This window comes from Arthrobacter sp. FW306-1B-G06A, from assembly GCF_058781765.1.
The window spans coordinates 11,498-124,064 of the sequence record NZ_JBYSXB010000001.1 but is presented as its reverse complement, the minus strand read 5'-3'; the positions used below and the strand labels follow the sequence as shown (position 1 = coordinate 124,064).

Below are 112,567 nucleotides of genomic sequence, written 5' to 3'. Positions count from 1 at the left end.
CCGGTCCTTGGGCAGGACACTCAAGTCGCCGCGGCACCCGCGCTTCCCTCCGGGATTCAGGCGGGAGCTCCGTTGGTGGGGCAGCCGGCGCCGCCACTTCAGGAGGCTCCTACGACAGCCGCTCCCGGCATGGCAACGCCCACTCTCCAGGCAGACCCGGCGAAGCTGCTGTCCCAAGTGTCCGCACCGCTGTTCTCGCTTGCATCGGCGGCGCCCGGCTCCCACGTGATGACCTTGAAGCTCTCCCCGGAAGACCTCGGTCCGTTGACTGTCCGGGCGCATATCGAAGGCGCAGGGGTCCGGATCGAATTGTTCGCCCCCGGAGAAGCCGGCCGTGAGGCCATACGCAGCATCCTGCCGGAACTGCGGCGTGGACTTGGCGAATCGGGCTTCGGCGCGAGCCTCGACCTGTCCGAACACAACGCTCCGGCCGATGCCGGGGCGGGCGGCTCGGACCCCCGTGACCGGCGCCCGGCCGAAAGTCCCGCCTTCCCACGGGGCAGCGACGGCGAGTCGCTCCGCCAGGCGCGGACCGCCGTCGTACTTCCCCGAAGCATTACCAGCAGCCTGGACATTCTCGTCTGATGAAGGAGAGCCAATAGTGACCATCCAAGCCATCGCGGCAAGCAGCGGAGTCCAGCCCGGAACCACCGCAGCCAAACCCGCGCAGACCATGGACTCGAGCATGTTCATGTCCCTCCTGGTGACTCAGCTGAAGAACCAGGACCCGAGCGCTCCCATGGACACCAACCAGATGATGAACCAGACCGTCCAGCTGTCCATGATGGAGAAAATGACGGAACTCACGGCGGACGCCAAAGAGAGTTTTTCGCTCCAGATGCGCAGTGCCGCGGCACAGATCATCGGGCACAACGTCAGCTATGCGCTCGCCGACGGGACAAAGGGCTCGGGCGTCGCGAGTTCGGTTTCCTTCGCGGCCGGAACCCCCACGGTAGCGGTCGGGGGAGTGAACGTTCCGCTCGATTCCATCAGCGGCATGACCGCCGCTGCCACGCCAACCGCCTGACGCTCCACACCCCTCGAACCACCCGAAGAAAGGCAACACCATGCTTCGTTCGCTGTACTCCGGAATCTCCGGCCTCCGTGCCCATCAGGCCATGCTGGACGTCACGGGAAACAACATCGCCAACGTGAACACGGCCGGCTTCAAGGCCTCCTCCACGCAGTTCCAGGACACGCTCTCCCAGATGACCCAGGGCGCCGGCGCCCCGCAAGCCGAGACCGGTGGCACCAACCCCGCCCAGATCGGCCTCGGGGTACGCGTGGCGGGAGTCAGCACCAACTTCAGCCAGGGTTCGTCGCAGAACACCGGGCGGGCCACTGACATGATGATCTCCGGCGACGGGTTCTTCATCACCAGCAAGGCCGGACAGCAGCTCTACACCCGCGCGGGCGCCTTCGACATGGACGCGGCCGGCCGCCTCGTGAGCCCCGACGGCGGGATCCTGCAGGGCTGGTCTGCCGCCAACGGCGCCGTGAACTTGGGAGGTCCCGTTGGCCCGATCGCCCTCTCGCCCAATACGACGTCGGCCGCCGTCGCCACCACCAAGGCCTCGCTGGACGGCAACCTGCCGTCCGATGCGGCCGTGGGGACCAGCGTGGAGCGCCAGGTCAAGGTGTACGACGCCGACGGCGCCTCCCGCAGCCTGACTCTGACGTTCAGCCGCTCTGCGGGAGGCTGGGATGTGGCCGGGGCCGACGCCAACGGCGCCACGGGGAACTCGACGCTCACGTTCGCGAACGGTGCGCTGACTTCGGGCGGTGCCATGACCGTCGGCGGCATCTCGGTGGACATGTCCACTGTTACCGGATTCGCCGCCATGAGCACACTCACGGTCGGCAGCCAGAACGGATCCGAGGCAGGCAAGCTGGAGTCATTCACCCTCGGCGGCGACGGCTCACTCATCGGCTCGTTCAGCAATGGCAGCAAGCAGGTTCTGGCCCGCGTGGCCCTTGCCCGTTTCACCAACCCCGGCGGCCTCGAGAAATCCGGTAGCTCCACGTATGTGGCTACCGCCAACTCCGGCGCGGCCCAGTTGGGCGCCCCGGGCGACGCCGGACTCGGCACCCTGACTGCCGGGGCCCTTGAGATGTCCAACGTTGACCTCTCCCAGGAATTCACCAACCTGATCGTTGCCCAGCGCGGCTTCCAGGCGAACGCCCGCATCATCACGACGTCGGACGAGGTCCTGCAGGAGCTGACGAACCTGAAGCATTAGTGAGACTGCCCGTTCACAGACAGAAGGATGGCCGGCATCCTTGGACGCCGGCCACCCTTCAGGCAGTTACTGCTTTTTAGAGTCCGGCGACCCCGTTCGGAGTGCCGACGCCCGTGGGTCCGTCCCATCCGGTGCCGGAGAGGCACCATTGGCTCGTGGAGCACGTGCCCGTTGAACCCGAGGCGACGTCATTGAATTTCCCGGAGTTCGTGTACGGAAGAGAGTTGGCCAGTGCCGAGGAGCTGCCTGTGTTCCCGGAAAGCGCGTACATGGCCGCGATCAGGGGCGAGGAGAGGCTGGTCCCTCCATACTGGGCCCATGACGAGGTGGTGCTGCTGCTCGGCGCGTACACTGCCAGGCCGGTCTGCGGATCTGCGACGGCGGAGACGTCCGCCGAGGCGCGCTTGCTACAGCCCGTGCCGAACGTGGCAGCCGCTGGCAACGCGGCATTGACACTTGAGCATCCGGATCCCGAGCCGGACCAGGCAGATTCGCCCCACCCGCGTGCACTGGAGTTCTTGACCAACGATGTGCCTCCCACGGCGGTGACGTAACTCGAGGAAGCGGGGTAGGACGAGCCGGTGTACCCGTTGTCGCCGGTTGACGCTGTCACCGCGATGCCCGGGTGGTTGTAGTACGTGCCGTAGCTGGAGTCTGCTGAATCCCCGCCGCCGTAGCTGTTGGAGATCGCCGCGACGCCGGGCTGTTTTGCGGCCGTTGCCACGGCTGTCCCAAGGTCGCTGAGGCTCGCTGTTGTCGCCTGCACTACCAGGATCTTGCAGTCCGGACACGCTGCAGAGACGGCGTCGACGTCGAGGGCCGTTTCGTCGGCCCATCCGGAATTGAACCTGGGAAGCTTGTTGCCGCCGTTTTGGTCCTTGATGGTGAGGCAGCCGTTGCTGACCGTGCATGCCGGGAGGCCGAACTGTGAGCGGTAAACGCCGAGATCGCGTTCCAGGTTCGGATAGCCGTAGGCATCCACGATTGCGACGGTTCTGCCGCCGGACGCGAGGCCTGTGATGTTGTAGGCGCTCTGGATGTTCGCGGGGGTCTTGCCGGTGGCGGGCGGCGTGCTCGAAGCGGGTTTGGTTTGTCCTCCCGGCGACGCCTTGCCCGGAGTCGTCGAATCATCGACGTACTTGAGCGCAAAACACGACGCATTGCCGGCTGGGACATCGGCGCAGACCTTCTCCGCATGCCAGTTGGCGGACGGAGATGGTTGGGCAACTGCGGCCGGTGCTGTGGCTGAGAACGCGCTCAGCAACAGCAACATCGCCCCGGAAACGCTAAGGATCTTCTTCACGAAACCTCCCTGAGGAACAATAAGATCCGACTTGACAGGATAGTCAACTCGGCGTGACAAGCTTCGCACCAAACGCCACTATTGTCACCCATGTCACATCCACCCCTGCGGTCTCATGAGCCACCGGGGAGATTTGCGGTTCGATTGCTAGTGGTTGGTGAGGTGGGGGCTGTGGATGTGTTCGCGACGGAAACCGAGGCCCACAATGCGGCCCAAGAGGCGTTTGACCAGTGGCGTGTGGCTGATGAGCCGTATGAGTTGGACGGGTGGGTTGTTTTGGGCAAGGCGAGCGAGTTGGCGTGTCTGCTGTCGCTGCAATGCCTGTGCGATCCTTACCGCTGGTTCGCGTCGTCGTTGCACGCGCTGGAGGTCGGCGACGGCGATGGTGCCCGTGCGCAGTGGTACTGCGAGGTGATTGGCCGTGGCGACGGCGTCGGCGATGGCGTAGTTCACCCCGGCGGCTCCGGCCGGCGACATAGCGTGGGCGGCGTCGCCGATGCACAACAGGCCTGGCTCGCACCAGCGTCTCAACCGATTGGAGCGCACGGACAGCAGCTTGATCTGGTCCCAGTCGGTCAGCGCGGCCAGGCCGGCGGCCAAGAACGGTGCGGCACGTGCCACCCGGTCGCGGAAGGCGGCCAGCCCCGCGGCCTGAACCTGCGGGAGTGTTCCTTTCCCGATGATCGTGCCGCACTGCCAATAGTCGCCGCGGTCGATTGCGAGCACGATCTGCCCGCCGCCGACATAGCCCAGGGTCGGCGGCGCATCCTCGCTGCGCGGCACGCGGAACCACAGCACGTCGATCGGCATTGCGAACTCCCTTAGCGGCAAGTCCGCGTGTTCCCGGATAAGGGAGAACCGCCCGTCGCACGCCACCGTGAGATCCGCCCTGATCTCTACTTCGCCCTGGGGAGTGCGTGCCCGTACGCCGATCACTTGCTCACCGTGGCGGAGCAGGCCGGTGGCCTCGGTACTCATTTCCAGTCGGAAGGTGGGGTATTGCATGGCCTGGGTGGCCAAGAAGGTCAGGAAGTCCCACTGCGGCATGAACGCCATGAACTTGCATCGGGAGGGCAGGTGCCGGAAGTCCACCAGCCCGAAGGTCTGTCCGTCGATGCCGAGACGCAGTTCCGGTATCTCCGTGTGCGGCAGGCTCAGAAACTCTTCCAGCAATCCCAGTTCGGCGAGCACATCGGTGGTCGCAGGATGGATGGTGTCGCCCCGGAAGTCACGGAAGAAATCGGCGTGCTTCTCCAGCACTGTCACTTCGACTCCGGCGCGGGCCAGCAGGTAGCCCAGCATCATTCCGGCAGGTCCACCGCCGACCACGCAACACTGCGTGTCCCAAGAACGTGGGCCGGGGCCGGGGCCGGGGCCCGGGCCGGGTGTGGTTTCGGATTCGCTGGACATCCCTGGCTCACCCCATCGACCGGCTGAGGCCGTCAAGGATGAGGTTCAGCCCGAAGTCGAACTCATCCCCGAAGTCGTAGCCGGGTTTGAGGACGTGTTCGGTGGCGATCTCCATCATGTGGGGGTATTGCCCGGTCGAAAAGCGTTCAACGATCGGCGCTGTGATCTCGGCGGCGGTGTCCCGGCCGTCAAAAGGAAGGGCGGCTTCCTGGAGTGCGAATCCGTAGATGTAACTATCGAGCAAGGCATAGGCATGGGCCGTCATCTGGACGGAAAAGCCTGCTGCCCTCAAGGTCGCCAAGGTCGCTTCGTGGTGACGCAGGTTCGCTTCGCCCGGGGCGGAGCGGCTTTCCAGCAGCCCGACCGCCCAAGGATGGCGCTTGAGCGCGCTGCGCACTTCGTGTGCCCGCCGGTGCATTTCCTCCCGCCAGTCGCCCGCGGGGGAGGGTAATGCGATTTCGTGGAAGACCATGTCCACGATGCCATCCAAAATTTCATCCTTGTTGGCCACGTAGTAGTAGAGCGACATGGGCTTGGTTCCCATGCTCTGGGCGAGCGAGCGGATGGTCAGCGCGGCGATTCCTGACTCGTCAGCGAGATCCACAGCGCAACCGAGCACCCTTTCGCGGCTCAACGGAGGGCGTCGCTGGGGGAGGGGCTGTGCAGTGTCCGGCATCGGGACTCCTTGGACTCTAGTTGGTGCAGCACTCCAGCGATTTAGTGCAGGGGGTCTAGCGGTTTAGTACATTGTACGATAATCTTTTTGGTACAGCGTACGAAAAAGTAGCTGAACACCCCAAATGACTGGAAAGGAACGGCCATGACCGCTGGTCAGCATGCTGCGGAGACTCCGATTTCAGGCGGCTCGCAAAAGCCGGAGGTTACGATGCGGGCCATCGTGCAGGAGGCTTATGGCTCCGCCGACGTCCTGCACCTGGCGCAGATCCCCACACCGACGATTGCGGAGAACGAGGTGCTGGTCCGGGTCCACGCTGCAGGACTGGACCGGGGGACCTGGCATGTAACCCGGGGCCTGCCTTACGCGCTGCGCCTGGCGTTCGGCGTCCGCGCCCCCAAAAATCCTGTGCCCGGGATGGACTTGGCCGGCACGGTCACGGCGGTCGGAGCAGCAGTGACCCGATTCGCCGTCGGGGACGAGGTCTTCGGGGTCGGGAAGGGTTCCTTCGCTGAATATGCGACGGCCCGCGAAAGCCAACTGGCGCTCAAACCGGCGAACATCAGTTTCAAACAAGCCTCGGTGGTCCCGGTTTCCGCCTGCACTGCGCTGCAGGCCCTTCGCGCCGCGGGCCGGATAGCGCCGGGACAGAAGGTTCTGATCCTTGGTGCCTCGGGAGGAGTGGGCAGCTACGCTGTTCAGCTCGCAAAAGCTGCCGGGGCTGAGGTCACGGGCGTGTGCAGTGCCGCCAAAATGGACCTGGTGCGCTCGCTCGGTGCCGATCACGTCCTCGACTACACCACGCAGGACTTCGCCGACGGCACCAAACACTACGATCTGATCCTGGATATTGCCGGGAACCCCACCCTGGCACGCCTCCGGAAGGCGCTCACGCCTACCGGCACGGCCGTTATCACCGGCGGCGAAGAAGGCGGCTCCTGGACGGGCAGTATCGACAGGCAATTCAGGGCCCTCGCGCTGTCCCCGTTCATCGGTCAGCGGCTCACCATGGTCATGGGGACGCAGGACGTTGCTGACCTCGAATACCTTGCCGGGCTCATCGACGCCGGAACCCTCACCCCGACCGTCGACCGCAGCTATCCGCTGGAGCAGGTTCCGGACGCCATGCGCTATTTCGACGCCGGCAAAGTGCGGGGGAAAATCGCGATCACCATCCGAGAAGCTCAAGGCAACTGAAACAGGCACTGGCAGTACACGTTATAGCAGGCACTCCCACGCGGACCCGGGGACTGGTTTTCTTGAATCAGTCCCCGTTTCCCTGCTTGGAAGGCCACCATGTCCGTGACTACCGTCAAATCCTTTCCGGAAGCCGTGGCGCGTCCGCGCGCATCTCTCGCGGTTGCCATGCTCGGATTTTTCGTGGTCGCCTTGGACGCCCAGATTGTCGTCGCGCCTACGGCATCGGCATGATTCTCTTCACCGTTGCCTCGATGGCATGCGGGTTCAGCCCGAGCCTTCCTGCACTCATCGCCGGACGGGTCCTGCAGGGCATCGGTGCGGCAATGATTACCCCTACGTCCCTCGCCCTCTTCCGGGAGGCGTTCCACGATCCTGCGCGTCGCGGAAGGGCAATCGTGTACTGGGACTGGAGACTGATCTTCTTCGTCAACCTTCCGGTGGGAGTGGCAGCCCTGCTGGTCCTCTCCCGAGTGGCTCCTAGCCCCCACATCCTGTTGACGTTCGCCATATGTGTCGCATCCGCAGCCGTATTCGTGGCAGCACAAGCACGGGGAAGCCACCCAATGATCCCGCTCGACTTGTTCCGTTCACGCGCAGTCTCCACGGCCCTGATTGTCGCCGGGGTCACCATGGCGGCGTTCTACGGCGTCGTCTTCCTCCAGAGCCTCTACTTCCAACAGGAACGCGGAGCCAGCGCCCTGGAGACCGGGCTTCTGTTCCTGCCCATGACCGGGCTTGTTGCCCTCCTGAATCCCCTCGTGGCCAGGTTCGCGGAGCGATTCGGGCGCATAGTCGCGATCGTCTCTGGCCAATTGCTGATGGCCGCGGGGCTGGCAAGCCTCTGCCTCCTGCCAGGCAATGCGCCGACCCTGCTCGTCGCGTTCCTGATGGTGCCCGTCGGCGTCGGAGGTTCCTTCACGGTTCCGCCGATCATTGCCCTCATCCTGGACCACGTGCCGGCCGAGTTGGCGGGGACCGCCAGCGGCGCGGTCAATACCGCCCGGCAGCTCGGAGGCTCCCTCGGCGTCGCGATCTTCGGTGCCGCACTCGCCGGTCAGAACTTCATGGCAGGATTGCGCATCAACCTGAGTATCACGGCCCTTCTCCTTCTGGTCCTCGTAGCGGTGTCCCTGCCGCTTCGGCACGCACAACAATCACGGCACTAGCGAAAGGCAGAAGCCATGAAACTCGTTCCCCCCACCCCGACCGTCAAAGCCCCTACGGAGAGATTCACGGGAGACGTCTACCTCAATCCGCTCCACAACGGCGAGGCGCCCTCACGTCTCGTGGCGGCGATGGTCCGCTTCACCCCCGGTGCCCGTACGAACTGGCATTCCCACCCTCTTGGCCAGACCCTGCACTGCACCGATGGCACCGGGTTCGTTGCCACCCGGGACGGCAGTGTGATCCTCATGCGCGCAGGGGACACGGTCCACACGCCCCCCGGCGAGGAACACTGGCACGGCGCCACCCAGGACAACATGATGTGCCACCTGGCCCTGGTGGAGCACGACAACGGGGAGAGCGCCACCTGGCTTGAGCCCGTCAGTGAACAGGACTACCAAGCCGCCCACGCCCAAATCAGCCGATAACCCCCATCCAAGCGAAGGAAACCCATGAATACCGTCACCCTTAACAACGGCGTCGAAATGCCGATCCTCGGCTTCGGCGTCTTCCAGATCCCGGACGAGGAAACCCAGGCCGCGGTGGAAGCCGCCCTCGACGCCGGTTACCGCCACCTGGACACCGCCGCTTCCTACCTGAACGAAGAGGCCGTTGGCCTGGCCATCAAGAACAGCGGCCTCGCCCGCGACGAACTCTTCATCACCACGAAGCTCTGGATCCAGCACGCCCCGGCAGGCAGCGTCCAGGACGACACCAAGCGCGCCTTCGACAACTCACTCCGCCGCCTCGGACTCGACTACGTCGACCTGTACCTGATCCACCAGCCGTTGGGCGACTACTACAGCGAGTGGCGCGCCATGCAGGAACTCCACCAGGACGGCCTTGCCCGCGCGATCGGGGTCTCGAATTTCCACCTCGACCGGCTGGTAGATCTCATCGACCACAACGAGATCGTCCCGGCAGTCAACCAGATCGAAACCCACCCCTTCCACCAGCGCGCGGCCGACCAGGCAATGATGCGCGAACGCAGTGTCCAGGTCGAGTCCTGGGGACCCTTCGCCGAAGGCAAGAACAACCTGTTCACCAACCCGCTTCTCAGCACCATCGCCGATGCGCACGGCAAGTCCGTCGCACAGGTGGTTCTCCGTTGGCTCATCCAGCGCGACGTCGTCGTCATCCCCAAGTCCGTCCGGCCCGAACGCATGGCCCAGAACCTCGACGTCTTCGATTTCACCCTTACCGACGAGCAGATGAGCCGGATCGCCGCCTTGGACACCGGGGCCAGCCTCTTCTTCGACCACCGCGACCCCGCCATGGTCAGCTGGCTCGGCAATCGCAGGATCAACTGAGGCGCCGGGGTTGGACCACTGCCTGACTCCTACCCCATTAGTCCGGCGGAGTTACGGAAGCAGGTGTTCGTGCGCAGCCGCCTCCAGGGCGTCGGCCTCTTCCTTGGCCATGCGGGTCTCTGCCTCGACGTCGATGCGTCGGGTCATTAGCCAATACAGCCCTGCGGAGACCGGGAGCCCGATAAACAGCGAGATGTCGGCGCCGTCCAGGGCGTGGGCGATGAACCCGACGAAGAGCTTGCCGGCCGAGAAGAAGGGAATCATCACCACAAAGCCGACAAGGTAGGAGATGATGCCGGGCCAGCCCCATCGTCCGTAGATCCCATCGGGCTTGAAGATCTCCGCGATGGCGTAGTGGCCTTTGCGGACGATGAAGTAGTCGGTGAGGTTGACAGCCGTCCACGGAATGAAGAAGTACAGGACCAATAGCAGGAAGTCGTTGAAGTTGGCGAGGAAGTCGGCCGAGGCCAGGTTAGCCAGGACCACGGAAATGAGGGCGGTGATGGAAATCGTGATGATCCGGAGCCTTAGCGTTGGCCGGATCTGCCGCACGCTGTCGATGGACGATATCAAGGTCAGCGAACCGCCGTACATGTTCAGGGCCGTCACGGACAGCAAGCCCAGGGCGGCGACGAACAGGGCGATGCCACCGAATCCGCCGAAGAGCTGGTCGGCCGTGGATTTGATCGAGCCGATGGTTTCGAAGTTCTCCCCGGCGGCCGCACCGATGTACGCGCCCAGGAACATCACCCAAATACCGCCGAGCGCGCTGCCCCAGAACGTCCATCTGAAAGTGCCCCGCCCGCTGGCCGGCGGAAGGTAGCGGGAGTAGTCAGAGACGTAGATGGCCCAGGAAATCTGGTAGCCGGCCGCGACCCCCAGCTGGCCCAGGAACGGCACCATGTGGAAGTCAGCCAGGTTGTATGCGCCAGCCGGAATGGCCAGCTTCACGGCTGCAATGGTGAGCAACGCCAGCATGATGATGGTCAGGTACGTCAGGTAGCGCTCAAAGGCGTGGATAAGGTCGTAGCCGAACAGGGCAATGACGACGGCGACAATGGTGACCACCCAGAACCACAAGTTTTGCGACCCGAAGTTGACTGACTCCGAGATCGCTTGGCCGGCCAGGATGGTGTTGAAGATGTTGAAGCCGGCGTACTGGAGGTAGGCGAAGAGCCAAACCAGAAGGGCGCCGATGTAGCCGAACTGCGGCCGGGACTGGATCATCTGTGGCAGGCCGAGCTGGGGGCCCTGCGAGGAGTGCGCGGCCATGAACAGCGTGCCGACGAGTACCCCGATGGCGATCGCGAGCAGCGACCAGATCAAGTTGCCGCCGGTGGTGATGCTGATCAACCCCACTGCCAGGGTGGCGATCTGGGCATTGCTGACGAACCACAGCGGTCCGATGTGCGAGACCTTGCCGTGGCGCTCGTTCAGTGGAACATAGTCGATCGATCGGATCTCCAGCCCTCGGCCCGATCCTTTGTCCGTCGTTGCGCTCATGGTGCATCTCCTTCGGAGCATCGGTGCATCTTGACTTTGGTTTAGCACAGAGTGGGGCGGCCTAGAAGAGGCCGCGAGATTCCTAGGGGAGCCGGTGGTGCCGCCATGTGGGGAACTGGTCCCTGGCTGCCAAAACGGCATCCGGGGAGAGGTCCAGCGTGGCGGTGGCCGGCTCCGTGTCGAGGCTGTGCAGGACAGTCCCGAGGGGATCCACGAGCATGCTGTAGCCGATGGATACCGGTGGAGTCTGGGAGACCGCCGCCACGTACACGCCGTTCTCTATTGCCCGGGCCTTGGCCAATGTGGCCCATTGCTCGGTCTTTGCGGTACCGGGAACCCACGAAGAACAGACGAGGAGCGCCTCGGCCCCGGCGTCGGCCAGAATGCGCGCCAACTCGGGGAAGCGCAGGTCGTAGCAGGTCATCAACCCGAACGTCATGCCGCCGCAGGAAAAGGTGACGGGCAATGGTTCCGGCGCCGGTCTGATGTATTCCGATTCGCGGAATCCTTGGCAGTCGAACAGATGGATCTTCCTGTAGCTGGCGAGGAGGGAACCGTCCGGACCGATCGCCACCAAGGTGTTGAATGCCCGGTCCGGTTCTTTGGTTCCGTCTCCGTCACCAGGCGCTTCCAGGAGACCCGCGACGACGGCGATCCCGTAGCGTGCGGCCGTCGCGCAGAGGGTGGAAGCCACAGGGCCGTCAAGGGGTTCGGCCATGTCCACGAAGCTCCGGTCCACCCGGCTTTTCTCGTACGTCGAGTACTCCGGGAACACGATGAGCTCAGAGCCCTCGTAGGCGGCCCGGGCACAGTAATCCGCGATGAGGTCGAGATTGCGGCCGACGTCCGTGCCGGAATCCAGCTGGGCTAGGGTGATGCGCACGCAGTCCTCGTTTCTCCCCGTTTACTGTGTTCCGTCGTCATACCAGCGCGGCTTCTTTTTCCTCCATCACCATTTCCGGCGGCGCCTTCCGGAACCCCTTGGTGATGATGCCGAGTACCACGACGCCGACGCAGAGCCAGATCAGTCCGAGCGTGATGGCATTCGAATCGAGCTGGGAGAGCAGGAAACCGTCGATGATGGCACCCACAGCCGGCATGACCACGTAGAACATTACGCTGAGCCGGTTCCCCGAGCGTCGTTGGCGCAGGTAGTAGGCAATGACCGAGACATTGACGAGGGTGAAGGCGGTGAAGGCACCGAAGTTGATGAACGACGTCGAGGTGGCGACATCCAGGAACATGGCGATGAGTCCCACCGCGCCGGTGATGACCAGGTTCAATACCGGCGTGTGGAAGGATTTGTTCAATGCCCCGAAGACTTTCTTCGGCAGGACGGAATCCCGGCCCATGGCGTAGAGCAATCGTGAGGCGCTGGCTTGCGCCGCGAGTCCGGAGGCAAACTGGGACACCACGAGTCCGGCCAGGAAGACTGCGCCGAAGAACTGTCCGCCGATCTTCAGGGCAATGTCCGACGCCGCCGACGCCGAATCGTCGAACACCCCGCCGGGGTGGATCAACTGTGTGGTGTAGGAGACGACGACGAAGATCGCGCCGCCGATGAGTGCCACAAGCATGATCGCCTTCGGTACGGTCCTTTTCGGCTCGATGGTCTCCTCGGTGAGGGTGGACACGGCGTCGAAACCCAGGAACGAGTACGCCGCGATGGCAGCGCCAGCGGTGATCTTGTCGAAGCTCGACGTGTCGTTGAAGAATGGAGCGGTGCTGACCAGGGCACTCGCGCCGGAGGTCGAGACCAAGGTTCCAACGGACAAGGCCACGAAAAGGACTATCACCAGAAGCTGGAATGCCATCAGCAGGTAGTTGGCCTTGTCAGCCACCTTGACGCCAACCACGTTGAGCAGCGTTGTGATCGCGATGAACGCGACAATCCAGACCCCGATGGGAATGTCCGGGAACTGCGCGGTGAGGTACGAGCCGCCGATGAGCCAGATGACCATCGGCAGGAACAGGTAGTCCAGCAGGACAGCCCAACCGGCCAGGAAGCCGATCCGGGAATCGATGGAGCGCCGGATATAGGTGTACGCGGAGCCGGCCACCGGATAGGCAACGGCCATGCGTCCGTAGCTCTGCGCGGTGAAGAGCATGGCGACCATGGCCACCAGATAGGCCGACGGGGATGCTCCGCCGGTGGTTTCGGCGATCACGCCGAAAATCGCCAGCACGATGAGCGGGGTCAGGTAGGCCAGCCCGAACAGGACCAGCGAGGGCAGTTTCAGGGCGCGCGTGAGGCTCGGTTGCGTTGTCACCGGTGGTTCCTTAGGAGTTGGAGGACCGTGGGGTCCAGGTGGTCGGGTCGATGCGGCCTTGGTAGACAGGCAGCTCGATGGGCGGCTCGCCGGGGCGGAATTGGGACCAGGGACGGTTGAGGTTTTCGGTCCCGTGTTCGCGGACATGCTCGACGGCGGAGAGGTCCAGTTCCACGGCGAGAAGGGTGGGCGCGTCGTCGTCGGCCTCGGCTATGGTGTTCCCCTCGGGGTCGACGATCAGGCTGAGGCCTTTGCCGGTGGGTCCCGCGCAGTTGACGCTGACCATGAAGACCTGGTTCACGATCGCGTTTGCCTTGGCGAGGACGAGTTCTTGCTTGCGGTCCGGCGTCGTGGTCTTAACGACGTTGAGGATCACTTCGGCGCCCATCCACGCCAACTGGCGGGTCACCTCGGGGAACCAAGCGTCGTAGCAAATGTTTAGCCCCACCCTGCCGATCCCTTCCAGGTCGACGGTGGTGAACCGGTCGCCGGGGTCGTAGGGCTCAAAGGGGCGCCAAGGGAAGACCTTGCGGTAGTAGCCGGCGAGCTCGCCTTCGGGGGAAAGGACCAGCTGGGTATTGAACAATTGCCCCTCGGGGCCGCGCTCGCAGACGCTGCCCGGAACCAACCAGATGCCCAAGTCCGCGGCTAGCTGCCGCAGTTCGTTGACGCGCGGACCGTCCAGCGGCTCGGCCGAGTCCTGCAGCACTTCCGTACGCTGCAGGTCCGGGTTGGAGTCCCCGAAAAGGTGCAGCTCCGGGAAGACCACGAGCTTGCTGTGCGGTTGGACCGCGACGGCGGCGGCGACTTCGGCAGCGAAGGCCTCGATCGGTTCGCCGATCAGTCGGGGTGCCGCCTGGGCGGCGATGAGGGGAAGGATGCGTTGCACTGGTTTCTCCACGTTGTCGTTGTGACTCGCCTCATATTAGATCATAATGATCAAATAAAAGGAAGGTGGATTTTGCCCCGTAAAGTAGCGGATATGACCCGTCAGCTCGAGGACACCACCGGCCACTCACCCATCGATGCTGCCCCTTTGCTCGGAATCGACCGCCGGAGCGCAATCGACGCCGTGCGGTTGCGGATCGGCATGGCCATATCCTTGGGACTGCTTCAGCCGGGGGAGAGGCTGCCCGACCAGCAAGACGTCGCGCTGGGCCTTTCGGTCAGCCCGATCACCGCCCGCAGGGCCCTAGCGAGCCTGGCCGACCAGGGGGTCGTTGTCCGCCGTCGGGGGCGCGGCGGCGGAACCTTCGTCGCCGACGAGCCGCCGCAAAACGTCCTTGAAGAGCTCGCTGCGTCGCCAGCCGAATCCCATGCAGTGAACCGGCTGGTGGACCGTCGGTTGCTCTTCGAATGCGCGGTTACCCACTTCGCCGCCGTCAACGCCACGGCAGCGCAGCTGGATGAGCTGGAGCGGCTGACTCATGAGATGGCCGGATCAAGCAATTGGTCCGAGTATCACCAGGCCGACGAGAGGTTTCACAGGCTGGTCGCGGCGTGCTCGGGCCTGGGAGCTGCGGTCGACGTCTACAACGAAGCGCTGGCGGAGCTCTACGCATACTTCATCCCGTACCCGATCGAGTTTCTCCATGAGTCCAATCGGGACCACATTGCGCTCGTCAACGCCTTGCGCGCCGGCGACGACCGCGGCGCGGTGGAGGTATCGCGGCGGCACGTGGACGTGTTGCACAAGACGATGTTCATGGGCCTCGCCGGCGGCGACGGCCATCAATCCGGGTGAACAACAGCTCGTGGCTTATCGTCCGGGATATCGGACTAAACATCGCCCCCTTTCCGTGATCACTGTCACTTTGCATGCTCTGATTGATTCTCAGTTGGGGACATCGGACTTCGGTTGTCAAAGTGAGGATTAGGCATGCAGGCCACAGGAAAAGCGGGAACGGGTGGGCCGCGCGTTGAGCGTCGTTCCATCGACTTTGTCCCGGAAAATGAACGCCATGGTTCGCCTGGCCAGCAGTTCACGCTCTGGTTCGGGGCGAACATGCAGATCACGGCTATTGTCGACGGCGCCTTGGCAGTCCTGTTCGGCGCGGATGCGCTGTGGGCGATCATCGGCCTCCTGATCGGAAACCTCTTGGGCGGTGCTGTGATGGCGCTCCACGCGGCGCAGGGGCCGAAGCTCGGCCTGCCGCAGATGATTTCCAGCAGGGCACAGTTCGGGATCTTCGGGGCAGTGATTCCCTTGGTCCTGGTGGTCGTGATGTACCTCGGCTTCGCCGCCACCGGTACGGTCCTCTCCGGACAGGCAGTCAGCCTCATCCTCCACACGGGCACCCCGGCCGTGGGCATGATCGTCTTCGGGGTGCTGACCATCGTTGTGGCGACCCTGGGCTACAAGTACATCCACATGTTGGGCCGCATTGCCACCGTCGTCGGTATCCTCGGCTTCACCTACCTGGGCATCAGGTTGTTGGCCAGCCAGGACGTCGGCGCACTCTTGGGAGCCGGCAGTTTCGAGTTCCCCACCTTCCTGCTCGCCATTTCGCTGGGCGCCGGATGGCAGCTGACCTACGGCCCGTACGTCGCCGACTACTCCCGGTACCTGCCTTCCAAAACCCCAGCACGCAAGACCTTCATGTCGGCCTATTTCGGCACGGTGATTGGTTCCCAGTGGTCCATGACCCTGGGCGCTCTCTTCGCCGCCCTCGCATTGCCCAAGGGTGCACGGTTCCTGGACGGCCAAGTCGCTTTCCTCGGGAACCTGAGTGGAGGCGGACTGATCGCGGTAGTCATCTACCTGGTCATCGTGACCGGAAAACTGACCGTCAACACGCTGAACGCGTATGGCGGCTACATGACCATGCTTACCTCGGTCACGGCGTTCACCCGCAAGTCCGCGGTGGCGTCATGGACCCGGTTCGCCTACGTGATCGGCTTTATCGGACTCTCGGTGCTCATCGCAGTGCTTGCTTCCCCCGATTTCATCGCCAACTTCAAGAACTTCGTCCTTCTCCTGCTGATGGTGTTCATCCCCTGGAGCTCCATAAACCTGGTGGATTACTACCTGGTTTCCAAGGAGAAGGTGGACATTCCGGCCCTCTACGACCTGAACGGTCGCTACGGCCGTTGGAACAAGACCGCGCTGCTCAGCTACGCGATCGGCATCGTCGTCCAGATCCCGTTCTTGGCGCAGACCCTCTACACCGGCCCGATGACCGAGCTTCTCGGCGGGGCGGACATCTCCTGGCTTGTAGGCCTCGTGGTCACGGCAATCGTGTTCTACCCGCTGGCGAAGAGGAACTCCAACGCACCGGCCGAGATGGTCTACCCGACGGAACCCGACCCCGCGGAATCGGACTCGGGGGCAATAGCGCCGCTAGCCGGCTCAGCGTCGAACACCGCGGCAGTCTAGCCTTTGGGTTGTGCCCCCTCCGACGCTCGCTCACTTTTGGGGTGTTTTCGGCGGACGCTCGCTCACTTTTGGTGAGCGAGCGTCCCTGCATTTGGCCCTATATGTGAGCGAGCGTCCCAGTCGACCAGAGGGAACGACGTCGGGGTCAGGCTTGGGTGCCCAGCCTGCGGGAAATTTCGCGCGCGCACCTGGTCACTTCCGGAATCCACTCGCGGGCGACGTCCTCGATGCGGACCGCCCTTTCCTCCGGGGTCTCGGCGTCCTTGGCCCGGTGACGGGTGCCTCCGCCGGGAAACGCCCGGTTCGACACCGTTAACGTCACGCTGGCCACGGGATAGCGCTGCCGGTCGAGGACGGCGACCGCCACAGAAGAAAACCCCTCCGTGACCTCGTCCTGCTCCCACGCATATCCGAGCGACCGTGCCCGCGCCAAGAGATCCTGCAGCGCGGGCAAGGATTGCGGGCCTTTGCTGTGGCGCTCCGCGAAAGCCTCTGGCCCAGGGAAAAGCGCAGCCACCTGGGCGGGGTCCATCTGGGCCATCATCGCCCTGCCGCTGGCCGTCAGGTGGGCAGGAAGCCGGACTCCGGTGTCGGTGACAAGGGGGCTTTGCCGCGGCGCCCGCTCCTCGATCACGTAAACGACGTCGCGCCCGTGCATCACGGCAAGATGGGCAGTCCGGCGGGTCCGGGCGACGAGCCGGGACAGGGGGAACCGGGCGATCCGCTGGATCGGAGCTTGCCGCGAATACCCGGTCCCCAACTCATGGGCGGTCACTCCCAAGGCATACTTGCGCTCCTCGGGAAGATGGACCAGGAAGCCGTCATCGATCAGGGAGGCAATGAGCTGATACGTGGTGGACCGAGGCAGTCCAACATCGCGCGCAATGATGGACGCGCTGACCGGGCCGGCCTGTCCGGCAACGTATCTGAGAACCGCCAGCACCTGAGCCGCGGCCGGCGCCTTGGGCCGCACCGATTGACTGTACATTGTCCTAGAATACGCCTCGGAATGTCCGGTATACCGGACGTTGCGCCCGCTAAGAAAGTCCCTCCAACCGGGCCCGTGCCGTTTCCGCGGCCCGGCGCTCCCGCTCGGCTAGCCGGGCTGCCAGCTTGCGGTCCCGCTCAGCCAGGGTGATCGCCCACTCCGTCGCGGCAAGCTCCCGTTGCAATGCAGCCAGCTTGTCCTTGGCGGCTTTGACGTCGACGGCGAGTTGTTCGCTTCGGCGCACGGCCTCCAACTTATTGCGCTCGGCCTGCGCGAGTTCCAGGTCGGCCCTGTCGGCACTGCGCTCTGCTTCCGCGAGTACGGTTTGTGCCTTCTCGCGTTCGCGCTCCGAGTCGGCGCGAGCCCGCTGTGAGTCTGCCCGCCCCCGTTGCCGCCCGCCGTCGTCGGGCTCTTCCTGGGTGGCGTCCACCGCGGGAAGCGCGCCCGCAATCGCCACCGCGCCCGAGAGATCCACGGGTTCCAATCCGTTCGTGGCGAGCGAACGCACAAGCTGCCCGCTGCGGAGCGCCGCGGCGGCGCCGGGATCCGTCATGGCCGCCCTCAGCGTGGCCTCGATCTCCATCGCGGCGGCGCCGCTGACCTTGACACCGAGGCCTTCCGCCACTGCCCGGGCCTGCTCGACGGCGGCGCCCAGGACGCGCGGGCGCTGTTGGCCGAGCGTGCGGAGACGGTCGTGATCCTGCTGCTCCTGGGCTCGCCCGAGCGAGGCCCCAAGCTCCAGGACGCCGGCGAATTCCTTGGTGCCGTGCCGGACAAGCATGTTGACGGCCCACGCCGCCGTCGAAGGCTTGGGCAACTGGGCGATTTGTTTCGCCAGTTCGGCATCCCCATCCGACTTGGCTTCCTTGGCCCGCGCAGTGCGGGCCGCCGTGAAGGCCGAGGGAACCAGTGTGTAGAGCTCGACGGCGATCCCGGCCAGGTTCATGGTGAAAGCGAGTGCCGTATTACTCGGCGAGGAACTCGGCCAAGGCGTCGGCCATGACGCTAGGTTCCCAGCCGTGGTTGGCGCCTGGAATGGTAGCTTTGCGGGCGCTCGGGATGTTGGCCACGATGGAGTCGGCCGCTTTCGGCATGATCGGGACGGTCTGCTCGCCGACTATCGCGAGGGTGGGCTGGGTGATGCCGGACCAGAGCTCTGCCCGAGGCGCGGACTGGGACCACGCGAGGGATTCGGCGTCGGCCAAAAGGCTGGGGCCCAATTCGATCATGACGGGCCATCCTGGACTGTTCTTGGCTCCGGCCAGCCACTCCGGCGGCATATCCTTCATGTAGTACTCGATGGTGCCAGCCTTGTCGCCGGAGGCGACCCGTTCCTGGAGCCCGGCGAAGAATTCAGCCCCGCCGGCGCCGAGTTCTTCGCTCAGCGGAGTCTCCCAGAGCGCGAGCTTCGTGACGGGCAAGCCTGCTGCCGCCGCTGCCAGGGAAATCGAGCCACCGGACGAGCTCCCGAAGAGCGCGGCCTGGCCGCCCACGATGTCGATGAGCGTGGCGAGATCGTCGATGTTGTCCTTCAGGCTGAATGACGGAGCCTCAGCGCTTTCCCCTCGGCCGCGCCGGTCGTAATTCAGCACCGTGAACCCCTTGGCGGCCAGGAGCTTGGCCATTTCCATGGTGTTGGAGTCGAAGCCCCTGAATTGCATCGCGCCGCCAACCAGGATGACGGCAGGTCCTTCGCCGTATTGGTCATACCCGATGCGGGTACCGTCTTTCGAGATCGCAAATTCGGACATCCCAGACCCTTCTATGTGGCGGACAGTAGGTTCCTAAACTCTGGGGCCCATCCACGTGCGGGTCAAGGGGAAAGGGCCGTGTCCAGGAGTTCTTAAGAGCTTCTTAAGTGCCCCACGGGAGAGTGGAAACAGGCCGCACAACGGCCGTCACCCCGAACCGGAGACACCATGCGATCACACCCCAAGCAGAACACTTCCACGGAAGGCCGCGCTTCCGCCGTCGTCCGTCACAGTGTGCCGTTGCTTCCCCAGACGAGGTTCTGGCTCCTGTGGGGCATTGTCCTCGCGGCGGCCGTCCTTGCCATTGGCTTCAGCGTGCAGGCGGTAGCAGGCCTGACCACTGGGGAATTCGGTATTGACCAGGAACTCAGCCGCCATCACGTGGGCGCACTGACCACCGCGGCCATGGCTTTGAACGTCCTCTTCGCCCCCGTAGCGGGAGTCTGCATTGTCCTCGTGATCGGCTTGTACCTTTGCCTGGTCCGCAAGTCCTTCGTGCGGGCTGTCATGTTTGTGCTCTTCGCATGTTCGGGCTGGGTTGCCAGCGAGGTATTCAAACTTATCGTTGCCCGCCACCGGCCCAACCCCGCGCTTCTTTTCGACCCCCTGGCTCCGGAAACGGGTTCCAACAGTTTTCCCAGCGGCCACACCGCCTTCGCCGTAGCGCTCGCCTTCGCTCTGTACTTCCTGGTCCGGGGAAGCCGGTGGGGCGTCATCACTGCGTGGGCCGGTGCTGTCATGGCCGTGGTGGTGGCGTGGTCGCGTATCTACATCGGAGTCCATTACCCCAGCGACGTTGTGGCGTCATTCCTGGCCACCAGCGCCGCAGTGATCGTCTTGGCCGGGCTCTGGAACCGGTACGCCCCTCGGGTTTTCGCGCGGCTACCGTTTGGCGTTGCATCAGAAGCAGGCGCCTCGGAAGCAGCCGCCTCGGAAGCAGCCCCAACCCAAGCACACGGATCCTGAGGAGGACCCCATGCACGTACTTTCCGCCATGCCCGCATTCCTTGATCCCACCACCCTCCTCCAGGGCTTGGGCCCTGCGGCGCTGGGAGTAGTGGCGCTGATCGTCTTCATCGAATCCGGTCTCCTTTTCCCTTTCCTGCCCGGTGACTCCTTGCTGTTCACCACGGGCCTGCTTCACCAGCAACTGCAGCTTGAACTGCCTGTGTTGATCGCCGTCGTATCAGCCGCCGCCATCGCAGGAGACCAGATCGGCTACATGCTTGGGCGCAAGTTCGGACGGCGATGGTTCAAGGACGACGCCCGGGTCTTGAAAACCGCCCACTTGGACGCGGCCGAAGAATTCTTCAAGCGCCGCGGCGGCCCCGCAATCGTCTTGGCCCGCTTTGTCCCCATTGTGCGGACGTTTGCGCCGCTCAGCGCAGGCATCGCGCGCTACAACTACAAATCCTTTACCCTGTGGAACATCGCCGGGGCCGTCATTTGGGCGACCTCCGTGACACTCCTGGGCTCGTGGCTGGGACACTACGAGTTCATCGCAAACAACATTGACGCCATTGCCGTAATCATGGTTTTGGTCTCCGTCCTGCCGTGGGGAGTCGAGTTGCTCAAAAAGCGGCGCAACGTCAAGGTAGGCGCCGCGAACGGGCACGCCGGGGAAGAATAGGCAGCATGACAACAGCTGAGCGGCCGGCCCTCCTCTTGGTCGAAGACGACTCCGCCCTGGGGCCGCTCATCAGCGAACTCCTGGAGCCGGACTTCTCTGTCCGCTTGGCCGTCAATGGGCGCGACGGGCTCCACCTCGCCTTGACCCAGAGTTGGGATGCGATGGTCATTGACCGGGGGCTGCCGGTCATGGACGGCATCGCACTCATCAAGGCCCTTCGTGCCAAGGGGATTGCCACCCCGATCCTCATCCTGACGGCGCTCGGTGCCACCGACGAGAAGATCCGGGGCCTCGACGCCGGGGCGAACGATTACATGAGCAAGCCGTTCGACGCCAGGGAATTGGCCGCCCGCTTGCGAGCCCTCACCCGAAGGTACGCGCTGCCGCCGCAGACCCTGGGAATCGGGGATTGGGAGTTCGACGCCGGTGCCCGCTCCGTGCGCTCCGTGTACGGTTCCGTCGTCACCCTGACGGCGAAGGAGGCCGGGCTCCTCGAAATCCTGGCCGGCGAACCCGAGCGTGTGTTTACCCGTGAAGACCTCATCAACGCCTTATTCCACCCCACGGACCAGCCGGGCGTGATTGACACCTACGTCCACCATTTGCGCCGCAAGATTTCCAAAACGGTGATCCGGACAGTCCACGGCCTCGGATACCAGATCGGCGACCCCCATGACTGAGAACGACACCCATGACTGAGAACCCGGACCAGGAGACGCTCCGCAAAGCCTCCCTGAAGATCGCAGTGCGGATCAGCGCGGCATGCGCGGTTTTGGTTCTTTGCCTGCTTGCGTCCGCCGCGATCTACCTCTTCAACCAGGCGCAGCATCCAACGCTGCCGGGACCAGGCGAAACCGACTCCGTCTACGCATATCTGGACACAAAGGACCTCCTGAAGGCCATGATCGTTGCCGGCATTGCGGGGATCCTCCTCGCCGGTGCCATCGGCTGGCTCAGCGCGCGGAGCGCCATCAGGCCTCTTGGCGAAGCGCTTGCCCTGCAGCGACGTTTCGTTCAGGACGCCAGCCACGAATTGCGCACGCCCCTCGCCATCCTCGATGCACGGGTCCAGCTCGCCCAGCGCGATGCCGCCGCGGACTCAAAAACGGGGGAAGCGCTCGCCCGCATCCGAAATGACACAGCTACCCTCACCGGCATCGTCAACGAATTGCTTGTCGCAGCCACCGGCTCGCCTCCGGACGCAGCCGCAGAGCCGAGCGATCTCGCCAAGGTGGCGGGCGCCGTCGTCGAGAGCTTGCAACAGCTCGCGGGGGAGAAGAACGTCCGCGTCACCCTGACGGAAAAGGACCGGCCCTTCGCGCTCATTGACGGCAGTGGCTTCCGTCGCGCCCTCCTTGCGCTGGCCGACAACGCGCTGGCACACACCCCCGCTGGCGGCCAGGTGGGGATCACGACGGCGGTGCTCGGCAACCGCGCAGTGGTCACGGTTTCGGATTCCGGGGCTGGGATCAAAGGCGTGGACCAGACCCGGATCTTTGACCGCTTCGTGAGGACACACAGTCCGGAGGGCGCACCAGGCCAGCGCAGCTTCGGAATCGGCTTGGCGCTGGTCCGTGAAATCATCACCGGGGCCCGCGGCACTGTGGAGGTTGAGCGAAGCGGGCCGCGGGGAACGGTCATGAGGATCACCCTGCCGCTCGCTGCGAAAGATGCGGGCCCCAAAGATGCGGCGCCGAAAGACGCGGTTCCGAAAGACACCGGCCCGAAAGACACCGGCCCGAAAGACACCGGCCCGAAAGACACGTCGTCCGGCTCGGCATAGCTTACTTAGGCGGCCCGCAGTTTGGCGGGTTGGGCGTATTTAAGCGCCTTTGCATGGTGTCGGAGCTTGCGTCGGTGGCTTCTGGAATCTGGCGCCGCCGTGGTCATGGATAGCCCGGTTCCTGGTGGGGGTGGGGCTGTTGATTGGTAGTGGTGTCCGGTGGGGGTGCGGATGTCCAGGACATGCCGTGTCCCGTGCTGGGTTGTTGCTGCTCCGGTTTGTGCTGTCCAGCCGGGGAGTTCTTTGGCGAAATTGCATGCTTCGCACAGGCCCGCGCCGTTGGCCAGGCTGGTGGGTCCGCCGTCGTGCCAGGGGATGATGTGGTCGAAGTGCCTGATGGGCGCGTCGCAGTAGGGGGTCCGGCAGGTCTCGTCGCGGGCTTGGATGAAGCGCCGCATGCCTGGCGGGAAGAGCCGGGCTCTCGAATCGGCGGCGACGAGGTCCCCGGTTCCGGGGGCTGTGTAGAGGCGCCGGAGCCAGACCTTGAAGGCCCGGTCCGCGGACTGGCCGCCGGGACCGGCCTGGCCGGGTTCCGCCTGGCCCTCGTTCCCAGCCAGCATTGCCCGTGCCCACGCAGCGGGGACAATCCCGTAGCCGGTCAGCCGGGCCGGTTCGGCATCGCTCTGGAAGAGGGTGCGGTCGGTCATGACGAGCTGGACCTCAACCCCACTGATCCCTCCTGGGGTGCCGTGGTGCGTTCGACCAGGGCGTCGGCCATGATCTGCCCGCGGGACCGCGCGTCCCCGCCGGAGCGCAGCGAGTCTGCATGACGGGTCAAGGCCGCGTGCACGGCCACGCCCTGCGCCACCGGGAGCAGGGCGGTCAGGTAGGTCATGGTGTCCGGTGCCGGGCGAAGGCTCACGCGCCGCTCCTCCGCGGCACGGCTGGCGCGTTGGGTGACGGAGCGGGGGTCGCCCCGGTAGGCTGCGGCCCGGGCGGCGGAGATGATGGCCTTGTCTCCGGCGCCGTCGAAGGCTCCCGTGTCGGCGGCGAGCTCCTCGTCCACCGCGCAGCGGTCTTCGGCGGACAGGCAGGCTGTTTCCTTCACGAGCAGGGTGGCCCGCCATTCGTTCAGCTGTCCCGAATCCAGCGCGGCCAGGGTATGCGGCATCTCGGTCACGAGGGCCTTCGCCAAACCCAGCAATCGGGGTCCTTTGGCGGGGGACTCCCGCCGGGCCAAGGCAATCTGGGCTGCGACGCCGCGGCCGCGCTCGTCGGCGGGGACGCCCAGGTTCGTCTCGGCGCTGCGCTGGGCCGCATCGAACGCCACGGCAATCCGGGCCTGCGCAGCCGCGGCCGCGGACTTGAAATCCTCCAGTGCCCGCAGCTGGTCAATCAGTTCAGCGCCGTCGGCGCCTGGCCGGAGCGAGGCCACCGCACCGAGCAGGTCTCTTATTTCGGCCCACGAGACAGCAGCATCCGGACCTGCGCCGCCGACTGGCGCGCCCGTCCCCATCAGCTGGGTTTCCCGAATTCCGGCCATAACCAAAGCATCCCAGGGACCACTGACATTCTTAGGTCGAAGAACACCTGCCCACCGAAAAATCCCGGAAATCAGCAGAAATTTTCCATATTTGCTCGGGAAGGATTCCGGTTCCCGGGTCTCCTTCCGCCGCCACCGGCTCAACCTCGCAGCCGTCGATAATCACCCGATGGGCGACGTTGTGATCGGCTTCGCCGGCGTGAGGTGTGCTTTGCGGTGGGCTCCCCTCAAGCCCGTCCCGTCCGCCTCTGGCGTGCGCATCCGAAGCGGACGAGAATGGCCTCGTGGTTCCCCCTCGCCAAGGCGGGGCCGTCGTTCCAATGAACCCCGCCGCCCGAAAGATCCAAAGTGTCTATCTCACCTTGACCCTCGGCAATACCCTTGCGGCCTCGTTCATTTGGGGGATCAATACCCTCTTCCTACTGGATGCCGGACTCAGCAATCTTGAGGCCTTTGCGGCAAACGCCTTCTTCACTGCCGGGATGGTCGTCTTCGAAGTGCCCACTGGAGTGGTGGCCGATGGTTGGGGACGCCGCGTTTCGTTCCTTCTTGGCACGGTGACACTGGCCGGATCCACCTACCTTTACTTTCTGCTCTGGCAGCTTTCGGCCCCGTTCTTGTGGTGGGCCGTGGTGTCGGTGTTGCTCGGCTTGGGCTTCACCTTCTTCTCGGGTGCAGTGGAGGCCTGGCTCGTCGACGCGTTGCGCTTCACTGGATATGAGGGTGGCTTGGAGACGGTGCTCGGGCGGGGACAGATGGTGTCGGGTGCCGCCATGCTTGCGGGCTCAGTGGCTGGCGGGGTGATCGCGCAGGCCACCAACCTGGGAGTCCCGTTCCTGATTCGCGTGGGCGTGCTCCTCGCCATGTTCGTGGTGGCCTTCTTGCTGATGCACGACGTCGGCTTCACCCCCGAGCGCTCTGCCCATCCACTCAAGGCGACCCGTGCTGTCCTCGACGCCTCGATCGAGAACGGTTTGAAAAATCCACCCGTGCGGTACGTGATGTTGGCAGCGCCGTTCAGTGCCGGCGTCGGGATCTATGTGTTCTATGCCCTGCAGCCGTACCTGCTTCAGCTCTTCGGTGACCCGCGCGCGTACTCGGTGGCCGGGCTGGCAGCGGCAATCGTGGCGGGGGCGCAGGTGGTGGGCGGATGGCTTGCACCGCGTATCCGGCGCCTCGTTCGCAAACGCACTACGGTGTTGATTCTGAGTGGAGTGGTGAGCGCATCGATTCTGGTGGTGCTCGGGTTCACGAATGTCTTCTGGGTGGCCTTGGCGCTGTTGACGTTCTGGGCCATGGTCGACTCGGCGGCCACACCGGTACGGCAGGCCTACGTGAACGACATGATCCCGTCGAAGCAGCGGGCAACAGTGCTGAGCTTCGACTCGCTGATGGGATCAAGCGGTGGAGTGGTGGTGCAGCCGCTGCTCGGCCGGGCCGCCGATGTTTACGGCTACTCCGCCTCACTCGCGATCAGCGGCGTTATAGAGCTGATCGCGGTGCCGTTCCTCCTGGCGAGTCGTCGGCAGGGCTCTTTGGCTGATCAAGCCAACGCCTCGATCGCTACATCGGACGCGGAACCCCGGCAGTCATAGGAACTGGCCTACGGAAGCCGTGAAGCCCGGAGGAGCGTGGCCTCGCCGGCCTTGTCAGGATCAAGCGGTACAGGGCTAATTAGCACAGCTGTGCCACGATGCAGGAGGCCATCCGAAAGCGGTTGGCAGCGCACGCCACCGCGGCCGCGCATGGCGGCATGTGCGCCCGGAGCGAGGACCTGGTCCATCCACGCACAGGGGTGCGCCGGCCGGCCGCCCCGGAACCGCACAAGGCCGCCACGGGATTCCAACGCGAACTCTTCGCCCAGCAGGGGAGCCAGGTGGGCTCCCCTGAGGACCACATTGCGGCGCGTGAGGAGCGGGTCAAAAGGCGCGACCCCCAGCTCGGTGGCCATCGCCTCGAGCGACTCGATGGCTATCAGCGTCACTGCGGCATCCATGTGCGCGGCCTTGCCGAAGAACCGGTCACCGACGATGCCTTTGCCGCTTACGACGTCGACCTGCTCGGCGTCCCTTGTGGGCACCTCGGCGGCACCATCACGTGCGCGGCCGAAATAGGCGTGGCCGGATGACACGAGGAGATGCAGGATCTCCACGTCGTATCTGTAGCTTGCGGTCATGCCATAAGGCTATGCCTGTCCCGGGTGAGCAACCCCGGGCACTCTACCCCAACCTTGAAAAGCTAGTTCTTGCGACGCTGGAAATCAGCGAAAGCTCCGATGCCGGTTCCAACAAGCGCGATACCAGCAAGTATTGACCACCAGAGCTGCATATATCCGGCGGCCGTTATGAATAGCAGAACCGCTACCAATGCAAATAGAAGCAGGGAAATAGGAATGTCGCGAGCACCTTTAGGAGTCAAAACACGCTTCCTTGATCGAGGCGATGCCTAGAACCTCTCCAGAAAGACCACCGCCGGCGGCAACGACAGCTTGCCACTTCTTCTCCAACCCGGATGCCGCGTTCCAGGCGCGGAAGAGAATTTCGAAGGTCCTCTGAATACTTCCAAACCTTGCAACTAGTTTAGCGACTTTACCGGCGACCAGAGCGTTAGCAGCAACCTCTGCCGTAACGGTCGCTATACACTTGGCCCAGCCCCAAAAGTCGCTCGGATCAGCGGTTACCGGAAAGGCTGTGTTCTGATCAAAATCGATCGACTGCACGAGAGCCTCTCCGTCGAGGGAGAACCGCGTCGGAACAGCCCTGCCGAGCGCATCGTAAGCCCATGGAGCCCTGTAACCCCCAGCAATCGCACCCTCAGCGGTGCGAACAACAACGGAACCATCAGTGTCTATGGCTGCTTTTGATCCTGCGGGGAGCGACAAGGGAAACCGATATTCTCGATCCGCAGTGTTTGAAGCAATGTTGATCAGTGTCTGAGTTCCCTTGCCTGTGGCATAACTACTAATCACGGCACTGTTGAGTTTGGTGCTCAGAACCGGCTCACCTTGCCCGGCGAAAAGGCCGTCCGGGATCTTGCCCGGTTTTGCGAGAGCTTCGGATGAAGCCGTGCCCGGAAGAGTGATGCTTGCGGACCAAGCGCCGGCGCCAGAAACAACGATGTTCGTTCCGGGGACCGCAACAGTACTGACTTTGCTTGGCGAATGAACCCCTTCACCTAAAGAAACTGGCGATGCCTGTGCAACCCCCGCGCTCGACACCACGACCCCACTGGCGACAAGCGCGACAAGTAGAAGACTTCCGATTGAACCTAGCTTAGATCTGTTTGACATGGATCACCTTTCAGAGAGAGACAGGCGCTTCACGATCAAATTATGCATATGAGGCAAATGAGGGCAAGAGTTTTATGAAACAGGTCGAGGGAATTATTTTCAAATTCCAAAATGGGAATCACGGATTGCATTCCTCTCGCATGTCTCAATACTCAATCCACCGTCCGTCGCTACTCAATTTATGACTTTCGACCACTCAATTTCAGGTATACGTCACTCAATAGGAGCAAAAACTCTTGACATTAATGCGACTCTTATGATCGATGAGGTAGCCGGGGCTGAGCCGCGAAGATGACCGAGGCGGCGGTTGACCGCCTCGGTCGGCCTCCTAGGCATGGACCGTTGTGGTCACGCCGCCCGGGTCAGCAACTCCCGGGCGGCTCAGCTCCAGAACTCGGAGAGCTGCCCGGCAAGGGCTCTGCCTTGCTCGTAACCCGCCTGGGCCGCGGGCGGACGCAGCGACAGATCCATGGCATTGGCGCCGAACATGTGCTCGGAGTTGCTGTCCGGGAAGATCGTCTCAACTCTGCTGCCGCGTGCGCGAAGTTCGTCGACCTGCGTCGCGAGATGCGTGCCCCACTCCAGCGGTTGCAATGATCTGCCACCGAAGGGTGAGAGCACCAGGACCCGTCCGTATCCGGCTGCCAGATCGGCATTCTCGGCGTTCGATCGATAGCCGCCGTCAAGGTACCGCTTGTCTCCGATCCTGTAAGGCAAGCCGCTGGAACAGCTGGCGGCGATTGCATCCACCAAGTCGACGCCGCTATGGCGGTCGAACGCGACCGGTTCACCGTTACGGGCATCGACCGCCGTGATGAGCACTGTCCGTTCAGGCCAGTGCTGGCTGGGTAGCCGGGTGGCGACAGTGGTGCGCCATTGCGTTGACCAGGCGCCATCCGACGCCGCATCCATGTCGAGCGCCGCCGCGCCCAGTCGCCGGCGCATGTCAGCCACATCCTGGGCATCGGCGATGATCTTGTTGATCCGCTCGAGGTGGTTCACCACTGGCCTGGCCGATGCGCGTCCCGGCCCGGACCCGACCGGAGCGGGCCGTTGCGGGGGGACGGCGTCAAGGATGTTGACGAACAGTTGAGTTGGTGTCGCGCCGGCAATCTGGGCCGCGGCCGTTGATCCGGCCGAGGTGCCGATGGTCAGATCGGCGTCGGTCACATCCAGCCCGGCATCGAAGAGGCCGGCGATGACGCCGATCAGCCAGGCATTGCCTGTCGATCCGCCGCCACCGAGGACCAGCGCCCGATCGCGGGAGTGCAAAGGAAAAGAAGGTGTTGTGTTCATGGGAGTCGCCTTTCGCGAATTGCCTGTTTGGCGCTCCCGGTGGCGACTAGTTCAGTCGCGCGATCGTGGACTGCAGGGGAGCACCCATTGCGGATACTGCGTTCATGGGACTCACCTCCTGCTGCTGATAGATCACGATCGCCGCAACGCTAGCACGCCCGCAATGCGGAGCGCAACGGTCCGGCACTGCGCCGGCCGTCGCCCCTAATCCTCCACAGGGAACGCCACGCCTTCGCCCACCACGCGGAGGCACAGTTCCGTGCCGGGCTTGGTGATGGAAGCGTTCCAGTGCCGGATGGTGATGATTTCGCCACCTCCCGGGTAGGCCAAGGATGCGCCGGCGGCGGCAACGCGAGGCGCGAGCTTGATTCGCACGGTGGTCTCGGGTCCGAAATAGTCAGTGTCGACCACGACTCCGCGGATGGGACCGTCGGGAGCAATCCGGATCTGTTCGGGGCGGAGCATCAACTGCACGAGGCCCTGTGCCGGCGGACGGCGTACGGGTATGCCGCCCAGCGAACACGTGGCCAGGGAGCCTTCCATCCACGCGTCCAGGATGACTGCGTCGCCGAGGAATTCGGCCGTTGCCCGGTCCGCGGGACGGGTGTACACAACGAACGGGTTGCCGATCTGCGCCAGTTTCCCGCCGCGCATGATCGCCACCTGATCCGCGAAGGACAGGGCCTCGGCTTGATCGTGCGTCACCAGGATGGTGGTGACTCCGGCTTCGTTCAGCACCTTCGCCACGGCGCGCCGCGTGGCCACGCGGAGGCCGGCGTCGAGCGCTGAGAACGGCTCGTCGAGCAGCATGAGCTGCGGTTCGCGGGCCAGTGCGCGGGCAAGCGCCACCCGTTGCTGCTGGCCTCCCGAAAGCTGGTGGGGGCGCCTCTTTGCCATGTCCGCATCGAGGGAAACCATGTCGAGCAGTTCCTGGACACGGGCCTTCACGGCGCGGCGGCCGCCGTCGAGCGCTGATTTGTCCAGTCCGAACGCGATGTTCTGCCCCACCGTAAGGTGCGGGAAGAGCGCGCCGTCCTGGGCCACATAGCCAACATGCCGCTTGTGGGCCGGTACCCAGATCCCGTCCCCGGCCACCTTGTTTCCGTTGAGGCTGATGGAGCCGGTGTCCGGGTGTTCAAAGCCGGCGATCAAGCGCAGCAGGGTGGTCTTGCCGGATCCGGATGGACCGACGATAGCGGTGGTCCCACCCTTGGCCACGGAGAGGTTCACGCCCTTCAGCACAGCCTGGGAGCCGAAGTTCTTGGTGACCTCGGCGATGTCCAGATGCGTGTTGGTGGTGGGGGCCACCGAAGCCGCCACGCGGGGTGACGGAAGCCTTGAGGGGGATTGTTCGGTCACTGTCCGGCTACTTTCTTGGACTGTTGGAAAAGCAAGTACGTCATGGGGGCAGACAACAGGATCATGAGCAGGGCATACGGCGCCGCGCCTGAATAGTCGATCTCGCTGCTCTTGCTCCAAAACTCGGTGGCCAGGGTGTGCGTGCCATTGGGGGACAGCAGCAGCGTGGCGGTCAGCTCGTTGACGATGGCGAGGAACACCAGCGCGGCCCCGCCGGCGGCGGCCGGAGCTGTGAGGCGCAGCGTCACTTTCAGGAAGGACACCAGAGGGGCCTTGCCGAGCGATTGTGCGGCTTCGTCGAGCTCCTTGGGAGCCTGGGACAGCCCGGAGCGGATGTTGACCAGGGCCCGCGGCAGGAACAGCAGCACATAGGCTGCAATCAGGACCCCGGAGGTCTGGTACACGCCCGGGACCAGTCGGATGCTCACGGTGACGAAGGCAAGGCCCACGACGATGCCGGGCAGGGAACTGGTGACGTAATTCGAGAGCTCAAGCATCTTGCTGAACCAGCTGGGGTGCCGCACGGCCAGATAGGCCATGGGGAAGCCGACGACGATTGTCGCCGCTGCGCCTACCGTGCCATAAGCGAGGGTCTGGAGGAGAGCCGGAAGGAATTCGTCGGCCGACCAGACGCGGGCGCCACCGGCCACCACCCAGCGCAGGACAAAAAAGATCGGCAATCCGAAGGCCAAAACGGTGAGCGCAAGCAGGGCGAGCTGGGAGGGAAGCTGGTAGTGGTGCAAGGGAAGCCTGGTCGGCTTGGCCTGCGCGCCGGAACCGATACGGGCATAGCGTGCGTTACCGCGGCTCCTGACTTCGGCCAGGAGCAGGATGAGGCAGAAGAACACCAGGACGCTTGCCAACATGTTCCCGGCAGTGCCGTTGAACGTGGATTGGAACTGGGTCATGATCGCGGTGGTGAACGTGTCGAAGCGGATCATCGCGAACGCGCCGTATTCGGCCAGCAGGTGCAGCGACACCAGGAGTGCGCCACCGGTCATCGCGATCCGGAGTTGAGGCAGGACAACCCGGAAGAAGATGGCCCACGGTCCCAAGCCAAGGGAGGCCGCGGACTGCTCAATCGCGGGGTCGAGACGCCCCAGGGTCGCAGCCGCGGGAATGTAGACAAGCGGGAAATACGACAGTGTGGCGATGAGTACGCCGGACCAGATGCCCTCCAGCGAGGGCACGGCGGTCACCCACGCATAGCTGTTGACGAACGCCGGGATGGCCAGCGGGGCCGCCAGGGCCACGGCCCACCAGCGGTGCCCTCGCAGCCTGGTCCGCTCCACGAGCCACGCGCCACCGACTCCCAATACCAGGCAGATCGGCACCGTGAAGACCACCAGCATGACGGTGTTCAGGAGCAGCTCGCCAACGCGCGGCCGGAAGATGAGTGCGACGGCGGTGTCCCACCCGGTCGCGGCCGTCATGTAAGCGACGTACCCCAGCGGGATGAGCGAAAACAGTGCGATCAGCACGGCCAGGAGGGATATTGCAGAAACGCCGAAAGGCGGGCGGGGGCGCTTGCCCCTGCCCGCCGTCGTCGCGCTCGCCGAAGCCTCGGGAACTTCCGGGGAGATGCGAGCCGATAGATCAGTGGTCACAGAATTACAGCAGTCCTGCCTTGGTCATCAGGTCGGTGACCTTTGCGGAGTTCAATTTGGCCGGATCCACCGTGGGAGCTTGCAGATCCTTGATGGGAACGAGTTTAGCGTTCGAGTCGACGTTGGAAGCGATCGCGTATTCGTAGGAGGTCCCGTTCTTGAGGACTTCCTGGCCCTGCTTGCCGGTGACGAACTTGATGAAGGCCTGGGCAGCTGCGGAGTTCTTGGAGGATTTCAGCACGCCGCCGCCGGAGACGGACAGGAAGGCGCCGGGGTCCTGGTTCTTGAAGAAGTACGGGGTGACGTTCTTGGAGTTCTCGCCGGTCTTCGCCTGGTCGCCATAGTAGTAGTAGTGGTAGATCAAGGCGGCGTCGATTTCGCCGGCGTTGACGGCTTTCATGGCGGTGCTGTTGCCCTTGTATGCCTTGAAGTTGTCCTTCATGCCCTTGAGCCACTCGGAGGTGGCTGCTTCGCCCTTTTGTTCGAGCAGGGCGGCAACGATTGCCTGGAAGTCAGCGCCGGACGGCGAAGCAGCCCACTTGCCCTTCCACTCCGGCTTGGCCAGGTCCAGCATGGACTTGGGCAGCTTGTCGTCGCTGATCTTGGTCTTGTCGTACACCAGGACAGTGGAGCGGGCGGCGATGCCGGTCCATTTGTTGGTGGACGGACGGTACGCGGCCGGGACCTGGTCCACAGTGGCCTTGTCGATGTCCGCGAAGAGGCCGGCGTTCTCAACCTGGGCCATCGCTGGGGAGTTCTCCGTGAGGAAGACGTCGGCCGGGGATGCCGCGCCTTCCTGGATGATCTGGTTGGAGAGCTCGGTGTCGGAACCCTGGCGGATGGTGACCTTGACGCCGGTCTGCTTGGTGAACGCGTCCACCCATTCCTTGGTCAGGGTGTCGTGCTGGGCGTTGTAGACGGTGATTTCGCCACCCACTTTAGTGGAAGTAGCAGCGGACTCGGGGGCTGCGGAGGAGGCGGTGCCGTTGCCGCAAGCGGCCAGGCTCAGGGCTGCAGTGGCGGCGAGTGCGATGCCGGCCAGCGCATGTGCGCGGATCTTCATGAGGGCTTCTTTCTGCGAGCAAATCCAAGGGAGCCCGGGGGAAGTGGGTGCGGGCTCACAGCTTGAAACTTTAGGTTAGCCATACCTAAACTTCCATCCAGAATGCCCTATTGTGACGGGAATCACATGTATTACGCAAGATTTACATGACCTAATGCATGGAGGTGGTGTGTCGTCGGTTGAGCGAGTGCCTTGCGGCAGTCGATAAGCTGGCTCCATGCCCGGTCTCGCCGAATTCCTGCCGACCTTCCTCGGCGTCGGCGTCCTGATGGCGGCCACGTTGGCACTGCTCTTGGCGTTCCGCACCCCTCACCCTTTCGCTCCCGCACTGGCCATCCTTCGCGGAGCCGTGCAACTGGCCGCGATCAGTTTTGTTCTGGGCGGTGTGATCACCAGCCCGCTATGGGTGGCAGTAGCCCTGCTGGTGATGTTTGCCGTGGCCGCGATGAGTGCCACGCGACGCATTGGCTGGAGCCTTCATCATTTGGGCTTGGTCAGCGGCTCCATGGCCGCTGGCATCGGAATGACGCTCGCCGTCATTTTCGCGACGGGAGCCATCGCGTTCACTCCCCGCTATGCGCTCGCCATCGGCGGCATCGTCATTGGCAACGGCATGACCATCGCAGTCCTGGCCGGCCGGCGCTTCAAGGAATCCGTTTACGAGCACTGGGAGGAAGTCGAGGGTTGGCTCGCGCTCGGTGCCACCCCGAGGCAGGCAACCCTTGATCTTGCCCGGCGGAGCGTCTATTCGGCCCTGATCCCGTCAACCGATCAAACCAAGACGACGGGACTTGTCACCCTGCCCGGCGCGTTCGTCGGGGCGATTTTTGGCGGGGTTTCTCCCTTTGAGGCAGGGCGCTTCCAGATCGTGGTGCTCGCGGCGATCATGGCGGCAGGTTCCATCACCGCCGTCATGATCATCGGAATCCTCGCACCGGTCCGCGTGCGCCCAGCGACGCTGCGCTGACACTGCCTAACGGGAGCGAGCCTCCGGCCGACAGTAGGAACTGAACCGCACTCCTACAAGCGCCTCCCTACCTAAAGCAGAAACGGCCCATGATCGTTGTCACCCGCCTGAACGGCACCAGCTTTGCCGTGAATCCGGACATCATTGAACGGATCCACGAAAGCCCGGACACCCATCTGGTGACCCTCGACGGCGCTACCTATGTTGTGCGCGAAAGCCTTGCGGAGGTCGTGGAACTAATTGCGAACTACCGCGCCTATATTCTTCGGCGGGCGCAGGACCTCCCCACCGTCACGGGCTATCCCTTGAGCCTCGTGCGCACACCGGACTCGGACGGAAGGTAAGCCATGGATCCCTCAACAATAATCGGCCTGTTCCTGGCCTTCGGCTCGGTGGTCGCCATGGTGACCCTCGAAGACGCCAATCTCATGGCCCTCCTGCTTCCCGCGCCCATGGTCCTGGTTTTCGGTGCCACCCTGGCCGTAGGTCTTGCCGGGAACACGTTCCGCGATACCGTGCGGGCGTTCAAGGACCTCCCCAAAGCGTTCAAAGGAAAGACCGACAAGCCGCAGGACAGTATCGACCAGCTGATCAGCCTTGCCGAGAAGGCGCGGAGCGAGGGGCTTCTCTCCCTCGAAGAGGCGGCCGCGGACGAGAAGGATCCGTTCGTGGCCCGGGCCCTCCAGAACATCGCCGACGGCACCGATGCCGAAGAATTGCGCATCCTCATGGAGGACGAGATCGATTCCAAGATGCGCAGCGACCACGTCTCCGCCAAGTTCTTCGCGAGCCTGGGCGGCTACGCGCCGACCATCGGCATTATCGGCACCGTGGTATCGCTGACCCACGTCCTTGAAAACCTCTCCTCACCCGATCATCTGGGACCAATGATCGCCTCCGCTTTCGTGGCCACGCTCTGGGGTTTGTTGTCCGCGAACTTCATTTGGCTGCCGTTCAGTTCGCGGCTCAAGCGACTGTCCGAGCTCGAAATCGAACGCATGACCCTCCTGATGGAGGGCATGCTGGCGGTACAGAACGGGACCCAGCCCCTCCTGCTCGCCGAACGGCTCCGCGCCATGGTTCCCCCGGACCGCCTCGGCAAGGCGAAATCCGGAAAGAAGGGCGACGACGACGAAGCCCGCCCCGGCAAATTCGCTTCGTCCAAGGCCGCATGAGGTCCCGGCGCCGCCGCGGTTCACCTCCGGCGGAAGAACACGTCGACGAACGCTGGATGGCTTCCTATATGGACATGGTCACGGTGCTCATGTGCATGTTCATCGTGCTCTTCGCAATGTCCACCGTGGACCAGGCCAAATTCGACAAACTCCGCAATTCTCTCGCCACCGGGTTCGGCGCGGTGGCCAGCCAGAAGGTCGACACCGCCAGCGGGACGGTCGTTCCGCCGGAATACACCAGCGCCGACGCCCAGGGATTCTCCAACTTGGACCTCGCACTCAAGGAAGCGGCCCGGCTCACCGCTTTGCGCGACGACATGAAGTCCAAGCTCGACGCCGCGGGGCTGGGAGCCAATGTGCAGTTCCAGATCAACGAACGCGGACTCACCGTGAAACTCGTAGGATCGCAGACCTTCTTCGAACCCGACCGGCCGGAACTGACGCCCCGCGCGAGCCAGGTCCTTGGAATGATCGCCCCGACCATGGCGAAGGCGGCCCTTGAAATCATGGTGGAAGGCCACGCGGCCAACGGAGTCACCTCATACCCCTCTACGTGGGAGCTTTCTTCCGCCCGCTCCGTCAACGTCCTCAGGTACCTCGTCGACCATGGAGGAATTTCTCCAGGGCACATCGGCGCCGTTGCCTTCGGATCCGCCAGGCAGGTCAACGATGATTCCACCGAGGCGCTGATGGAACTCAACCGCAGGGTCGACGTCGTCGTCCTCTCGGACCGGCCCGAAGTGGTCCGCGCCCTGATCCCCGAGGCGCTCAAGGCGAGGGCCGGCGGCGAATAGCGGCCGGTGCGCTTGTCGCGGCGGTGACGGGACGGCGTCGGGCACCATGGAAGTGACGGGCGTGCCGAGGTACGCTCGTGGCATGACCCCGGAAGACATCGCCCGGCTCACGTACTTGCGCAAGGCCCGTGACCTGATCGACCGCGAGTACGCCAAGCCTCTCGACGTACCCACCATGGCCAGCCATGCGTTCATGTCACCGGCGCACTTTTCGCGGCAGTTCCGCGCCGCCTATGGCGAGACCCCTTACAACTACCTCATGACCCGCCGGATCGAGCGCGCGATGGCGCTCCTGCGCGGCGGAATGAGCGTCACCGACGCGTGCATGGAGGTCGGTTGTACGTCACTTGGCTCCTTCAGCTCGCGGTTCACTGAACTCGTCGGCGTGCCGCCGAGCACATACCGCGCCCGCGAGCACCTGGCCGTGGCTGCCATGCCCGCGTGCGTCGCGAAGATACGTACGCGGCCCAGCCGAAACGAAGCCAGCAAGCGTCTGGAAGCGCTGGCGGTCGGCGCAGACTGACTCAGGCCGTAGCCGGCCACGACTTCAACTGAGGTTCCGCCCCGATGGGGCGGGACCTCTGCTGCGTCCGGGACGTCCACTAACCCGGGCAGAGCGCCGCCGGAAATACGGGTCACATTTGATTTGCGGAAGTTTCATAGCGTCACCACCGCATTTGAGGATTATTCTGAAGCCATGCCAAATATTCGAGTATCTGAAGCGGCCCGGTTCCTCGGCGTCAGCGACGACACCGTCCGGCGTTGGACCGAGAACGGCATCCTGACTCCGGTCAAGGATGATTCAGGCCGGCTGGCCGTGGATGGGCTGGAACTTGCCCACGTCGCGCGGGACCAGGCCCAGCTGCCCGAGGATCCCACCCGGGTGGGCCGCTCGGCGCGCAACCGTTTCGTCGGCCTGGTCACCGGCATCACGGCCGACAAGGTCATGGCACAAGTGGAACTGCAGTGCGGTCCCTTCCGGGTCGTCTCCCTCATGAGCAGCGAAGCGGTCCGCGAGCTCGGGCTCGAACTCGGCTCGGTCGCCACAGCCGTGGTCAAGGCCACCACGGTCATCATCGAAACTCCCCAAGGAAAGAGCACCATATGAGGATCATCCCCAAACCTTTCGCCGCGGTGCTCGTCGCCGGCGCCCTCGCGGCCGGCATGACAGGCTGCGGTTCAAGCACTCCCGCAGGCACCGCAAACGGCGGATCCGCCAGCGCAAGCGAAACACCAAAGCTCTCCGGCACGGTGACGGTTTACGCGGCTGCCTCGCTGAAGGCAACGTTCACCAAGCTGGCCAGCGAATTCGAAGCTGCGAACCCGGGTACAAAAGTGGCCCTGAGCTTCGCCGGGTCTTCTGACCTCGTCACCCAGATCACCCAAGGCGCTCCGGCGGACGTCTTTGCCTCGGCTGACACGAAGAACATGGGCAAGCTTTCCGACGCCAAGCTGCTCGACGGAACGGCCAAGAACTTCGCCACCAACGTCCTGACCATTGCCGTCCCGCCGTCCAACCCGGCGTCGATCAGTTCCTTCGAGGACCTCGCCAAGCCGGGCGTCAAGGTGGTGCTCTGCGCCAGCCAGGTACCCTGCGGCTCCGCGGCCCAAACCATCGAAAAGGCCACCGGCACAACCCTGAAGCCCGTCAGTGAAGAGTCTTCCGTGACTGACGTCCTGGGCAAGGTCGCCTCAGGGGAGGCCGACGCCGGACTCGTCTACGTCACCGACGTCAAGGGCGCAGGGGACAAGGTCAAGGGCATCACTTTCCCGGAGTCGGACAAGGCCGTCAACACCTACCCGATCGGCACCGTTGGCACCAGCAAGAACAAGGACCTGGCTGCCGCGTTCATCGCCTTGGTGACGGGAAGCGAAGGCAAGAAGGTGCTCGGCGACGCCGGCTTCGGAACGCCGTGACCCTCCGGAAAGAAGCGAGCAGGATTCAAGAAGCGCTCGTCAACGCCCCGGACTAACGTCGTTGCCATGACTATTTCATTGCAGTACTCACATATCACTGTCAACGATCCCGACGAAGCGCTCACCTTCTACCGGGACGCCCTCGGCCTTGAGGTGCTCAACGACGTCGCGCAAGGCGGATTCCGGTGGGTGACTCTCGGCAGCAAGGACCAGCCGGGTGTTGAAATCGTGCTATCCGAACCGCATGCGGGCCGGTCCAAGGCCGACGGCGACTCCCTCCAGGAGCTGCTCACCAAGGGTGTCCTGGGGCCGATCGTCTTCCGCTCCGACGACGTCGACACGCTCTTCGAGAAGGTCAGGGCGTCCGGCGCGGAGGTCATGCAGGAGCCGATCGACCAGCCGTGGGGTCCCCGTGACTGCGCCTTCCGCGATCCTTCGGGCAACATGGTGAGGATTTCGCAGGCTCCGGCCGCGTAGCTTGGTCTATTCTTAGCGGTGAAGAGCAGCTGTTCCGGTTCCGCGTTCAACCGGGTTCTGCCGCAAAGGAAGATTCGGGGATCTGAGGCTCACCATGGATGCTGGCGCTGAGCTCTGTACGCCGTTTCTGACCCAGCTACCAGTAAGCGGTGCAGCCGTGTCCATGTTCGGCGGGGCCGCGTCGGAGACCCTCGTGTGCGCTAGCGACAAACTGGCGGCCAAGCTTGATGAGCTGCAGTTTGATTTGGGGGAAGGTCCAAGGTGGGAAGCCTTGCGCACCAAGCTCCCGGTTCTTGTCCCCGATGTGCGAAATTCGCATCCGTACTCGTGGCCGGTTTTCAGCAAAGCAGTCCTGGAGACCGAAGCTGCGGCGCTGTTTGTGTTCCCGGTGACCCTGGGCGCTTTGGAGCTCGGGGTTGTGGAGCTCCACAATACGAAACCGGGGAGCCTGAGTTACGCCGATTATGCGACAGCATCGGTCCTTGCCGGCCAAACGGCATGGCATTTGTTGCGAGGGGTTCTGTCGGTGAACTCGCCCGACACAAACCCCGCCGTGGAAGCGGCGTTGATGTCCCGGCGGGAGATCCACCAGGCCACGGGAATGGTCCTGGCACAATCAGGGAGTTCCGCTGCCGATGCACTTTTGTTGATGCGTGCACACGCGTTCGCGCATGCGCTGACATTGCGCGAAACAGCCGAGGCAGTGCTGCAGGGACGCCTGAGTTTTGCCCCGGGGAATGACGCGCACGGCAGCGGCGGTCTGCAGTAATATGGCGACATGGTGACGACAAGCCGCGCCGAGCGCGTCAGCGCGGCCTTCGTAAAGATCACGAACACGTTGGTCGCTGACTACGACGTGCTGGACTTGCTCCATGCGCTCGTCGAGGCATCCGTGGATCTGCTCGATGCCGCCGCCGCCGGGTTGCTGCTTGCAGATCCTCACGGCGAGCTGCAAGTCCTGGCCTCCACCAGCGAGCGAAGCCAGCTGGTTGAAATACTCCAGCTGCAGGCGGGCTCCGGTCCTTGTGTTGAGTGCTACCGGACAGGAACGCCGGTGGTCGTGGAGGACATAGCGTCCTTGACCGGCCAATGGGACGAATTCCGGGCGGCCGCCCTTTCGCAGGGATTCCGTTCCGTCCACGCGGTACCGATGCGCGTTCAAGGAAGAACCATCGGAGCCATGGGTCTATTCGGCGAACGGTCCGGCGCCCTGACGCCCGAGGACGTTGCCATCGGCCAAGCGCTGGCGGACGTTGCGACGATCGGCATCCTGCAGGAACGCACCATCCGCGAATCGGCGGTTGTCAACGAACAGCTTCAGCGCGCCCTGAACAGCCGGGTCCTCATCGAACAGGCCAAGGGGGTCATTGCCTACACTGCCGGAGTCAACATGGAAGAGGCGTTCGGGCGCTTGCGCTCATTTGCACGCGCCAACAACCAGAATCTGCATGACACGGCAGCGCGTGTCATCAACCGGACCCTGACTCTATAGGCGGCAAAGACCGTCCGCCGAGCTAGGGTCTGGTAACCGGGCGAATCCGGAGAAATTCCTGGTGGGACGCTAATTCGATGCCCAGTGCTGCCGCCGAAATGTCCTCGAGAGCATCCATCATCGATTCGAAGGCAGCCCCGTTTCCGGGTTCCGAATTCTCATCGCCGAATTGGATCGACCGGAAGAACGTAAAGCGCGCCACTTTTATTTTTAGCTCCGCGATGAGTTCGTCGATCTCCGCCAACGGGTAATCCCGCCAAGCTTCGGACTCTGCTGTGGCCGCGGGACGCCGGGCGTGGGAGGTGCGGGTGCTGGGGTCGCCTGGCATGATGTGTGATGTCCTCCTGGAGCGTGCGCCGACGATTGGCGCTGCCAGGGTCCAGGGCAACACACCTAGCCTATCCGACATGCCATCACGCGGAAAGGCTCTGATAAATAGTCCCTTACCCCTGCACTTTCCTTGCCGATAGTGGCAACCGTGAGTGAACAGGAAGATCAATCGGCGGGACGGCAGCGCACCGTGGACGTCTATGACTTCCGCAGGCCCACCACCTTGCCGCGACAGCACAGCCGCGTCCTGGAAGTCGCCTTCGAGACGTTCGCCCGCCAATGGGGAACACAGCTGACGGCCAAGGTCCGCGTGAAGTCCACCGCGACCCTTGAACAGCTCATCATGCAGAGCTACGACGAATACGCCGCATCCCTCCCTTCGGTCACGGCGATGGTGCTGTGCCGCATTGAGGGCAGCGAATCGCGGCTGGTCATGCAGTTTCCTGCCACGGCGGCATTGTCCTGGGTCACCCGCATGCTGGGCGGGGCCAGCGAGACGGCGGTCCCGGATCGTAAGTTCACCCAGATCGAGCAGTCCCTCATCAGCCGCATGGTGGAAGACGGACTCGAGGACCTGAGCTATTCCCTTGGCGCCCTGCTGACCACCCCTGTGCGCATGGACGTTATCCAGTACAACTCCCAGTTCGCCCAAGCCGCGGCTCCGGCAGAGCTCATGATCGTGGCCTCCTTCACCGTGAAGGTGGGCGAAAGCCTTGCCGCAGCCAGCCTCGCGATTCCCGCCGACATCCTCCTTTCCGGGCTTGGCGACGTGAATCCCACTGTCCACAGCCGCGACGCCGAGGCGCTTGTCCGCGCCCAGGTCACCCAGGTGCCGGTGGACGTCGCCATCCAGTTGAGCCCCACCCCGGTGACGCCCGCGCAGATCCTGGGCCTCGCCGTCGGGGATGTCATTCCGCTGCCGCACCTGGAGAACCGGCCGTTCGACGTCGCCATCAACGGCACCCGCCTGGCCACCGCAGCACCGGCCCGCAACGGCTCCCGTGCAGCCGCCGTCATCGTCACAATCGAGGAGAACCAGCGATGAGCATCACCCTGACCCTGCACGAGTCCGCGGCCGAGCGTTTGGCGATGCAGCTGCCGACCCTTGCAACGCTGCGCGTCTCCGGGATTGTCCCGCCCCAAGCCGCTGCGCCATATGCACCCCTCGCGATCACTGCCACTTTCGTCGGCGCCGTGACCGCGGACTTCGCACTCATCCTCACCGACCGTTCCTTCCTTGCCGCTGCCGGCGGGTTGAACGGCGTCGTCTCCGGCGGAGTCGTGTCCGTCGTTGACGTACTGCGCCCCGCGATTGAACACGCGGCTGACGCGTTCGACGCCGGCGTGCTGGGGGAGTTGCGTGAAGAAGACGCCACCGGACTGCTGTCCGACTCCGAAACCGCTGTTTTTGAATTGCGTCAATCTCCCGCGTCCGACGGCGGGCAGGCATTCGGCTGGTTCGCCGTGCGGGTCCGCGAACACGGGACCGTCCAGGACGCGGCCGCCGCACGGAACGCCCAGGTGGGTGCCGTTTCGTCACGCCTTGGACTGATCAGCAACGTCGAAATGGCCCTCACCGTGGAAATCGGCCGCACCCGTATGTCCGTGCGCGACGCCCTCGCCCTGGAACCGGGCAAAGTGATCGAACTGGACCGCTCGGCGGGTGCACCCGCGGACGTCCTCCTCAACGGACGGCTGATTGCCCACGGTGAAGTGGTCGTCGTGGACCAGGACTATGCCGTGCGCATTACCCGCATCCTGGACGTCGCCGAGGGAATCTACTAGATGGATTCGCTCATCCTCGGGCTGCGCGTGCTCGTGGCCTTGGGCGCGGTGCTGGGGCTCATTTGGGTCCTGCAGCGCCGCCTTCTCAAAGGAAAGGCCAAGGGCCGACGCCGGGCCAACACCACGCTGACGGTGGTCAGCCGGCAGAGTGTCGGACAGAAGGCCTCCGTAGTGGTGGTCGACGCCGGCGACAAACGCTTCCTTTTGGGTGTCACCGAGCACGCCATCAACGTCCTGCATAGCAGCGACGTCCCCGTGGAGGTTCTGGAGACCGCTCCCGCACCCGAGAGCTTTGCCGACATCTTCCGCGACGCCGGTAGCGCGGCACGTGCGGACAAGGGGCCCCAAGCCGCCGCATTTGAAGGCAGTGGGCTTCAAGCCGCTGCATTTCAAGGCAGCGCACTCACGCGCCGCAGCGAGATCCACCGCCGCAGCGAACCGGACAAAACACAGCCCATGCACGGCTCCATCCTTGCCGGTTCCACCTGGCGGCAGGCCGCCGAGGCCATCAGGGGACGCCGGAATTGATCCTGACTCTTGGGCCTGCCGGTGCCCCACGCACCGGCAGGATATTGCTGGCCGTGCGCAGGACACTTCCCGCGGTGCTCTGCGTCCTGTTGCTGACAGCCCTCTTCCTGTGGCTCGGCGCGTCAATTGGACATGCGGCACCGGTCAGCCCGACGCCACCCACCGCGCCCGCAGTTCCCACCGCGCCGGCGCAGCCGTCGAACGGCAACGTCAGCATCAATATCAATGGCCTCGATGGAAAGCCATCCACGGCGGTGGTGACCCTGATCGGGATCACGCTACTCTCGGTCGCGCCTGCCCTGCTGCTCATGATGACCTCGTTCACCAAGATCTTCGTGGTGCTGGCGATGACCCGCAACGCCTTGTCCCTCCCGTCCATCCCGCCCAACCAGGTGCTGGCCGGACTGGCGCTTTTCCTGTCCCTGTTCGTAATGTGGCCCGTGATCTCGGAGATCAACAACGTCGGCATCCAGCCCTACCTGAACGGAACACTGGACTTCAACGGAGCCGTTTCGGCGGGGTCCGCGCCGCTCCAGCACTTCATGGTGGCCCACACCCGCCAAGAAGACATTGCCCTCATGACCCGGGCGGCCAAACTGGATAACCCGGCCAACCCGCAATCGGTCCCGCTACAAACCCTTATCCCCGCGTTCATGATCTCCGAGCTCAGGGCAGCGTTCATCATCGGTTTCGTCATTTTCATTCCGTTCCTGGTGATCGACCTGGTGGTCTCGGCCGCGCTGATGTCCATGGGCATGATGATGCTTCCGCCGGTGATGATCTCGTTGCCCTTCAAAATCCTGCTGTTCATCCTGGTGGACGGCTGGGGATTGGTGATCACCGCCCTGATCCAGAGCTATTCGAGCGGCTGATGGATACCCACGCAGTCCTGGACATTTGCCTCCAGGCCCTGATTCTTGCGGCCAAGCTGGCCGCGCCCGCCTTGGTGACCGCGCTAGTGGTGGGCCTCGCCATTTCCCTCCTGCAATCCATCACTCAGCTTCAGGAAGCCACTCTCTCCTTCGTGCCCAAGGCAGTCGCCGTGGCCGTGGCCCTGGTGGTGTGCGGGCACTGGATGATCACCGAGGCCGTCTCCTTCACCAACGAGCTCTTTGCCCGGATACCCGCGCTGATCGGCGGAGCGTGAAGTGGAGCTGCCCTTCAACCAGTCCTGGCTTGAGGTCCTCTTGTTGGCCTCCGTCCGGATGACGGCGTTCCTGGTGGTGGCCCCGCCCTTCTCGCACCAAACTATTCCGCTGCGGATCAAAGGGATGCTCGGCATCGGATTGGGGCTCGCCGTTTCCCAACGTCTCTCCGCCGGCTACGCCTCCAAGGACACCGCCGGCTTCATCGCGGCCGTGGTCCTTGAGCTCGTGACCGGGTTGGTCCTTGGCTTCCTCGTTCTGCTCGTCTTCGCGGCCATCCAATCGGCCGGCAGCCTGATAGACCTCTTCAGCGGCTTCCAGATGGCCCAGGGCTTCGATCCCCAGATGATGATCAACGGGGCCCAATTCACCCGGTTGATGCAGATGGCCGCCCTGGCCCTGCTTTTCGCCTCGGACGGCTACCAACTGATGATCGGCGGCTTGACCGGGAGTTTCACGGCCTTGCCGCTGGCTGGAGGACTGGATTTGGCACAGCCGGTGCACGCGATGATTTCGGCTGTCACCGGGATGTTCCTCTCCGCGGTGCAAATCGCCGGGCCGCTCCTTGTGGTGTTGGTACTCGCCGATATCGGGCTGGGGCTCCTCACCCGTGTAGCGCCCGCCCTGAATGCTTTTGCCCTGGGCTTCCCGCTCAAGGTCCTCATCACCCTCGGGCTTGCAGGGTTCCTGTTCCTGGCACTGCCGCGCCTCGTTGCCATGCTCGCCGAGCAAGCGGCGAACACACTGATGGGGGTGGGCTGATGTCGGATTCACAAGAGAAAACCGAGCAAGCCACGGACAAACGGATGCGGGAAGTCCGGTCCAAAGGGCAGCTTTCCCGCTCGCAGGACCTCACCGCCTGGCTCGCCGTCGGATCCGCCGCGGCCATGATTCCGTCCACCATCGAGCGTGCCTCCAACGCTGCGGCTGACCAACTGTTCACCGTCCGCGGAGTCATCGCGAACCCCGAGCCCGGCAAAGCCGTCGCGGCGCTCGACGCCGGGTTCGGTTCCCTGGCCCAAGTGCTGGGGCCCCTGTTCGGGGTGGTCATGGTGGTGGTGCTCGCCGGATCCGCGCTGCAGGGCGGCATCCACTTCAAGAAGTTCCGCGCCGAGTTCGAGCACTTCAACCTCCTCAGTGGCCTCAAGCGGATCTTCGGCACCCAGGCACTGTGGGGCGGCCTGAAAGCGCTCCTCAAGACCGCCGTCGTCGGACTTGTCCTTTACGCCGTTGTGCAGGGGCTCATCCCGGTGCTGCTCACTGCCGGGGGACTGCCGGTGTCCGGCATCCTTTCGGCAGCAGTCGGGGGCATCGGTTCGTTGATCCAGTTCGCCGTGCTGGCGGGCCTGGTCCTAGCTGCCGCGGACATCTTCGTGGTCATGCGCCGCAACCGCAAGAAGACGCGCATGTCCAAGAAAGAAATCAAGGACGAAAACAAGAACAGCGACGGCGATCCCCTGATCAAGTCCCAGCGGCGTTCGCGCCAATTGAGCATGAGCCGGAACCGCATGATCGGCGCGATCGCGGACGCCGACGTCGTGATCGTCAACCCGACGCACGTCGCCGTCGCGCTGAAGTACGACGCCGGTAAAGCGGCACCGCGCGTCGTGGCCAAGGGAGCGGGGGTGATCGCTGCCCGCATCAGGGAAGAAGCGGAGGCGACATCGGTTCCGATGGTCCAAGACATCCCGCTGGCGAGGGCACTGCACTCGGCCTGCGAGCTGGGCCAGGAAATCCCCGTGGAGCTGTACCGGGCCGTGGCGGGAGTCCTGGCGTTCGTCATGTCACTCAAGGCCAGGGGAGCGGCACGCGGAATGCACCGTTTGCCGCAAGAAAGGACACAGCAATGAACAGATTCGCCAGGCTCACCGTGCCGGTGGGAATCGTGGGCATCGTACTGCTCCTAGTTGTTCCGGTACCCGCGCCGCTGCTGGACTTCCTGATCGTCTGCAACATCCTGCTCGCCTTGTTGATCCTGCTCACGAGCATGTTCGTCAAGAAGCCCTTGGACTTCTCCGTCTTCCCGTCATTGCTGCTCGTGGCCACGCTGTTCCGGCTGGGGCTCAACGTCGCGTCCACCCGGCTGGTGCTGGGACAAGGATTCGCCGGGCAAGTGATCGACGCTTTCGGCAAGGTCACCGTGGGCGGCTCCATGATCATCGGCGCCGTGGTGTTCCTGATCCTGGTGGTCATCCAGTTCGTCGTGGTCACCAAGGGCGCCGAGCGCGTGGCCGAGGTGGGAGCCAGGTTCACCCTCGACGCAATGCCCGGCAAGCAGATGGCCATCGACGCGGACCTCAACGCCGGCCTTATCACTGACGCCCAGGCCCGCAAACGCCGTGCCGAGGTGTCCGCCGAGGCCGATTTCTACGGCGCGATGGACGGTGCCTCGAAATTCGTCAAGGGCGATGCGATCGCGGGCATCATCATTATCATCATCAACTTTGTCGGTGGCATTGCCATCGGCGTGCTGCAGCGCGGCATGAATGTCGGCGACGCGCTGAGTTCCTACGGCCTCTTGACCATGGGCGACGGGCTGGTCACCCAGATTCCGGCCCTCCTCATGGCCGTGTCCACGGGCATGATCGTCACCCGGTCCAATGCCGAGGAAGACATGGGCCGCACGGCCTCCTCGCAGCTCATGCAGTCGCCCAACGCCTTGCTCATCGCGGGGCTGGCCGCCGTCGCCATGGCGCTCATCCCCGGCATGCCAGTCGTGCCCTTCCTGCTGGTGGGCGCTGCCCTGCTGTTCGGCTCGAGGCGCCTCGAGGCGCAGCAGAAGAAGCACAACGAGGCGGAGGACGCCAAGGAAGCGGCCACCTTAAGCTCCGAAGAAGACCCGAACGAGCGGCTCATGCAGGACATGCGTGTCCACCCGGTCGAGATCCTGCTGGCTCCGGACCTTGTTGACATGGTCTCCGGCGCCTCGGACGACCTCCTGGCCCGCGTCCGTTCCTTGCGCCACAAGATCGCCATGGAGTTGGGGATCGTGATTCCACCCGTCCGCACGCGCGACAACGTCGAGCTGCCGCCGTCCACCTATGCCATCCGCATTGCCGGAGTGGAAGCCGGACGCGGCACGGCGCCGTCGGGCAAGTTGCTGGCCCTCGGCGATTACCTTGACGCCTTGCCGGGTACCTCCACCGTGGAACCTGTCTTCGGGCTGGCCGGCAAGTGGATTCCCAGCGAGATGCGCCACAGCGCGGAAATGACCGGAGCAACGGTGATCGACCGGGTTTCCGTGCTGGTGACCCATTTGTCGTCGATCGTGTCCGCCAACGCCGCAAGGCTCCTGACCCGCGAGGACGTCAGGGTGCTGACGGAAGGCGTGCGCAAGCAGAGCCCGGCCGCCGTCGAGGAGCTTATTCCGGGGCTGATGTCCCTGGCGGAGGTGCAGCGGGTGCTGCAGGGCCTCCTCGAAGAACAGGTCCCCATCAACGATCTTCCGCGCATTTACGAGGCCCTTGCCCTCCGTGCCAAGGTTTCCACCGAGCCCGAGGCCCTGGTCGAAACCGCCCGGCAATCCCTCGGCCCGGCGCTCGCGGCCAAGTTCCTGGACGGCACGGTGCTCAATGTCATCATGATCGATCCGCTCCTGGAGCAGTCCATGCTTGAGGACATGCGTCCGGCCGAAGGGGGTACCCAGATCGTGATGAGCCAAGCCCGGCTGGATGCCGTCCTGGCCTCTGTGCAGTCTTCGGTGGAGGCCGCGGCAAATGCCGGACGGCAAGCTGTCCTGGTGTGCGCCCCGGCGCTGCGCCCCGCCGTCCGGCGGCTCGTGGCAGCTCCCGACGGCGGTGTTCCCGTGTTGTCCTACCGCGAAGTGACGTCCGCAAACATCCAGATCGAAACCGTGGGGGTGGTCCGCCATGCCGAAGCAATACAAGCTTAAGGGCGCATCCCTGGACGCCATCCGCCAAAAAGCCGAGCAGCAGTACGGGCCCGGGGCTCGGATCGTCGCCGCCGAGAAGGTCACCAACCCCGGAATCGCAGGGCTCTTCGCGGCCAATCGCTACGAGGCCACGATCGAAGTTCCGGCAGCGGGTTCATCCCAACTAGCTAGCAATAGTTGTCGTTCTGACGGCCCAGAACGACAACAACTGCGAGTTAGTTGGGAGGGCCCTGCGGGCGGGGAGGCGCATGCGTTGCAGGGGCCCGCGATCGCCGCGCTCCTGGAGCAAGCCGACGCGGCCGAGATGGACCTGCACCGGCCCGAGGCAGCCGTTTCAACGGCCTCCCCGGATTTTGCCGGGATGTTGGAGCAGTTAGGAAAGGAGTTCCAGGCGCCGGTTTGCGGACCGCAAGGGTTGCCGACCGCGTTGCCGGCGGCCGCCGTCGGGCACCTCGTTCCTGTGGCCGTACCCGTGCCGCTTACCGGCAGCGGCAACCTGATCATCCTGCTTGGCCTCGGCGACGACGCGTTGGGACCAGCGCTGGAAGTGTCCATCGCCGAGGGCGGTTCCGACGTCCGGACAGCCGGAGCGTTGACAGCTTTCGGGCACCTCCACGTGGCGGGGCGCCAGGGCGCGACGGCGGCGCGCGCCCAAGCGGTGCTCACCGGCCAAACCGTGCTGGTGGCGTACGGTCTCGGCCGGCAGGGCGAAACCGTGACGCATGCGGCGGACATCGCGGCGCTCGCCGCAGACCAGTTGTGGCTGGTTGTTGACGCCGGGCGGAAGGCTGAAGACACGGCGGCCTGGGTCCGGGCGCTCTCCGCAGCCCTTGCCGCCGAGGGAGTCACGGTTGACGCCCTTGCTGTTTTCGGCGCGTCGGAGACCGGAAGTCCCGAGACGGTCAACGGGCTGGGTCTCCCCATCGGGTGGGTGGACGGCAAGCCCGCCCGCGTTGCCGTGCTCGGAAAGGTAGATTGAGAGCATGCTGGTACTGACACGCAAGCCGGGCGAACAGATCATGATTGGTGAGGACATTGTCATCACCGTCATGGAAGGCCGCGGCGACGGCGTGCGGATCGGGATCGAGGCACCCCGAGGGGTGTCCATCCAGCGTCGCGAAGTGGTCGAGGCGATCGCCGCTGCCAACCTCGCTGCTGCCCAGGCCGGCCCCGAAGCCGAGGAGCTCGTTGCCGGGCTGCGCCCGCCTGTCCGGAAACCGGGCAAGGACTAGGCCGGGTACTACTCCAGCCCCAGGAACTCCCTGAGGAGCGGCAGCGAGCAATCCCTGGTCACGGCCAAGGCCCGTTCGATATTGGCGTTTTCCGCAAGCAGCATCACGTCATCCACCGTGTCCGCACACGCGACCGCTCCCGGCGCTGCCGGGGCTGCGTCGCCGGGCTGAACGGAGCCAAGCGGCGGGTTCCCGGCCCCTTGCAGCCCCATCTGGAGAGCCTCGACGTTGGCCGCCGCGGTTGTTTCGACTTGCTTGAGCACCTGGACCAGCTCACGGTGGTGTTCTTGCAGCAGTTCCGGCCAGACTCCGGGCGGGGCCACTGAAGCGATCATCGGCAGCGTGGCGTTGGCCGACAGCCGCCATTCAATAGCCACGGCCGACGATTCGATGTTCCGGGCAAGCGTGTCGAAACGAAGGTTTTCCAGGACCTTTTCCACGTCAGCGGCAGCGAACTTCAACCAATGCCAGTTGCCTGCCCGAACGTGCAGCAGCTGTGTTTCAAGCCGGTACAACAGCAGTTCCAGCTGTCTCCGCTCACGCCACAGCGTCGCCGAAAGCTCATCCGCCCCCACGGTTCCCCATTCCCCGGTTTGGACTCGGAACATGGTTCCGAGTCCTGTTTTTCTATCTTTTTCATGAGCGTACACGCATTGTTATTTTCCAGATGGTATGTTCACTGAATACATGTCTGTTCCATGTAATCTTCGGCACGTTGCACCGTCTCAGCAGCTTGCCCATGAAGCCCCTGGAACCAGGCTTGGCAACTCAATAAACAGGTCTCATGGGGGGACTAATTTTGAATCGCGAAGAACGCAACGAGTTGGTGCTGCAGCACTTGCCGCTCGTTGGCTATTTGGTGTCGGAGCTCTGCGCGAGAGCTTCTCATTTGTCGCGCGACGATTTCGCGTCGGTGGGTTCCGTGGCGTTGATAACGTCTGCCGATTCCTTCGATCCGAACCTCGGAGTCCCCTTCGGCGCGTTTGCGCGCCGCCGGATCGTCGGAGCCTTCGCGGACGAGATGCGGGCCAGCGACTGGGCCACCCGGTCAGCGCGCAAACGCATCAAGGAAACCATGTCGGTCCAGGAGACGCTCTCCGGGGTCCTTGGCCGCACGCCTTCGGTCGCCGAGACCGCATCGGCCCTGGGTGTCGAACGAAGCGTGGTGGAAGCCGCCCTGGCCGATGCCGCGCGGACCCTGTCGCCGCTGGACGACGTCGTCGTGGACACCGTCGCGGCGGAGACCATCTCCCCGGAGCATTCGGTCCTTGCCGATGAGCGACTCAAGTACCTTCGCGCCGCCGTCGAGGCCCTGCCGGAGAAGATGCGTTACGTCGTCGAGGAGATCTACTTCGGCGGGCGGACCGTCAAGGAACTCGCCGAGGAACTCGGGTCCACCCACGCCGCGGTCTCCCAACAGCGCGCCGAGGGTATCCGCCTCATGCGCGACGGGCTGTCCGCGCATTACGCGGACGATCCCGGGCAATCCTTCGAGCCCCAATCGCGCATTACCGCCCGACGCCGGCACGACTACCTCTCCACCCTCGCCACCGCCACCCTGGGCGGAATCACCCGGAGTTTCAGCTCGCCTGATGCTGCGTTGAACCGGGCCGTCTAGCCTCCGCCTACTTTGCGGTCGGCACGCGGCGGAGCACGACGGCGGCAAGGACTGCCGCTCCCGCCATCAGGACGAGCCCGATCGCCGCTGTGATGTGGACCCCCGATTCAAAGGCGGCACGTGCCGCCGCGGTGAGGGCATCGCCCAATGGTTGGGGCAGCGTGGCCGCCGCGTCCACGGCTCCGGCGAGCGTCTCCCTCGAGCGTTCGGCCGCGTGGCCGGACAATTCGCCAGGAAGCAACAAGTGGTGTTGGTAGGACGCGGTCAGGATGGAGCCAAGCACGGCTGTGCCCAGCAGTGATCCGAGTTCGTAACCCGTTTCGGAGATCGCCGATGCAGCACCCGCTTTATCGGCGGGAACCGCGCCGAGGATCAGGTCATTGGAGATGGTCTCCGCTGAGCCGACCCCGATGGCCAGCAGCAGGAGTGCCGTCAAAAGGTACCCTGGCCCCTGGCTGTGGTTGCCCAGGGCGGCCACCAGGTATCCCACTGCGCTCAGTGCCAGGCCCGATGCCACCACCAGGCCCGGGCGGATCCGCTTGACCAGCGGAACCACCACCAGGCCCGCCACGATGGTGGCCAGCAGGGCCGGAACCATCGCGATCCCCGCCTGCATGGGGGATTGGCCTTCCACGAGCTGCAAGTGCTGCGCGAAGAAGTAGATGAAGCCGGTCATGGAGAACAAGGACAAGACGTTGGCCGTGATGGCCGTGCTGAAGACCTTGTTCCGGAAAAGCCGAACGTCCAACATAGGCGATGCCAATGAGCGCTGCCTGCGGACGAAGACAATTCCCATGGCCAGGCCGAACGCCATGAATGCCGCGGGTCCGGGGCCAAAACCGTGCACGGCGGCCTCCTTGATGCCAAAAACCACCGGGGCCATGGTGAAGATGGAGAGCACGACGCTGGGAAGGTCGGGCTTTCCCGGATTGCGGTCCTTGGACTCGGGGATGAGGAAGGGGCCGAAGGCGAGCAGCGGCAGCAAAAGTGGCACGGCAACCAGGAACACGGCTCCCCACCAGAAATGCTCCACGAGCCAACCACCGAAGATCGGCCCGAGCGCGGCGCCGCCGGAGAATCCCGCTGCCCACACGGCCACGGCGAGCCGGCGGCGGTTCGGGTCCGGGAAGATGTTGCGGATCAAGGACAGCGTGGACGGCATGAGCATGGCTCCGAAGATGCCCATGCTGGCGCGTCCGGCAATGAGCCACTCAGCCGACGGCGCGAACGCGGTGGCCGCGGAAACCGCGGCGAAGCCTGTGCTGCCGATCAACAGCAAGCGGCGGCGGCCGATCCTGTCTCCCAGGTTTCCCATGGACACCAAAAGCGCTGCGAGCACCAGCGGATAGGCATCCACGACCCACAGCAGCTGCACGCCCCCGACTTCCAGCGACCGGGCGATTTCCGGCAGGGCAAACGTCAGCGCCGTATTGTCCACAGCCACCAGCAGCACCGGGAACATCAGGAGTGCCAAGGCAGCCCAATCGCGCCACGGGGCGGATTGGATCGAAGAGGTACGGGGGTGCTGGGTAGTGGACGGCGTGAACATGAAGATAACTGTACCGTCTGGACGGTATAGTTTCAATCTGACTCAACGACCTGCCGCATCGAACTAAGGGATGATGGACACCATGCCGCGAAAACCTATTGCCCGGGACGCTGTCCTGGATGCCTTTGAAGCCCTGCTGATCGAGGTAGGGGAGCGGGCTGCCACCCTGGATGCCGTCGCCAAGCGCGCCGGCGTTTCCAAGGGCGGTTTGCTCTACCATTTCCCCAACAAAGAAGCCATGATCAGCTCCTTGCTCGAACGCATGGACGGGCTGGCTGCGCTGGACATCGCGGCAATGAAGGCGGCCCCCGAAGGTGCGGCCGCGTTCTTCATCAAGTCTTCCCTGTGGGCGGACACCCCCTTGGACCGGGTGTTCGTGGCAGCCACGCGGCTCGCGGAAGTAGCCCATGAAGAAACCCGAAGGCGCTTCGCGGGGATCCAGCAACAATGGCTCGATGTGCTCGCGGAGGAAGTGGGGCCCGAGATGGCCAAAGCTGTCCGGTACATGGGCGATGGACTTTACTTCAACGCAATGCTCGAAGGCGGTGCCGGCGATACGGAAGTCAAGGCCAGCGCAAGGAGCGCCGACGTCGGTGCGCTGCTGGCCGCCGTCGACCGCCTCCGTGACTAATGGCGCGGCCCAACTGGCTCGCAGTTGTTGTCGTTTAGAGGCTCCAAAACGACATCTAGTGCGAGTCAGCTGGGAAAGTCAGTCGGCTCGGTGACCACATTTGCGGACGCGGGCAGTCCATAGGACAATTGGGAGTTGTGGCAGCCGTCACCGGCAACCACAATCCGATTCATACAACTAAATACGCCTTTGATCTGCGGCGGGAGAGTCCTGCAGGCATGTGATGCAGGCGCCGTAGGAGCAAATCCTCCCCAGGAATCTCTCAGGCCCACGCACCGCCGCGGCAAGGCAACTCTGGAAAGCAGTGCGCTGACGCGTGCTCACCGACGGTGCAAGCGGAACAGTGCCACAAGCACGGTTTCGCGGAAACTCTCAGGTCCAATACAGAGCGGGGAGGAACCCGATTAGCTGTGGCGTGCCCACGCCGCCTTATTAATGGAGTTCCTTCGTGACGGTTAGTTCAACCTCCACTACGTTCGTTGACCGGCATATCGGCGCCCGGCGCCAGGCCGACATTGACATCATGCTCAAGTCTGTTGGCTACGACAGTGTCGATTCGCTCGTAGACACCGCGGTTCCCAATGACATCCGCCAGGATGTCGCATTGACGCTCCAGAACGCCCTCAGCGAGGTCGAGGTCCTGGCCGAGCTGCGCAAGCTGGCGGCCAAGAACAAGACGGCCGTGCAGATGATCGGCCAGGGCTATTACGACACTGTCACTCCGCCGGTGATCCGCCGCAACATCCTCGAATCCCCGGCCTGGTACACGGCGTACACCCCGTACCAGCCGGAAATTTCCCAGGGCCGCCTCGAGGCGCTGCTGAACTTCCAGACCATGGTCCAGGACCTCGTGGGCCTGCCCATCGCCAACGCTTCCCTCCTGGACGAAGCCACCGCCGTCGCCGAAGCGGTCCTCATGATGCGACGCGCCAACAAGAACAAGACCGCCCACGACGGCAAGACCGTGCTCGACGCCGATTGCCTCCCGCAGACGATTGCCATCGTGAAGGGCCGCGCCGAGGCGCTGGGCTTTGAGGTGGAGATCGCTGACCTGTCCCGGGGCCTGCCCGAGGGCGACATCAACGGCATCGTGCTGCAGCAGCCGGGCGTTTCGGGCCGGGTGTTCGACCACTCCGCCGTGATTGCCGCCGCCAAGGAACGCGGCGCCCTGGTTACCGTCGCCGCGGACCTCCTCGCCCTCACCTTGATCACACCTCCGGGCGAGCAGGGTGCCGACATCGCGGTCGGCTCCACCCAGCGCTTCGGCGTGCCGCTGTTCTTTGGCGGCCCGCACGCCGCGTACATGGCCGTCCAGAAGGGCCTCGAGCGTTCCATGCCGGGCCGCTTGGTGGGCGTTTCCAAGGACGACGCCGGCACTCCCGCCTATCGCCTCGCCCTCCAGACCCGCGAGCAGCACATCCGCCGCGAGAAGGCGACGTCCAACATCTGCACCGCGCAGGCACTGTTGGCCATCGTGTCCTCGATGTACGCCGTCTACCACGGCCCCGACGGCCTGAAGGCGATTGCCGAGACCGCCCACAACCACGCCCGCACCCTGGCAGGGTCGCTGAAGGGCGCGGGCCTTGAGGTCCTGCACGGCAGCTTCTTCGACACCGTCACCGTCCGGGTCCCGGGCAAGGCTGCCGAGATCGTTGCAGCCGCCGAGGCCAAGGGCATCAACCTGCGCGGCATCGACGCCGACACTGTTGGCGTCTCGGTTGACGAGACAACAACAAAGGAAATCGTCGGCGGCGTCCTTGATGCTTTTGGTGTCGTCGCGGTGTTTGGTGCTGAGCTACTTGAGTCCGGTGAGGGTTTCGCGCTGGAGGCCGCCGTCGAGCGTTCTTCGGACTACCTGCAGCACCCGGTGTTCAACACGCACCGTTCCGAGACCCAGCTGCTGCGCTACATCCGCAAGCTGTCGGACCGTGACCTGGCGCTGGACCGCACCATGATCCCGCTGGGTTCGTGCACCATGAAGCTGAACGCCACCGCCGAGATGGAAGCCATCTCCTGGCCGGAATTCGCCTCGATCCACCCCTTTGCCCCGGATTCCCAGACCGAGGGCTGGCGCGAACTGATCGAAGATCTGGAAGCTGACCTGACGGAGATCACCGGTTACGACCAGGTCTCCATCCAGCCCAACGCCGGTTCCCAGGGCGAACTCGCGGGCCTGCTGGCCATCCGCGGCTACCACCACTCCCGCGGGGACCTGCAGCGCAACGTCTGCCTCATCCCGGCTTCGGCCCACGGCACCAACGCAGCCTCGGCGGTGCTGGCCGGCATGAAAGTGGTCGTGGTGGCCACGGCTGCCGATGGCACGATCGACCACGCGGACCTGCAGGCCAAGATCGACGCTAACAAGGATGTCCTTTCGGCGATCATGATCACCTACCCGTCCACGCACGGCGTGTACGACGCCGACGTCCGCGAAATCTGCGACTCGGTGCACGCGGCCGGCGGCCAGGTGTACGTTGACGGCGCGAACCTGAACGCCCTGGTTGGCCTGGCCCAGCCGGGCAAGTTCGGCGGCGACGTCTCCCACCTGAACCTGCACAAGACCTTCTGCATCCCGCACGGCGGCGGCGGACCCGGCGTCGGCCCGGTCGCGGCCAAGGCACACCTGGCACCCTTCATGCCGGGCGATGCCAACAAGGCAGCGCACGAAGACGGCGCTTCTTTGCCAGGGACTGGCGTTGCGATTTCCGCTTCGCGTTACGGCTCCGCGGGTGTGTTGCCGATTTCCTGGGCCTACGTGAAGCTCATGGGCGGCGAAGGCCTCACCGAGGCCACGAAGTCCGCGCTGCTCGCTGCGAACTACATCGCCTCGCGCCTGAACGAGTACTTCCCGGTCCTCTACACCGGTGAAGGCGGACTCGTGGCCCACGAGTGCATCCTTGACCTGCGCGAACTGACGGCCAAGACCGGCGTCACCGCCGAGGATGTGGCCAAGCGCCTCATCGACTACGGCTTCCACGCACCGACCCTGGCGTTCCCGGTAGCGGGCACACTGATGGTGGAGCCCACGGAGTCCGAGGACCTTGGGGAGATCGACCGCTTCATCGAAGCCATGATCACCATCCGCAAGGAAATCGACCAGGTTGCCCACGGCGACTTCACGGTGGAGAACAGCCCGCTGCGCCACGCACCGCACACCGCGGCCGCCGTCGTCTCCTCGGACTGGAACCGTGAGTACTCCCGCGAGCAGGCCGTCTTCCCGGTCCACCACCTCAAGCAGGACAAGTACTTCCCGCCCGTCGGCCGCATCGACGGCGCCGCAGGCGACCGCAACCTGGTCTGCTCCTGCCCGCCGATCGAAGCCTTCGAGAACTAAAGGACCCCTCACGATGACTGAGAACTACACTGCGCTCTACGAAGAGCACAAGAAGCTCGGCGCTTCCTTCACCGATTTCGGTGGCTGGCAGATGCCCCTGAAATACTCCTCCGAACTGGCCGAACACCACGCAGTACGTAACGCCGCCGGCTTGTTCGACCTTTCCCACATGGGCGAAGTCTGGGTCACCGGCCCGGAAGCCGCGGCTTTCCTGGACTACGCCTTGGTGGGCAAGATCTCCGCCATGTCGGTTGGCAAGGCCAAGTACTCGCTGATCTGTCAGGAAGACGGCGGGATCATCGACGACCTCATCACGTACCGCCGTGGCGACGCCAAGTTCCTGGTGGTTCCGAACGCCGGCAACGCCAAGGTTGTCGCCGAGGCGCTGGCGCAGCGGGCAGCCAACTTCGACGTCGTCGTCGAGGACGCCTCCGCAGCAACCTCGCTGATCGCCGTCCAGGGCCCCAAAGCGGAGGCAATCCTCCTCCGCTTGGTCCCGGCCGAACAGCACTCCCTCGTCACCGGGCTCAAGTACTACGCCGCCGTTGAGGTGCCCTTCACCTTTGCCGGGAACACCACGGATCTGCTGCTCGCCCGCACCGGTTACACGGGCGAGGACGGCTTCGAAATCTTCGTGGACAACCACGCCGCTGCCGCCCTGTGGCAAGCAATCGCGGACGTTGCCGAGGACGGCGAGCTGATCCCCGCCGGCCTGGCCTCACGCGACTCCCTGCGCCTCGAAGCCGGGATGCCGCTGTACGGCAACGAGCTCTCCCGCGAAGGCAACCCCTTCTCGGCAGGCCTGGGCCCTGTTGTCTCGCTCGCCAAGGAAAGCGACTTCGTAGGCCGCGCTGCCCTGGAAGCCCTGAAGGCTGAGGGCGCCGGTTCCACCAGCGGCCGCAAGCTGGTTGGCCTCAAGGGCTTGGGCCGCCGCGCCGGCCGCAGCCATTACCCGGTCCTCAAGGACGGCGCAGTTGTCGGCGAAGTCACCTCCGGCCAGCCCAGCCCCACCCTCGGCTACCCCGTAGCGTTGGCCTACGTCGACGTCGAACACGCCGAACCGGGCACGGCCCTGGACGTGGACTTGCGCGGCAAGTCCGAGCCGTTTGAGGTTGTCGCCTTGCCGTTCTATAAGCGGACCAAATAAGTTTCGGATGGGTGACCGTGGTTGCGTTTAGCCCGTCGGGACCGACATCCTCTGCGGGCTCGGTCGCGAAAGACGCCCGCTGAGCGGACGTGACGCTCCCTTAGACGCCCGCTGCCGGATGCCGGTCCCGATGGGGCCGTCCTCGTCACCTTTGGTTATCGAACTGATGGGTGGTTATCGAACAGAAGGGCGAACGGTATGGACCTCGGCTCACCCTTGGTGCCTCTGTTGCGAACCTGCACCTGTCGCGTTCGATCGCCCTAGGTTTTTGGAAGGTGGGCTACCTCCCGCAGGTTGGCCCACTGGAACTGAATCGGCCTACTGGAACCACGGGTCACCTACTAAACCCGAAAGGGCCAGCGTTCTTTTCCGGAACTGTTGGCCCCGAAAACTGAACAAGCCTCTAGCGGTGGGGGAGCGGCATCCGGCAGCGTGCGTCAAAGCGACGAAGGAGCAGCACGCAGAGGATGGCGGCCCCCGCCGCGTAACCTGACCACAACTGTTTTCTTAGACCAACGCAAAGGAAAAAACATGGCAAAAGTTGCACCTGAACTCCAGTACTCCGACGAGCACGAGTGGGTTGCCCGCGAAGCCGGCAACCTTGTGTCTGTCGGCATCTCCGCCGTGGCCACCGACGCCCTCGGCGACATTGTGTACGTTGACTTGCCCGAGGTCGGTGCCGCTGTGACTGCGGGGGAGACCTGCGGCGAGGTTGAGTCCACCAAGTCCGTCTCGGACCTGTACTCCCCGGTGACGGGCGAGGTCACGGAAGTGAACTCCGCCGTCGTCGACGATCCCGCACTGATCAACAACGATCCGTATGGTGCGGGGTGGCTCTTCAAGGTGGCCGCCGAGTCCGACGGTCCGCTGCTTTCCGCGGAGGAATACGCTTCCAAGAACGGTGGCGAGCTGTGAGCGCCGCAACCGGGGCCGCAGGTACCGGAAACACCCTGTTCGAGCAGGTAGTTTCGCCGTCCCTGGACACCGTGTTGTCCGAGCTGGATCCGGAGATCGCGGCGAAGATCGACGATGAGCTGAACCGTCAGCGTTCGGGCCTGGAAATGATCGCGTCCGAGAACCACACCGCCGTGGCTGTCATGCAGGCGCAGGGCTCGGTCCTGACCAACAAGTATGCCGAGGGCTACCCGGGCAAGCGCTACTACGGTGGCTGCGAGCACGTGGACGTCATCGAGCAGCTTGCGATCGACCGCGTGAAGGCCCTCTTCGGCGCAGAGTACGCGAACGTGCAGCCGCACTCCGGTGCCCAGGCCAACGCCTCGGTGATGCACGCCCTCATCAAGCCGGGCGACACCATCATGGGCCTGAACCTGGCACACGGCGGGCACCTGACCCATGGCATGCGGATCAACTTCTCCGGCCGCCTGTACAACGTGATCCCGTACCAGGTCCGCGAAGAGGACCACCGGATCGACATGGCCGAGGTGGAGCGCCTGGCACTCGAGCACAAGCCGGCGCTGATCGTGGCCGGCTGGTCCGCCTATGCCCGCCAGCTGGACTTCGCCGAGTTCCGCCGCATCGCGGACCTGGTGGGCGCGTACCTCATGGTGGACATGGCGCACTTCGCCGGCCTCGTGGCCGCCGGCCTGCACCCTTCCCCGGTCCCGCACGCGCACGTCACGACGTCGACGACGCACAAGACCCTCGCCGGTCCGCGCGGCGGCATCATCCTGAGCAACGACGCCGACATCGCCAAGAAGATCAACTCCGCGGTCTTCCCGGGCCAGCAGGGCGGCCCGTTGGAGCACGTGATCGCCGGCAAGGCCGTGGCCTTCAAGATCGCCGGTTCGGAAGAGTTCAAGGAACGCCAGGAACGTGTGCTGGCCGGTGCCCGGATCCTGGCCGAGCGCCTCGTCCAGCCCGACGTCACGGCCAAGGGGATCTCCGTGATTTCCGGCGGCACGGACGTGCACCTGGTGCTCGTGGACCTGCGCAACTGCGAGCTCGACGGCCAGCAGGCCGAGGACCGCCTCGCCGCGATCGAAATCACCGTCAACCGCAACGCGGTTCCGTTCGACCCGCGCCCGCCGATGGTGACCTCCGGCCTGCGGATCGGCACCCCGGCATTGGCAACACGCGGTTTCGGTGAAGCGGCGTTCCGTGAAGTTGCGGACATCATCGCCGAGGCACTGATCGCCGACGCCGGCGCGGACCTCTCCGGCCTGCGTCACCGCGTGGAGGCACTCGCCGCCGCGCACCCGCTCTACCCGGGCGTCGCGAACCTAGGCTGACCGTCTTTGGTCGCCTTGGCCCGTCGGGTTCCGGTCGGACGGGTTTTTGGTCACCTTGGCCCGTCGGGTTCGGCCTCCTCGGCATGCTCGGTCGCATAGACGCCCGCTGAGCGGACGTGATGCTCCCTTAGACGCATGCTGCCGGAGGTCGGACCCGAAGGGGCTCCGTCCCTCACCTTCTTCGCGGAATCCGCTCACTCGCCCCCACCCGACCACAACTAACTAAGGAATCCGACCATGGCTGTTGGCGTCTTCGATCTTTTCTCTATTGGGATTGGTCCTTCGAGTTCGCATACCGTGGGGCCGATGCGGGCTGCTGCGGTCTTTGCGGGTGAGCTGAAGGATTCCGGTGCCCTGGAACGGGTGGCGTCGCTGCGCGTTGATCTGTATGGTTCCTTGGCTGCCACGGGCCGGGGGCACGGCACCATGACCGCGGTGCTGCTGGGCCTGGAGGGTTACCATCCCGAGGAGATCCTCCCCGAGGAAGTGGAGGAACGGCTCGCGTCGATCGCGGAGACCGGTCTGCTGAGCCTTTGCGGCGCCGTCGATCCCGAATCGGGGGTGTCGCTGCCGTACGGGGAAGCGGACATGATCCTGCACCCGCTCACGGTTCTTCCCCGGCATACGAACGGGATGAAGTTCTCCGTGTCCGACGCCGACGGCGAGGTGCTGCACGAGGCCACGTTCTTTTCCGTGGGCGGTGGTTTCATCGTCCGGGAGGGTGAAGAGGACGCGGCCCAGAAGGAACTGGAGGAGTCCAAGAAGGAACTCCCGCTGCCCTTCCGTACTGCCGCTGAACTCATGGGCCGTTGCTCCTCCAAGGGGCTTGGCATCTCGGACATCATGTTCATCAACGAACGCGCCTCCCGCACCGAAGAGGAAATCCGCGAAGGCCTGCTGCACATCTGGTCCGTCATGGAGGCCTGTGTTGAAACGTCCCTCAAGCGCGAAGGCGTGCTGCCCGGCGGACTGAAGGTCCGCCGTCGGGCCCCGGACTGGCATGAGCGCCTCCTGAAGGAAACCAAAGACCAGGACCCTGACTACCGGGATCCGAAGTACTGGCAGGAATGGGTGAACCTGATCGCGTTGGCCGTGAACGAGGAAAACGCCTCGGGCGGCCGCGTGGTCACCGCGCCCACCAACGGCGCCGCCGGGATCATTCCTGCCGTGCTGTACTACGCCCTGCATTTCGCCCCCGGCATGGACAAGGCCACGCAACAGGACCGCGACGACGTCGTGGTGAAGTTCCTGCTCGCCGCGGGCGCCGTCGGGGTGCTCTACAAGGAGCAGGCCTCGATCTCCGGCGCCGAAGTGGGCTGCCAGGGCGAGGTCGGCTCCGCTTCCTCGATGGCCGCCGCCGGATTGGCCGAAGTCATGGGCGGCTCCCCGGGACAGGTGGAAAACGCTGCCGAGATCGCAATGGAACACAACCTCGGACTAACCTGCGACCCGATCGGCGGACTCGTGCAGATCCCGTGCATCGAACGCAACGCGATCGCAGCGGCGAAGGCCATCAACGCGGCGAAGATGGCGCTCTGGGGGGACGGCACCCATCGCGTCTCCTTGGACGAGGTCATCGTGACCATGCGCGAGACCGGCAAGGACATGTCCTCCAAATACAAGGAAACCGCCATGGGCGGCCTCGCCGTCAACGTCGTGGAGTGCTGACCGCCGCTTCTTGATATTCGAGGCGGCGGCCACCGGATGGCCAAGCGGGGCCCAGCAATGCTGCGGATGCCATGGCGGCGAATACCGACCACCAGCTGTTGCTGCGGCCGGTGGTGAGCGGCGGAAGGGGGCGGTAGACGATCAACGGATCCTCCTGGTTCGGCTTTCGTTGTAACCACTTTCCGTTGCCCGGATAGCTGCGGACTTTGGGGAACCTTTGCCGCGGCTGTGAGAAATCGAAAGGGACCCAGCTCAAGGCGTTGGAAACGGACCACGCAGTAGCTTGCTGTGGGGGCCGATAGACTTGGAGCTGAACGCCTGCGCCGCACACCGGTGCCTGCTGCCTCACGTACGCAACTGATTGGACACGGCCCTCTTGCGAGAATTTACCGCACGCTTTGCCACCGCCGAGGAAATCGAACACTGGGACAAACACGTCACGGCCAACCCCAACGGCGGCAACCTCCTCCAATCCGAGGCCTTCGCGGACGTGAAGCAACACTTTGGCTGGAAGCCCTTGCATCTCGTCTACGAGACCGCGGACTACAGCAGCTACAACCTGGTCCTGGAGAAGAGCTTTCCACTGCTCGGCAAGCTCTGGTACCTCATCAAGGGCCCCGACGTTGCCGGCGTCGAGGACATTCCGGGGATCATCAAGGCAAACCGGGAATTCGTGAAGCGGGACAAGCTCGGGGTTTTCGCCGTTAAGATGGAGCCGGACATTGTCCTCAGTGGCGAAGCCCGGGACGCGATCGAGGCCACCGGAGTGGTCAAGACCCCCAACCTGCAGCCGAACGACTCCACAGCCCTGCTGGACATCTCTCCCGAGGAGAACCAGTTGCTGCGCAACCTGCATTCCCGCGGCCGCAACGCCGTTCGCCGGGCCATCCGCGAAGGCGTTGAAGTGCACACCATGGAACCCACGGAAGAGAACTTCCGTTCGATGTATGCGCTGATGACTAACACGGTTGAGGCGAAGTCCCAAGTGCGGGTCCGTGAATTCGGGTACTATCGCCAGTTCTGGACCAACTTCATCGAGCGTGGCCAGGGCAGGCTCCTCTTTGTCTTTGAAAACGGTGTGCCATCGGTCGGAGCCTTCGTCATCAACTATGGCCGGAAAGGCACCTACAAGGACGGCGGATCGCTGCAGAGGCGCGCGCAGTACGGCGATTCGCACTTGGTCCAGTGGACGGCCATCAACCAGGTCAAGGAACTGGGTTGCACGGAGTACGATTTCTGCGGCACTCCGCCCGCGGACCGGCTCAAAGACACCTCGCACCCGTTCCACGGACTTGGCCTGTTCAAGACCAGCTTCAGCAAGACCGTCACCGACTTCGTCGGCTGCTATGACCAAGTCATCAGCCCGCTGAAGTACAAGCTCTGGACTGCTGCGGGCGAACGTATCGCACGGCAGATCTACACCCGTCGCACGGGTCAACAGTTCTACTAGGCCAGCAGTTCCAGAAGGCTCGCAGCGCCACCCCGCCTACCGCATGTTGCACTACCCCGTATATGGAGGAACCACGCCCTTTGGAGGAACACCCGCGTGACTGACCGCCCCGACAACAGGCCCAACACGGATGGCTTGCCCAAGACGCAGCCGCTCAAGCCATCCCAGGTGCGCCAGAATGTCAACGCCAAGCGCATGCTTCGCAGGCTGGTGCAGGGGGAGAACCCTCCCACTGCCCCCATGAGCATCGTCGACCGCCTGGCGGGTAGTCCCTACGCCAACCCCATCATCCATGTGGGCGGTGTTGACGCATCGGCCCGCAAGACCATCGACTTCGCCCTGCATATGGCCGAAACGATGTTCCGCTACGGGGCAGGTGCCCTGGAAGTGGAGACCAGCATCATCGCGGTCACGGCTGCGCTCGGCTTGAAGAACATCGAAGTGGACATCACCAACCAGTCGGTCGCGCTCAACTATGCGCCCAAGGACCAGACCCCCATCACACTGCTCCGGGTTGTTCGCTCCTGGACCAACAACTACGCAGGCCTGGCCCAGGTGCACCAACTCGTCACGGATATCGTGGCTGGCGGTGTAGGCAGGTCGGAAGCGGTGAACCGGCTGGATGACATTATCCGCAGCAGCAAGCCCTTCCCACGGTGGATGGTCACCATGGCGTTCGGCGTCTTCTCTGCTGTCTTCGTCGGAGTCCTGGGCGGGGGACTTGGCGCTTCCGCCCTGGCTTTCGTCTCCAACATGCTTGTCAATCTCGTGGCCCGGCAATTGGGCAAGTGGCGCACGCCCGACTTCTTCGTGACAGCGGCCTGCTCCTTCCTGGTCACGTTCATCGCGCTCATGCTCCACTGGACCGGGGCGGACATCCCGCCGTCCATCGTCGTGGCGGGCGGCATTCTCCTGCTGTTGCCAACCGGGCGGCTCGTCTCTTCCGTGCAAGACGCCATCAACGGATTCCCCGTGACTGCGGCCGGACGATTCCTGTCCACGATCCTGACCTTCGGCGCGATCGTTGCGGGCATCGCCGTCGCGGTAGTTGTGGGTGACCTCATCGGCAGCGTCGCGATCGACGTCACGCAAACATTCCCCGAGGCGTATCCATTGTGGGGCCAGGCCATCCTGATAGCCGTAGCCGTGATTGCCATCGGCATCACCGAACAGACCCTGCTCAAACTTCTGCTCCCGACGGCGGCAGTGGGTTTGGTGGGTTACTTCGTCTTGTGGGGGGCTTCCAGCCTTGGTTTCGGAGACCGGCTCTCGCCGGCGATTTCCGCCGTGGTCATCGGCCTGCTCGCGCGGATGGTGGCGCTCAGGCTCGGAGCCCCGCAGCTCGTGGTCGCCGTCCCGGCCGCCCTCATCCTGCTCCCGGGCCTGAAGATATTCCGTTCCATGTATGTATTGACGGTGCAAGAAGCAGATGTACTGGTGGGTTCGGGAGGCATGCTCAACGCCGGAGCAATCGTGCTGGGTGTGGCCGCGGGAATCGTGCTGGGGGACAACCTTGCCCGGCCACTGACCAAGGGACTGGCCAGCAACGAGCGCCGCCGCGTGCGCCGGCGCTAGCCGCGTCCGCTGGGCCGCCAAGCGGTAAGGACCGCTAGATTTGCCCGATAGGGAGTTTCTTCTCCGCCTGGAAATCGTCCTCCACACGCCCCTGGGCCCAGTATCCGGAAAGCGATACCTGGGACCGCTCGAGCCCACGCTGCTTGAAGAAGATGTCGCGCAGGCCCTTCATGTAGCCGCGTTCACCGTGCGCAAACACGTCTACGCGTCCGGGCAGCCACTCGGCTTCGCCCAAGGCATCGAGCAGGATCGAGCTTGATCCGGCCGGGACTCCGGAGCGAAGGAGCCAGCGCAGCTCCACGCCCTCGGGAGCGGCGATGTCAAGGATGTCCGCGTCGCTATCGACTTCGAGGAAAGCAAGGCCCTTCGCGTCGGCCGGCAGGGATTCGATCGCGGCGGCAATCGCCGGGAGCGCGGCGTCGTCGCCGGCGAAAAGGTACCAGTCGGCGTCGGGCGCCGGGTTGTAGGCGCCGCCGGGGCCCGTGAAGACAAGTGTGTCCCCGGGCTGGGCCGCCAGGGCCCATGGGCCTGCAAGGCCTTCGTCGCCGTGGACCACGAAGTCGATTGCCAGTTCCTGCGCAGCTTCGTCCACCCAACGGACGGTGTAGGTGCGGGTGTACGGCCACTGTTCGCGGGGCATGGTCTCGCGGATGGCCCACAGATCCAGCGGCAACTCATACTCGACGCCGGGCTGCGGGAACACGATCTTCACATATCGGTCCACGAAGCCGTTGTTCGCATAACCGGCAAATCCGGGTCCACCAGCAATGATCCGCACCATGTGGGGCGAAAGCTGTTCCGTGCGCAGCACAGTCAGGTTCACTTGTGGGCGGGTATTGCGGGATGCAGACGACGTGGCGGGCAAAGATGTCATGTAGGCAAGCCTAAGCTAGGGCAGCGGTGGAAGCTCCCAGATGACGGGATCCGCGCCTTGCATCCGGAGCAGGGCGTTGGCGCGGCTGAACGGGCGAGAGCCGAAGAAACCCCGCGACGCGGAGAGCGGGCTGGGATGGGCGGAGGAGATCACGGGGGCGCCTTCAAGCAGCGGCTGTACGGCTTCAGCGTCCTTGCCCCACAGGATCGCAACGAGCGGACTCTGCTGCCCGGCAGCATTTCGTCGGCGGGCGACGGCGGTGACCGCCGCCGTCGTGATGGCCTCCCAGCCTTTGCCCCGGTGCGAGCCGGCAGCACCGGCCGCGACGCTGAGCACCCTGTTCAGGAGGAGTACTCCTTGGCCCGTCCAGGCCGAAAGATCGCCGTGGACCCGCGGCGGGAGCCCGAGATCGGTTTCCATCTCCCGGTAGATGTTCGAGAGGCTGCGGGGGATGGGCCGTGTTTGTCCGGAAACCGCGAAAGAGAGCCCGACGGCGTGTCCCGGCGTCGGGTAGGGGTCCTGGCCCAGGATCAGCACCTTCACGTCGGCCAGCGGCTGCCGGAAGGCACGAAGTATGTTGGACGCCGCAGGCAGCACGTGCGCTCCGCGGCCGGCCTCGGCCGCCACGAAGGCGAGCACCGAGCGCAACTCGTCCTCGATGCCGGAGAGCGCTCCCGCCCAGTCCGGCGCCATGAGATCCTCCAAGGCCATTCCGGGTAGTGCCTCGAACCCGGCGGAGTGATCTTCGGATTCAAGCTCAAATAACGCTTCTTCGCCTGCCACCCAGCCATTGTCCCTGTCCTGGCGGTCCGGGGGAAAGCGCCGGCCCTCAAGGCGGCGGGGCAAATGACATCGGTGTTATTCGCCCGTTACCATAGGCGGGGGACATTTTTCAGTCAATGCGTCGAAGGAGTGTGTCGTGGCAGAACCCGCACGGGAACCCATGGCGTCCGAAGCAACTGGATTGGTGCTCGAAGACCTGTCCGCCGGACTCCGCAGTGATTCGCCGCTCGGCGAGCGTGAACAGCAGATGCTCGCCCTGGAGAGGCAATGGTGGAAGTACGCCGGGGCCAAGGAACAGGCCGTCCGGGAACTCTTTGATCTCTCCGCGACCCACTACTATCAGCTGCTCAATGCCCTCATTGACACCGAGGAAGCATTGGCGCACGATCCTATGCTGGTCAAGAGATTGCGTAGACTACGTATGTCACGTCAGAGGGCCCGCACAGCGCGCCGTCTCGGTTCCGACGCATAGAGCACCCGCTGATCCCCCAGCCAGCAAGCAGCAAGGACAAGGCTTCACCATGACCAAATTTGCCCGGGATGAATTCGACCGTGTCCCGCAGAGCTCATCGCGGCAAGGTGTCCACAGACTCGTCGCGTCTGCTTCCCGGCCGGCCCTGTGGCCGGTGCTGCTGCTGGGCGGCATCGCACTTGCTGTAGGACTCGTTGCCTTCCTGATCCTTCCGAAGCTTGGCTTCACCTCGTCGACGACGCCGCAAGCCGTCGTCACCGCTGACACTTCCAAGCAAAGCGCCGCGGCGCCACCTTCGGCGAACAGCTCTGCGCAGGCATCCAGCCAGCCGTCCACCCAGCCGAGCCCGGGCGACACTCCGTCCAGCACGCCGACGCCGACCCCCACCACGGCGCCATTGGACAAGACGGCGGCAGTAGCGGTCTACAACGGCACCACCACCGGTGGCCTGGCTGCGCGTGTGGCCGGCATGGTGCAAGGCGGAGGATGGCCGTTGTCCACTGTCGCAAATTGGGGCGGCATGCCCCAGCAGACGTCGTCGGTCTTCTACAAAGGCGCGGCGCAGAAGGGCAATGCCGAAGCCCTCGGCAAATTGCTGGGCATTTCCAACCTCGTGGACAGCGCGGAGTTCCAGCAGCCCGTGGTTGTGGTTCTGGGCCCCGGTTACAAATAGCAACTCGGTTACGCCTCAATAACATTGCGGCCACCCGCACCCAAGGTTGCGCTACGGCAACGTGACTGTGGTTACAGTAGTTGTGAGCTGGCCCGGAGATCCCGGAAGCCGGCCACTGCTAGTTGAAAGTGTGGGGATCATGGCTTTGGGAACCGTCAAATGGTTCAATGCCGAAAAGGGCTACGGATTCATCACCGTGGATGAGTCCGGTGACGACATCTTTGTGCATTGGTCCGCCATCCAGATGGATGGCTTCCGTGCGCTCGAAGAAGGACAACGCGTCGACTTTGAACTGGGCGAGGGCCAGAAGGGCCCGCAGGCCGAAAGCGTGCGGCTTATCTAGTGGGTGTTGCGGCAACAGGGCTGTCCTGGCCCCTCGGAGCGCGCAGGTCCCGGGTAGTTTCTCTTCTTGCAGGCTTCGCGGCACTGGCCCTTGGAGTGGCCGGATGTTCCGCCCCCGTCGGCAACGCCAGACTGAGCTCCGTTACCCCAAGCGGCGACGGCGTCCTGCGCATCGGCGTGATCCTGGACAATACCGGTGGTTCCGCATTCCTCAACGAGTCCGAGTTGGCTGCCGCCAAGTTGGCTGTCAAACAAATCAACGACGCCGGCGGATACAAGGGCCGTCCCGTCGACTTGCTACCGGCGTCGGCGGCCGGTGAAGGCGGTGGCGCTAGCCAAGGGGCCGGCGCGGCGGCCTTCTCTGCCGACACTGCGGCACAAGCCAAGGCGTTGTTGTCCGCCCACGCAGACGTCGTCGTGGGGCCGAGCGATTCGAGCCATGCGCCCGCCGCGATCGATGTGCTCTCTCCCGCCCGGATTCCGCTCATCTCGCCGGCGAACACGGCGTCGGGGCTGAGCAGCTACAAGAATGGCGGCTTCTACTTCCGCACGTCTGCCGCTGATGCCGCACAGGGCAGCGTCCTGGCGAAGCTTGCCCGCGACGCCGGCGCCAAGCGCATTTCGGTCCTCCACGAAGCCGGGGATTACGGTACGCGCGTCTCGGGAGCGGTCATGGATGCTGCCCGCGGCCTCGGAATGGACGCCGTGTCCAATGCGGAATTCGCGGCAGGCAAAGCAGCTCCCGCCGCGGCGGGCATCAAGTCCGGTACGCCGGACGCCGTCGTCGTGGTTGCCCGTGATGGCGCCCAAGGCGCCCTGGCTGAGCTCCTGAATGCGGGGCTGAGCGGCAAGAGCCTGATCTTGAGCGACGGCGCGATCCGCCAATACGGAACCGCGCTCGGTGCAGGTGGCCTCGACGGCGCGCGGGGAATTCTTCCGGGCGTCTTCCCGAGTGCGGAGTTCCAAGCCGAGCTGACGGGCATCGACCCCAAGCTCAAGGACACGACGTACGCTGCCGAGACGTACGACGCCGTCACTCTCGCCGCCCTTGCGGCCGCAACGGCGGGCGACGATGCGGGAGGCTCGATCGCGGCCTGGCTCACCACTGTGTCCGGCGGAGTGCGTCCGGCGTCGGGCGATGCGGCAACGAAAGAACGTACGTCTTGTGCCTCATACAAGGACTGCGTCGAGGTGCTGAAGGGGGCCAAGCTCCCGGATTACGACGGCGAGTCCGGCACCATCGGGTTCGACGCCAACGGGGACGTTACCTCGTCCAATTACATGGTCTTCACCTACGGGGCTGACAACACTGCGCGGGTGAGTGGCAAGGAGACAGCCTCCCGGACTCCGTGACGGCTTGTGCCCGTAGCGAATTCACATGGCGTGGCGAGTAGTTTCGATCTCTTGCTGCTTGCACTCTCCTCGGGTGAGTGCTAATTATTGATTAGCACTCTCAAGCATTGACTGCTAATTCTTCGCGGCTTCGGCCGTATGGAATGGTGGCGGTGCCTGGGGGAACAAAGAAAACCTTGCTGGGGTGAGGTCCGGAGCACGCGGCGTACAGAGGCCGAATGCGAAGGATCGTCCGTCGCGGGCACCGCAGTGAAGGCACCTTCTTAACGACTGTCCCGAAAGGACTACCGCCGTTATGGCCAAGATCATTGCATTTGATGAAGAGGCACGCCGCGGTCTCGAGCGGGGTCTGAACATCCTCGCCGACGCCGTCAAGGTCACCCTCGGCCCGCGTGGACGCAACGTCGTCCTCGAAAAGAAGTGGGGCGCCCCCACGATCACCAATGATGGTGTTTCCATCGCCAAGGAGATCGAGCTGGACGACCCGTTCGAGAAGATCGGCGCAGAGCTGGTCAAGGAAGTTGCCAAGAAGACGGACGACGTCGCTGGCGACGGCACCACTACCGCCACCGTCCTGGCCCAGGCTTTGGTCAAGGAAGGCCTGCGCAACGTAGCTGCCGGCGCCGACCCGCTGTCCCTCAAGCGCGGCATCGAGAAGGCTGTTGACGCCGTCATCCGCGAGCTGCTCGCCTCCGCCAAGGAGATCGAGACCAAGGAAGAGATCGCTGCCACGGCTTCCATCTCTGCCGGCGACACCGAAATCGGTAACCTCATTGCTGAAGCCTTGGACAAGGTCGGCAAGGAAGGCGTCATCACGGTCGAGGAGTCCAACACCTTCGGCCTTGAGCTTGAGCTCACCGAAGGCATGCGCTTCGACAAGGGTTACATCTCCGCTTACTTCGTCACCGACGCAGAACGCCAGGAAACCATCCTTGAAGACCCGTACATCCTGATCGTCAACTCCAAGATCTCCAACGTGAAGGAACTCGTTGCGGTCCTGGAGAAGGTCATGCAGTCCAACAAGCCGCTGCTGATCATCGCCGAAGACATCGAGGGCGAGGCCCTGGCCACCCTGATCGTCAACAAGATCCGTGGCACCTTCAAGTCCGTTGCCGTCAAGGCTCCGGGCTTCGGTGACCGCCGCAAGGCACAGCTCGCCGACATCGCCATCCTCACCGGTGGCCAGGTCATCTCCTCGGAGGTCGGCCTCAGCCTCGAGAACGCAACCCTCGAACTGCTCGGCAACGCCCGCAAGGTTGTTGTCACCAAGGACGAGACCACCATCGTCGAAGGTGCTGGCGACGCCGACGCCATCGCCGGCCGCGTGGCGCAGATCCGTGCCGAGATCGAGAACTCCGATTCCGACTACGACCGCGAGAAGCTGCAGGAGCGCCTGGCCAAGCTGGCCGGTGGCGTTGCAGTCATCAAGGCCGGTGCCGCAACCGAGGTAGAGCTCAAGGAGCGCAAGCACCGCATTGAGGATGCAGTCCGCAACGCGAAGGCTGCCGTTGAAGAAGGCATCGTCGCCGGTGGTGGCGTTGCCCTCATCCAGGCCGGTGCCAAGGCATTCGCCAACCTGCAGCTCGAAGGCGACGAAGCAACGGGCGCCAACATCGTCCGCGTTGCCATCGACGCTCCGCTCAAGCAGATCGCTTACAACGCCGGCCTTGAGCCGGGCGTTGTCATCGACAAGGTCCGCGGCCTGCCGTCGGGCCACGGCCTGAACGCTGCAACCGGCGTTTACGAGGACCTGCTGGCTGCCGGCGTCAACGACCCCGTAAAGGTCACCCGCTCGGCTCTCCAGAACGCTGCCTCCATCGCTGGTCTGTTCCTGACCACCGAGGCCGTTGTTGCCGACAAGCCGGAGAAGAACGCTCCGTCTATGGGTGGCGGCGACGACATGGGCGGCATGGGCGGCTTCTAGCCCCCGCTGTAGCCCACCAGCCACACGCACGACGGCGGTCCCCACTTCAGGTGGGGGCCGTCGTCGCCGTTTAACGACGCTCGCTCACTTATGTCGGGTTTTGGGCGGACGCTCGCTCACGTGTGTCGGGTTTTGGGCGGACGCTCGCTCACGTGTGTCGGGTTTTGGGCGGACGCTCGCTCAGTTCTGGGGTCAAGGAGTGTCGGGGTGGTCTGGCAGGATGGAAACCATGACGATTATTGCTGCTGCCGATGGTTCTGCCCTCGGCAATCCCGGGCCCGCCGGTTGGGCCTGGTACGTGAACGACTCTTGCTGGAGGGCCGGGGGGTGGCCGCACGGAACCAACAACCAGGGCGAGCTCATGGCCGTGTTGGACCTCTTCCGGTCCACGGCACATGTTCCAGATGAAGAGCTGAAGATTCTCTGCGACAGCCAGTACGTCATCAATTGCATCACCAAGTGGATGCCGGGATGGAAGCGCAAGGGCTGGCGAAAAGCGGACGGGAAGCCAGTCTTGAACGTCGATCTCCTCAAGGACATCGACCAGGCTATTGTCGGCCGCAGGTACTCGTTCGAGTGGGTCAAAGGCCATGCCGGCCACGACCTCAACGAGGCGGCCGACGATCGCGCGCGTGCGGTCGCCACAGCGTTCCAGCAGGGAATAGCCGCGCCTGCCGGGCCGGGCTATCCGGGAGCTGAAGCCGCACGGTCCTTGTCCCGCGCGCTGTCAGTCGGCACACCATCAGTCGGCACGCCATCAGTCGGCACGTCGTCAGCCCGTACAGCGCCTATGGAGGCGCCCTCGCTTTTCGACGACGACCACGACGACGCGGATGCCCAGGATGAAGACCTCACGTTGTTCGGCGGTCAGGACCTCTCAACCGGGTCGTCCTTGCCGAACGCGGCGGGGGCGTTCACGGAGCAGGAGACGTTCATCGAGCCCACTTTGTTCGCTGGTGACGACGAAGGGGTCCTTGGCCAGGCCGGCGGACGCTCGGACGAGGAAACGGTCATTCTCCTTGAGAGGGAGCTCCTGAGGCCCGACGTTAGGGGAGACCTCGGGCGCACAGGGATCCTGCTGCACCCGGACTTTACCGAGATTGGCAGCTCCGGACGCGTCTGGTCCCGGGACGAACTCATGATGGCGTTGGAGGGCGATCCCGGGGAAACCGCGGAAGTAGAAATAATTTCCGCTGAACGCCTCTCCAGTAACACCATGCTGCTCAGTTATAGAAGTTATGGGCGAACAGGCTCCGCATTGCGGAGCTCGATCTGGTTGCTCGACGACGGCCGATGGCGGTTGCGCTTCCACCAGTCGACGCCGGAGAAGTAACGGCTCAGAAGCAACCGGACCCTGGAAAGCGGCTGGACCCCGGCGGGACGGCGGATTGGCCGCACCGCCGGGAACCCGGGCTCAGCTGTCAGTAACTGAACCGCTGGGTGTTGCCTTGCTCGGTTTGGAGGTAGCTTGCCGCCGCGGAGGACAGCGCGAGGTTGATGGATGCGAGCGAAGCCTCCACCTTATTCTGGGTCAACGTCCACTCCGAGACGAGGGCCTGGAAGTTGTTGGCCGCTGATCCCTTCCACGTAGCTTGGAGCTCGTCCAGGCCCCGTTTCATCGCTTGGACGTCGGCGCTGATCCGATCCACGGTGGCCTTGACGTTGGCGGACTTGAGCTGGAGCAGTTCGGTATCTACGGAGATAACGCTCATGGGGCGTTGCCTTTCAATCAAAGAGATCCGCAGGTGCGGCTGGCTTGTGGTCCACACCACGAGCCTAGAAGCCGTCACATGGCCCGGACAGCGCCGAGTCTCCCTATGTGGACAACTCGCTCAATCAAGCCGCCTGGCATAGAAAACTGCTAGTCGGAGATCTCCGCCTCGGCGATGCCCGCATCTTCGGGCACCTCGGACAGCTCGTCCTGGAAGGGGAGGCTGACAACCAGGGTGGCTCCGCCGCCGTCGGTCTCTTCGACCCGGACGGTACCGCGGTGGGATCCGACAATTGCAGCCACAATCGCGAGACCGAGCCCGCTGCCACCCGTTTCCCGCGTGCGCGAAGTGTCCGCCCTGTAAAAGCGCTCGAAAATCCGGGGCAGTTCCTCGGCCGGAATGCCGCTGCCGTGGTCCCGCACCTCAAGAACGGACAACGGGCCGGCGGGCGTGTTCCGGACCCCGACGGCGAGCTCAATCGGCGTTCCTTCGGGGGTGTAGCGCAAGGCGTTACCCACCAGGTTCCCCAGGACCTGACGAAGCTTGGCCTCGTCACCCTGGACCGGGGCGGGCGCTGCCGCTCCGCCGTCGAGCCCTGTGAGCGAAATCTTCCGCTCGCCCGACGTTGCGAGTGAGTCTACGACGGCGTCATTCGCCAGCAGGTGCAGATCCACCGGCTTGAGCTGCAAAGGCCGTTGTTCGTCCAGGCGGGCCAGCAGCAGCAGGTCTTCCACCATGGATCCCATGCGCTTGGCTTCGCTCTCGATCCTGCCCATGGCGGTACCCACGTCTTCCGGCGTGGCAAGGGCGCCGTGGCGGTAAAGCTCGGAGAAGCCGCGGATGGTGACCAAAGGCGTGCGCAGCTCGTGGGAGGCGTCGGCGGCGAATCGCCGCATCCTTGCCTCGGAGGCGGCACGCGCCGCAAAGGACGATTCAATGTGCGCGAGCATGGCGTTGAGGGAGGCGCCCAGGCGGCCGACCTCGGTGACCGGATTCTCGATATCCACGCGACGCGAGAGATCACCGGCAGCGATTGCGGCCGCCGTCTTCTCAACGCGGGCGAGGGGGCGGAAGGAACGTGCAACGGTCCATGTCGCGATGAAGAACGCGAGCACCAGGGTCAAGAGTCCGACGCCGACCACCACGAGCGTGGCGTGTTCCATGACTCGGTCCACGGGGGACAGCGGCAGGCCTACGATCACCACCGCGTTCTGCCCGGTCCGGTTGTCCACTACGTTGACCGCCACCACACGCCAATCGCCGCCAGCGGTGCCGTTCACCTGGAAGGGTGCGTAATTGCGGTTCTTGGCCTCACCCGGGGTGATGTTGGCGATGCTCGGCCGATCCGTCTTGCTTCCGCCGAACGGATAGGGCGGCTGGCCCTGGACGTAGAGCGTCAGGGAATAGTCCGTGGGCACGGCGGGGCTCGCCTCAGACAGGTTGGCAAAGGACTGCTGCTGCTGGGCGATCTGGACGGCAGCCCTGAGTTTGTCATCCACTTGCCCTTGGAGGTAGCTCTTGACGAGCGTCAGCGTCCCGGCGCCAGTGGCGGCCAAGGCAAGGAGCAGCAGCCCCATGATGATGGCGACCAGCTGCGACCTGAGGGAGGCCGACTTCCAACGGTTGAACAAAGTCAGCGCTTCTCGGCCGTCCGCAATACGTAACCGACGCCGCGCTTGGTCTGGATCAAGGCAGTGGCATCCGGATCAATGTCCACCTTGCGCCGGAGGTAGGAAATGTAGGACTCCACGATCGAGGCGTCGCCGTTGAAGTCGTATTCCCAGACGTGGTCCAGGATCTGCGCCTTGGAAAGCACCCGGTTGGGGTTCAGCATGAGGTAGCGGAGCAGCTTGAACTCGGTGGGCGACAGCTCGATGATGGTGCCGCCGCGGCGGACCTCGTGCGCGTCGTCGTCGAGCTCCAGGTCATCCACGCGGATGACGGCGTCGTCGTCTTCCATCGGCTGCGTGCGGCGAAGCACGGCGCGGATCCGCGCCACCACTTCATCCAGGCTGAAAGGCTTGGTGACGTAGTCGTCGCCGCCCACGGTCAGGCCCGTGACCTTGTCCTCCGTGTCGTCCTTGGCAGTCAGGAACAGGACAGGGAAGTGCTTACCGGCGGCGCGAAGGCGGCGGGTGACAGTGAACCCGTCCATGTCGGGGAGCATGACATCCAGGACCGCGAGGTCCGGGGCGTGAAGATCGGCGGCAGCGAGCGCTTCGCGGCCGTTCGACGCCGCAACGACCTCAAAGCCAGCAAAGCGCAGCGAGGTGGAGAGCAGCTCACGGATGTTGGGTTCGTCGTCGACGACGAGGAGCTTGGCTTCGGGGCCGTTCTTTTTCATACCATTCATGATGCTCCCAGTTTCTGGGAGTTGACTGGACGCTTGTTGTGAGAATTATCGGGGTGTCGTGGTTGTGGGCCCGGGCTAACTGCCGAGAGCCAGCCCGACGCCGAGTCCCACCATGGTGACAGCAATTCCGCCGTCAAGGATTCGCCAGGACGCCGGTCGCGCAAAGAATCCGCGCAGCAGTTTCGCGCCGAAGCCGAGGGAACAGAACCATAGGATACTGCCCAGCATGGCTCCGGCGCCGAACCACCACTGCAGCCCGGGTCCTTGCGCGTTCGCCACGGATCCCAGGAGCAATACGGTGTCCAGGTAGACGTGGGGGTTGAGCCATGTCAGCGCCATGACAGTCGCCAGTGCTGACGCCAGTCCGCTTCGGCCGGCCCCCGACGGTCCAGGTTCCGCGGAGACGAGCGCTTGCGGCCTTAGGATGCGCCGTGCCGCCATCACGCCGTATGTCACCAGGAATGCCGCACCGACATAGCGGAGAACGACGACGGCGGCAGGCGCCGCGGCGAGCAGGGCGCCTGTGCCGAGTACCCCGGCCGCGATGAGCACGGCGTCCGAGATGGCGCACACGGCAACGACCGCACCGATATGCTCGCCGCGGATGCCCTGCCGGAGGACGAAGGCATTTTGGGCGCCAATCGCGACAATGAGGGCCAGGCCTGTGCCGAGGCCCAAGCCGGCGGCGTGGAAGACGTCGGGGGAGTTCATTCTTCGAGGCTAAGTTCCACCTTCGTCATTAGTCCAGCTAATTATTCTTAGGCATCGTAAGATCATCTTATGGCCAGATTCTCCTCCGAACAGTTGCACACCTTCGCCGCCGTGCTCACGGAAGGCACGCTCGACGCCGCCGCCCGGTCACTGAACATCACGCCGTCGGCGGTCTCCCAGCGTCTCAAGGCGCTTGAACAAGCGTCCGGAAGGGTATTGCTGCAGCGCAGCAATCCCGTCCAGGCCACGGAGTCGGGACATGTGGTGCTCAGATTGGCGCGGCAGCTCGCCCAGTTGGAGGCCGACGCCGAACTTGAACTGGGCCTGCCCGGCGAATCCCCGATGGTCTCGGTTCCGATCGTGGTCAACGCGGATTCCTTGTCCGTCTGGTTCCTCAAGGCCCTGACAAGGGTTCCCGCGGAGCTGAACGCTGTCTTCGATCTTCACCGCGACGACGAGCAGTATTCCACGTCCATGCTGCGCGCCGGAACTGTCATGGCCGCAGTGACCGCGACTCCTGAGCCGGTGCAGGGATGCCGGGTGGAGCCGCTCGGGAGCATGCGATACCGTGCCGTCACCACTCCGGGCTTCAGGGCACGGTGGCTTCCCGACGGCGTCGATGTCGCCTCGCTCTGCGCTGCTCCCGCCGTCGACTTCGACCGCAAGGACGAGTACCAGCACCGCTTCCTGGAACTCCTGGGCGGTGCGGCTCGTGGGATGGAGCCTGCAGGCCCGCGCCACTTTGTTCCGTCCAGCCAGGAGTTTGCCGAGGCCATTCGTTTGGGGCTCGGGTGGGGATTGCTGCCTGAACCGCAATGCGGCCGGGACATAGCCGATGGATCCCTGGTGGAACTCGCGCCTGAGCGGCCATTGGACGTGCCTCTGTACTGGCAAAGGTGGCGGACACCGTCGCGCATATTGGACGCTGTGACCGAGGCGGTCCGGAGCACCGCCGCGGAAGTGCTGCGCAGGGCCTGAATGGTGCTGCGCAGGCCTCGGCAATCCGGCCAAAAGCCAACACGCCGCGGGCACAGTCCTAAATTGTCGGACCCCGGATTCACACTTGAGCCATGGAAAACAAACAAGAATCACGCGTTGAAATTCAAGACGTCGAATTCCATGTCAGCTACCTGGACACGCTCTCCGGACGCATCGAGCACGAGGACTTCAGCGACCGCCGCGCCGCCGAACGCTTCGCGGATGCGCAGCTCAAGGACGAGGAGTCCTGGGCTGTGGTCGACGTCGTCGTGCGGCAAGGAGCGCAGCCCCAGGAACACGCACAACAGCTGGTTGCCTAGCCAGAAAAAATGACGCGCCTTACCCGGCGGGTACGTCCTTGGCGTCCATGATCCGGTAGGCGTAGCCCTGTTCGGCGAGGAAGCGCTGCCGTTTGGCCGCAAAATCCTGGTCGAGGGTGTCCCGGGCCACCAAGGAGTAGAAGCGTGCCGCGCGGCCGTCCTGCTTGGGCCGAAGCAGGCGCCCCAAGCGTTGAGCTTCCTCCTGGCGGGAACCGAAAGACCCCGACACTTGGATCGCCACGGATGCCTCGGGTAGGTCGATCGAGAAGTTGGCCACCTTGGATACCACGAGGGTCTTGATGTCACCGGCCCGGAAGGCGTCGAAGAGCTTCTGCCGCACCTTGACTGTCGTATCGCCCTTGATCACGGGAGCGTCCAGGCGCTCGCCGATCTCATCCAACTGGTCGATGTACTGGCCGATCACCAGCAGCGGCTCGCCTTGGTGCAGGGCAACGAGCTGCTCCACCAAGTGGGTCTTGGTCTCGGACGTCGCGCAGAGCCGGTACTTGTCCGCATCCTCAGCCATCGCGTAGGCCACGCGCTCGTCCCTAGGCAGGTCTACCCGGACCTCCACGCAGTCCGCCGGCGCGATGTAGCCCTGGGCTTCGATGTCCTTCCACGGTGCGTCGTAGCGTTTGGGACCGATCAAGCTGAAGACCTCGCCCTCGCGGCCATCCTCACGCACAAGCGTCGCCGTGAGTCCCAGGCGCCGCCGGGCCTGCAGGTCCGCGGTCATCCGGAAGATCGGAGCCGGGAGGAGATGGACCTCGTCGTAGATGATGAGTCCCCAATCGTGCCCGTCCACGAGTTCCAGGTGCGGGTAAAGGCCTCCGCGCTTGGTGGTCAGGACCTGGTAGGTCGCGATCGTGACGGGCCGGACTTCCTTGACCGCGCCCGAATACTCGCCGATCTCCTCCTCCGTCAGCGACGTCCGCTTGAGGAGTTCGTCCTTCCATTGCCGGGCCGCGACCGTGTTGGTCACCAGGATCAGCGTGGTGGTGGAGCTCGTAGCCATGGCTGCGGCCCCCACCAAGGTCTTGCCCGCGCCACAGGGCAGCACGACGACGCCGCTGCCGCCCGCCCAGAAGTTCTCCGTGGCAAGCTTCTGGTACGGCCGCAGGTGCCAACCGTCCTCGTTCAAGGCGATCAGGTGCGGCGTGCCGTCCACGTAGCCTGCGAGGTCCTCGGCCGGCCATCCGAGCTTGAGCAGCAATTGCTTGAGCTGTCCCCGCTGGGAGGAATGCACCACGACGGTTTCGCCGTCGATCCTGGGCCCCAGCAACGGCGCGATTTTCTTGGCCCGGCTGACTTCCTCGAGTACGGGGTAGTCGGTGGTCCGCATGACCAATCCGTGTTGCGGGTCCTTTTCCAGGCGCAAGCGGCCGTAGCGGGACATGGTCTCTTCGATGTCGATCAGCAAAGAGTGCGGCACCGGGAAACGGGAATAGCGCAGGAGAGTGTCGAGGACTTTTTCGGCGTCCAGTCCCGCCGCGCGCGCATTCCACAGGCCCAAAGGGGTGAGCCGGTAGCTGTGGACGTGTTCGGGGGCGCGCTCAAGCTCGGCGAACGCCGCGATCGCATGCCGTGCCTCGGTGGCGAGCTCGTGGTCGACTTCCAGCAGGATGGTTTTGTCGCTCTGTACGATCAGCGGACCGTCGCTCACTATTGCTTCCTCACTTGTGCGGCTCGCCCGCAGGTTCCACATCGATGATGCGATGGATGGACAAGACCCTTTCGGTGTCCCTGGCGGCGTCGAACACCCGGACGCGCCCTCCGGACACCGATACCGGAACAACGGTTTCGGTGTTGGAATTCCCCAAGCCGTCAACCACGTTCATGGTGACCGCTTGCTTCAGCCGGATGGCCCTCTGCAGGGTTTCGAGGCCCAGTTGCGTCGCCGCCTCGCCGGTCACCTCGCCGTGGACCGCCCGATGGTGCCTCAACACCGCGAGCTGGGCGTCGACGTCGTCGTCCGGTGGTGCGGTGCGGGGCGCCGTATACACGGGACGGGCGCCAGCGGCCACCGACGCCGTCCTCTTATAGCGCACGACGGCGGTCTCCGCCTCCTGCACGGCAGGCGAGAGTCCCAGCTCGCGCAGCACCCTCACGGTCTCCCGGGGGCTCGCGCTGGAGGTCAGTACCGTGGGGGCGATCCGGACAAGCCCCAGGCTTGCGGCCCCGGGCTCGCGGACGAGCTCGGCGATGGCGGCCTCGTCGTCACTTTGGATGAAACTGGGGCTGCTCGCGACCCGCAGCCGGCCGTGCCTCGAGGCAATGTCCTTGATCAAGTAGCGGAGCGGCTGCGGAACGTCAGTGGCAGAGTGGGTGCGCAGGAACGCGAGGATGGTTTCGGCGTCCTGGCCGGCGTCCAGCGCGCGCCGGATCGAATCTCCGGAGAAGCGGAAGATCGTGGCCGGGCCCTGGCCTTCGGCGTCGGCGATCAAGAGCAGTTTTTCGCTCAGTTCAGGTGCCAGGTACCCCGGCGCGACGGCGGTCAGGTCCGCTTGGAGCAGGACGTGGTTGACGGCGGCGGGCAGATGTTCGCCGAGGATGCTGAGGGCCAACTCGGGCTGTTCGGTGGCGATCGCCGAACCAAGCTGGGTCAGGGCGCCGGAGCCCATGAGCCCCAGGAGTTCGGCTTCGTGCAGGATCCCGCGGACAAGGGAGCTGAACCGCCGCGACATCCGCGGCTGGGACCATTCCGCGCGTTCCATGACGGCCTCGGCGTTCAGCACTGGAGCTTTGCCGTCCGGTGCTTCCACCTCGAGGGTGAGCTCTTCGAGGATCTCCAGGATCCGCTTGCGGACCAGCGGAGCGTCAGGGCGTTGGGCCTCTGCGGACAGGGCATTGATGGGGGTTGCCGGAGAGCCGGATCGCGGTGCCGTGGTGGCGGGCCCGGGAAGGGTTTGGCCCACAAGGGAGGGTGCGCGCTCGCTCGCGAGCCAGGCGTTGACCAGCCAGAGCCACTGTTCCTGGCGGGGGAGCGTGAGCCATTCCAGCGATGGCGGCTGCACCCAGGTGGAACTGTCCACATCGAGCCGCAGCAATCCGGACAACGCGCTGAGCTCGAGGATCAGGGCGGTCTCGGACAAGCCCAGGCGGAGGCTGTCGGCAAGGCGTTTGAGCTCGCGCACGCCCACCCCTCCGCTGCGCAGGGTGACCACGGGCTGCTCGCGGACCGCGTAGAGGAGTTCACCCACCAACCGGAGCGCTTCTGCGATGGCACCCATGGCGGCGTTCCGGCGCAACGCGGCACTCGTCTGGCCCAGTTCAGGAACGGGAGGCTTCAAGGTGAAGTGGTCCACGATTGCGCCGCCGCGCAGGGACAGGCCCACGCTGTGCGGGAGCTCAACGTGGCCGGCGTCCAAGGGGACAAGCAGACCGCGGGCCAGGAGCCAGTCCACGGGACCGACGTCGCGGCCTTCATGGAGCACGGAAGCCTTGCGCTGGGCCTGGGGAACGGCCCCCATGGCCCAACTGCCGAACTTGTTCAAAAGGGGACGCGTCCGTACGGGTGCCTCGGACAGGATGTGCTGAAGGTTCTCCGGCGTCGAGGTCCAACGTTGCAGCGCCAACGCAGCATCCATGGGCGTCGTGGCGGCCAGGATATCGGCGCCGCTCTGGTGGAGTTCGGCAACGAGATGCACCACGCGCTGGGCGAAGGCCGGTTGCAGCCGAACCAACTCGGTGTAGCTGCGGCCCAAACCGGCTGGATAGATGCCGATGACGTCCTTGAGGCTGCCCACCGGCAAGTAGAACCGCTGCCGCCCCGGATTGTGGACCGTGGCCGGCGGATCGGCCCGGTGGATGAGGGCGAGTTCCTGGAGCTTGTTCAGGATCGGCTCGAGCGCGGCAAGGGTGGCGCCATTGATGCACTTCTTGAGTCCCGCCGCCGAGACGCTGTGGCCCGTGTCCGTGTTGGTGCATAGGTGGAGTGTCTCCAGTACCTGCATCTCCGGTTTGTTGAGCCGTTCCAAGGCGCGCTGCACGCTGACGCGGGCGCTTGCCCGCGCCGCGAGCGCAGCGAAGTCCGGGACCACCGGGGAGATGAGGTCCGGCCGCGCGGCAAACAGGGCCCGCAGCGAATCATCGCTGCGCGCTTCCAGTTCCTTGCTGAGCGCGCGAATAAGGGACATCAATTCAACGTTACAGCCAGCCGGGTCCGCCGTCGGGCTTTCCGGCTGCTCATTGCCGACGCCGCGCCCACACAGCGTCCACCACCAGCGCGGCCATCAAAATAAAGGCGAGCGGCAGCCCGTAGAGAGCGGTGGACGTGACCCACACCGGTGCCACTCCGTTGGCGAAAGCGATCCCCATGACGGCGGCTACGGAAGCCAGGGACAGGACTGCGACGACGGCGGCAACGATCGTGAGCGGGCGGCGGAAGTCGTGGGGAATCATGGAAGCAACGCTAACAGTCCCGGGCGGCATCCCCTGTTCCAGGCAAGGGTGCAGCCTGGCCGCGGGCAAAAGGCGGCGGGACCTGCCTGCGGGGGTCTCAAAGCGCGAATCGGTGGCCGGGCAGGATAACCTTGAAGCAATAGACCAACATGGTCCAGGCAGTCACCCCTATTCCCGCAGTCTCCTGCGGATGCGGTGGCGTGCCGGCTGTGTCTCGCAAGTAAGAACGAAGAAGGTTGATTACGTGCCCACCGGCAAGGTCAAGTGGTATGACAAGGAAAAAGGCTTCGGATTCCTCGCAGCAGAGGACGGCCAGGAAGTGTTTCTGCCCAAATCCGCACTGCCCGAAGGCGTAGCGGATCTCAAGGCAGGAACCCGGGTTGAGTTCGGCGTCGCCGACGGTCGCCGGGGCGCCCAGGCGCTGGGCCTCCGGGTCCTGGACAAGTTGCCTTCCATCGCCAAGGCCAAGCGCATGAACGCCCGCGAGCTCGCTCCGGTAGTCCAGGATCTCGTATCTGTACTGGACAACCTCTCCGGCACGTTGTCCGCCGGCAAGTACCCTGAAGGCGCCAAGGGCAAAGCCATCGCAGCAGCCCTGCGCAAGGTTGCCGACGAGCTGGAAGCCTAAACCTGCCATGACATCAACGGCGAAACCCCGCACCGGCATTCCTGTGTGGCGCGTCGGCAAGCCGGACGCTTTCCTTGCGGCCGCCGTCGACGTCGCCCGCAATGCGGTGGAGACCATTGCCAAGCCGGCAGAAATCGGGCCGCATATTGCCGCGCGCTCGGAAGGCGAACGCGTCGTCACGCACCTGTTCGAATCGCGGCTGGCCGGGTACGGCGGATGGCAGTGGTACGCCGTCGTGACCCGCAACTCGCGCTCCAAAGTGGTCACCGTCAGCGAGCTTGGCTTGCTGCCGTCCGAGGACTCCATCCTCGCTCCTGAATGGGTGCCTTGGGCAAAGCGCGTCCGTCCGGAGGACGAGGCTACCGCGGCCGAGGAGGCGGAGGAAGCCGGCGTCCCCGTTGACGCGGACGACGACGGCGACCCTTCCCGTGAGGACGTCGCCGCCCCGGGTGACGAACAAGAGAGCGACGACGCCGACGACATCGAGGCTGACTAGCCCTTGGCGGACCCGGCGAGTGAATTTCGTGAAGGTGGCAACTGATGTCCACCTTCAAATCGCTCGGTGTCCTTAACTACCGCATTTGGTTCATCGGTGCGCTCGTTTCCAATATCGGCACGTGGATGCAACGGACTGCCCAGGACTGGCTGGTCTTCGCCCATCTGAGCAACCACGATGCCGGGGCGATGGGCGTGACCTTGGCCCTCCAACTGGGTCCGCAGCTTTTCCTGGCGCCGTGGGCCGGACTGCTTGCCGACCGCTACAGCCGGCGCAGGCTCCTCGTCATGACGCAATCGGCCATGGCGGTCCTGAGCACGGGCTTGGGACTCCTGGTCCTAAGCGGTGCGGCCCAGTTGTGGCATGTCTACGTGTTCGCGCTCTTGCTTGGCGTCGTCTCGGCACTTGACGCCCCCGTCCGCCAGACGTTCGTGTCCGAGCTGGTCAAGGACGACTATCTTTCCAACGCTGTCGCGTTGAACAGCGCATCCTTCAACGTCGCCCGCATGATCGGTCCCGCGGTGGCCGGCGTGTTGACGGTGGCCGTGGGGCCGGGCTGGGTATTCATGATCAATACCCTGACCTTCCTCGCGATGCTTGGCGCGATCCGGGCCATTCCGCTTTCCTCCTTGCGCGTCCAACCCCGGGCCGCCGCAGGCAAGGGACGCATCCGTGAAGGGCTTCGCTACGTCCGCAACCGCCCGGACATTGTGGTTGTCCTCGTCGCGATCTTCATCATGGGCACGTTCGGACTGAACTTCGTCCTCTTCATCGCGGCCATGGTCGGCACGGAGTTCGGCATGGACGCGGGGGCATTCGGGCTGCTCAACTCGGTCATGGCGATCGGCTCCGTCGCAGGAGCATTGCTTTCCGCCCGGCGAGGGAGGCCACGCATGCGGCTCATCTTCGCGGCGGCGGGCGGGTTCGGCCTCGCGAGCGGACTGGCCGCCCTGGCGCCGAACTACACCATGTTCGCCTTGGCATTGATTCCCTGCGGACTGTTTGCCCTGACCATGATCACGAGCGCCAACGGCTACGTGCAGTCCACCACGGAACCCGTCATGCGCGGCAGGGTCATGGCACTCTACATGGCCATTTTCATGGGTGGAACGCCCATCGGTGCACCGTTCGTCGGCTGGGTGTCCAACGTCGCCGGACCCCGGTGGGCAGTGGGAGTGGCCGCTGCCGCGGGCGCCAGCACCGCCGTCGTCGGCATCGTGTGGATCATCCGCGCGCGCCAGCTGCGGCTCCGCTTCGACCGCAGCGCCGGCGGGATGCGGTTCTTCCGGATTGAGTCCCAAAGCGCGGGTCCAGCTAATAGGGACGCCGTTAAAAGGGACAGCGCCGCCCGGGATCCCCACCCGGACGACGCTGACCAGCCCTGACCGCGGGAATGCGGCAGGCCCTTACTTCTTCAGTTCGCCCACCACGAAGTCGATGCTGGCGAGCAATGCGGAGACGTCGTCCGGCTCGATGGCAACGAAGGTAGCGATGCGCAGCTGGTTGCGGCCCAGCTTGCGGTAGGGCTCCGTGTCCACGATCCCGTTGGCGCGGAGCACCTTGGCGATGGCCGCGGCGTCGATCGAGTCATCGAAATCGATCGTGGCAATGACGTTGGAGCGGTCCTCGGCCTTTGCCACGAACGGGGTGGCGTACTCGGAAGCCTCTGCCCAGCTGTAGATACGGCTTGCGGAGTCCGCGGTGCGTCCGGAAGCGAAATCCAGGCCACCGTTCTTGTTGAGCCACTGGACCTGGGCATCCAATGTCACCAAGGTGGACAGGGACGGCGTGTTGTAGGTCTGGTTGAGCTTCGAGTTGTCGATAGCCGTCTGCAGGTCCAGGAAATCTGGGATCCAGCGGCCGCTTGCCTTGATACGGGCCGCGCGCTCCAGGGCGGCGGGGGAGAAGAGTCCCAGCCACAGGCCTCCGTCGGACGCAAAGTTCTTTTGCGGGGCGAAGTAGTAGACGTCGGCTTCGGCAACATCAACATCCAGGCCGCCGGCTGCGGACGTCGCATCCACCAGGACAAGTGAACCCTCGCCGGCGTCTTGGACGCGCTTGACCGGAGCGGCGACACCCGTCGAGGTTTCGTTCTGTGGCCACGCGTACACGTCCACGCCTGCTTCGGCCTGGGAAACCGGCCGGGTACCAGGCTCGGACGTGATGATGGAGGAAGCTTCAAGGAACGGTGCCTTGTTGGTCGCCGAAGCGAACTTGGAACCGAACTCACCGAAGGAGAGGTGCTGGGCCTTCTTCTCGACCAGGCCGAAGCTGGCGACGTCCCAGAACGCGGTGGAGCCTCCAACGCCGAGAATCACCTCGTAGCCCTCGGGCGCACGGAAGAACTGGCTAAGTCCCTCGCGGACGGAGCCCACCAGGTTCTTGACGGGTGCTTGGCGGTGGGAGGTGCCGAGGATCGTTGTCGAGGCGGCGGAGAGGGCCTCGATCTGCTCCGGGCGGACCTTGGAGGGCCCGGCGCCGAAGCGGCCGTCCTTGGGCAGCAAATCGGCGGGGATGGTGATGCTGTTGTCGCTCACGGGATGCTCCAATGGTGAAGTAGCGGCCTAGATGGGTCGTGGCAGGTGGCAAGCTGCCCCTTCGACTCCCCAATTCTGCCTGACACCGCAGGCGGGGGCAGAACCGAAGGTGTCATAGTCCGCCACGTGGAAACCATTGTTCGGCCAGCTCAGGAGAGGACGGCGGACCGGACGGTGGACAAGCGCCGGAATTATCCGGAGTAATTCCAAATAAGCTAAGCTTGGAGCTGGCGAAAATACGCAAGATACTGCGCTCGAGGAGCTGAGCTGGATGACGGATCTGATCGATACCACTGAGATGTATCTTCGGACCATTTTGGAGCTTGAAGAAGAGAACATCGTGGCTCTTCGCGCCCGCATCGCCGAGCGCTTGCGGCACTCCGGCCCCACCGTTTCCCAGACGATCGGGCGGATGGAGCGCGACGGCCTGGTGATTGTGTCCAACGACCGGCACCTTGAGCTGACTGAAACGGGCCGGAAACGCGCCACCGAGGTCATGCGCAAGCACAGGCTCGCCGAACGGCTCCTGGCAGATGTCATTGGACTGGACTGGGCCTACGTGCACGATGAAGCGTGCCGTTGGGAGCATGTCATGAGTGAGCGCGTGGAACGGCGGCTCTATGAGTTGCTGGACCACCCCACTGAATCGCCCTATGGCAACCCCATTCCCGGACTCGAAGCGCTGGGTGGAGCCGCGTCCCACGCCTTTACGGATGGCGTGGTCAACCTTCTTGACGCGATGAACGAATATTCACCTGAAAACCGGGTCACCGTCAGCCGGCTGGCTGAACCGATCCAGGTGGAACCGGAACTTCTGGTCCAGTTGGACGAGGGCGGAATCCGCCCGGGCGCCAGGGTGTCCCTGGAGCGCGTAGGGGAGTACATCTCCGTTCGCGTGCCCAATATCGAGGGCGCGCTGGAGCTGCCGCCTGAGGTCGCCTCGCACGTGTTTGTCACGGTCGCCTAGCCGGCCCGGCGGGGTCGCCCGCAAAGATAACGAAATTATTACCGTGGGGCTTAATCCCCTATAGTTAAATACTGGCGCCGATACCAAAGCGTTACCTGATCCGAAGCCGAGTTCTGCCAGCGGATCAGGTGGATTAGTCCATTCACTGGCAGAAACGGAGGAACCACCATCGGCTGTCGAAAGACGGCCTTGGGGTGAAGTCCGTAGCGGAAGTGCAAACAACGCAAGGCCCCTCCGGGTACCTTGCGTTTCGTGCCCTTCGCGCGGACCGGGTCCACGATCTCTCTGGCCCGAATCCGACAGCTAACTTCGCAGGCTTGCCAGAGAGGAAAACCTTGACCACGCAGAACACCAGGGGCCGCAGGCGCGCGTCCGGTCCTACTGCTGAGCTGCGGAGCACAAGCGCCGTCGAGCACGAGCGGCCGCGCGATCCCCATCGCGAACTTCGCCGCCGCAAGGGTCCTTTGCGACAGATGGCCGAATTCGCCGCCGCGAGCGGAGCGGGACAGAAGGCCGGAGTGGCCCTCGCCACGACGGGCCTCATCCTGACAGTCGCCATGCCGGGCACCGGCGCCATGACGGCCACGGCGGATTCAAGCCAGGCCGCCTCGGCTGTGGGCACCCAGCCCGAGATTCCGGCCGCGGCAAGCGCCACGATCGACTTCAGCCGTGCCGCAGTGTCAACCACGGCGGATCCGGACAGCAAGCTCAAGCAGCTCTTGAGCGCACAGTCCGTCGGCACCATCAAGACCTCGTCCTCCAAGGGCACCCTGGGGGCGCCCCTGGACACCCTGACCACGGCCTCGCCTTTCGGCTACCGCGTGAATCCCATCACGGGCGGTTTGGGGGAGTTCCACCGCGGCCAGGACTTCGTGGCCCAGTGCGGCACCCAGGTCCATGCTGCCGCGGCCGGCAAGGTCACCTTCGCCGGCTGGCATCCGTATGGCGGCGGAAACCGCATTGTGGTGGACCATGGCAACGGCCTGGAAACCACGTACAACCATTTGTCGTCGTTCAACGTCCAGGTGGGCCAAACGGTTGGCCGAGGCGATGTCATCGCATTGAGCGGCACTACGGGCGCCTCCACGGGCTGCCACCTCCACTTTGAAGTCATGGTCAACGGCGACGTCGTTGACCCCCTGGGCTGGCTGTAGCCAATCCGATGGAAGTCTCTCGCATGCTTGTCACGCTCCGTGACCTGAATGTGACATTCAGCCAAAACTCATGTACCGTCTAACTCGCATCAACTTTTAGAGAGTTGATGCACTCGGGTGGATTGCCTAGCTCTGCCACTGCCCGAGGTTCCGTTCGCAAAACATCGTCTGGCAGAGGCGGGGGACCCACTTTTGGTCATCTTCACCGATGGCCTTGGGGTTAAGTCGCACGACTTCCGAGAGGGAGGAGTGTGGCCGGATGACTCCCATCCGAATCCGACAGCTTACCTCGCGGGCATAGGGAGAGGCCTCTTAACGTGTCTTCACGCTCTACTGTTGCGCGCCACCGTGCCGCGGTCACCAAGACCAACTCGCTTGCCGTTATCGCTAAGACTGTCGGCAGCAACGCCGGTGGCGTAGGCCGTCAGGCAGCCGTTATCGCAGCTGCTTCCGGTCTGGTGCTCACTAGCGGTATCGCAGCCAACGCTGCAGAAACCAACGTTCCCCGCGAGTCCACTTCGACCTCCGCCCTGGAAGTCCAGTCCATCGCCCAAGCCAGCATTTCGGCCGACTCCTCCGTCGCCATCAAGTACGAACGCCCGGTGGTTTCCACCGAAGCTGCTCCGGTTGTCGCAGCTCCGGTTGCCACCCAGGAAGCCGCTCCGGCTTCGCAGGCTGCCACGGGTGCCGCTACCGGCTCCTCGACGCTTTCTGTGACCGCTGCTGTTTCGCCCGCCACGAAGGTTGCCAGCGGCAAGGGCGCAGCGATTGCTGCCGCAGCTTACGCTCAGCTTGGCGTTGCCCAGGACTGCACTGCCCTGGCCTCGAACTCCCTGGCCGCTGTTGGCATCAACTTCCACGGCTGGCCGGCAGACTACCTCTCCCTTGGCCGTACGGTCAGCGCTGCTGAAGCGCAGCCGGGAGACCTGGTCTACTACCAGAACGGTGGCATGGGCATGGCCCACATCGCTGTTTACGTCGGCAACGGCATGGCAGTCCACGGCGGCTGGAACGGTGGCACCACCGCCCTTTACAGCGTCAATGTCGGCTCCGGCCCGGTCTTCATCCGCGTTGGTGGCTAAATAGCCCCGGTTACATAGCTTCACTGGAACATCCCCGCTGGTCCGCCGGTGGGGATGTCCTGTTTTAACGAGCGTGCGCTTACGTGTCCGGCACATGAACTTTGACCGACACTGCGCTGGAACCCCCGCATGGATTCGTTGATCTGGCCTTCTGGTGTTTACTCTTAGGTTGTCGATCCACAGCCCGTACATGCAGAGGGCAGCCGGCCCTCGCGCCCCTGACGGGTGCGGCCGTGAAGAGGTACGTGCATGCGCACACTCGTTCTGAATGCTGGATATGAACCGCTGGCGGTAGTAACCTTCCGCCGGGCGCTGGTCCTTGTGCTCACCGGAAAAGCGAGCGTAGTGGCCGAAGGCGACGAGCCTGTCGTCGGGCCACAAGAGATTCTCGGACGTCCTTCCGTGATTCTGCTCAATCGCTACATCCGGCCAAGGTACAACACCATCACGGCGGTCACACGCCGCGGCGTCTTGCGCCGTGACGGTCACCGTTGCGCCTACTGCGGGAAAGCAGCGCACACCATTGACCACGTCCACCCCAAATCCAGGGGCGGCGCGGATTCCTGGGAAAACCTGGTGGCAGCGTGCTTGCGCTGCAACAACGCCAAGAGTGACCACACCCCAGCCGAGATGGGCTGGAAACTGAGGTTCACTCCGGCGGCGCCCACCGGGACTATCTGGCAAATCAAGGAGCTTGAGAAACCTGCGCCCGCATGGGATCCCTTCCTCCTGCCCGAGTCGGCGGCCTGAACCGGAATTGAGCCCGCTTCCCGGGTAATCTGGGCGGGTGGACTTTGATGCGGTGATATTGGCGGGTGGCAAGTCCTCCCGCCTCGGCGGCGTGCCCAAAGCCCAGTTGAGATACGACGGCGCCACACTCCTTGAGCGCGCCGTGGCGGCCGCACGCGGTGCGGGAAGCGTCGTCGTCGTCGGCCCGGATCCCGGCACTCTGCCGGACGGCACATTGACCGCGCGGGAGGAGCCGCCCTTCGCCGGACCCGCAGCCGCGATCGCCGCCGGACTCCTCGCCCTGGGGCACGGAGGCGAAACGCAAAACGGCGAGGAGCCGTCCACGAAGCACGCGCCCTGGGTTCTCGTCCTGGCCTGCGATATGCCCCTGGCCGCCGCCGCGGTTCCGGTCCTGCTCCGGGAAGTTGCAGGCCACCAGGACACGGACGGGGCCATGTCCGTATCCGGCGACGGTAGGAAGCAGCCGCTGCTCGGGATCTACCGCGTATCTGCTTTGCAGCGCGAAGTGCAAGCTGCCGGAGAAGAACGTGGCCTGGTCAACGCTGCGGTTTTCCGCCTGCTTGCTAGGCTTGATCTGCTGGCCGTGCCTGTCCCCGCAGGGTCCACCGATGACGTGGATACCTGGGATGACGCCGCGGCGCTTGGAGTGGACGGCGACCTGCCGTGACAACAGCTGTACCGGACAGTGGAGGCGGATCGTGAAGAGCCAGGAAGAAACGCTCGAGGAATGGTGCAGGAGCCTGCTGCAAGCGTATGAGTTGGACGACGTCGAGATCGACATCAACGAGATCCTGTCCCTGGCGGGCGTTGCAGCCCATTCGGTGGTCCGGCCGGCGGCTCCTTTGACAACCTTCATTGCGGGCTTTGCGGCCGGGCTTGCCTCGGGCTCGGGACAAGCCACTCAATCTGCGTCGATGGATGCAGCCCTGGGCCTGGCACGCACGCTCGCGAAGGACTATACGAACCCCGGAACCGACGCCGGATGACGGAAGCCCCCGAGCATGTCCCGCATGCCGACCACTTGTGGGCCGAGGCGCGGCAACTTGCCTTCGATAGCGCCACGCCCATTCCCGCCGCACCCGTTGCCCTGAAGGACGCCATCGGCAGGACCCTGGCCTCGGATGTCCACGCCTTGCAGGACCTGCCGCACTACGCGTCCTCCGCGATGGATGGCTGGGCAGTCAACGGCAGCGGTCCATGGATCCTCGCCGAACCCGGCCATCGGCTGGCACCGCACCAAGCCAGCCCGATCGCCACGGGTGGCCTGATCCCGCCCGGGGCCAAGGCCGTTCTGCGGAGGGAGAGCGGGGTCCTGACCACGGACGAAGACGGCTTACCACTGCTCGCGCTCGGCGGGAACGCGAAGCCCGGCGAACCGCGCAACGGGCAACACATCCGCGACGCGGGAGAGGAAGCCGCGGCGGGCGAGCTGCTGATCAAATCAGGCGTCGTCCTGAACCCGGCCCATCTCGCCCTGGCCGCCCTGGCCGGACGTGATGAACTGGACGTCCTGGGCAAGCCCCTCGTGAAAATGGTGCTGACCGGCGCCGAGGTGGTGACCGCGGGTGTCCCGGCCCCCGGGCGCGTGAGGGATACTTTCGGTCCCCAGCTTGGCGCCGTCGTCGAGCTCCTTGGCGGGATCCGCGGCGAGCAAATCAAGGTGGGCGACTCCTATGACGAATGGCTCTCGGCCCTTGAGGAAGGTGAGCTGTCGCCGGACGCGCCACCCGCCGACGTCGTCATCACCACCGGGGGTACCGGCCGTTCGGGGACGGACCACTTCCGTCGGGCCATTGCGGAGCTGGGTGGCCGCTTGCTGATTGATGGAATTGCGATGCGTCCGGGACATCCCGGCGTTTTGGCCGAGTTGCCGGACGGTCGCTTCGTGCTGGGCCTCCCAGGCAATCCGCTCGCGGCCATGATGGTCCTCTTCACGATCGGCGCGCCGCTCCTCGCGGGTCTGGGTCACGGAACACTGCCCGAGGTGGGCGAGGTTCCTTGCGGTGCAATGCTCGACGCCGACCCCGGGCGCACGCGCTTGCTTCCCTTCAGGTTTGTGTACGGCTTGGCGTCGCCGGCCCAGCACGCGGGGCCCGGGATGATGCGCGGCCTCGCCAGTGCGGACGGAATCATGGTGGTGCCGCCGCACGGCGTACAACTTGGAGAGGCAGTGCCAGCTTTTCCATTGCCGTGGGGGCCGCCGCTTCCCCGGCCGAAGCCACCGGAGGACAAGGCCAAGAAGACTCCTGCCAAGCCAGCACGGAAGGTTTCGTCCGGTCCGGTGGACTGGAGCGCCCTGACGGGCTGAGAGTTTCAGGTGCAGGATGGACGCGGGTGGATTAGAGAGTCAGGCCTTGCAATGATGGGGACATGAACAGGCATGCTCCCGAGCAGGACATCAATGAAGATGACCTCCAGATCCACCCACCCAAGCGCTCCGCGGCGGGCGTCAAAGCTGTCACTGTGGCATTGGAACGGGGCTGGTCCCAAGCGGGTGTCAGCCGGACCGTCAAGTCAATGCTCCGCGTCAACCAGCGGGACGGTTTCGATTGTCCCGGCTGCGCCTGGCCGGAGTCCATCACGGGCAAACGCAGTCCCGCCGAGTTCTGCGAAAACGGGGCCAAGGCAATCGCCGAGGAGAGCACCACACGCGTGGTCGACGCGGAGTTCTGGGCCCGGCACTCCCTGGCCGAGCTTGGGGACAAGACCGAATACTGGCTCGGCAGCCAAGGCCGCATTGCCGAGCCCGTCGTCATCCGCCCTGGCGAGACGCACTATTCGCCGATCAGCTGGACGGATGCTTTCGCCCTGATCGGCGAGCACGTGAATGCCACCACGCCGGCCCGCTGCGTTTTTTACACCTCGGGGCGCACGGCCAACGAGACAGCCTTCATGTACCAGCTTTTCGCCCGCAGCCTGGGCACGAACAACCTGCCCGATTGTTCGAACATGTGCCACGAGTCTTCCGGAAGCGCCCTCAACCCGACCATCGGCATCGGCAAGGGCACTGTCTCCCTGGAAGACATCCATGAAGCTCAGTTGGTGTTCGTTGTGGGGCAGAACCCCGGCACGAACCATCCGCGCATGCTCTCAGCCTTGCGTGATTGCAAGACCAACGGCGGCAAGGTCGTAGCCGTCAATCCATTGCCGGAAGCCGGGCTCCTGAACTTCAAGGACCCCCAGTCGCTCAACGGCGTGGTGGGCGGCGGCACAGACATCGCCGATGAATTCCTCCAGATCAAGGTGGGTGGCGACCTTGCCTTGTTCCAGGCGCTGGGCCATCTCCTGTTGGAGGAGGAGAATCGGAAGCCGGGAACCGTGGTTGATCGCGCCTTCATCGAGGCGCAGACCGACGGTTTCGAGGCCTACGCCGAAGCCCGGGCTAAACTGGACTGGGCAGAGACGGAACGCGCCACGGGCCTGAGCCGCATCGAAATCACCAAGGTGGCCGGCATGCTCGCCGCCTCAAAGGGCACCATCATTTGCTGGGCGCTGGGCCTCACCCAGCAGCCCCACTCCGTGGACACCTTGCGGGAAATCATCAACCTGCTGCTCTTGCAGGGAAACTTCGGCAAACGCGGTGCCGGCGCCTGCCCCGTGCGCGGCCACTCCAACGTGCAGGGCGACCGCACGATGGGCATCTGGGAGAAACCGTCCGAAGGCTTCCTGGCAGCCTTGGACAAAGAGTTTGGATTCACCACACCGCGGGTCCACGGATACGACTCCGTGGAAACCCAGCACGCCTTGGAGAAGGGCGAGGTGGACGTCTTCGTTTCCATGGGCGGCAACTTCGCCGCGGCAGGTTCGGACACCGTCGCACTGGAGGAAGGGCTCAAGAAAGCCGGGCTGACGGTCCATATCTCCACCAAGCCCAACCGCGCCCATGTTGTACACGGCAAGACCTCCCTGATCCTGCCCACCCTGGGCCGCACGGACACGGACGACAAACACCCGGGCGGACGGCAGATCCTCTCCGTTGAAGACTCCATGTCCGTCATCCACTCCACGCAGGGCCGGTTGACTCCGATCTCGGAGCATTTGCTTAGCGAACCCGTCATCGTCGCACGCATGGCGCAGGCGGTCCTCGGGGACAACCACCCCGTGGATTGGCGGGCCATGGCCGAAGACTACGACGTCATTCGCGACCACATCTCCAGGGTGATCCCCGGCTTCGAGGACTTCAACGCGCGGGTGCGGACCAAGAACGGCTTCGTGCTGCCGAACCCGCCACGCGACACCCGCACGTTCGCCACGGACATCGGCAAGGCACGATTCACCGTGAGCCCACTGGAGTACCTCGAAGCCCCTGCCGGCCACCTGATCCTGCAGACAGTCCGCAGCCATGACCAGTACAACACCACGTTTTACGGGCTCGACGACCGATACCGGGGCATTTCCGAAGGCCGCCGCGTGATCCTGGTCCACGAGGACGATCTCGGCGAACTCGGCTTCGAAGACAGGGACATGGTGGACGTCATCTCCACTTTCCGCGGAACGGAGCGCCGGGCGGACAAGTTCCGGCTGGTTGCCTACCCAACGGCCAAGGGTTGCGCCGCCGCGTACTTCCCCGAGGCCAACGCCCTGGTCCACCGGGAGCTCGTTGCCCGTGAATCCAATACCCCCGGCTACAAGGCCATGACGGTGCGGTTCGTCAGACACGGGGAAGCCGCCGGGCATGCGGAACCCGCCGGGAAGGTGGGTAGCTGAGATGGGACGGGTGACCCAGCGCCGCAAGGTGCACAAATTCGTCCTGGACGGCTCCGCCCAGGCCCTGGAGCACCCGGTCCGCTACCGCGAGGACTTCCTGGCCGTCGAGGAACCGCTCGAGGTGCGTTTGGGGCACATGTCCTTCTCGGTGACCATGCGGACCCCTGGCGACGACTTCGACCTCGTGGCGGGCTTCCTGGTCTCCGAGGGTGTTATTTGGGACCCGGCCCAGCTCATTTCCCTGCGCTTCTGTGCCGGCGAGGACGAGAACGGCGTTCAGACCTTCAACGTGGTGGAAGCCCAGTTGCGTCCCGACGTCGTCCTGCCGGAGACCGGGCGCAACGTCTACACCTCCAGCTCGTGCGGGATCTGCGGCACCGACTCCATCGAGGCAGTGCGTAAATCCTCACACTTCAGCCCCGAGGACGACCCCCTGAATGTCCCGGTGGAGGTTCTGGCCGCTCTGCCTGACCGTCTCCGTGAAGCACAGGCGGTCTTCGACAAAACCGGGGGAGTACACGCCGCCGGACTCTTCCGGATCCACGACGACGGTGCTGCCGAGCTGCTGTGCCTGCGGGAAGACGTGGGGAGGCACAATGCGGTGGACAAAGTGGTGGGCTGGGCGCTGCGCGAAGGAATGCTGCCCCTGCGCGGCACCGTCCTGCAGGTCTCCGGGAGGGCATCCTTCGAGCTGGTCCAGAAGGCGGCGCTCGCAGGGATCCCGGTCCTGGCCGCCGTCAGCGCACCCTCCAGCCTCGCAGTGGAGCTCGCACAGGAGACCGGCCTGACGCTGGTGGGCTTCAGCCGGGGGACCAGCTTGAACGTCTACGCGGGCAGCGACCGGGTCGGAGTTCCGGCGGGAGCCGGTGGGGGGCCCACGCCGGCGAGGGCCCCGGCCTGAGCTTGCGAAGGCTGGGAGCCGGTGGGGAATAGGGACCTGCAGGGATAGCCGCCAATCACTTGGCTATTGTTCGGGAAAGACGTAGATTTTATCCATCGAATGGAATCTGGTTCCTCCGGACAGTGACCTGCCTACTAGGCTGCTCATAACGGTAAGGAAGCAATCAACCCAGCCCACCGCCAAAGGGGACTTCAATTGCACGACGACCGCCGGATCACTGAGAAGCGGCTCGAACGTTTTGTCCGGGAGCGGATAGCTCCCGCCATCTATGGCCGTGCGCTGCCTCTTGAACTGAGCAGCTGGGATGCCCCGGGGGAGCCGGTTCCGGTCTCGGAAGCACTCCGCCAGGTCTTTGAGCCCCAGGAACACGGTGCCGCGTGGGGCAAGGCCTGGAGCACCAAGTGGCTGCGGCTTCGGGGCGAGGTCCCGGAGGGGTGGGGAGTCGCCGATGGCACCACGGTGGAGATCGTCGTCGATCTCGGGTTCAGCATCGACGCACCCGGATTCCAGTGCGAGGGCATTGCCTGGCGCCCGGACGGCACCATCATCAAGGCCATCTCTCCGCGCAACCAGCATGTCCCGCTGAAGCTTCTGGGTGGCGGACTCTCGGTGGACTTCTACGTGGAAGCCGCGGCCAATCCGGATCTCAGCCAAAGCTGGACCTTCGCGGCAACCCCGCTCGGGGACAAGTCCACCTCCGGAGACGAGCCCCGCTACCGGCTCGGACGCATAGCCATCGCCGAACTCAACGAGGTGGTCTGGGAGCTCCACCAGGACATCTGGACCCTTAGCGGGCTGATGCACGAACTGCCCTTCGAACTGCCGCGGCGGCATGAGATCCTCCGCGCCTTCGAGCGCATGCTGGACATCATGGACCCGGACGATGTTGCCGGTACCGCAGCCGCCGGCAGGGAAGCCCTCGCCGAGGTCTTGAGCCGGCCCGCTTACGCCTCGGCCCACGAACTTCTGGCCACTGGCCACGCCCATATTGACTCGGCCTGGCTATGGCCGGTCCGGGAAACCATCCGCAAATGCGCCCGCACCTTCTCCAACGTTGTCGCCCTCATGGATGAGAACCCCGATTTCGTCTTCTCCTGCTCCTCGGCGCAGCAATTGGCATGGATGAAGGAGTTCTATCCTGAGCTGTTCATCCGGATCCGGGAGAAGGTGAAGGCCGGGCAATTCGTGCCGGTTGGCGGCATGTGGGTGGAATCCGACACCAATATGCCCGGTGGCGAGGCAATGGCCCGCCAATTCGTGGAGGGCAAGAGCTTCTTCCTGCAGGAGTTCGGCATCGACTGCCAGGAGGCCTGGCTGCCTGACTCCTTCGGATATTCCGGGGCCCTCCCCCAGATCGTCAAGTCCGCTGGTTCCCGGTGGTTCCTGACCCAGAAGATCTCCTGGAACCAAGTCAACAAGATGCCGCACCACACCTTCAACTGGGAGGGCATCGACGGCACGCGGCTTTTCACCCACTTCCCGCCCGTGGACACCTACAACTCCGAGCTCCACGGCCGCGAACTGGCCCATGCCCAGCGCAACTACCGGGAGCATGGCCGCGGCACCATTTCGCTGGTCCCCTTCGGTTACGGCGACGGCGGTGGCGGACCCACGCGCGAAATGGTTGCCGCCGCCCACCGGACGGCGGATCTCGAAGGCTCGCCGAAGGTGCGCATGGGAACCGCGAAGGAGTTCTTCACCCGGGCCGAGGCCGAGTACCACAACCTCCCGGTCTGGGTAGGGGAGATGTACCTTGAGCTGCACAGGGGGACGTACACGAGCCAGGCCAATACCAAACAAGGCAACCGCCGTTCAGAACACCTGCTGCGCGAGGCCGAGCTTTGGTGCTCGACGGCGGCAGTACGGACTGCGGGTTCGTTCACCTATCCCGCGGCGGACCTCAAGCGGTTGTGGCGGCTTGTACTCCTGCAGCAGTTCCACGACATCCTGCCGGGCAGTTCCATCGCGTGGGTCCACCAGGATGCGGAGCGGAACTATGCCGCGATCGCCCGGGAGTTGGAAGGCATCATAGCGGGTGCCGCGTCAGCAGTTCTGGGCGAGGGAGACACCACGTTCCTGCTCAATGCCGCGCCGCACGAGCGCAATGGTGTTCCGGCGCTCGCGGCTGCCGAACCGGTCCACTCGGATAGTCCAGTCAGTGTCACAGAGCGCGCCGGCGGTTATGTTTTGGACAACGGCATCATCCGGGCGGTGCTGGACGCCAATGGATTGCTGACCTCCCTCTCCGATTACGCAACGGGCCGGGAAGCCATTGCGCCCGGGACGTTCGGCAACCACCTTGAGCTCCACCGGGATACGCCGAACGAATGGGATGCCTGGGACATCGACGAGTTCTATCGCCGGAACGTCGTCCCGGTGGTCGACGCGCGATCGGTGACGCTGGAACGTGCAGGCTGGGACGTCGTCGTCGTGGTGGAGCGGACGGTGGGCTCCTCCACCATCACGCAGCGCATTTCCCTCGAAGCGGGCGCGGAATCCCTCGGCATTTCCACCACGGTGGACTGGCAGGAACACGAGAAACTGCTCAAGATCGGTTTCCCGCTGGATGTCCGTGCGGACCGTTCCGCCTCGGAGACCCAATTCGGGCATGTCTTCCGGGCTACGCACACGAACACGTCCTGGGAAGCCGCCAAGTTCGAATTCTGCGCCCACCGCTGGATCCACGTGGCGGAGCCGGGTTACGGAGTCGCAATCTCCAATGCCTCAAGTTACGGGCACGACGTCACCCGGACCATCCGTGACGACGGCGGGACCACCACCAATGTGCGTGTGTCACTGCTGCGGGCGCCCAAGTTCCCGGACCCCCAAGCCGACCTTGGGGTTCACGTCCTGGATCTGAGCATCCGGCCCGGCGCCAGCATCGGCGGGGCCGTCGAAGAAGGCTATCGGACCAACCTCAAACCGAGGTTGCTGGCAGGGGCGAACCCCGTTGAGCCGCTTTTAACGGTGTTCAACCAAGCGCTGGTCATCGAAGCCGTCAAGCTTGCCGAGGACGGCTCCGGAGACGTCATCGTGCGGCTTTACGAATCTCTGGGAGAACGCTCCACGGGCCTCATCACAGCCAACTTCGAATCCCGGATGGTGCAATCCGTGGACCTGTTGGAACGTCCCGTCGAGGCTCCCGGAGTGAAGCCCGGAGTGGGAGCTGCCGAACTGACCCTGCGCCCGTTCCAGCTGGTGACCTTGCGTTTCAGCCGCTAGGCGTTTGCGTGCCCGGCCCACCCAACTAGCTCGCAGTAGATGTCGTTATGAGGGCCCAAAACGACAACAAATGCTGGGCCCACGCCGCCAGGGTTCCCTGGCCGTGGGGCCACGCCGGCGAGGGTCCCGGCCTGAGCTTGCGAAGGCTGGGAGCCGGTGGGGACTTGCGAGGCGAGGGTGGCGGTGGGGATCAGTTGGGGGTCAGACGTCGTGCTGGAGGCGCTTGACGAATTGCTTGGTGCGTTCCTCCCGCGGCTCGCGCAAGACATCCGCTGCTGGTCCGCGCTCCACCACTACGCCGCCGTCCATGAAGATGACTTCGTCGGCAACCTGGCGGGCAAAGGCGAGCTCGTGCGTCACGATCACCATGGTCCAGCCTTCGTCGGCAAGTTCCTTGATGACACCGAGCACTTCGCCCACGAGTTCCGGGTCCAACGCCGAGGTGGGTTCGTCAAAGAGCAGCAACTGCGGCTTGAGGGCGAGGGCGCGCACGATTCCCACCCGTTGTTGCTGGCCGCCTGACAGCTCGAAGGGGTAGGCGTCGCGTTTGTCCGCGAGGCCCACCCGGGCCAGGAGCCGCTCGGCCTCCGCGACCACTTCCGCCCGTGGACGCTTCTGGACCTGGAGCGGTCCCTCGATGATGTTCTTGAGCACCGTCATGTGCGGGAACAGGTTGTAGTGCTGGAACACCATGGCACTGCGATCCCGGAGGGCGGCGATCTCCCGCTTGCCCACGCTGCCCGCGAAATCGAGGGTCAGTCCTGCGCCGGAGCCCCGGACCGTCCCCGCGTCGGCGTCCCCGAAGGTGACCGTTCCGGCGTCGGGCACTTCGAGGCCGTTAAGTGAGCGCAGGACGGTGGTCTTTCCCGAACCGGACGGCCCGATCAACGCGACCACCTGGCCGCGCCTGACGTCGATGTCGATTCCGCGCAGCACCTTGTTGCTGCCGAAGGCTTTGGCGAGGTCCCGGGCAGACAGCACCGGCCCGGAGTTCCCGTGGGGGGCGTTGCTGGGCTCAGTGGGCGACATAACGGTCCAATCTGCGCTCCAGGGCGGACTGGCCCGTGGAGAGGACGAGGCAAATGACCCAGTAAACCAGGGCGGACTCGAGGTACAGGATCATGAATTCCTGGCTGAATGCGGCGATCTGCTGGGCGTGGCGGAAAAGCTCGGTGACCAGGATGAGCGAAGCCAGCGAGGTGTCCTTCACGAGGGAAATGAAGGTGTTGGACAGTGGAGGTACCGAGACCCTGGCCGCTTGCGGGAGGATGATCCGCACGAGCGTCTGTGGACGCGACATTCCGATGGTGTGCCCGGCCTCCCACTGGCCCTTGGGCACCGACAGGATCGCGGCGCGGATGACCTCGGCCGCGTAGCCGCCCACATTGAGCGAAAACGCGATGATGGCGCTCGGCCACGGCTCCAGCTTCACGCCGATGCTCGGGAGACCGTAGAAGATCACGAACAACTGCACCAGCAGGGGAGTCCCACGGATCACGGAGACATAGAAGCGTGCGACGCCGGAGAGCAGCCTGTTGGGGCTCAAGCGCAAGAGGGCAACGAGGAGCGCCAACGCCAGGCCAATGGCGAACGAAGCCAGGGTGAGGGGGATGGTTCCTGTGACGGCGCCCCCGACGATTGGCCCGAAGGAACTCCAGACGAGGTCCCAGTTGAAGGTCATCTGATTGGCCGCCGGCTACTTGGTAACGTCTGCGCCGAAGTACTTCTGGGAGATCTTGGCGAGGGTGCCATCGGCCTGAAGGTCCGTGAGCGCTTTGTCGACCGCGGCTTTGAGTTCGGCGGATCCCTTGCGGAAGACCATGGCGCTTTGCGTCTTGTCGGTGGTCTCCGCGGCGATCTTCAAGCCGGAGTCCGGAGTGCTCTTGGCGTAGTCGAGGTAGGTCAGCTTGTCGTTGACGGTTGCGTCGACGCGGCCTTGGCGGACCAGGGTTGCGGCTTGCGCCCAGCCTTCGACGGACTGCACGTTGGCGCCTGCGTCAACTGCCATCTTGTAGAAGTTGCTGGTCAGCGACTGCGCGGTGGTCTTGCCTTTGAGATCGGCGAAGCTGTTGATGGAGTTGTTGTCCGACTTGGTCACGACGACGCCATTGGAGATCGTGTACGGCGCCGAGAAATCGTACTTGGCCGTGCGTTCGGGGTTGATGGAGATCTGGTTGGCGATCATGTCGAAGCGCTTGGAATCAAGACCCGCGAAGATGCCATCGAACTGGGTTTCCTGGAAGGTCGCCTTCACTCCGAGCTTGGCAGCGACGGCCTGGGCGATCTCGACGTCGAAGCCCGTGAGGGGACCGGCCCCGTTCTCGTGGAAGCTGAACGGCCGGTAGGTGCCTTCCGTGGCAATAACGATCTCGCCCTTGGACTTGATGGCGGACAGCGAGGTATCTCCACCCGACGTCGACGACGGCGAGGAACCACCGCCGCAAGCGGTCAGTGCCAGCGCGACGGCGGCCAGGGTTGCGGACAGTGCTGTGCGGCGGGTGGGCAGGCTCTTCATGAAAGCCATCTTAGTCACGGGACCGGACTGGGGTGCTTCGGGCGGTGTCCGGCGTACACGGGAGGACGCTTAAAAAGGCTGAGTGGGGGCGGTCCCCAACAGCCCGCCACCACTCATCCCCCCAAAAGTGCTCCCGCACGCGCCACGAACCTTGGAAACCCGTTCATTGATTCAAAGGTCAGGCTGCGTCGCCTTCACACATTCATAATTATGGCACGATATAATGGATTTATGAAAGAGGTTACGCGGTATGTTTTTAAATTACCGTGCGGCTAGTCCGGCTGGCAACGGTTTTGGACAGCCAGATGCCTCCCAGGCCAAGTGCAGTGGCCAAAGCGGCAGAGTAATTGATGAGCGGCCGCAGCCACGTATTCGTTGGCGGGATGAGCGGAAAGACCTGTGAAACCGTTAGCAAGGCAAGGCCCAGGAGCAGTGTCGCTGAGGCGGCCCGGAGCAGAACGGGACCCGAACCTCGGACCGATCGCCAGATGCCCGGGATGAGGCATACGGCAACGTAGCCCGGGTAGAACCTGCCCAAGGCCGCATACAGATCAAGGGCCGGCCCAGGGTCAAGGTCATTCAGGCCAACCGTGGAGTCCCGGGTGTCCATCGAGAAGAAGAAGAAGGCCGTGAGGACCGCGGTTGCTCCCAAAACGGCCAAGCCGATCGGCCCGCGGATGGCGCGTTCTCCGCCAGCTGAGCCAAAGGCCCTGGCCACCTTGATGCCCATGAGCAGGAACGTTCCGTAGAGCAGGAACCGGAGCAGCAGGTTGCCGAGGTTGAAGTTGCCCAGCCACCCGTCAATCAGCACATAGGGACCCTCGATGCTGAGAAGGATGTCGAGGGAAATCAGTGCGAACAAGACGAACATCATGCGGTTCTCGCCCCGAACGGCGCTGGGGATGCGAATGGCCGTCAAAATGAGGCAAATGGAGAGCGTAGCCCACGCCAACACGGTGGTCATCCCAGGTTCTCCCAGATTCTGTTGCTGTGGTCGAGCTCGTGCTCATGGCGGCGCAGGGCCTTGCCCAGGGCCTGCAGCCGCTCTCCGGCCAGCAGGGCCAGCTCGCCGTCCGTCATCCTGTCCAGGGCGTCCCGGCGCGCCCCCGGGGGCCATCCTGCCTCGGCCTCGGTGACGAGGCCGCTGGCCACGAGGCCTCCGGCCGGTCCGACGCCGGCCGCCCGGGACGTTGCCAAGGCCAGTTCCGGGGGCAGCCGGTTGGCGGTCAGGTGCGCGGAAAAGTTCTGCGGTGCGATCCCGGTGGAGCCGCTCACCCGGTGGCGCAGCTCGCCGTCGTCGATCGCGTCCACCCAGTTCCTGACTGAACTACCGTGCGGGGTCTCCGCCAGGACCAGGGGCGGGACGCCCTCGCCGGGATCGGAGCGCTCGACGACCGCACGCAGCAGATCCATGGTGGACACCTGGCTGACGAGTTCCGCATCAGTGGGGGGAACCGGGGTTCCCCGAAGCGCCGCGTAGGCCTCGAATTGTGCCAAAGCATCGAAGGGATTCATGTCGAAGGCCCGGCTGATGCTCACGAGCCAACTCTCGGCCACCTTGCCGCGAACCAATTGCTGGGCCAGTGTGGTGCGTTTCACTCCCGAAAAGCGGCAGACATCGGCCGTGCTGGTGTTCGGGGCGATCCCGTGCAGCCAGCGTTGGAACGCCTTGGAGGGGAGGGACATGAACCACTTTCTGCTAGACGGTTTCAGGTCTGCGAAGTCGATTTTACGATGCAGGCACATTGAATTATGCTTGATTCTCGAACCCGCTGGTCCGCACACCCCCCAAGTACGGACCAGCGGGTTCTTCCATGCCCCGGTCTTTCGGACGGCAGGGTATTCGCACGGCCGCCCTTTCGCGTGGCCGGCCTTTCCGCTCAGGAGCGGAGCAGTGAGAGGATAGACCAATGACTGCAACGCTTGTCGCCAAAGAGCTCTCCGGCGGCCACGGTCACCGCACCTTGTTCTCGAAGCTCTCCCTCACCGTCGCGCCAGGAGACGTCGTGGGCGTCGTCGGCGCCAACGGCGCCGGGAAATCCACCCTGCTGCGCATCCTCGCGGGAGCCGACCGTCCCCAGGAGGGCACGGTCAGCCTCGCTCCGAGCGACGCCTTTGTCGCCTGGCTGCCCCAGGAACACGAACGCACCCCAGGCGAAACCGTCGCCGCCTACATTGCCCGCCGCACTGGTTGCGCCCAGGCCACTGAGGAGATGGAGGCCGGAGCCGAGGGGCTCGCAGCCGGAACCGCGGAGGCCGACGACGCGTACTCCCTGGCTTTTGACCGCTGGATGGCATCGGGTGCCGCGGACCTGGAAGACCGGATCCCCGCGGTGCTGGCGGAACTTGGCCTCGAATCGGGTCCCGATGCGCTTATGACGGGCCTGTCCGGAGGCCAGGCCGCCCGAGTTGCCTTGGCTGCCCTCCTGCTGAGCCGCTTCGACGTCGTGCTCCTCGACGAACCCACCAATGACCTGGACCTCGACGGACTGGCCCGGCTTGAATCGTTCGTCCAAGGCCTTCGAGGCGGCGCGGTGCTGGTCTCGCATGACCGCGAGTTCCTGGCGCGCTGCATCACCAAGGTGCTGGAACTGGACCTGGCCCAGAACAGCGTGGCCGTCTACGACGGCGGTTACGATTCCTTCCTCGAAGAGCGGGCGGTAGCAAAGCGGCACGCCCGCGAACGCTACGAGGAATTCGCCAACACCAAGGCGGATCTCGTGTCCCGGGCCCGGACGCAGCGCGAATGGAGCTCGCAGGGCGTCCGCAACGCCATGAAGAAGAGCCCGGACAACGACAAAATCCGCAGGGCCGCGAGCGTTGAGTCTTCGGAAAAGCAGGCCCAGAAAGTCCGGCAGATGGAATCCCGCATCGCCCGGCTCGACGAGGTGGAAGAGCCGCGCAAGGAATGGCAGCTGCAGTTCAGCATCGGCCAGGCTCCGCGCTCCAGCTCCGTCGTCGCAACCTTGCGCGACGTCGTGGCACACCAGGGCGACTTCACGCTGGGACCCGTCAACCTCCAGCTCAACGCCGGCGAACGCATTGGCATCACGGGACCCAACGGCGCGGGAAAGTCCACCCTCCTGCGGCTGCTGCTCGGGATTCAACAGCCCGACGCCGGAGATGCCTCCATGGGTGCATCCGTGGCGATCGGCGAGATCGACCAAGCCCGCGGACTGCTGGCTGGGCACCTTACCCTGGCAGACGCCGTCGAATCTGTCCTGGTCGACTGGAACTCCGCGGATGTGCGTACCCTGCTGGCCAAGTTCGGCCTCAAGGCGGACCACACCTCCCGGACCGTGGATTCCTTGTCCCCGGGCGAACGCACGCGCGCGGCGCTCGCGCTGCTGCAGGCCCGCGGCGTCAACCTGCTTGTCCTGGACGAACCCACCAACCACCTCGACCTGCCGGCGATCGAACAGCTCGAGGATGCGCTTGACGGCTACGAAGGCGCGCTCCTGCTGGTCACGCACGACCGCCGCTTGCTCGAAAACGTCCGGCTCGATTCCCGCTGGCACCTTGACAACGGCACCGTGACCGAACTGCACCACACTTCCGGAATGGGGAATCACAAGCCATGAGCATGGATGGCGTCGCCTGGCGCTCGCTCTACAACATCACCCGCGCCAAGAGCGGCTCCCAGCCGTTCTCGCGGGAAACCATCCGGCGCGTGCTCGCTTTCGCGAAACCGCACCGCAACAAGCTGATCGCCTTCGTGCTGGCCTCCATCGCTGGTGCGTTCCTTGCCGTGGCCACCCCGGTGCTGGCCGGCAAAGTGGTGAACGCGATCATCGCCCATGCGGGCGTGGACGTCGTGGTCGGGCTGGCCGCGCTCATCGCTGCCGTGGCCGTCGCCGACGCCGGAGTGGGACTACTGACCCGGTGGCTGTCTTCCGTGATCGGCGAAGGCGTGATCGTCGACCTGCGGACGCGGGTGTTCGACCATGTGCAGCGCATGCCCATCGCCTTCTTTACCCGGACCCGTACCGGAGCCCTCGTCAGCCGGCTCAACAACGACGTCATCGGAGCCCAGTCGGCGTTCGCGGGCACTCTCTCCGGTGTAGTCAGCAACGTCGTGTCCTTGGCGCTGACCCTCATTGTCATGCTCAACACGTCCTGGCTCGTCACCGTCCTCGCGATGGTGCTGCTGCCGATCTTCCTCATTCCCGCACGCCGCATGGGCTCCAAGCTGGCCGACCTCCGTCGTGAAGCCGCGTCCCACAACGCGGCCATGGGAACCCAAATGACGGAGCGGTTCTCCGCACCCGGCGCCACGCTCGTCAAACTGTTCGGCCGCCCGGACGAAGAGTCCGCCGAGTTCGCCCTGCGCGCCGGCCGTGTGCGTGACATCGGCGTCCGCACCGCCATGTTGCAGTTCACGTTCATCACCGCACTGACCCTCGTTTCCGCCCTGGCCCTCGCGCTCGTTTACGGACTGGGCGGTTGGCTTGCGCTGAGCGGGCAGCTGGCCGCCGGCGACGTCGTCGTACTGGCGCTGCTGCTTACCCGCCTGTATGCGCCGCTTACCGCACTGTCCAGTGCCCACGTTGAGGTCATGAGCGCGCTGGTCAGCTTCGAGCGGGTCTTCGAGATCCTGGACCTCAAGCCGCTCATCCAGGAGAAGCCCGACGCCGTCGCGGTGCCTTCGGGCCCTGTTGCGGTGGAGTTCGACGACGTCCGCTTCGCCTATCCGTCCGCGGACAAGGTGTCCCTTGCCTCGCTGGAGGAAGTGGCGACGCTTGACACCCGCGGCGGCGAGGAGGTCCTGCACGGAATCAGCTTCCGCGTGGAGCCCGGGCAGACCGTTGCCCTCGTGGGGTCCTCCGGCGCGGGCAAGTCCACCGTGGCCCAGCTGCTGTCCCGGCTGTACGACGTCGACTCCGGCGCCGTGCGATTGGGCGGGCATGGGCGAGGTACCGGCCTGGATATCCGGGACGCAACGTTCGATTCCCTCCGGGCGACCCTGGGCATGGTCACGCAGGACGGCCACCTCTTCCATGAAAGCATCGCCTCCAACTTGCGGCTGGCCCGGCCGGGAGCGACGGACGAGGAAATGTGGGACGTGCTCCGGCGCGCCAGGCTCGAAGCGATGGTCCGTTCCTTGCCGGATGGCCTGGAGACCGTGGTGGGGGAGCGCGGCTACCGCCTTTCCGGAGGAGAACGCCAGCGGCTCACCATCGCACGCCTCCTCATCGCCCAACCCAGGGTCGTCATCCTCGACGAAGCAACGGCAGCCTTGGATTCCACCAGCGAAGCCGCGGTCCAGGCGGCCTTGGGCGAGGCACTCGAGGGACGCACCGCCGTCGTGATCGCCCACCGGCTCTCCACCATCCGGGCCGCCGACGTGATCCTGGTGGTGGAGGACGGATCGATCATTGAGCGCGGCACGCACGCAGAGCTCCTCGCCGCAGACGGGCGCTACGCAGAGTTGTACAACACTCAGTTCGCTGAGGCGACGGCTGTGGCACAGGAAGCTGTTCCGGAGCTGTAGGCGCGGTGCCGGGCTTCAGCTCCTGGTGTGTTGACGGACTTCCGGGGCCACTTCCACGCGGTTCCTGCCGGCGGACTTGGCGGCGTACAGCGCCATATCGGCCTCTTTGAGGAGCCGCTCGCTGCTGACTCGATGGCCGGGCACAAAGGCCGAGAGACCGGCGCTCAAGGTCAGGGTACCCGAGGGGTTACCTGAGTGCGCGATGCCCAGCTCCCGCACGGCCTCCAGAGCGCGGGCGAGCCTGGCTTCTGCGCCGGATACCGTCTGGCCCGGCAACAGGAAGAGGAATTCCTCCCCGCCGAAGCGGTAGATTCCGTCGCTTTCGCGCCCTTGGGCGGCAAGGGAGGCCGCAACCGACTGCAATGCGAGATCTCCGGCCTGGTGGCCATAAAGATCGTTATATCTCTTGAAGTTGTCCACGTCGCAGATCGCCAGGCTGTAGTCCGTTCCGTAACGGGCGCATCTGTGGTGCAGCTGTTCCAGGTCCTCCGAGAGCTTCAGCCGGTTGTGGAGCTTCGTCAGGGGATCGGTGCGCGCTTGCTCCGCGAGCGCGGCACGGTAGCGTGCAAGATCGGTGTGCAGCGAAGTCACCCTTTGAGCCACGAGCAGCCGGGTATGCAGGGCGAACGGGTCAAGCGGCTTGGCCACGTAGTCGTCAGCACCGGCCTGCATGCCCGCGACGACGTCCTCGCGTGAATCTTTCGAGGTGACAAGGACAAGGTAGGTGTAGGAGTCCTCTTCCGCGCTGCGGATGGCGCGGCAGAGTTCCAGTCCGTTGAGCCCGGGCATCATCAGGTCAGTCACCACAACTTGCGGCCGGTGTTGCCTGTACAGCTCCCAAGCGGAGTTGCCGTCCGCGGCCACGATGCATTCGTGGCCGGACTGCTCCACTGCCGCCTTCGCCACGAGACGCGAACCGAAATCGTCGTCCGCCACCAGGACCTTCACGAGGCCACCGACAGGGCGTGGTCCAACGCTTTGTCAACAAGTCCCAGTTCGGCCTCAAGGCCGGCCAGGAGCGCGGGATCGACGGGCCCGCCGCTTGATGAGCTGCGTTCCAATTCCTCGCACATCCGTGCCGCGCGCGCGGCCCCGATGTTGGCTGCGGCTCCTTTTAGCTTGTGGGCAACGTGCCTGAAAGTGTCTCGGCTTCCGTTGTCCAAAGCGTGGCGGAGTGCCTCCAGGCTCGGTTGGATGTCTTGCCTGAAGGCCTGGGCGGCGGCGGGCAGCAACCCGAGCCCGTCTGCCGGACCGAGGTCACGCAACGTTTCCAGCCTCGCGGGGTCGAGGACAGTGCCGCCGCCTTCCTTCGATGTTTCCGGGATCCATCGCGAGAGAACCCGCTCCAATTTGTCCACGTCCACCGGTTTGGTCAGATAATCGTCCATGCCGGCCGCAAGGCAGCGCTCACGATCCTCATCGAGTGCGCCTGCCGTCATCGCAATGACCGGCAGCCGCCTGCGCCCATCGTGCCGTGCCCGGATGGCTTTGGTGGCCTCGAATCCGTCCATGACGGGCATATGGCAGTCCATCAGGACCGCGGCATACTCGGTGGCCGCAGTGGCGGCGACTGCTTCGCTGCCATCGGCGACGACGTCGGCCTCGTACCCGAGCTTCGCAACCATGCTGCGGGCCACGAGCTGGTTGACCTCGTTGTCCTCGACGACGAGAATCAGGCCGCGCGAAGGCTGGCTGATGGTCACCGGGATGGCTGGAAGGACCACGGGAGCCGCGAGCGGGCGGGCCGCGACAAGACGCATGAGGCGGTCGTAGAACTCGGAGCTGCGCACCGGCTTGGTCAGCCATTCCTGGACCCCGGCGGCCACGAGTTCGGCTTTGTCCACATTCATGGTGGACGTCAGCATGATGATCCGGGTGGATGCGAGCGCGACGTCGGTGCTCAGCTGGTGTGCCAGCTCCAAGCCGTTCATGTCCGGCATGCACATGTCGAGCACCGCAATGTCGAAGGGACGTCCGGCGGCGGCCTCTTCGCGGCAGCGGTCCAGGCCCTGTTGGGCGTCGCTGACAGCTTCCGGTTTCATCCGCCAGCCAGCCAATTGCCCCTCGAGCACCAATCGGTTGGTCGAGTTGTCATCCACCACAAGGACCCGGAGTCCCGTGAGCTGGTCGGGCGAGATCGACGCCGGAGCTGCCGCAGCTTCGCTCACTGCCAAGGGAAGGGTGGCCCAGAAGGTGCTCCCGTTGCCCAAGGAACTGTCCACCCCGATTTCGCCGCCCATTACCTCTGTAAGCCTCCGTGAGATCGCCAGTCCAAGGCCGGTCCCGCCGTACCGCCGGGTAGTGGAGGCATCGGCCTGCGAGAACGACTCAAAGAGCCTGTGGTGGTCTGCCGCATCGATCCCGATCCCGGTGTCGCGGACCTCGAAGCGTACACGAACGTTCGCGGATTCTTGCTTCACGAGCTTCACGCTGATGACAACTTCCCCTGAGGGAGTGAACTTCACGGCGTTCGAGGCCAGGTTGAGCAGGATCTGCCTGATGCGGCCGGCGTCGCCCACCAGCATCGCCGGAACCTCCGGGCGGCAGTACGCAATCAGCTCCAGGCCTTTGGCCTGTGCGGCCTCGGCAAGGAGGACCGCGAGTTCCTCCACCAAGGTGCGTGGATTGAAGGGAGCAGGGTCCAGATCGACCTTGCCTGCTTCGAGTTTCGAGAAGTCCAGGATGTCATTGATCAAGGACAGCAGGGATTCGCCCGCGCCCTTGACGCCTTCGGCATATTGGCGCTGGGTTTCCTCCAAGGGGGTGTCCAGCAACAATCCGGTCAGCCCGATCACTCCGTTCATCGGCGTGCGTATCTCATGGCTCATCGTCGCGAGGAACTCCGACTTCAAGCGGCTGGCTTCCTCGGCGGCTTCCCGGGCGGTCACCAACTCGGCCTGGGCGATCCTGCGTTCGGTGATGTCCTGGGCGATCGTGGCGACTCCGCGGATGCCGCCGATGCCGCGGATCGGAGACATCGTCAGGGAAACGGGAACGATGGAGCCGTCGATGCGGACCCGTGCTGTTTCGTAGCTGTGGGTTTCCCCGCCGGCCCGGATGCCCGCCAAGAGCTCTTCTTCCTCCTCCTGAAGTTCGTCCGGAATGATGAAGGAAACATGCCTGCCGATTGCCTCGGCGGCGCTGTATCCGTAGATCCGTTCGGCTCCGGGATTCCAGCTGGTGATGACACCGTCCAGTGACTTGCCCACGATTGCATCCGCTGAGGAGTTGACGATCGCGCCGAGACCTTCAAGTTCCGCTGTACGCTCGGCAACCTTGGATTCGAGATCCCGCGTGAGGTTGATGTTCTCGAGGATGATCAGAATCTGGCGGGTGATGGCCAGGGCCAGGGCAGTGAGCCCCACGGCCTGGAGGAAGGGGTCCCCGGGACGCCCGACCCGTATGGGCGCCACCATCACGGCACCCAGGACTGGGACGTAGGGGAGCAGTTCCAGGGCCAAGGTGTAGAGGCGCCGCTCCGTCCGGGGACGCGGGGCGTAGGGGACCAGCGGGGCGAGGGCTATCAGCAGGAACGCCGTGATCCAGCCTGCCGCCAGGGGAGTTCCGGTGAGACCTGTGACACCCTCGGACGTCAGGTCCACGTATGTACTGTCAGTGATCGCAAGGACGAGGAGTCCGCCACCCAGGCAGACCCACCTGAGGCGTTCCCCTGGTGCCCTCCGCATGGTGAGCATGAGGACGATGGAGACCATCGCAATGTCGGCAACCGGATACGCGAGGCCGGTGAGGTGGACGAGGGTCTCCTGCCCTTCGGTCTTGTACATGGAGCCGAGGACGGTAGCCCAGCTCATGAACAGCACTGCGGACGCAATCACTGCCGAATCCAGGAGTGCACGCAGGAAAGCAACCGAGGAGACCCGGGGACGAGGGAACAAGTAGAGGGCTATGGCGGCAGGGATCGAATAGCCGACGAAAGCGGCGTCGGCCACGGAGGGGTAGGGGTAGTCGTGATCGAGCGTCAAGCCGTAGAAGGTCCAGATCGCTTGTCCGGTGGTCCAGATCAGCGTGGCTAGGCCCATGACCCGCCACGCACGGGCGCTTTCATCCTTGCGCCGCCCCGCCCATGCACAACTGGCTGTGGCGAGCAGCGATGCTGCCAGGATGGCGAGGTCACCGGCTGACTGGGCCCCGGACGTCCCTTGGTTTGCGCCGAGGATCGCCGCCAGGATGGCCACCGCCGCAGCGGTGACGATAACAGTCCAGGCGAGGGCGGGCCTACGCAAGGCGTGGCCGTTCATGCCGACTCGCGGGTTGCGACGGCAGGGACCCCAGGAGGAAAGCCGGGCAGTGCGTTATCGGGAGTATGAAACAGCCAGAGCGAGAGCCTGCGGTACGCCTCCCAGTCGCGGTCACGAACTCGTAGCGAAGCAGTGTATTCTCCCTTCGAACTAGACCACACCCGGACGATATCCAGGGGGATCCGTGCGTCTCCCGGGAGTTCCAAGAGTACGCGGCCTGATTCCGGCAGCGCGTCCGCCCCGACCCGGACTGCGGCGCCTCCCATGGAAATGTCCAGCAGTTGGCCCGGGACCCCGAAAACCGTGACAGGTACCTTGACGGTGACCCGGTGGGCGCTCCTGCGTGATGTGGCGAATTCGGCGGCCCTGATCCGGAGCGTCCCCAGCACCAAGACAACCCCCGCCAGCACCAGCCAGACTCCGGCGGCAATCGTGGAGCCAGGACTCGTCCGCCAGGGCACCCAACCGAGGACTCCGGCCGTCGCATAGAGAATAATCGCGCCCACGATGACAATCAGCACAATGAGGATCCGCGGGGCCCTTCCGCGGAGTCGAAGTTCCGCGGCGCCTTTCGGGGTGACTTGAAACTCCAAGGACTTCCGGGAAACGAGCCACCAAAGGCAGGCCATCCCGACAGGAACCCGGAAAATCCGCAGGGCAAACGCCGTCGGCCAGTGGATCTGGTGGCGCATGAGCCTCTTGGCGCCCCACAAACGCACCCAGAACATGGCGGCGAAGGCAAGGGTGAACTCAACGGGCCCGGCGGTGGAGGTCTGCGCGCCGGAGACCATGACCGCCATGGGGATGATGAAGGCAATCAAGGTGGCAATGCCCTCAAGCCACCATAAGGTTCCGTTGATGTATTCGTGGAAGTTCCGCCAGGTCATCCAGCTCTTGGCCGCCCAAAGGCGCTCGTAGGTCAGGATCTGCATCGCGCCCATGCCCCAGCGTCTGCGCTGCAGCAGGTATTGATCGGCCGTTGCCGGGGCCAGGCCAACTGCCAGGGTCTGGTGGTGGTACACGGTCTTCCACCCGAGCCGGATGAGCTTGAGGGTGGTGTGCATGTCTTCGGTGATGGTCTCGGTGGCTACTCCACCTACCTCGCGAAGCGCCTTGATCCGGAGCAGCGAGGTTGAACCGCACCAGAAAGGTCCTGCACCGGGAACATTGCGCGAAGGCATCAGGACGTTGAAGAACAACCCCTGTTCGCCGGAGATGCCGTCGTCGTCGAAGGCTCCTGAGTTGTAGAACGCCTGCGGCCCCTGGATGAGGGCGATTTCCTCGTCGGCGAACCAACCCAAGGTGGCCGTCAGGAATGTTGGGAGGGGAACGTGATCGCAGTCGAGCACGGCAATGACGTCTATTGGGTCTTTTTCGGCTGCTTCCTCCGCAGCCATCAAATCCAATGCATGGTTCATGTTGCCCGCCTTGGCATGGTCGTGCTCGGCGCGGGTGACCACTCTTGCACCGAAGGATGCGCACATCTCGGCAACCCACGGGCGGCTTCCATCATCCAATACCCACGTTTCGTGGCGCGGTTGAAGCACGCAGGCCGCGGCGATGGTGGGCGCAAGGACTTCGACCGGCTCGTTATACGTGGGGATCAGCACGGCGACCTTCATGCCATTGGGAGCTTCGGCAACCGGCTCAGGCGCATAACAGTCGATGTTCCACAGAGTGATGGATTTCAGGACCAGCCCGATCAGGGGAAGGGCCTCAAACGTCACCAGCGTCCACGCGATGACAAGATCCCCGCCACCAAGCGGCATGGTGAATGCGACCCGCCACGTCAGGTAGAGCAACAACGCTGCTATCGCAGCTATCCCGCCGGTCCTGGCCATTCTGCGGGAACGGGGAGCTTCGGGCGCGGGAGAACCCAGTTGCGCCGCCCAGCCGGCCATTCCGGCCGTCGAGTACGCCTTGACCTCCACAGGAGTGTCACGGAACTGCGGACGTTCTCCGCCGACGTCCCCCCGGACGCGTCGGCGCTGTTCAAGAGATTGCATGCGATCCCCCAGCTGGATCTGACAATGCAGCCTGTATCAAGTTAAAACAAACTGTGCGATCACTATAGCCAGTTCTCACCGGATTTTCATGGCAAAACAGGGAAGTTCAGGCCCCGACACGCATGGCTTTTCCGGGAGCGGGAAGGCCTACTTTTTCGCGAGCAGGGGCAGGACGTGGTCCGTCAGGAGCGGAGCCAAATCGTCCGGAAGTTCAGCAGAGAGATCCAACCACCGGATCTCTGCGATCTCGGCCGAAGGGCGGGCTTCCCACGTGCCCGGTGCGGTGAAGACGGTGGCCTCGATGTCAGTCGCGGCCTCATTGGCGGCGACGGCGAGCCAACTCCCCAAGGCCTCAAGGTCGGCCGGGTCGATCTCGATTCCGACTTCCTCGGCCAGCTCGCGGGATGCCGTCTCCGCCGCGGTTTCACCTGGCTCGGGCTTGCCGCCGGGGTGCATGAACTTGTCCGTGCCGCGCTTGCGCACGGTCAGCAGCCGTCCGGCGTCGTCGTACACGCAGACCGCGCTGACGACTATCAGGTCCTTGGCTGGACTGTTGCTGGTCATGTCTCTCTCCTTAGCCGGGATTCGAGCAGCAAGTCCTTGGCTGGTCCGTGCACGTCCCAGGCGTAGCTGAAGGCATCCGGCCCGCCCCAGAGGTAATTGACTTTGTAGTCATCGGGATCGCACCAGTGGGTGTCCTGGTTGGCGTGGTCGCGGAAGCTCATGCGGTGGAACGGTTTCCCATCAGGGAAGTAGACATCCATGGCTTCGGGGGAGTCGGAAGGCCGCAGGAGGTATTCGCGGAAGGCGGGGCCGGTGTGGGTGGGCCAGGTCATGGTGCCGTCTTCGCGAAGGAAGAGACCGCCGTCGGGGGTTTCCGAATAGCGCACGACGCCGGCAAAGGTACCGCGGGTGCCGCCCGCCCGGTCCCACAGGGACCGTTCCACGGTCCAGCTGCCCAGCAGGTAAGCCCGCAGGTCTTGCGTCGGAGACGATTCGCGCAGCTGGTCTTTCAAGTGCCCTCGATTGGAATCGAACCAACGACACCGGCTTTAGGAGAGCCGTGCTCTATCCACTGAGCTACGAGGGCCTGTGCGCGTGCTGGAAGCTCCTGGGAGCCGCTCGCCGGGCACGCATACAAGCATACAAGCTGCCGGGGCGGCCCTCGAACACCGACGCCGGCAACACGCGCTGCCCGGCAACACCGGCGGCGGCGCACGCGGCACCGCATGCGGGTGCTGGCGTTAGGCTGGCCCGCATGAGAGAGCAAATAACCGTGGTGGCCGCCCACGGCGGCCAC

General features: G+C 64.5%; 107 protein-coding genes, 1 tRNA gene, 1 pseudogene and 4 riboswitches (1 of these 113 only partly in view). Of the genes and pseudogenes, 68 read left to right on the top strand and 41 right to left on the bottom strand.

Annotation, left to right across the window (positions count from 1 at the left end):
• The 3 genes in view from AC3WJM_RS00600 to AC3WJM_RS00590 are tightly spaced (at most 40 nt apart) and all read left to right on the top strand, a layout consistent with a single transcriptional unit that may run on beyond the window.
• Positions 1–585, top strand: the end of a protein-coding gene (locus tag AC3WJM_RS00600; RefSeq protein ID WP_492270983.1) for a flagellar hook-length control protein FliK. The gene continues 870 nt to the left of window position 1, outside the view; only the last 585 of its 1,455 coding nucleotides appear in the window; the start codon falls outside the window, past its left edge; it ends in the stop codon at positions 583–585.
• 16 nt (positions 586–601) lie between these two features.
• Positions 602–1,027: a flagellar hook assembly protein FlgD gene (locus AC3WJM_RS00595; RefSeq protein WP_059388250.1), complete on the top strand. Its 426-nt coding sequence runs from the start codon at positions 602–604 to the stop codon at positions 1,025–1,027.
• A 40-nt stretch (positions 1,028–1,067) separates the two neighbouring features.
• On the top strand, positions 1,068–2,240 hold the full coding sequence (locus AC3WJM_RS00590) for a flagellar hook protein FlgE (protein ID WP_492259652.1): 1,173 nt from the start codon (positions 1,068–1,070) through the stop codon (positions 2,238–2,240).
• 76 nt (positions 2,241–2,316) lie between these two features.
• Here the strand turns inward: AC3WJM_RS00590 and AC3WJM_RS00585 are convergent, their stop codons facing one another.
• The 3 genes from AC3WJM_RS00585 to AC3WJM_RS00575 all read right to left on the bottom strand — a co-directional run bounded on the left by AC3WJM_RS00585 (position 2,317) and on the right by AC3WJM_RS00575 (position 5,629).
• Positions 2,317–3,543: a S53 family peptidase gene (locus AC3WJM_RS00585; protein ID WP_492270982.1), complete on the bottom strand. Its 1,227-nt coding sequence runs from the start codon at positions 3,541–3,543 to the stop codon at positions 2,317–2,319.
• A gap of 147 nt (positions 3,544–3,690) precedes the next feature.
• Positions 3,691–4,953, bottom strand: a complete 1,263-nt coding sequence (locus tag AC3WJM_RS00580; protein ID WP_492270981.1) for an FAD-dependent oxidoreductase — start codon at positions 4,951–4,953, stop codon at positions 3,691–3,693.
• Between the two features lie 7 nt (positions 4,954–4,960).
• Positions 4,961–5,629: a TetR/AcrR family transcriptional regulator gene (locus AC3WJM_RS00575; RefSeq protein ID WP_492259656.1), complete on the bottom strand. Its 669-nt coding sequence runs from the start codon at positions 5,627–5,629 to the stop codon at positions 4,961–4,963.
• A gap of 144 nt (positions 5,630–5,773) precedes the next feature.
• On the opposite strand from AC3WJM_RS00575, the gene AC3WJM_RS00570 reads away from it, so the two are divergent.
• The 5 genes from AC3WJM_RS00570 (at position 5,774) to AC3WJM_RS00550 (ending at position 9,303) form a co-directional block, all read left to right on the top strand.
• Positions 5,774–6,826 carry an NAD(P)-dependent alcohol dehydrogenase gene (locus AC3WJM_RS00570; protein WP_492270980.1) on the top strand — a complete coding sequence of 351 codons (1,053 nt, stop codon included), beginning with the start codon at positions 5,774–5,776 and terminating at the stop codon, positions 6,824–6,826.
• Positions 6,827–6,925: 99 nt separating this feature from the next.
• Positions 6,926–7,060: a hypothetical protein gene (locus AC3WJM_RS00565; RefSeq protein WP_492270979.1), complete on the top strand. Its 135-nt coding sequence runs from the start codon at positions 6,926–6,928 to the stop codon at positions 7,058–7,060.
• A complete protein-coding gene (locus tag AC3WJM_RS00560; RefSeq protein WP_492270978.1) occupies positions 7,057–7,995 on the top strand; it encodes an MFS transporter in 939 nt (312 codons plus the stop codon). Before AC3WJM_RS00565 ends, AC3WJM_RS00560 begins: the two co-directional genes overlap by 4 nt.
• 15 nt (positions 7,996–8,010) lie before the next feature.
• Positions 8,011–8,421, top strand: coding sequence for a (R)-mandelonitrile lyase (locus AC3WJM_RS00555; RefSeq protein ID WP_306963764.1), 411 nt, complete (start codon positions 8,011–8,013; stop codon positions 8,419–8,421).
• Between the two features lie 24 nt (positions 8,422–8,445).
• Complete coding sequence (locus AC3WJM_RS00550) at positions 8,446–9,303, top strand: aldo/keto reductase (protein ID WP_492270977.1); 858 nt, start codon at positions 8,446–8,448, stop codon at positions 9,301–9,303.
• A 51-nt stretch (positions 9,304–9,354) separates the two neighbouring features.
• Here AC3WJM_RS00550 and AC3WJM_RS00545 read toward each other — a convergent pair whose 3' ends face one another.
• From AC3WJM_RS00545 to AC3WJM_RS00530, 4 genes are all read right to left on the bottom strand, one after another.
• A complete protein-coding gene (locus AC3WJM_RS00545) occupies positions 9,355–10,806 on the bottom strand; it encodes a purine-cytosine permease family protein (protein ID WP_059388243.1) in 1,452 nt (483 codons plus the stop codon).
• Between the two features lie 82 nt (positions 10,807–10,888).
• Positions 10,889–11,689: a carbon-nitrogen hydrolase family protein gene (locus tag AC3WJM_RS00540; protein WP_284989571.1), complete on the bottom strand. Its 801-nt coding sequence runs from the start codon at positions 11,687–11,689 to the stop codon at positions 10,889–10,891.
• 37 nt (positions 11,690–11,726) lie between these two features.
• Positions 11,727–13,076, bottom strand: a complete 1,350-nt coding sequence (locus AC3WJM_RS00535; protein WP_441432732.1) for an APC family permease — start codon at positions 13,074–13,076, stop codon at positions 11,727–11,729.
• 10 nt (positions 13,077–13,086) lie between these two features.
• Positions 13,087–13,965 carry a carbon-nitrogen hydrolase family protein gene (locus AC3WJM_RS00530; protein WP_492270976.1) on the bottom strand — a complete coding sequence of 293 codons (879 nt, stop codon included), beginning with the start codon at positions 13,963–13,965 and terminating at the stop codon, positions 13,087–13,089.
• Between the two features lie 93 nt (positions 13,966–14,058).
• Here AC3WJM_RS00530 and AC3WJM_RS00525 point away from each other — a divergent pair, with 93 nt between their 5' ends.
• On the top strand, positions 14,059–14,820 hold the full coding sequence (locus AC3WJM_RS00525; RefSeq protein WP_492270975.1) for a FadR/GntR family transcriptional regulator: 762 nt from the start codon (positions 14,059–14,061) through the stop codon (positions 14,818–14,820).
• Between the two features lie 135 nt (positions 14,821–14,955).
• Complete coding sequence (locus tag AC3WJM_RS00520) at positions 14,956–16,452, top strand: purine-cytosine permease family protein (RefSeq protein WP_492259662.1); 1,497 nt, start codon at positions 14,956–14,958, stop codon at positions 16,450–16,452.
• 145 nt (positions 16,453–16,597) lie between these two features.
• Here AC3WJM_RS00520 and AC3WJM_RS00515 read toward each other — a convergent pair whose 3' ends face one another.
• Genes AC3WJM_RS00515 through AC3WJM_RS00505 form a run of 3 tightly spaced genes read right to left on the bottom strand, consistent with a single transcriptional unit; the run spans position 16,598 to position 19,191 of the window.
• The gene (locus tag AC3WJM_RS00515) at positions 16,598–17,440 is read right to left on the bottom strand and encodes an IclR family transcriptional regulator (RefSeq protein WP_084784417.1); all 843 of its coding nucleotides are present in this window, start codon (positions 17,438–17,440) and stop codon (positions 16,598–16,600) included.
• A 49-nt stretch (positions 17,441–17,489) separates the two neighbouring features.
• Positions 17,490–18,386 (bottom strand): hypothetical protein, encoded by an 897-nt coding sequence (locus AC3WJM_RS00510; RefSeq protein WP_492270974.1) that lies wholly within the window; start codon positions 18,384–18,386, stop codon positions 17,490–17,492.
• Positions 18,387–18,405: 19 nt separating this feature from the next.
• Positions 18,406–19,191, bottom strand: a complete 786-nt coding sequence (locus AC3WJM_RS00505) for an alpha/beta fold hydrolase (protein WP_332601747.1) — start codon at positions 19,189–19,191, stop codon at positions 18,406–18,408.
• A 168-nt stretch (positions 19,192–19,359) separates the two neighbouring features.
• On the opposite strand from AC3WJM_RS00505, the gene AC3WJM_RS00500 reads away from it, so the two are divergent.
• From AC3WJM_RS00500 to AC3WJM_RS00485, 4 genes are read left to right on the top strand one after another with little or no spacing between them, the layout of a single operon-like run.
• Positions 19,360–20,157 carry a phosphatase PAP2 family protein gene (locus tag AC3WJM_RS00500; protein ID WP_307052736.1) on the top strand — a complete coding sequence of 266 codons (798 nt, stop codon included), beginning with the start codon at positions 19,360–19,362 and terminating at the stop codon, positions 20,155–20,157.
• Between the two features lie 10 nt (positions 20,158–20,167).
• Positions 20,168–20,821 carry a DedA family protein gene (locus AC3WJM_RS00495; RefSeq protein WP_284989579.1) on the top strand — a complete coding sequence of 218 codons (654 nt, stop codon included), beginning with the start codon at positions 20,168–20,170 and terminating at the stop codon, positions 20,819–20,821.
• 5 nt (positions 20,822–20,826) lie between these two features.
• Positions 20,827–21,501 (top strand): response regulator transcription factor, encoded by a 675-nt coding sequence (locus AC3WJM_RS00490; protein ID WP_492270973.1) that lies wholly within the window; start codon positions 20,827–20,829, stop codon positions 21,499–21,501.
• 11 nt (positions 21,502–21,512) lie between these two features.
• Positions 21,513–22,604 (top strand): sensor histidine kinase, encoded by a 1,092-nt coding sequence (locus AC3WJM_RS00485; protein WP_492270972.1) that lies wholly within the window; start codon positions 21,513–21,515, stop codon positions 22,602–22,604.
• Positions 22,605–22,609: 5 nt separating this feature from the next.
• On the opposite strand, the pseudogene AC3WJM_RS00480 reads toward AC3WJM_RS00485, so the two are convergent.
• Positions 22,610–24,087 (bottom strand): annotated as a pseudogene (locus AC3WJM_RS00480) (HNH endonuclease).
• Between the two features lie 320 nt (positions 24,088–24,407).
• On the opposite strand from AC3WJM_RS00480, the gene AC3WJM_RS00475 reads away from it, so the two are divergent.
• Entirely contained in the window at positions 24,408–25,682 is a 1,275-nt protein-coding gene (locus AC3WJM_RS00475; RefSeq protein ID WP_492270971.1) for an MFS transporter, read from the top strand.
• 8 nt (positions 25,683–25,690) lie between these two features.
• Here the strand turns inward: AC3WJM_RS00475 and AC3WJM_RS00470 are convergent, their stop codons facing one another.
• The 6 genes from AC3WJM_RS00470 to AC3WJM_RS00445 form a co-directional block, all read right to left on the bottom strand.
• Positions 25,691–26,263, bottom strand: a complete 573-nt coding sequence (locus tag AC3WJM_RS00470; protein WP_492270970.1) for an MOSC domain-containing protein — start codon at positions 26,261–26,263, stop codon at positions 25,691–25,693.
• 231 nt (positions 26,264–26,494) lie between these two features.
• Positions 26,495–27,376, bottom strand: a complete 882-nt coding sequence (locus AC3WJM_RS00465) for a hypothetical protein (protein WP_492270969.1) — start codon at positions 27,374–27,376, stop codon at positions 26,495–26,497.
• Positions 27,377–27,757: 381 nt separating this feature from the next.
• Positions 27,758–28,672 carry a patatin-like phospholipase family protein gene (locus AC3WJM_RS00460; RefSeq protein WP_492270968.1) on the bottom strand — a complete coding sequence of 305 codons (915 nt, stop codon included), beginning with the start codon at positions 28,670–28,672 and terminating at the stop codon, positions 27,758–27,760.
• 204 nt (positions 28,673–28,876) lie between these two features.
• Positions 28,877–30,031: an ABC transporter ATP-binding protein gene (locus tag AC3WJM_RS00455; protein WP_284989585.1), complete on the bottom strand. Its 1,155-nt coding sequence runs from the start codon at positions 30,029–30,031 to the stop codon at positions 28,877–28,879.
• The gene (locus AC3WJM_RS00450) at positions 30,028–31,638 is read right to left on the bottom strand and encodes an ABC transporter permease (protein ID WP_492270967.1); all 1,611 of its coding nucleotides are present in this window, start codon (positions 31,636–31,638) and stop codon (positions 30,028–30,030) included. Before AC3WJM_RS00450 ends, AC3WJM_RS00455 begins: the two co-directional genes overlap by 4 nt.
• Positions 31,639–31,642: 4 nt before the next feature.
• On the bottom strand, positions 31,643–32,701 hold the full coding sequence (locus tag AC3WJM_RS00445) for an iron ABC transporter substrate-binding protein (protein WP_306963051.1): 1,059 nt from the start codon (positions 32,699–32,701) through the stop codon (positions 31,643–31,645).
• Positions 32,702–32,918: 217 nt separating this feature from the next.
• On the opposite strand from AC3WJM_RS00445, the gene AC3WJM_RS00440 reads away from it, so the two are divergent.
• The 10 genes from AC3WJM_RS00440 (at position 32,919) to AC3WJM_RS00395 (ending at position 39,523) form a co-directional block, all read left to right on the top strand.
• Positions 32,919–33,668 (top strand): ABC transporter permease, encoded by a 750-nt coding sequence (locus AC3WJM_RS00440; protein ID WP_441432742.1) that lies wholly within the window; start codon positions 32,919–32,921, stop codon positions 33,666–33,668.
• A gap of 89 nt (positions 33,669–33,757) precedes the next feature.
• Complete coding sequence (locus AC3WJM_RS00435) at positions 33,758–34,012, top strand: flagellar FlbD family protein (RefSeq protein ID WP_492270966.1); 255 nt, start codon at positions 33,758–33,760, stop codon at positions 34,010–34,012.
• 3 nt (positions 34,013–34,015) lie between these two features.
• Positions 34,016–34,843 carry a motility protein A gene (locus AC3WJM_RS00430; protein WP_492270965.1) on the top strand — a complete coding sequence of 276 codons (828 nt, stop codon included), beginning with the start codon at positions 34,016–34,018 and terminating at the stop codon, positions 34,841–34,843.
• The gene (locus AC3WJM_RS00425; RefSeq protein WP_492270964.1) at positions 34,840–35,637 is read left to right on the top strand and encodes an OmpA/MotB family protein; all 798 of its coding nucleotides are present in this window, start codon (positions 34,840–34,842) and stop codon (positions 35,635–35,637) included. Before AC3WJM_RS00430 ends, AC3WJM_RS00425 begins: the two co-directional genes overlap by 4 nt.
• Positions 35,638–35,719: 82 nt before the next feature.
• Positions 35,720–36,160, top strand: coding sequence for a helix-turn-helix transcriptional regulator (locus tag AC3WJM_RS00420; protein ID WP_284989589.1), 441 nt, complete (start codon positions 35,720–35,722; stop codon positions 36,158–36,160).
• A 174-nt stretch (positions 36,161–36,334) separates the two neighbouring features.
• A complete protein-coding gene (locus tag AC3WJM_RS00415) occupies positions 36,335–36,745 on the top strand; it encodes a TOBE domain-containing protein (RefSeq protein ID WP_059388228.1) in 411 nt (136 codons plus the stop codon).
• Positions 36,742–37,554, top strand: a complete 813-nt coding sequence (gene modA / locus AC3WJM_RS00410) for a molybdate ABC transporter substrate-binding protein (RefSeq protein WP_307052745.1) — start codon at positions 36,742–36,744, stop codon at positions 37,552–37,554. Before AC3WJM_RS00415 ends, modA begins: the two co-directional genes overlap by 4 nt.
• Positions 37,555–37,620: 66 nt before the next feature.
• Complete coding sequence (locus AC3WJM_RS00405; protein ID WP_059388226.1) at positions 37,621–38,031, top strand: VOC family protein; 411 nt, start codon at positions 37,621–37,623, stop codon at positions 38,029–38,031.
• A gap of 94 nt (positions 38,032–38,125) precedes the next feature.
• The gene (locus AC3WJM_RS00400) at positions 38,126–38,800 is read left to right on the top strand and encodes a GAF and ANTAR domain-containing protein (protein ID WP_059388225.1); all 675 of its coding nucleotides are present in this window, start codon (positions 38,126–38,128) and stop codon (positions 38,798–38,800) included.
• A 9-nt stretch (positions 38,801–38,809) separates the two neighbouring features.
• Entirely contained in the window at positions 38,810–39,523 is a 714-nt protein-coding gene (locus AC3WJM_RS00395) for a GAF and ANTAR domain-containing protein (RefSeq protein WP_059388224.1), read from the top strand.
• Positions 39,524–39,545: 22 nt separating this feature from the next.
• Here AC3WJM_RS00395 and AC3WJM_RS00390 read toward each other — a convergent pair whose 3' ends face one another.
• Positions 39,546–39,851, bottom strand: coding sequence for a hypothetical protein (locus AC3WJM_RS00390; RefSeq protein WP_284989591.1), 306 nt, complete (start codon positions 39,849–39,851; stop codon positions 39,546–39,548).
• Positions 39,852–40,001: 150 nt separating this feature from the next.
• On the opposite strand from AC3WJM_RS00390, the gene AC3WJM_RS00385 reads away from it, so the two are divergent.
• From AC3WJM_RS00385 to AC3WJM_RS00340, 10 genes are read left to right on the top strand one after another with little or no spacing between them, the layout of a single operon-like run.
• Positions 40,002–40,898: a flagellar motor switch protein FliM gene (locus tag AC3WJM_RS00385; protein WP_284989592.1), complete on the top strand. Its 897-nt coding sequence runs from the start codon at positions 40,002–40,004 to the stop codon at positions 40,896–40,898.
• On the top strand, positions 40,895–41,638 hold the full coding sequence (gene fliN, locus AC3WJM_RS00380; RefSeq protein WP_284989593.1) for a flagellar motor switch protein FliN: 744 nt from the start codon (positions 40,895–40,897) through the stop codon (positions 41,636–41,638). The genes AC3WJM_RS00385 and fliN overlap by 4 nt, the downstream gene beginning before the upstream one ends.
• Positions 41,639–42,166, top strand: a complete 528-nt coding sequence (gene fliO / locus AC3WJM_RS00375; RefSeq protein ID WP_307052748.1) for a flagellar biosynthetic protein FliO — start codon at positions 41,639–41,641, stop codon at positions 42,164–42,166. It abuts the gene before it with no gap.
• A gap of 53 nt (positions 42,167–42,219) precedes the next feature.
• Positions 42,220–43,038: a flagellar type III secretion system pore protein FliP gene (gene fliP, locus AC3WJM_RS00370; RefSeq protein WP_441432746.1), complete on the top strand. Its 819-nt coding sequence runs from the start codon at positions 42,220–42,222 to the stop codon at positions 43,036–43,038.
• Positions 43,038–43,313, top strand: a complete 276-nt coding sequence (gene fliQ, locus AC3WJM_RS00365) for a flagellar biosynthesis protein FliQ (protein ID WP_492270963.1) — start codon at positions 43,038–43,040, stop codon at positions 43,311–43,313. The genes fliP and fliQ overlap by 1 nt, the downstream gene beginning before the upstream one ends.
• Before the next feature lies 1 nt (position 43,314).
• Entirely contained in the window at positions 43,315–44,073 is a 759-nt protein-coding gene (locus AC3WJM_RS00360) for a flagellar biosynthetic protein FliR (RefSeq protein ID WP_492260642.1), read from the top strand.
• Entirely contained in the window at positions 44,073–45,161 is a 1,089-nt protein-coding gene (locus tag AC3WJM_RS00355) for an EscU/YscU/HrcU family type III secretion system export apparatus switch protein (RefSeq protein ID WP_492270962.1), read from the top strand. The genes AC3WJM_RS00360 and AC3WJM_RS00355 overlap by 1 nt, the downstream gene beginning before the upstream one ends.
• Positions 45,158–47,203, top strand: a complete 2,046-nt coding sequence (locus tag AC3WJM_RS00350) for a flagellar biosynthesis protein FlhA (RefSeq protein WP_492270961.1) — start codon at positions 45,158–45,160, stop codon at positions 47,201–47,203. The genes AC3WJM_RS00355 and AC3WJM_RS00350 overlap by 4 nt, the downstream gene beginning before the upstream one ends.
• Positions 47,181–48,182 carry a hypothetical protein gene (locus AC3WJM_RS00345; RefSeq protein ID WP_492270960.1) on the top strand — a complete coding sequence of 334 codons (1,002 nt, stop codon included), beginning with the start codon at positions 47,181–47,183 and terminating at the stop codon, positions 48,180–48,182. The genes AC3WJM_RS00350 and AC3WJM_RS00345 overlap by 23 nt, the downstream gene beginning before the upstream one ends.
• Before the next feature lie 4 nt (positions 48,183–48,186).
• The gene (locus tag AC3WJM_RS00340; RefSeq protein WP_284989600.1) at positions 48,187–48,435 is read left to right on the top strand and encodes a carbon storage regulator; all 249 of its coding nucleotides are present in this window, start codon (positions 48,187–48,189) and stop codon (positions 48,433–48,435) included.
• Positions 48,436–48,443: 8 nt separating this feature from the next.
• On the opposite strand, the gene AC3WJM_RS00335 is transcribed toward AC3WJM_RS00340, so the two are convergent.
• Complete coding sequence (locus tag AC3WJM_RS00335) at positions 48,444–49,043, bottom strand: hypothetical protein (protein ID WP_059388216.1); 600 nt, start codon at positions 49,041–49,043, stop codon at positions 48,444–48,446.
• Between the two features lie 176 nt (positions 49,044–49,219).
• Between AC3WJM_RS00335 and AC3WJM_RS00330 the strand changes: the two genes are divergently transcribed.
• The gene (locus AC3WJM_RS00330) at positions 49,220–50,053 is read left to right on the top strand and encodes a sigma-70 family RNA polymerase sigma factor (RefSeq protein WP_284989602.1); all 834 of its coding nucleotides are present in this window, start codon (positions 49,220–49,222) and stop codon (positions 50,051–50,053) included.
• Between the two features lie 7 nt (positions 50,054–50,060).
• Here AC3WJM_RS00330 and AC3WJM_RS00325 read toward each other — a convergent pair whose 3' ends face one another.
• Positions 50,061–51,602, bottom strand: coding sequence for an MFS transporter (locus tag AC3WJM_RS00325; protein ID WP_492270959.1), 1,542 nt, complete (start codon positions 51,600–51,602; stop codon positions 50,061–50,063).
• 82 nt (positions 51,603–51,684) lie between these two features.
• Between AC3WJM_RS00325 and AC3WJM_RS00320 the strand changes: the two genes are divergently transcribed.
• From AC3WJM_RS00320 to AC3WJM_RS00285, 8 genes are all read left to right on the top strand, one after another.
• Positions 51,685–52,233: a TetR/AcrR family transcriptional regulator gene (locus tag AC3WJM_RS00320; RefSeq protein WP_059388215.1), complete on the top strand. Its 549-nt coding sequence runs from the start codon at positions 51,685–51,687 to the stop codon at positions 52,231–52,233.
• Positions 52,234–52,423: 190 nt separating this feature from the next.
• Positions 52,424–52,521, top strand: a riboswitch (glycine riboswitch).
• Between the two features lies 1 nt (position 52,522).
• Positions 52,523–52,630, top strand: a riboswitch (glycine riboswitch).
• Between the two features lie 51 nt (positions 52,631–52,681).
• Positions 52,682–55,567 (top strand): aminomethyl-transferring glycine dehydrogenase, encoded by a 2,886-nt coding sequence (gcvP, locus tag AC3WJM_RS00315; protein ID WP_492270958.1) that lies wholly within the window; start codon positions 52,682–52,684, stop codon positions 55,565–55,567.
• 13 nt (positions 55,568–55,580) lie between these two features.
• Positions 55,581–56,714, top strand: coding sequence for a glycine cleavage system aminomethyltransferase GcvT (gcvT, locus tag AC3WJM_RS00310; protein ID WP_492270957.1), 1,134 nt, complete (start codon positions 55,581–55,583; stop codon positions 56,712–56,714).
• A gap of 531 nt (positions 56,715–57,245) precedes the next feature.
• A complete protein-coding gene (gene gcvH / locus AC3WJM_RS00305) occupies positions 57,246–57,629 on the top strand; it encodes a glycine cleavage system protein GcvH (protein ID WP_059388212.1) in 384 nt (127 codons plus the stop codon).
• The gene (gene glyA / locus AC3WJM_RS00300) at positions 57,626–58,963 is read left to right on the top strand and encodes a serine hydroxymethyltransferase (RefSeq protein ID WP_492270956.1); all 1,338 of its coding nucleotides are present in this window, start codon (positions 57,626–57,628) and stop codon (positions 58,961–58,963) included. Before gcvH ends, glyA begins: the two co-directional genes overlap by 4 nt.
• Before the next feature lie 237 nt (positions 58,964–59,200).
• Positions 59,201–60,631 (top strand): L-serine ammonia-lyase, encoded by a 1,431-nt coding sequence (locus AC3WJM_RS00295; RefSeq protein ID WP_284989608.1) that lies wholly within the window; start codon positions 59,201–59,203, stop codon positions 60,629–60,631.
• 376 nt (positions 60,632–61,007) lie between these two features.
• Positions 61,008–62,081 (top strand): lipid II:glycine glycyltransferase FemX, encoded by a 1,074-nt coding sequence (locus AC3WJM_RS00290; RefSeq protein ID WP_492270955.1) that lies wholly within the window; start codon positions 61,008–61,010, stop codon positions 62,079–62,081.
• A gap of 96 nt (positions 62,082–62,177) precedes the next feature.
• Complete coding sequence (locus AC3WJM_RS00285; protein WP_284989610.1) at positions 62,178–63,656, top strand: threonine/serine exporter family protein; 1,479 nt, start codon at positions 62,178–62,180, stop codon at positions 63,654–63,656.
• Between the two features lie 34 nt (positions 63,657–63,690).
• On the opposite strand, the gene AC3WJM_RS00280 is transcribed toward AC3WJM_RS00285, so the two are convergent.
• Positions 63,691–64,530, bottom strand: a complete 840-nt coding sequence (locus AC3WJM_RS00280) for a siderophore-interacting protein (RefSeq protein ID WP_306963011.1) — start codon at positions 64,528–64,530, stop codon at positions 63,691–63,693.
• 15 nt (positions 64,531–64,545) lie between these two features.
• Positions 64,546–65,313 carry a uracil-DNA glycosylase gene (locus AC3WJM_RS00275; RefSeq protein WP_284989612.1) on the bottom strand — a complete coding sequence of 256 codons (768 nt, stop codon included), beginning with the start codon at positions 65,311–65,313 and terminating at the stop codon, positions 64,546–64,548.
• Positions 65,314–65,449: 136 nt separating this feature from the next.
• Here AC3WJM_RS00275 and AC3WJM_RS00270 point away from each other — a divergent pair, with 136 nt between their 5' ends.
• From AC3WJM_RS00270 to AC3WJM_RS00245, 6 genes are all read left to right on the top strand, one after another.
• Complete coding sequence (locus tag AC3WJM_RS00270) at positions 65,450–65,785, top strand: DUF3263 domain-containing protein (protein WP_059388211.1); 336 nt, start codon at positions 65,450–65,452, stop codon at positions 65,783–65,785.
• 49 nt (positions 65,786–65,834) lie between these two features.
• Complete coding sequence (locus tag AC3WJM_RS00265) at positions 65,835–66,458, top strand: LytR C-terminal domain-containing protein (protein WP_059388210.1); 624 nt, start codon at positions 65,835–65,837, stop codon at positions 66,456–66,458.
• Positions 66,459–66,597: 139 nt separating this feature from the next.
• Complete coding sequence (locus tag AC3WJM_RS00260) at positions 66,598–66,801, top strand: cold-shock protein (RefSeq protein WP_059388209.1); 204 nt, start codon at positions 66,598–66,600, stop codon at positions 66,799–66,801.
• Positions 66,802–66,896: 95 nt separating this feature from the next.
• The gene (locus tag AC3WJM_RS00255) at positions 66,897–68,153 is read left to right on the top strand and encodes an ABC transporter substrate-binding protein (RefSeq protein ID WP_492270954.1); all 1,257 of its coding nucleotides are present in this window, start codon (positions 66,897–66,899) and stop codon (positions 68,151–68,153) included.
• A 295-nt stretch (positions 68,154–68,448) separates the two neighbouring features.
• Positions 68,449–70,077 carry a chaperonin GroEL gene (groL, locus tag AC3WJM_RS00250; protein ID WP_492260180.1) on the top strand — a complete coding sequence of 543 codons (1,629 nt, stop codon included), beginning with the start codon at positions 68,449–68,451 and terminating at the stop codon, positions 70,075–70,077.
• 229 nt (positions 70,078–70,306) lie between these two features.
• On the top strand, positions 70,307–71,410 hold the full coding sequence (locus AC3WJM_RS00245) for an RNase H family protein (RefSeq protein ID WP_492270953.1): 1,104 nt from the start codon (positions 70,307–70,309) through the stop codon (positions 71,408–71,410).
• 88 nt (positions 71,411–71,498) lie between these two features.
• Here AC3WJM_RS00245 and AC3WJM_RS00240 read toward each other — a convergent pair whose 3' ends face one another.
• The 4 genes from AC3WJM_RS00240 to AC3WJM_RS00225 form a co-directional block, all read right to left on the bottom strand.
• Complete coding sequence (locus AC3WJM_RS00240) at positions 71,499–71,789, bottom strand: WXG100 family type VII secretion target (RefSeq protein WP_059388207.1); 291 nt, start codon at positions 71,787–71,789, stop codon at positions 71,499–71,501.
• A gap of 149 nt (positions 71,790–71,938) precedes the next feature.
• Positions 71,939–73,420: a sensor histidine kinase gene (locus AC3WJM_RS00235; RefSeq protein ID WP_306963006.1), complete on the bottom strand. Its 1,482-nt coding sequence runs from the start codon at positions 73,418–73,420 to the stop codon at positions 71,939–71,941.
• A 2-nt stretch (positions 73,421–73,422) separates the two neighbouring features.
• Positions 73,423–74,133 carry a response regulator transcription factor gene (locus AC3WJM_RS00230; RefSeq protein ID WP_059388206.1) on the bottom strand — a complete coding sequence of 237 codons (711 nt, stop codon included), beginning with the start codon at positions 74,131–74,133 and terminating at the stop codon, positions 73,423–73,425.
• An 84-nt stretch (positions 74,134–74,217) separates the two neighbouring features.
• Entirely contained in the window at positions 74,218–74,853 is a 636-nt protein-coding gene (locus AC3WJM_RS00225) for a LysE/ArgO family amino acid transporter (protein ID WP_284989616.1), read from the bottom strand.
• Between the two features lie 69 nt (positions 74,854–74,922).
• On the opposite strand from AC3WJM_RS00225, the gene AC3WJM_RS00220 reads away from it, so the two are divergent.
• Together AC3WJM_RS00220 and AC3WJM_RS00215 are read left to right on the top strand one after the other, a co-directional pair.
• Positions 74,923–75,831, top strand: coding sequence for a LysR family transcriptional regulator ArgP (locus AC3WJM_RS00220; protein ID WP_059388203.1), 909 nt, complete (start codon positions 74,923–74,925; stop codon positions 75,829–75,831).
• A 92-nt stretch (positions 75,832–75,923) separates the two neighbouring features.
• Positions 75,924–76,151, top strand: a complete 228-nt coding sequence (locus AC3WJM_RS00215) for a hypothetical protein (protein WP_059388202.1) — start codon at positions 75,924–75,926, stop codon at positions 76,149–76,151.
• Between the two features lie 19 nt (positions 76,152–76,170).
• Here AC3WJM_RS00215 and AC3WJM_RS00210 read toward each other — a convergent pair whose 3' ends face one another.
• The 3 genes from AC3WJM_RS00210 to AC3WJM_RS00200 are packed head-to-tail and all read right to left on the bottom strand — an operon-like array spanning position 76,171 to position 80,552.
• Positions 76,171–77,814, bottom strand: a complete 1,644-nt coding sequence (locus tag AC3WJM_RS00210; protein WP_059388201.1) for a DNA repair helicase XPB — start codon at positions 77,812–77,814, stop codon at positions 76,171–76,173.
• A 10-nt stretch (positions 77,815–77,824) separates the two neighbouring features.
• Positions 77,825–80,287: a helicase-associated domain-containing protein gene (locus AC3WJM_RS00205; protein WP_284989618.1), complete on the bottom strand. Its 2,463-nt coding sequence runs from the start codon at positions 80,285–80,287 to the stop codon at positions 77,825–77,827.
• Positions 80,288–80,336: 49 nt separating this feature from the next.
• Entirely contained in the window at positions 80,337–80,552 is a 216-nt protein-coding gene (locus AC3WJM_RS00200) for a hypothetical protein (RefSeq protein ID WP_059388200.1), read from the bottom strand.
• A 244-nt stretch (positions 80,553–80,796) separates the two neighbouring features.
• Between AC3WJM_RS00200 and AC3WJM_RS00195 the strand changes: the two genes are divergently transcribed.
• Genes AC3WJM_RS00195 through AC3WJM_RS00185 form a run of 3 tightly spaced genes read left to right on the top strand, consistent with a single transcriptional unit; the run spans position 80,797 to position 83,061 of the window.
• Positions 80,797–81,180 (top strand): cold-shock protein, encoded by a 384-nt coding sequence (locus AC3WJM_RS00195; RefSeq protein WP_059388199.1) that lies wholly within the window; start codon positions 80,797–80,799, stop codon positions 81,178–81,180.
• Positions 81,181–81,187: 7 nt separating this feature from the next.
• Positions 81,188–81,676, top strand: a complete 489-nt coding sequence (locus AC3WJM_RS00190) for a DUF3027 domain-containing protein (protein WP_084784410.1) — start codon at positions 81,188–81,190, stop codon at positions 81,674–81,676.
• A gap of 44 nt (positions 81,677–81,720) precedes the next feature.
• The gene (locus AC3WJM_RS00185) at positions 81,721–83,061 is read left to right on the top strand and encodes an MFS transporter (RefSeq protein ID WP_441432760.1); all 1,341 of its coding nucleotides are present in this window, start codon (positions 81,721–81,723) and stop codon (positions 83,059–83,061) included.
• A 21-nt stretch (positions 83,062–83,082) separates the two neighbouring features.
• Here the strand turns inward: AC3WJM_RS00185 and serC are convergent, their stop codons facing one another.
• A complete protein-coding gene (gene serC, locus AC3WJM_RS00180; protein ID WP_059388196.1) occupies positions 83,083–84,213 on the bottom strand; it encodes a phosphoserine transaminase in 1,131 nt (376 codons plus the stop codon).
• 271 nt (positions 84,214–84,484) lie between these two features.
• Here serC and AC3WJM_RS00175 point away from each other — a divergent pair, with 271 nt between their 5' ends.
• The 10 genes from AC3WJM_RS00175 to AC3WJM_RS00130 all read left to right on the top strand — a co-directional run bounded on the left by AC3WJM_RS00175 (position 84,485) and on the right by AC3WJM_RS00130 (position 96,996).
• Positions 84,485–85,180: an iron-dependent transcriptional repressor DtxR gene (locus tag AC3WJM_RS00175; RefSeq protein ID WP_059388195.1), complete on the top strand. Its 696-nt coding sequence runs from the start codon at positions 84,485–84,487 to the stop codon at positions 85,178–85,180.
• A gap of 125 nt (positions 85,181–85,305) precedes the next feature.
• Positions 85,306–85,513, top strand: a riboswitch (cyclic di-AMP (ydaO/yuaA leader).
• Positions 85,514–85,515: 2 nt separating this feature from the next.
• Entirely contained in the window at positions 85,516–86,334 is an 819-nt protein-coding gene (locus tag AC3WJM_RS00170) for a M23 family metallopeptidase (protein ID WP_306962992.1), read from the top strand.
• Positions 86,335–86,479: 145 nt separating this feature from the next.
• A riboswitch (cyclic di-AMP (ydaO/yuaA leader) is annotated at positions 86,480–86,646 on the top strand.
• Between the two features lie 5 nt (positions 86,647–86,651).
• Positions 86,652–87,416, top strand: coding sequence for an NlpC/P60 family protein (locus AC3WJM_RS00165; RefSeq protein WP_059388194.1), 765 nt, complete (start codon positions 86,652–86,654; stop codon positions 87,414–87,416).
• A 249-nt stretch (positions 87,417–87,665) separates the two neighbouring features.
• Positions 87,666–88,166: an HNH endonuclease gene (locus AC3WJM_RS00160; protein WP_028266173.1), complete on the top strand. Its 501-nt coding sequence runs from the start codon at positions 87,666–87,668 to the stop codon at positions 88,164–88,166.
• A gap of 37 nt (positions 88,167–88,203) precedes the next feature.
• Positions 88,204–88,833, top strand: a complete 630-nt coding sequence (mobA, locus tag AC3WJM_RS00155; protein WP_492270952.1) for a molybdenum cofactor guanylyltransferase — start codon at positions 88,204–88,206, stop codon at positions 88,831–88,833.
• A gap of 31 nt (positions 88,834–88,864) precedes the next feature.
• On the top strand, positions 88,865–89,152 hold the full coding sequence (locus tag AC3WJM_RS00150; RefSeq protein ID WP_307052769.1) for a DUF6457 domain-containing protein: 288 nt from the start codon (positions 88,865–88,867) through the stop codon (positions 89,150–89,152).
• Positions 89,149–90,474, top strand: a complete 1,326-nt coding sequence (locus AC3WJM_RS00145) for a molybdopterin molybdotransferase MoeA (RefSeq protein ID WP_492270951.1) — start codon at positions 89,149–89,151, stop codon at positions 90,472–90,474. The genes AC3WJM_RS00150 and AC3WJM_RS00145 overlap by 4 nt, the downstream gene beginning before the upstream one ends.
• 62 nt (positions 90,475–90,536) lie before the next feature.
• A complete protein-coding gene (locus AC3WJM_RS00140) occupies positions 90,537–92,873 on the top strand; it encodes an FdhF/YdeP family oxidoreductase (protein ID WP_492270950.1) in 2,337 nt (778 codons plus the stop codon).
• Between the two features lies 1 nt (position 92,874).
• On the top strand, positions 92,875–93,774 hold the full coding sequence (gene fdhD / locus AC3WJM_RS00135) for a formate dehydrogenase accessory sulfurtransferase FdhD (protein WP_476910018.1): 900 nt from the start codon (positions 92,875–92,877) through the stop codon (positions 93,772–93,774).
• A 195-nt stretch (positions 93,775–93,969) separates the two neighbouring features.
• Positions 93,970–96,996, top strand: coding sequence for an alpha-mannosidase (locus tag AC3WJM_RS00130; protein WP_492270949.1), 3,027 nt, complete (start codon positions 93,970–93,972; stop codon positions 96,994–96,996).
• Positions 96,997–97,197: 201 nt separating this feature from the next.
• Here AC3WJM_RS00130 and AC3WJM_RS00125 read toward each other — a convergent pair whose 3' ends face one another.
• The 5 genes from AC3WJM_RS00125 to AC3WJM_RS00105 form a co-directional block, all read right to left on the bottom strand.
• Positions 97,198–98,025, bottom strand: a complete 828-nt coding sequence (locus tag AC3WJM_RS00125) for an amino acid ABC transporter ATP-binding protein (protein WP_059388189.1) — start codon at positions 98,023–98,025, stop codon at positions 97,198–97,200.
• The gene (locus AC3WJM_RS00120) at positions 98,012–98,677 is read right to left on the bottom strand and encodes an amino acid ABC transporter permease (RefSeq protein ID WP_492270948.1); all 666 of its coding nucleotides are present in this window, start codon (positions 98,675–98,677) and stop codon (positions 98,012–98,014) included. Before AC3WJM_RS00120 ends, AC3WJM_RS00125 begins: the two co-directional genes overlap by 14 nt.
• A 15-nt stretch (positions 98,678–98,692) precedes the next feature.
• Positions 98,693–99,511 (bottom strand): amino acid ABC transporter substrate-binding protein, encoded by an 819-nt coding sequence (locus AC3WJM_RS00115; protein WP_059388190.1) that lies wholly within the window; start codon positions 99,509–99,511, stop codon positions 98,693–98,695.
• Between the two features lie 256 nt (positions 99,512–99,767).
• Positions 99,768–100,475 carry a hypothetical protein gene (locus tag AC3WJM_RS00110; protein WP_306962973.1) on the bottom strand — a complete coding sequence of 236 codons (708 nt, stop codon included), beginning with the start codon at positions 100,473–100,475 and terminating at the stop codon, positions 99,768–99,770.
• A complete protein-coding gene (locus AC3WJM_RS00105; RefSeq protein WP_492270947.1) occupies positions 100,472–101,197 on the bottom strand; it encodes a hypothetical protein in 726 nt (241 codons plus the stop codon). Before AC3WJM_RS00105 ends, AC3WJM_RS00110 begins: the two co-directional genes overlap by 4 nt.
• Before the next feature lie 224 nt (positions 101,198–101,421).
• Here AC3WJM_RS00105 and AC3WJM_RS00100 point away from each other — a divergent pair, with 224 nt between their 5' ends.
• Together AC3WJM_RS00100 and AC3WJM_RS00095 are read left to right on the top strand one after the other, a co-directional pair.
• Positions 101,422–103,092 carry an ABC-F family ATP-binding cassette domain-containing protein gene (locus AC3WJM_RS00100; protein ID WP_492270946.1) on the top strand — a complete coding sequence of 557 codons (1,671 nt, stop codon included), beginning with the start codon at positions 101,422–101,424 and terminating at the stop codon, positions 103,090–103,092.
• Positions 103,089–105,002 (top strand): ABC transporter ATP-binding protein, encoded by a 1,914-nt coding sequence (locus tag AC3WJM_RS00095; RefSeq protein ID WP_284989633.1) that lies wholly within the window; start codon positions 103,089–103,091, stop codon positions 105,000–105,002. The genes AC3WJM_RS00100 and AC3WJM_RS00095 overlap by 4 nt, the downstream gene beginning before the upstream one ends.
• A gap of 15 nt (positions 105,003–105,017) precedes the next feature.
• Here the strand turns inward: AC3WJM_RS00095 and AC3WJM_RS00090 are convergent, their stop codons facing one another.
• The 6 genes from AC3WJM_RS00090 to AC3WJM_RS00065 form a co-directional block, all read right to left on the bottom strand.
• Positions 105,018–105,938, bottom strand: a complete 921-nt coding sequence (locus AC3WJM_RS00090) for a GGDEF domain-containing response regulator (protein ID WP_307052780.1) — start codon at positions 105,936–105,938, stop codon at positions 105,018–105,020.
• Positions 105,939–105,946: 8 nt separating this feature from the next.
• A complete protein-coding gene (locus AC3WJM_RS00085) occupies positions 105,947–109,261 on the bottom strand; it encodes a PAS domain-containing hybrid sensor histidine kinase/response regulator (RefSeq protein WP_492270945.1) in 3,315 nt (1,104 codons plus the stop codon).
• Positions 109,258–111,267, bottom strand: a complete 2,010-nt coding sequence (locus AC3WJM_RS00080) for a glycosyltransferase family 2 protein (protein ID WP_492270944.1) — start codon at positions 111,265–111,267, stop codon at positions 109,258–109,260. Before AC3WJM_RS00080 ends, AC3WJM_RS00085 begins: the two co-directional genes overlap by 4 nt.
• A 147-nt stretch (positions 111,268–111,414) precedes the next feature.
• Entirely contained in the window at positions 111,415–111,831 is a 417-nt protein-coding gene (locus AC3WJM_RS00075) for an NUDIX hydrolase (protein WP_059388181.1), read from the bottom strand.
• Complete coding sequence (locus AC3WJM_RS00070) at positions 111,828–112,283, bottom strand: DUF6314 family protein (RefSeq protein WP_253257207.1); 456 nt, start codon at positions 112,281–112,283, stop codon at positions 111,828–111,830. Before AC3WJM_RS00070 ends, AC3WJM_RS00075 begins: the two co-directional genes overlap by 4 nt.
• 1 nt (position 112,284) lies before the next feature.
• Positions 112,285–112,357 (bottom strand) — tRNA-Arg (locus tag AC3WJM_RS00065).
• Between AC3WJM_RS00065 and AC3WJM_RS00060 the strand changes: the two genes are divergently transcribed.
• A partial coding sequence (locus AC3WJM_RS00060; protein ID WP_492270943.1) for a hypothetical protein occupies positions 112,331–112,567 on the top strand: 237 nt, incomplete at its 3' end. The two genes, AC3WJM_RS00065 and AC3WJM_RS00060, sit on opposite strands and share 27 nt — an antisense overlap.

Coding starts and splice junctions, on each gene's coding strand:
- AC3WJM_RS00320 (WP_059388215.1), top strand. CDS start 51,685: ATGCCGCGAAAACCTATTGCCCGGGACGCTGTCCTGGATGCCTTTGAA.
- AC3WJM_RS00570 (WP_492270980.1), top strand. CDS start 5,774: ATGACCGCTGGTCAGCATGCTGCGGAGACTCCGATTTCAGGCGGCTCG.
- AC3WJM_RS00075 (WP_059388181.1), bottom strand. CDS start 111,831: ATGACCAGCAACAGTCCAGCCAAGGACCTGATAGTCGTCAGCGCGGTC.
- AC3WJM_RS00220 (WP_059388203.1), top strand. CDS start 74,923: ATGGCCAGATTCTCCTCCGAACAGTTGCACACCTTCGCCGCCGTGCTC.
- AC3WJM_RS00445 (WP_306963051.1), bottom strand. CDS start 32,701: ATGAAGATCCGCGCACATGCGCTGGCCGGCATCGCACTCGCCGCCACT.
- AC3WJM_RS00080 (WP_492270944.1), bottom strand. CDS start 111,267: ATGCAATCTCTTGAACAGCGCCGACGCGTCCGGGGGGACGTCGGCGGA.
- gcvH (WP_059388212.1), top strand. CDS start 57,246: ATGGCAAAAGTTGCACCTGAACTCCAGTACTCCGACGAGCACGAGTGG.
- AC3WJM_RS00475 (WP_492270971.1), top strand. CDS start 24,408: ATGAACCCCGCCGCCCGAAAGATCCAAAGTGTCTATCTCACCTTGACC.
- AC3WJM_RS00335 (WP_059388216.1), bottom strand. CDS start 49,043: ATGTTCCGAGTCCAAACCGGGGAATGGGGAACCGTGGGGGCGGATGAG.
- AC3WJM_RS00345 (WP_492270960.1), top strand. CDS start 47,181: ATGCCGAAGCAATACAAGCTTAAGGGCGCATCCCTGGACGCCATCCGC.
- AC3WJM_RS00400 (WP_059388225.1), top strand. CDS start 38,126: ATGGATGCTGGCGCTGAGCTCTGTACGCCGTTTCTGACCCAGCTACCA.
- AC3WJM_RS00505 (WP_332601747.1), bottom strand. CDS start 19,191: ATGTCCGAATTTGCGATCTCGAAAGACGGTACCCGCATCGGGTATGAC.
- AC3WJM_RS00200 (WP_059388200.1), bottom strand. CDS start 80,552: ATGATTCCCCACGACTTCCGCCGCCCGCTCACGATCGTTGCCGCCGTC.
- fliQ (WP_492270963.1), top strand. CDS start 43,038: ATGGATACCCACGCAGTCCTGGACATTTGCCTCCAGGCCCTGATTCTT.
- AC3WJM_RS00425 (WP_492270964.1), top strand. CDS start 34,840: ATGAGGTCCCGGCGCCGCCGCGGTTCACCTCCGGCGGAAGAACACGTC.
- AC3WJM_RS00565 (WP_492270979.1), top strand. CDS start 6,926: ATGTCCGTGACTACCGTCAAATCCTTTCCGGAAGCCGTGGCGCGTCCG.
- AC3WJM_RS00280 (WP_306963011.1), bottom strand. CDS start 64,530: ATGACATCTTTGCCCGCCACGTCGTCTGCATCCCGCAATACCCGCCCA.
- AC3WJM_RS00590 (WP_492259652.1), top strand. CDS start 1,068: ATGCTTCGTTCGCTGTACTCCGGAATCTCCGGCCTCCGTGCCCATCAG.
- AC3WJM_RS00580 (WP_492270981.1), bottom strand. CDS start 4,953: ATGTCCAGCGAATCCGAAACCACACCCGGCCCGGGCCCCGGCCCCGGC.
- AC3WJM_RS00500 (WP_307052736.1), top strand. CDS start 19,360: ATGCGATCACACCCCAAGCAGAACACTTCCACGGAAGGCCGCGCTTCC.
- AC3WJM_RS00160 (WP_028266173.1), top strand. CDS start 87,666: ATGCGCACACTCGTTCTGAATGCTGGATATGAACCGCTGGCGGTAGTA.
- AC3WJM_RS00470 (WP_492270970.1), bottom strand. CDS start 26,263: ATGACCGCAAGCTACAGATACGACGTGGAGATCCTGCATCTCCTCGTG.
- AC3WJM_RS00110 (WP_306962973.1), bottom strand. CDS start 100,475: ATGACCACCGTGTTGGCGTGGGCTACGCTCTCCATTTGCCTCATTTTG.
- AC3WJM_RS00295 (WP_284989608.1), top strand. CDS start 59,201: ATGGCTGTTGGCGTCTTCGATCTTTTCTCTATTGGGATTGGTCCTTCG.
- AC3WJM_RS00490 (WP_492270973.1), top strand. CDS start 20,827: ATGACAACAGCTGAGCGGCCGGCCCTCCTCTTGGTCGAAGACGACTCC.
- groL (WP_492260180.1), top strand. CDS start 68,449: ATGGCCAAGATCATTGCATTTGATGAAGAGGCACGCCGCGGTCTCGAG.
- AC3WJM_RS00085 (WP_492270945.1), bottom strand. CDS start 109,261: ATGAACGGCCACGCCTTGCGTAGGCCCGCCCTCGCCTGGACTGTTATC.
- AC3WJM_RS00460 (WP_492270968.1), bottom strand. CDS start 28,672: ATGAACACAACACCTTCTTTTCCTTTGCACTCCCGCGATCGGGCGCTG.
- AC3WJM_RS00190 (WP_084784410.1), top strand. CDS start 81,188: ATGACATCAACGGCGAAACCCCGCACCGGCATTCCTGTGTGGCGCGTC.
- AC3WJM_RS00105 (WP_492270947.1), bottom strand. CDS start 101,197: ATGTCCCTCCCCTCCAAGGCGTTCCAACGCTGGCTGCACGGGATCGCC.
- AC3WJM_RS00465 (WP_492270969.1), bottom strand. CDS start 27,376: ATGTCAAACAGATCTAAGCTAGGTTCAATCGGAAGTCTTCTACTTGTC.
- AC3WJM_RS00215 (WP_059388202.1), top strand. CDS start 75,924: ATGGAAAACAAACAAGAATCACGCGTTGAAATTCAAGACGTCGAATTC.
- AC3WJM_RS00140 (WP_492270950.1), top strand. CDS start 90,537: ATGAACAGGCATGCTCCCGAGCAGGACATCAATGAAGATGACCTCCAG.
- AC3WJM_RS00325 (WP_492270959.1), bottom strand. CDS start 51,602: ATGTTCACGCCGTCCACTACCCAGCACCCCCGTACCTCTTCGATCCAA.
- AC3WJM_RS00485 (WP_492270972.1), top strand. CDS start 21,513: ATGACTGAGAACCCGGACCAGGAGACGCTCCGCAAAGCCTCCCTGAAG.
- AC3WJM_RS00575 (WP_492259656.1), bottom strand. CDS start 5,629: ATGCCGGACACTGCACAGCCCCTCCCCCAGCGACGCCCTCCGTTGAGC.
- AC3WJM_RS00415 (WP_059388228.1), top strand. CDS start 36,335: ATGCCAAATATTCGAGTATCTGAAGCGGCCCGGTTCCTCGGCGTCAGC.
- AC3WJM_RS00340 (WP_284989600.1), top strand. CDS start 48,187: ATGCTGGTACTGACACGCAAGCCGGGCGAACAGATCATGATTGGTGAG.
- AC3WJM_RS00245 (WP_492270953.1), top strand. CDS start 70,307: ATGACGATTATTGCTGCTGCCGATGGTTCTGCCCTCGGCAATCCCGGG.
- AC3WJM_RS00395 (WP_059388224.1), top strand. CDS start 38,810: ATGGTGACGACAAGCCGCGCCGAGCGCGTCAGCGCGGCCTTCGTAAAG.
- AC3WJM_RS00560 (WP_492270978.1), top strand. CDS start 7,057: ATGATTCTCTTCACCGTTGCCTCGATGGCATGCGGGTTCAGCCCGAGC.
- AC3WJM_RS00350 (WP_492270961.1), top strand. CDS start 45,158: ATGAACAGATTCGCCAGGCTCACCGTGCCGGTGGGAATCGTGGGCATC.
- AC3WJM_RS00440 (WP_441432742.1), top strand. CDS start 32,919: ATGCCCGGTCTCGCCGAATTCCTGCCGACCTTCCTCGGCGTCGGCGTC.
- AC3WJM_RS00550 (WP_492270977.1), top strand. CDS start 8,446: ATGAATACCGTCACCCTTAACAACGGCGTCGAAATGCCGATCCTCGGC.
- AC3WJM_RS00230 (WP_059388206.1), bottom strand. CDS start 74,133: ATGAAAAAGAACGGCCCCGAAGCCAAGCTCCTCGTCGTCGACGACGAA.
- AC3WJM_RS00125 (WP_059388189.1), bottom strand. CDS start 98,025: ATGTCGCCCACTGAGCCCAGCAACGCCCCCCACGGGAACTCCGGGCCG.
- AC3WJM_RS00515 (WP_084784417.1), bottom strand. CDS start 17,440: ATGTACAGTCAATCGGTGCGGCCCAAGGCGCCGGCCGCGGCTCAGGTG.
- AC3WJM_RS00185 (WP_441432760.1), top strand. CDS start 81,721: ATGTCCACCTTCAAATCGCTCGGTGTCCTTAACTACCGCATTTGGTTC.
- AC3WJM_RS00545 (WP_059388243.1), bottom strand. CDS start 10,806: ATGAGCGCAACGACGGACAAAGGATCGGGCCGAGGGCTGGAGATCCGA.
- AC3WJM_RS00115 (WP_059388190.1), bottom strand. CDS start 99,511: ATGAAGAGCCTGCCCACCCGCCGCACAGCACTGTCCGCAACCCTGGCC.
- AC3WJM_RS00430 (WP_492270965.1), top strand. CDS start 34,016: ATGGATCCCTCAACAATAATCGGCCTGTTCCTGGCCTTCGGCTCGGTG.
- AC3WJM_RS00510 (WP_492270974.1), bottom strand. CDS start 18,386: ATGAACCTGGCCGGGATCGCCGTCGAGCTCTACACACTGGTTCCCTCG.
- AC3WJM_RS00145 (WP_492270951.1), top strand. CDS start 89,149: ATGACGGAAGCCCCCGAGCATGTCCCGCATGCCGACCACTTGTGGGCC.
- AC3WJM_RS00205 (WP_284989618.1), bottom strand. CDS start 80,287: ATGTCCCTTATTCGCGCGCTCAGCAAGGAACTGGAAGCGCGCAGCGAT.
- fdhD (WP_476910018.1), top strand. CDS start 92,875: ATGGGACGGGTGACCCAGCGCCGCAAGGTGCACAAATTCGTCCTGGAC.
- AC3WJM_RS00420 (WP_284989589.1), top strand. CDS start 35,720: ATGACCCCGGAAGACATCGCCCGGCTCACGTACTTGCGCAAGGCCCGT.
- fliN (WP_284989593.1), top strand. CDS start 40,895: ATGAGCATCACCCTGACCCTGCACGAGTCCGCGGCCGAGCGTTTGGCG.
- AC3WJM_RS00095 (WP_284989633.1), top strand. CDS start 103,089: ATGAGCATGGATGGCGTCGCCTGGCGCTCGCTCTACAACATCACCCGC.
- AC3WJM_RS00260 (WP_059388209.1), top strand. CDS start 66,598: ATGGCTTTGGGAACCGTCAAATGGTTCAATGCCGAAAAGGGCTACGGA.
- gcvT (WP_492270957.1), top strand. CDS start 55,581: ATGACTGAGAACTACACTGCGCTCTACGAAGAGCACAAGAAGCTCGGC.
- fliO (WP_307052748.1), top strand. CDS start 41,639: ATGGATTCGCTCATCCTCGGGCTGCGCGTGCTCGTGGCCTTGGGCGCG.
- AC3WJM_RS00390 (WP_284989591.1), bottom strand. CDS start 39,851: ATGCCAGGCGACCCCAGCACCCGCACCTCCCACGCCCGGCGTCCCGCG.
- AC3WJM_RS00265 (WP_059388210.1), top strand. CDS start 65,835: ATGACCAAATTTGCCCGGGATGAATTCGACCGTGTCCCGCAGAGCTCA.
- AC3WJM_RS00495 (WP_284989579.1), top strand. CDS start 20,168: ATGCACGTACTTTCCGCCATGCCCGCATTCCTTGATCCCACCACCCTC.
- AC3WJM_RS00405 (WP_059388226.1), top strand. CDS start 37,621: ATGACTATTTCATTGCAGTACTCACATATCACTGTCAACGATCCCGAC.
- AC3WJM_RS00330 (WP_284989602.1), top strand. CDS start 49,220: ATGGGGGGACTAATTTTGAATCGCGAAGAACGCAACGAGTTGGTGCTG.
- AC3WJM_RS00355 (WP_492270962.1), top strand. CDS start 44,073: ATGTCGGATTCACAAGAGAAAACCGAGCAAGCCACGGACAAACGGATG.
- AC3WJM_RS00520 (WP_492259662.1), top strand. CDS start 14,956: ATGCAGGCCACAGGAAAAGCGGGAACGGGTGGGCCGCGCGTTGAGCGT.
- AC3WJM_RS00120 (WP_492270948.1), bottom strand. CDS start 98,677: ATGACCTTCAACTGGGACCTCGTCTGGAGTTCCTTCGGGCCAATCGTC.
- AC3WJM_RS00175 (WP_059388195.1), top strand. CDS start 84,485: ATGACGGATCTGATCGATACCACTGAGATGTATCTTCGGACCATTTTG.
- AC3WJM_RS00435 (WP_492270966.1), top strand. CDS start 33,758: ATGATCGTTGTCACCCGCCTGAACGGCACCAGCTTTGCCGTGAATCCG.
- modA (WP_307052745.1), top strand. CDS start 36,742: ATGAGGATCATCCCCAAACCTTTCGCCGCGGTGCTCGTCGCCGGCGCC.
- AC3WJM_RS00225 (WP_284989616.1), bottom strand. CDS start 74,853: ATGAACTCCCCCGACGTCTTCCACGCCGCCGGCTTGGGCCTCGGCACA.
- AC3WJM_RS00240 (WP_059388207.1), bottom strand. CDS start 71,789: ATGAGCGTTATCTCCGTAGATACCGAACTGCTCCAGCTCAAGTCCGCC.
- AC3WJM_RS00100 (WP_492270946.1), top strand. CDS start 101,422: ATGACTGCAACGCTTGTCGCCAAAGAGCTCTCCGGCGGCCACGGTCAC.
- AC3WJM_RS00525 (WP_492270975.1), top strand. CDS start 14,059: ATGACCCGTCAGCTCGAGGACACCACCGGCCACTCACCCATCGATGCT.
- AC3WJM_RS00555 (WP_306963764.1), top strand. CDS start 8,011: ATGAAACTCGTTCCCCCCACCCCGACCGTCAAAGCCCCTACGGAGAGA.